Source organism: Thalassoroseus sp., from assembly GCF_984380535.1.
The window spans coordinates 1-115,343 of record NZ_CFHRBF010000009.1; the positions used below are offsets into that span (position 1 = coordinate 1).

General features: G+C 55.2%; 90 protein-coding genes, 2 tRNA genes and 3 pseudogenes (1 of these 95 running past the window's edge). 46 read left to right on the plus strand and 49 right to left on the minus strand.

Translation table 11 applies throughout. From position 1 onward, the window contains the following. Positions 1-476: 476 nt before the first annotated feature. Positions 477-1,418 (plus strand): DUF1559 domain-containing protein, encoded by a 942-nt coding sequence (locus tag AC5DDB_RS13545; protein WP_491740263.1) that lies wholly within the window; start codon positions 477-479, stop codon positions 1,416-1,418. 398 nt (positions 1,419-1,816) lie between these two features. Here AC5DDB_RS13545 and AC5DDB_RS13550 read toward each other — a convergent pair whose 3' ends face one another. Further along, complete coding sequence (locus tag AC5DDB_RS13550) at positions 1,817-2,527, minus strand: tetratricopeptide repeat protein (RefSeq protein ID WP_491740264.1); 711 nt, start codon at positions 2,525-2,527, stop codon at positions 1,817-1,819. A gap of 314 nt (positions 2,528-2,841) precedes the next feature. Here AC5DDB_RS13550 and AC5DDB_RS13555 point away from each other — a divergent pair, with 314 nt between their 5' ends. Beyond that, positions 2,842-3,876: a helix-turn-helix domain-containing protein gene (locus AC5DDB_RS13555; protein ID WP_491740265.1), complete on the plus strand. Its 1,035-nt coding sequence runs from the start codon at positions 2,842-2,844 to the stop codon at positions 3,874-3,876. 147 nt (positions 3,877-4,023) lie between these two features. Then, entirely contained in the window at positions 4,024-5,910 is a 1,887-nt protein-coding gene (locus AC5DDB_RS13560; RefSeq protein ID WP_491740266.1) for a DUF1559 family PulG-like putative transporter, read from the plus strand. 47 nt (positions 5,911-5,957) lie between these two features. Here the strand turns inward: AC5DDB_RS13560 and AC5DDB_RS13565 are convergent, their stop codons facing one another. The 6 genes from AC5DDB_RS13565 to AC5DDB_RS13590 form a co-directional block, all read right to left on the minus strand. After that, on the minus strand, positions 5,958-6,725 hold the full coding sequence (locus tag AC5DDB_RS13565) for a (Fe-S)-binding protein (RefSeq protein ID WP_491740267.1): 768 nt from the start codon (positions 6,723-6,725) through the stop codon (positions 5,958-5,960). Positions 6,726-6,775: 50 nt separating this feature from the next. Further along, on the minus strand, positions 6,776-7,747 hold the full coding sequence (locus AC5DDB_RS13570) for a serine/threonine protein kinase (RefSeq protein WP_491740268.1): 972 nt from the start codon (positions 7,745-7,747) through the stop codon (positions 6,776-6,778). A gap of 66 nt (positions 7,748-7,813) precedes the next feature. Beyond that, positions 7,814-8,236 carry an ankyrin repeat domain-containing protein gene (locus AC5DDB_RS13575; RefSeq protein WP_491740269.1) on the minus strand — a complete coding sequence of 141 codons (423 nt, stop codon included), beginning with the start codon at positions 8,234-8,236 and terminating at the stop codon, positions 7,814-7,816. Positions 8,237-8,238: 2 nt separating this feature from the next. Further along, positions 8,239-9,660 carry a GntP family permease gene (locus AC5DDB_RS13580; RefSeq protein WP_491740270.1) on the minus strand — a complete coding sequence of 474 codons (1,422 nt, stop codon included), beginning with the start codon at positions 9,658-9,660 and terminating at the stop codon, positions 8,239-8,241. 92 nt (positions 9,661-9,752) lie between these two features. Continuing rightward, positions 9,753-11,564 carry a UbiD family decarboxylase gene (locus AC5DDB_RS13585; protein WP_491740271.1) on the minus strand — a complete coding sequence of 604 codons (1,812 nt, stop codon included), beginning with the start codon at positions 11,562-11,564 and terminating at the stop codon, positions 9,753-9,755. A 113-nt stretch (positions 11,565-11,677) separates the two neighbouring features. After that, positions 11,678-12,646: a hypothetical protein gene (locus tag AC5DDB_RS13590; RefSeq protein ID WP_491740272.1), complete on the minus strand. Its 969-nt coding sequence runs from the start codon at positions 12,644-12,646 to the stop codon at positions 11,678-11,680. 148 nt (positions 12,647-12,794) lie between these two features. Here AC5DDB_RS13590 and AC5DDB_RS13595 point away from each other — a divergent pair, with 148 nt between their 5' ends. From AC5DDB_RS13595 to AC5DDB_RS13605, 3 genes are all read left to right on the plus strand, one after another. Beyond that, on the plus strand, positions 12,795-13,250 hold the full coding sequence (locus AC5DDB_RS13595) for a DUF6228 family protein (RefSeq protein WP_491740273.1): 456 nt from the start codon (positions 12,795-12,797) through the stop codon (positions 13,248-13,250). Positions 13,251-13,304: 54 nt separating this feature from the next. Beyond that, complete coding sequence (pheT, locus tag AC5DDB_RS13600; RefSeq protein ID WP_491740274.1) at positions 13,305-15,365, plus strand: phenylalanine--tRNA ligase subunit beta; 2,061 nt, start codon at positions 13,305-13,307, stop codon at positions 15,363-15,365. 99 nt (positions 15,366-15,464) lie between these two features. After that, positions 15,465-16,820, plus strand: coding sequence for a hypothetical protein (locus AC5DDB_RS13605; protein ID WP_491740275.1), 1,356 nt, complete (start codon positions 15,465-15,467; stop codon positions 16,818-16,820). An 11-nt stretch (positions 16,821-16,831) separates the two neighbouring features. On the opposite strand, the gene AC5DDB_RS13610 is transcribed toward AC5DDB_RS13605, so the two are convergent. After that, positions 16,832-17,776, minus strand: a complete 945-nt coding sequence (locus AC5DDB_RS13610; RefSeq protein WP_491740276.1) for an RluA family pseudouridine synthase — start codon at positions 17,774-17,776, stop codon at positions 16,832-16,834. A 171-nt stretch (positions 17,777-17,947) separates the two neighbouring features. On the opposite strand from AC5DDB_RS13610, the gene hemP reads away from it, so the two are divergent. Beyond that, positions 17,948-18,130 (plus strand): hemin uptake protein HemP, encoded by a 183-nt coding sequence (hemP, locus tag AC5DDB_RS13615; RefSeq protein WP_491740277.1) that lies wholly within the window; start codon positions 17,948-17,950, stop codon positions 18,128-18,130. A 226-nt stretch (positions 18,131-18,356) separates the two neighbouring features. Further along, positions 18,357-19,082, plus strand: a complete 726-nt coding sequence (locus tag AC5DDB_RS13620) for a GNAT family N-acetyltransferase (RefSeq protein ID WP_491740278.1) — start codon at positions 18,357-18,359, stop codon at positions 19,080-19,082. A gap of 215 nt (positions 19,083-19,297) precedes the next feature. Here AC5DDB_RS13620 and acnA read toward each other — a convergent pair whose 3' ends face one another. The 4 genes from acnA to mutL form a co-directional block, all read right to left on the minus strand. Further along, on the minus strand, positions 19,298-22,054 hold the full coding sequence (gene acnA / locus AC5DDB_RS13625) for an aconitate hydratase AcnA (RefSeq protein WP_491740279.1): 2,757 nt from the start codon (positions 22,052-22,054) through the stop codon (positions 19,298-19,300). A 230-nt stretch (positions 22,055-22,284) separates the two neighbouring features. Then, positions 22,285-22,956, minus strand: a complete 672-nt coding sequence (locus AC5DDB_RS13630) for a tyrosine-protein phosphatase (protein WP_491740280.1) — start codon at positions 22,954-22,956, stop codon at positions 22,285-22,287. Between the two features lie 61 nt (positions 22,957-23,017). After that, complete coding sequence (locus AC5DDB_RS13635; protein ID WP_491740281.1) at positions 23,018-24,727, minus strand: ArnT family glycosyltransferase; 1,710 nt, start codon at positions 24,725-24,727, stop codon at positions 23,018-23,020. A gap of 208 nt (positions 24,728-24,935) precedes the next feature. Beyond that, the gene (gene mutL, locus AC5DDB_RS13640) at positions 24,936-26,837 is read right to left on the minus strand and encodes a DNA mismatch repair endonuclease MutL (protein WP_491740282.1); all 1,902 of its coding nucleotides are present in this window, start codon (positions 26,835-26,837) and stop codon (positions 24,936-24,938) included. Between the two features lie 173 nt (positions 26,838-27,010). Here mutL and AC5DDB_RS13645 point away from each other — a divergent pair. Together AC5DDB_RS13645 and AC5DDB_RS13650 are read left to right on the plus strand one after the other, a co-directional pair. Further along, positions 27,011-27,083, plus strand: a tRNA-Thr gene (locus AC5DDB_RS13645). A 436-nt stretch (positions 27,084-27,519) separates the two neighbouring features. Then, positions 27,520-28,905: a hypothetical protein gene (locus AC5DDB_RS13650; RefSeq protein WP_491740283.1), complete on the plus strand. Its 1,386-nt coding sequence runs from the start codon at positions 27,520-27,522 to the stop codon at positions 28,903-28,905. A gap of 133 nt (positions 28,906-29,038) precedes the next feature. Here the strand turns inward: AC5DDB_RS13650 and AC5DDB_RS13655 are convergent, their stop codons facing one another. The 3 genes from AC5DDB_RS13655 to AC5DDB_RS13665 are packed head-to-tail and all read right to left on the minus strand — an operon-like array spanning position 29,039 to position 30,435. After that, a complete protein-coding gene (locus AC5DDB_RS13655; protein ID WP_491740284.1) occupies positions 29,039-29,533 on the minus strand; it encodes a HEAT repeat domain-containing protein in 495 nt (164 codons plus the stop codon). Continuing rightward, complete coding sequence (locus tag AC5DDB_RS13660; protein WP_491740285.1) at positions 29,530-29,913, minus strand: hypothetical protein; 384 nt, start codon at positions 29,911-29,913, stop codon at positions 29,530-29,532. The genes AC5DDB_RS13655 and AC5DDB_RS13660 overlap by 4 nt, the downstream gene beginning before the upstream one ends. Positions 29,914-29,943: 30 nt before the next feature. Beyond that, entirely contained in the window at positions 29,944-30,435 is a 492-nt protein-coding gene (locus tag AC5DDB_RS13665; RefSeq protein WP_491740286.1) for an FKBP-type peptidyl-prolyl cis-trans isomerase, read from the minus strand. A 225-nt stretch (positions 30,436-30,660) separates the two neighbouring features. Here AC5DDB_RS13665 and AC5DDB_RS13670 point away from each other — a divergent pair, with 225 nt between their 5' ends. Continuing rightward, positions 30,661-33,834 (plus strand): YCF48-related protein, encoded by a 3,174-nt coding sequence (locus AC5DDB_RS13670; RefSeq protein ID WP_491740287.1) that lies wholly within the window; start codon positions 30,661-30,663, stop codon positions 33,832-33,834. 95 nt (positions 33,835-33,929) lie between these two features. Here the strand turns inward: AC5DDB_RS13670 and AC5DDB_RS13675 are convergent. Further along, a pseudogene (locus AC5DDB_RS13675) lies at positions 33,930-34,247 on the minus strand (DMT family protein); the annotation flags it as partial. A gap of 247 nt (positions 34,248-34,494) precedes the next feature. Here AC5DDB_RS13675 and AC5DDB_RS13680 point away from each other — a divergent pair. The 3 genes from AC5DDB_RS13680 to AC5DDB_RS13690 are packed head-to-tail and all read left to right on the plus strand — an operon-like array spanning position 34,495 to position 40,767. Beyond that, positions 34,495-36,954 (plus strand): DUF1549 domain-containing protein, encoded by a 2,460-nt coding sequence (locus AC5DDB_RS13680; RefSeq protein ID WP_491740288.1) that lies wholly within the window; start codon positions 34,495-34,497, stop codon positions 36,952-36,954. A gap of 49 nt (positions 36,955-37,003) precedes the next feature. Continuing rightward, entirely contained in the window at positions 37,004-38,350 is a 1,347-nt protein-coding gene (locus AC5DDB_RS13685; protein WP_491740289.1) for a DUF1501 domain-containing protein, read from the plus strand. Next, on the plus strand, positions 38,350-40,767 hold the full coding sequence (locus tag AC5DDB_RS13690) for a hypothetical protein (protein WP_491740290.1): 2,418 nt from the start codon (positions 38,350-38,352) through the stop codon (positions 40,765-40,767). The genes AC5DDB_RS13685 and AC5DDB_RS13690 overlap by 1 nt, the downstream gene beginning before the upstream one ends. Before the next feature lie 8 nt (positions 40,768-40,775). Here the strand turns inward: AC5DDB_RS13690 and tilS are convergent, their stop codons facing one another. Beyond that, complete coding sequence (gene tilS / locus AC5DDB_RS13695; RefSeq protein ID WP_491740291.1) at positions 40,776-41,792, minus strand: tRNA lysidine(34) synthetase TilS; 1,017 nt, start codon at positions 41,790-41,792, stop codon at positions 40,776-40,778. A gap of 3 nt (positions 41,793-41,795) precedes the next feature. Next, positions 41,796-43,385 (minus strand): bifunctional phosphoribosylaminoimidazolecarboxamide formyltransferase/IMP cyclohydrolase, encoded by a 1,590-nt coding sequence (gene purH / locus AC5DDB_RS13700; RefSeq protein ID WP_491740292.1) that lies wholly within the window; start codon positions 43,383-43,385, stop codon positions 41,796-41,798. A 223-nt stretch (positions 43,386-43,608) separates the two neighbouring features. Here purH and AC5DDB_RS13705 point away from each other — a divergent pair, with 223 nt between their 5' ends. Beyond that, positions 43,609-44,433, plus strand: coding sequence for an FHA domain-containing protein (locus AC5DDB_RS13705; protein WP_491740293.1), 825 nt, complete (start codon positions 43,609-43,611; stop codon positions 44,431-44,433). A gap of 80 nt (positions 44,434-44,513) precedes the next feature. Then, a complete protein-coding gene (locus AC5DDB_RS13710; protein ID WP_491740294.1) occupies positions 44,514-46,028 on the plus strand; it encodes a WD40 repeat domain-containing protein in 1,515 nt (504 codons plus the stop codon). A 240-nt stretch (positions 46,029-46,268) separates the two neighbouring features. Here the strand turns inward: AC5DDB_RS13710 and AC5DDB_RS13715 are convergent, their stop codons facing one another. From AC5DDB_RS13715 to hrpA, 7 genes are all read right to left on the minus strand, one after another. After that, positions 46,269-46,682, minus strand: a complete 414-nt coding sequence (locus AC5DDB_RS13715; RefSeq protein WP_491740295.1) for a molybdenum cofactor biosynthesis protein MoaE — start codon at positions 46,680-46,682, stop codon at positions 46,269-46,271. Positions 46,683-46,715: 33 nt separating this feature from the next. Beyond that, a complete protein-coding gene (locus AC5DDB_RS13720) occupies positions 46,716-46,961 on the minus strand; it encodes a MoaD/ThiS family protein (RefSeq protein ID WP_491740296.1) in 246 nt (81 codons plus the stop codon). Further along, positions 46,958-49,888 (minus strand): FAD-binding and (Fe-S)-binding domain-containing protein, encoded by a 2,931-nt coding sequence (locus tag AC5DDB_RS13725; RefSeq protein ID WP_491740297.1) that lies wholly within the window; start codon positions 49,886-49,888, stop codon positions 46,958-46,960. Before AC5DDB_RS13725 ends, AC5DDB_RS13720 begins: the two co-directional genes overlap by 4 nt. A gap of 129 nt (positions 49,889-50,017) precedes the next feature. After that, positions 50,018-50,350, minus strand: a complete 333-nt coding sequence (locus AC5DDB_RS13730) for a hypothetical protein (protein WP_491740298.1) — start codon at positions 50,348-50,350, stop codon at positions 50,018-50,020. Between the two features lie 24 nt (positions 50,351-50,374). Then, positions 50,375-50,875 carry a hypothetical protein gene (locus tag AC5DDB_RS13735; RefSeq protein WP_491740299.1) on the minus strand — a complete coding sequence of 167 codons (501 nt, stop codon included), beginning with the start codon at positions 50,873-50,875 and terminating at the stop codon, positions 50,375-50,377. A 39-nt stretch (positions 50,876-50,914) separates the two neighbouring features. Beyond that, the gene (locus tag AC5DDB_RS13740) at positions 50,915-51,487 is read right to left on the minus strand and encodes an REP-associated tyrosine transposase (RefSeq protein WP_491740300.1); all 573 of its coding nucleotides are present in this window, start codon (positions 51,485-51,487) and stop codon (positions 50,915-50,917) included. A gap of 96 nt (positions 51,488-51,583) precedes the next feature. Beyond that, positions 51,584-55,591: an ATP-dependent RNA helicase HrpA gene (gene hrpA, locus AC5DDB_RS13745; RefSeq protein ID WP_491740301.1), complete on the minus strand. Its 4,008-nt coding sequence runs from the start codon at positions 55,589-55,591 to the stop codon at positions 51,584-51,586. 207 nt (positions 55,592-55,798) lie between these two features. On the opposite strand from hrpA, the gene AC5DDB_RS13750 reads away from it, so the two are divergent. Beyond that, entirely contained in the window at positions 55,799-56,116 is a 318-nt protein-coding gene (locus AC5DDB_RS13750; RefSeq protein WP_491740302.1) for a hypothetical protein, read from the plus strand. Between the two features lie 4 nt (positions 56,117-56,120). Here the strand turns inward: AC5DDB_RS13750 and AC5DDB_RS13755 are convergent, their stop codons facing one another. From AC5DDB_RS13755 to AC5DDB_RS13765, 3 genes are all read right to left on the minus strand, one after another. Further along, on the minus strand, positions 56,121-57,467 hold the full coding sequence (locus AC5DDB_RS13755; RefSeq protein ID WP_491740303.1) for an amidase: 1,347 nt from the start codon (positions 57,465-57,467) through the stop codon (positions 56,121-56,123). 126 nt (positions 57,468-57,593) lie between these two features. Further along, positions 57,594-58,844, minus strand: coding sequence for a hypothetical protein (locus tag AC5DDB_RS13760; protein WP_491740304.1), 1,251 nt, complete (start codon positions 58,842-58,844; stop codon positions 57,594-57,596). 423 nt (positions 58,845-59,267) lie between these two features. Further along, entirely contained in the window at positions 59,268-59,849 is a 582-nt protein-coding gene (locus AC5DDB_RS13765; RefSeq protein ID WP_491740305.1) for a DUF1802 family protein, read from the minus strand. 138 nt (positions 59,850-59,987) lie between these two features. On the opposite strand from AC5DDB_RS13765, the gene AC5DDB_RS13770 reads away from it, so the two are divergent. Next, positions 59,988-60,719, plus strand: a complete 732-nt coding sequence (locus tag AC5DDB_RS13770; RefSeq protein WP_491740306.1) for an alpha/beta hydrolase-fold protein — start codon at positions 59,988-59,990, stop codon at positions 60,717-60,719. A gap of 67 nt (positions 60,720-60,786) precedes the next feature. On the opposite strand, the gene rlmB is transcribed toward AC5DDB_RS13770, so the two are convergent. Both rlmB and AC5DDB_RS13780 read right to left on the minus strand, forming a co-directional pair. Continuing rightward, positions 60,787-61,554, minus strand: coding sequence for a 23S rRNA (guanosine(2251)-2'-O)-methyltransferase RlmB (rlmB, locus tag AC5DDB_RS13775; RefSeq protein WP_491740307.1), 768 nt, complete (start codon positions 61,552-61,554; stop codon positions 60,787-60,789). A gap of 125 nt (positions 61,555-61,679) precedes the next feature. Beyond that, positions 61,680-62,858, minus strand: coding sequence for an LptF/LptG family permease (locus AC5DDB_RS13780; protein ID WP_491740308.1), 1,179 nt, complete (start codon positions 62,856-62,858; stop codon positions 61,680-61,682). 240 nt (positions 62,859-63,098) lie between these two features. Between AC5DDB_RS13780 and AC5DDB_RS13785 the strand changes: the two genes are divergently transcribed. The 10 genes and pseudogenes from AC5DDB_RS13785 to AC5DDB_RS13830 all read left to right on the plus strand — a co-directional run bounded on the left by AC5DDB_RS13785 (position 63,099) and on the right by AC5DDB_RS13830 (position 71,912). Continuing rightward, positions 63,099-64,484, plus strand: coding sequence for an alkaline phosphatase family protein (locus AC5DDB_RS13785; protein ID WP_491740309.1), 1,386 nt, complete (start codon positions 63,099-63,101; stop codon positions 64,482-64,484). Between the two features lie 257 nt (positions 64,485-64,741). Beyond that, positions 64,742-65,443, plus strand: a complete 702-nt coding sequence (locus AC5DDB_RS13790) for a lysophospholipid acyltransferase family protein (protein ID WP_491740310.1) — start codon at positions 64,742-64,744, stop codon at positions 65,441-65,443. Positions 65,444-65,504: 61 nt separating this feature from the next. After that, entirely contained in the window at positions 65,505-65,933 is a 429-nt protein-coding gene (locus AC5DDB_RS13795; protein ID WP_491740311.1) for a cytidine deaminase, read from the plus strand. 68 nt (positions 65,934-66,001) lie between these two features. Beyond that, the gene (locus tag AC5DDB_RS13800) at positions 66,002-66,424 is read left to right on the plus strand and encodes a secondary thiamine-phosphate synthase enzyme YjbQ (protein ID WP_491740312.1); all 423 of its coding nucleotides are present in this window, start codon (positions 66,002-66,004) and stop codon (positions 66,422-66,424) included. A gap of 3 nt (positions 66,425-66,427) precedes the next feature. Next, on the plus strand, positions 66,428-66,913 hold the full coding sequence (locus tag AC5DDB_RS13805) for a hypothetical protein (RefSeq protein WP_491740313.1): 486 nt from the start codon (positions 66,428-66,430) through the stop codon (positions 66,911-66,913). A gap of 273 nt (positions 66,914-67,186) precedes the next feature. After that, positions 67,187-67,486, plus strand: a pseudogene (locus AC5DDB_RS13810) (secondary thiamine-phosphate synthase enzyme YjbQ); the annotation flags it as partial. A gap of 89 nt (positions 67,487-67,575) precedes the next feature. Then, positions 67,576-68,178 (plus strand): hypothetical protein, encoded by a 603-nt coding sequence (locus AC5DDB_RS13815; RefSeq protein WP_491740314.1) that lies wholly within the window; start codon positions 67,576-67,578, stop codon positions 68,176-68,178. 254 nt (positions 68,179-68,432) lie between these two features. Then, positions 68,433-68,732 (plus strand): annotated as a pseudogene (locus AC5DDB_RS13820) (secondary thiamine-phosphate synthase enzyme YjbQ); the annotation flags it as partial. A gap of 227 nt (positions 68,733-68,959) precedes the next feature. Continuing rightward, positions 68,960-69,032, plus strand: a tRNA-Lys gene (locus AC5DDB_RS13825). Positions 69,033-69,242: 210 nt separating this feature from the next. Then, positions 69,243-71,912, plus strand: coding sequence for a type I restriction endonuclease (locus AC5DDB_RS13830; RefSeq protein ID WP_491740315.1), 2,670 nt, complete (start codon positions 69,243-69,245; stop codon positions 71,910-71,912). 217 nt (positions 71,913-72,129) lie between these two features. Here AC5DDB_RS13830 and AC5DDB_RS13835 read toward each other — a convergent pair whose 3' ends face one another. From AC5DDB_RS13835 to AC5DDB_RS13845, 3 genes are all read right to left on the minus strand, one after another. Beyond that, positions 72,130-72,861: a hypothetical protein gene (locus AC5DDB_RS13835; RefSeq protein WP_491740316.1), complete on the minus strand. Its 732-nt coding sequence runs from the start codon at positions 72,859-72,861 to the stop codon at positions 72,130-72,132. Positions 72,862-73,631: 770 nt separating this feature from the next. Then, the gene (locus tag AC5DDB_RS13840) at positions 73,632-73,811 is read right to left on the minus strand and encodes a hypothetical protein (protein WP_491740317.1); all 180 of its coding nucleotides are present in this window, start codon (positions 73,809-73,811) and stop codon (positions 73,632-73,634) included. Positions 73,812-73,910: 99 nt separating this feature from the next. Next, positions 73,911-74,894: a site-specific integrase gene (locus AC5DDB_RS13845; RefSeq protein ID WP_491740318.1), complete on the minus strand. Its 984-nt coding sequence runs from the start codon at positions 74,892-74,894 to the stop codon at positions 73,911-73,913. Between the two features lie 234 nt (positions 74,895-75,128). Here AC5DDB_RS13845 and AC5DDB_RS13850 point away from each other — a divergent pair, with 234 nt between their 5' ends. Further along, entirely contained in the window at positions 75,129-75,413 is a 285-nt protein-coding gene (locus AC5DDB_RS13850) for a hypothetical protein (protein ID WP_491740319.1), read from the plus strand. Between the two features lie 189 nt (positions 75,414-75,602). Here the strand turns inward: AC5DDB_RS13850 and AC5DDB_RS13855 are convergent, their stop codons facing one another. Then, positions 75,603-77,114 carry an aldehyde dehydrogenase family protein gene (locus AC5DDB_RS13855; RefSeq protein ID WP_491740320.1) on the minus strand — a complete coding sequence of 504 codons (1,512 nt, stop codon included), beginning with the start codon at positions 77,112-77,114 and terminating at the stop codon, positions 75,603-75,605. A 286-nt stretch (positions 77,115-77,400) separates the two neighbouring features. Here AC5DDB_RS13855 and AC5DDB_RS13860 point away from each other — a divergent pair, with 286 nt between their 5' ends. The 7 genes from AC5DDB_RS13860 (at position 77,401) to AC5DDB_RS13890 (ending at position 85,131) form a co-directional block, all read left to right on the plus strand. Next, positions 77,401-78,639 (plus strand): DUF58 domain-containing protein, encoded by a 1,239-nt coding sequence (locus tag AC5DDB_RS13860; RefSeq protein ID WP_491740321.1) that lies wholly within the window; start codon positions 77,401-77,403, stop codon positions 78,637-78,639. After that, positions 78,632-81,046, plus strand: a complete 2,415-nt coding sequence (locus AC5DDB_RS13865; RefSeq protein ID WP_491740322.1) for a transglutaminase TgpA family protein — start codon at positions 78,632-78,634, stop codon at positions 81,044-81,046. Before AC5DDB_RS13860 ends, AC5DDB_RS13865 begins: the two co-directional genes overlap by 8 nt. Positions 81,047-81,066: 20 nt before the next feature. Then, complete coding sequence (locus tag AC5DDB_RS13870) at positions 81,067-82,020, plus strand: AAA family ATPase (protein ID WP_491740323.1); 954 nt, start codon at positions 81,067-81,069, stop codon at positions 82,018-82,020. Between the two features lie 150 nt (positions 82,021-82,170). Next, entirely contained in the window at positions 82,171-82,626 is a 456-nt protein-coding gene (locus AC5DDB_RS13875) for a hypothetical protein (protein ID WP_491740324.1), read from the plus strand. Further along, a complete protein-coding gene (locus AC5DDB_RS13880) occupies positions 82,626-84,167 on the plus strand; it encodes a permease (RefSeq protein ID WP_491740325.1) in 1,542 nt (513 codons plus the stop codon). The genes AC5DDB_RS13875 and AC5DDB_RS13880 overlap by 1 nt, the downstream gene beginning before the upstream one ends. Continuing rightward, on the plus strand, positions 84,160-84,567 hold the full coding sequence (locus tag AC5DDB_RS13885; protein WP_491740326.1) for a Fur family transcriptional regulator: 408 nt from the start codon (positions 84,160-84,162) through the stop codon (positions 84,565-84,567). The genes AC5DDB_RS13880 and AC5DDB_RS13885 overlap by 8 nt, the downstream gene beginning before the upstream one ends. Before the next feature lie 111 nt (positions 84,568-84,678). Next, positions 84,679-85,131 carry a Fur family transcriptional regulator gene (locus AC5DDB_RS13890; protein ID WP_491740327.1) on the plus strand — a complete coding sequence of 151 codons (453 nt, stop codon included), beginning with the start codon at positions 84,679-84,681 and terminating at the stop codon, positions 85,129-85,131. Positions 85,132-85,168: 37 nt separating this feature from the next. On the opposite strand, the gene AC5DDB_RS13895 is transcribed toward AC5DDB_RS13890, so the two are convergent. The 8 genes from AC5DDB_RS13895 to AC5DDB_RS13930 form a co-directional block, all read right to left on the minus strand. After that, positions 85,169-86,212, minus strand: a complete 1,044-nt coding sequence (locus AC5DDB_RS13895) for a ZIP family metal transporter (RefSeq protein WP_491740328.1) — start codon at positions 86,210-86,212, stop codon at positions 85,169-85,171. Between the two features lie 237 nt (positions 86,213-86,449). Then, positions 86,450-87,865 carry a hypothetical protein gene (locus AC5DDB_RS13900; RefSeq protein ID WP_491740329.1) on the minus strand — a complete coding sequence of 472 codons (1,416 nt, stop codon included), beginning with the start codon at positions 87,863-87,865 and terminating at the stop codon, positions 86,450-86,452. Between the two features lie 213 nt (positions 87,866-88,078). Further along, positions 88,079-89,152 (minus strand): AAA family ATPase, encoded by a 1,074-nt coding sequence (locus AC5DDB_RS13905; protein WP_491740330.1) that lies wholly within the window; start codon positions 89,150-89,152, stop codon positions 88,079-88,081. Between the two features lie 124 nt (positions 89,153-89,276). After that, complete coding sequence (locus AC5DDB_RS13910) at positions 89,277-93,539, minus strand: outer membrane protein assembly factor BamB family protein (protein WP_491740331.1); 4,263 nt, start codon at positions 93,537-93,539, stop codon at positions 89,277-89,279. Between the two features lie 65 nt (positions 93,540-93,604). Continuing rightward, positions 93,605-93,769 (minus strand): hypothetical protein, encoded by a 165-nt coding sequence (locus AC5DDB_RS13915; protein WP_491740332.1) that lies wholly within the window; start codon positions 93,767-93,769, stop codon positions 93,605-93,607. Between the two features lie 24 nt (positions 93,770-93,793). Continuing rightward, positions 93,794-94,591 (minus strand): hypothetical protein, encoded by a 798-nt coding sequence (locus tag AC5DDB_RS13920; RefSeq protein ID WP_491740333.1) that lies wholly within the window; start codon positions 94,589-94,591, stop codon positions 93,794-93,796. 170 nt (positions 94,592-94,761) lie between these two features. Beyond that, complete coding sequence (locus AC5DDB_RS13925; RefSeq protein ID WP_491740334.1) at positions 94,762-95,082, minus strand: type II toxin-antitoxin system RelE/ParE family toxin; 321 nt, start codon at positions 95,080-95,082, stop codon at positions 94,762-94,764. Continuing rightward, a complete protein-coding gene (locus AC5DDB_RS13930; protein ID WP_491740335.1) occupies positions 95,079-95,363 on the minus strand; it encodes a ribbon-helix-helix domain-containing protein in 285 nt (94 codons plus the stop codon). The genes AC5DDB_RS13925 and AC5DDB_RS13930 overlap by 4 nt, the downstream gene beginning before the upstream one ends. A gap of 179 nt (positions 95,364-95,542) precedes the next feature. Here AC5DDB_RS13930 and AC5DDB_RS13935 point away from each other — a divergent pair, with 179 nt between their 5' ends. The 3 genes from AC5DDB_RS13935 (at position 95,543) to plsY (ending at position 99,399) form a co-directional block, all read left to right on the plus strand. After that, positions 95,543-97,306 (plus strand): proline--tRNA ligase, encoded by a 1,764-nt coding sequence (locus tag AC5DDB_RS13935; protein WP_491740336.1) that lies wholly within the window; start codon positions 95,543-95,545, stop codon positions 97,304-97,306. 371 nt (positions 97,307-97,677) lie between these two features. Further along, positions 97,678-98,469 carry an inositol monophosphatase family protein gene (locus AC5DDB_RS13940; RefSeq protein WP_491740337.1) on the plus strand — a complete coding sequence of 264 codons (792 nt, stop codon included), beginning with the start codon at positions 97,678-97,680 and terminating at the stop codon, positions 98,467-98,469. 174 nt (positions 98,470-98,643) lie between these two features. Then, the gene (gene plsY, locus AC5DDB_RS13945) at positions 98,644-99,399 is read left to right on the plus strand and encodes a glycerol-3-phosphate 1-O-acyltransferase PlsY (RefSeq protein WP_491740338.1); all 756 of its coding nucleotides are present in this window, start codon (positions 98,644-98,646) and stop codon (positions 99,397-99,399) included. Positions 99,400-99,483: 84 nt separating this feature from the next. On the opposite strand, the gene AC5DDB_RS13950 is transcribed toward plsY, so the two are convergent. After that, positions 99,484-99,798 (minus strand): hypothetical protein, encoded by a 315-nt coding sequence (locus AC5DDB_RS13950; RefSeq protein WP_491740339.1) that lies wholly within the window; start codon positions 99,796-99,798, stop codon positions 99,484-99,486. Between the two features lie 573 nt (positions 99,799-100,371). On the opposite strand from AC5DDB_RS13950, the gene AC5DDB_RS13955 reads away from it, so the two are divergent. The 4 genes from AC5DDB_RS13955 to AC5DDB_RS13970 all read left to right on the plus strand — a co-directional run bounded on the left by AC5DDB_RS13955 (position 100,372) and on the right by AC5DDB_RS13970 (position 104,469). Further along, positions 100,372-101,697, plus strand: a complete 1,326-nt coding sequence (locus AC5DDB_RS13955) for an MFS transporter (RefSeq protein WP_491740340.1) — start codon at positions 100,372-100,374, stop codon at positions 101,695-101,697. 176 nt (positions 101,698-101,873) lie between these two features. Next, positions 101,874-102,143: a 30S ribosomal protein S14 gene (gene rpsN, locus AC5DDB_RS13960; RefSeq protein ID WP_491740341.1), complete on the plus strand. Its 270-nt coding sequence runs from the start codon at positions 101,874-101,876 to the stop codon at positions 102,141-102,143. A gap of 159 nt (positions 102,144-102,302) precedes the next feature. Continuing rightward, positions 102,303-102,974 carry a hypothetical protein gene (locus AC5DDB_RS13965; RefSeq protein WP_491740342.1) on the plus strand — a complete coding sequence of 224 codons (672 nt, stop codon included), beginning with the start codon at positions 102,303-102,305 and terminating at the stop codon, positions 102,972-102,974. 475 nt (positions 102,975-103,449) lie between these two features. Beyond that, the gene (locus tag AC5DDB_RS13970; RefSeq protein WP_491740343.1) at positions 103,450-104,469 is read left to right on the plus strand and encodes an acyltransferase family protein; all 1,020 of its coding nucleotides are present in this window, start codon (positions 103,450-103,452) and stop codon (positions 104,467-104,469) included. 56 nt (positions 104,470-104,525) lie between these two features. On the opposite strand, the gene polA is transcribed toward AC5DDB_RS13970, so the two are convergent. Then, positions 104,526-107,222, minus strand: a complete 2,697-nt coding sequence (gene polA / locus AC5DDB_RS13975; RefSeq protein ID WP_491740344.1) for a DNA polymerase I — start codon at positions 107,220-107,222, stop codon at positions 104,526-104,528. 386 nt (positions 107,223-107,608) lie between these two features. Here polA and AC5DDB_RS13980 point away from each other — a divergent pair, with 386 nt between their 5' ends. Beyond that, positions 107,609-109,117 (plus strand): hypothetical protein, encoded by a 1,509-nt coding sequence (locus AC5DDB_RS13980; protein ID WP_491740345.1) that lies wholly within the window; start codon positions 107,609-107,611, stop codon positions 109,115-109,117. A 119-nt stretch (positions 109,118-109,236) separates the two neighbouring features. On the opposite strand, the gene AC5DDB_RS13985 is transcribed toward AC5DDB_RS13980, so the two are convergent. Continuing rightward, positions 109,237-109,458, minus strand: coding sequence for a hypothetical protein (locus AC5DDB_RS13985; protein ID WP_491740346.1), 222 nt, complete (start codon positions 109,456-109,458; stop codon positions 109,237-109,239). Positions 109,459-109,711: 253 nt separating this feature from the next. On the opposite strand from AC5DDB_RS13985, the gene AC5DDB_RS13990 reads away from it, so the two are divergent. After that, positions 109,712-110,431: a pyridoxine 5'-phosphate synthase gene (locus AC5DDB_RS13990; protein WP_491740347.1), complete on the plus strand. Its 720-nt coding sequence runs from the start codon at positions 109,712-109,714 to the stop codon at positions 110,429-110,431. 4 nt (positions 110,432-110,435) lie between these two features. Further along, on the plus strand, positions 110,436-111,701 hold the full coding sequence (locus AC5DDB_RS13995) for an FG-GAP repeat domain-containing protein (RefSeq protein ID WP_491740348.1): 1,266 nt from the start codon (positions 110,436-110,438) through the stop codon (positions 111,699-111,701). Positions 111,702-111,707: 6 nt separating this feature from the next. Here AC5DDB_RS13995 and AC5DDB_RS14000 read toward each other — a convergent pair whose 3' ends face one another. The 4 genes from AC5DDB_RS14000 to AC5DDB_RS14015 all read right to left on the minus strand — a co-directional run. After that, positions 111,708-113,066: an NAD-dependent succinate-semialdehyde dehydrogenase gene (locus AC5DDB_RS14000; protein ID WP_491740349.1), complete on the minus strand. Its 1,359-nt coding sequence runs from the start codon at positions 113,064-113,066 to the stop codon at positions 111,708-111,710. Between the two features lie 130 nt (positions 113,067-113,196). Next, positions 113,197-114,375 (minus strand): cyclic dehypoxanthinyl futalosine synthase, encoded by a 1,179-nt coding sequence (gene mqnC / locus AC5DDB_RS14005; RefSeq protein ID WP_491740350.1) that lies wholly within the window; start codon positions 114,373-114,375, stop codon positions 113,197-113,199. Continuing rightward, the gene (locus AC5DDB_RS14010; protein ID WP_491740351.1) at positions 114,305-115,168 is read right to left on the minus strand and encodes a menaquinone biosynthetic enzyme MqnA/MqnD family protein; all 864 of its coding nucleotides are present in this window, start codon (positions 115,166-115,168) and stop codon (positions 114,305-114,307) included. The genes mqnC and AC5DDB_RS14010 overlap by 71 nt, the downstream gene beginning before the upstream one ends. Before the next feature lie 48 nt (positions 115,169-115,216). Further along, positions 115,217-115,343: the 3' portion of a hypothetical protein gene (locus tag AC5DDB_RS14015; RefSeq protein WP_491740352.1), read on the minus strand. Its footprint extends 53 nt past the window's final position; only the last 127 of its 180 coding nucleotides appear in the window; its start codon lies beyond the right edge, outside the window — the gene reads right to left on this strand; it ends in the stop codon at positions 115,217-115,219.

Consider the following 115,343-nt stretch of genomic DNA (forward strand, 5'->3'; position numbering starts at 1 on the left):
AGGCTTTTCTGTGTCTATACCAATTCAAACGCGGTGGCGATTAGCGAGAAGTGTCCTATTGATCGGAATTTTTTTTCGCTTTCATATGAACTTCATATTTCTAGAGAAGATTCTGCCATCGCATGCAGCAGTCGTGCGAAATCACTTCGAAGCTAGGGAGTTAACGTCTATCTAAACGAACACAAGTCGACATGAAGACTGTATAGACAAACCAACATTCGCCGAAGTGCACCTGCCAGAAACACCTTGCCTGAACCCACTGTATTGAACAAACAAGCACACCCTACCTGTTGCTTTAAAGAGTATGACGACTGTTGAAGTCGTGTTCAAAACGCTCTCATAACCGCTGAACGTGGACGCATCCTAATTAACAAAGCTAGTTGGTTAGCCTTTCACAAAGTGTGAATTGCTAGTTTCTTTTGTGAAGTACATCATCTTCTTAAGAAAGGTTTCTCAGAATGGTCTCGAATTCTAGGTTGGCTAATCGACGAGGGTTCACTCTGATTGAACTGCTCGTTGTGATTGCTATTATCGCAATCCTGATTGCTTTGCTATTGCCTGCCGTTCAGCAAGCCCGTGAAGCCGCACGGCGAACACAGTGTAAAAACAACCTGAAGCAAATTGGGCTCGCGTTTCACAACTTTCAAGATGTCTATCAACATCTGCCCAACGGGGCTCGCGATGGCAACGATGGCGATCCGCTAACGTCTTGTTGCAACTCGGCGACTCGTCGTGGTTGGAGCTGGGCCTATCACATCTTGCCTTACATGGAACAACAGAATCTGTTCGACTTAGGTGACGAGAACGATCCGGCTGGGACGATGAACCTAGTTGCGCAGCAAGCTGTGAAAGGCTACTACTGCCCGACTCGTCGCGATCCTCTTCCTGATGGTAACGGCTTCTATCGGCTTGACTATGCTGGAAACGCTGGTGAGCGTGCCCCTGGCGATCTTCGTGGGACGGACAACAACGGAACAAAAGGTGTCGTGATGCAGACCGACGCCGGAAAAACCACGGTCGAACGGATTCGCGATGGTTCCTCCAACACAATGATGGTCGCCGAAAAAGCTTTGCACCCAGATCGTCATCACTCAGACGGTGGAGACAACGAACGCTGGAACAATGCTGGTTGGGACGAATGCGTGATCCGCTATGGTGCCGGTCGAAACTCAAGCGGCACGCTGTACGGCATTCCGCCACTTCCTGATAACAAAGCCCCAACAAACACTGTAGGCGTGACAGATGCTGGTGGTGTCAACTGGACCAACTGGCACCCGTACTTCGGCTCAGCACATACCGGCGGTATGAATGCCTGTATGGCCGACGGGGCTGTTGTGGTGATCAGCTACACTATCGATAACGAAGTTATGCGACGCATCAGTCACTCGAAAGATGGACTGACTGTCGAAGAATTCTAACAATCGGACTTTCCGGGTGAACTGTAGATTGACTAGTGATTTCCTAGTGAGGTACCCGGACTTTGCAACAACTTGAAATAGCGAGATTGAATTGTGAAAAACCTAGTGCTTCTGTGTGTCGTGTTTCTCGGTTTTGGATGTGGGTCTAGCGAACCACCGGAACCACCTCCAATGGATGCAGAGCGACAACAAAAGATTGACGCTCACGATCAAGCAATTGAAGCTGCCGAATCACAACAGGCACAACAGTAGATCGACGAACGCCACTTGGGACTAGTCTCAAGTGGCGTTTTTTTTGATACTAGAAGTGCAGTGAGACTGTCTAAGTCTTCTGATATCCGCGTGACCGAAGCTGCTAGGACTAACCTTCAGCGATACTAGTTTGTCGTCGAACGGGACTATTGTTTTGCGGCTTGAAGTCGATCGGCGTGGAGTCGGCCAACATGCCACATCCAGTTCGGGCCATACCCAGCCTCTAGCGGCCATGTGTTCTCGGTCGACAGTTGCAAATGCTTTAAAGCTAGCTCGTCTTCATCTAAAACAGCATGGTTGAGACCAATATAGAGGTGGGCGTAGAAAAGTCGTTTCTCTCGCTCGAGCTTACTGATTTCCGCTTCTTGAATTTGCGTCAGAATCTTCTGGGGTGTGAGCTGTCCTTCGAACAACTGGTAGACAGCCGGAAACGGTTCGCGATCGGTTTTCCGGTATTTGAGGAGCGTCTTCTTTGCCGCCGGGAGACCTTTGGCTTTGACAAGTGACAGATAACGCCAGATACCGTTTTCGCGGTCCACGTCGTCAAAGCTGTGGTACGCTTCGAATTGAGCCGCCGCCTTCGGGTAGAGTCCAGCGTAGAAGTAGGCAATCCCGCGTCGCCAATGGGAATCGGCCAAATCTGGATCGAGTTCAACCATTTTCTCGTAGTCGGCGACCGCCTTGTCGAATTCACCGGAGAAAAAATAGGCATCCCCACGACGTGAGAGAGCGTTCACGTTTGTTGCATCTGACTTCAGGGTTTGACTGGCTTGGGTGATTTGACGACTCCATTGCTGCTTCATTTCCGTCAGCTGAGCGGTCGAAGGCGGGGCCGCCGACATCGTGCTCGTCAGCATGACGAAACTCGTACAGAAACCAAAAAGCCCTCCCACACTTGAATTGACCGGAGTTGCCATTGGGATTTCCTTAGAAGGTGTTGTCAAATGAACAGTGCAGGGTTAGCCCTCACTAAACCTTAACGCAAACTGGGTTTGCAGCAAGTCGCCCGGGTCGGATAAACTACCGTGAGAGCCAGTCTTGATTGACGGGATTTTGGAGTTTGATCCATAGGCTTGTCCGTAGTTTGTTCGCCCGCCAAATCAGGATGGTTGCTGTCATTTCGTAAGTTTCGAGCTACCTAGCTTTCGGCATGGTGAGGACGGGGACGTTTATGGCCCACACCATCCTCAGACAGACGCCTGTCACTGGCGAATCGTTTCTGATTCTACCAGAAAATCGCTTTGCGTGGACCGCTCTGACTCGGCTCGCCAACGAGACGCCCGAAGCAGCTCGAACCGTGTATCTTGAGGGGCCAGCCGGTGTGGGGAAATCACTGGCGATCCGTTCGATTTTACGGCAAATGCAGGCCGGGAATTCCGGTCTGAATGTGCAACGAGTCACGGCTTCGCAATGGGCTGCCGAGTTTGCAGAGGCGTCGCAGCGGAAGTCGATCCCGCAGTTCCAAAAGAAGTACCGCGAACTCGACGTCTTCGTTTGCGAGGACCTAACTGGGTTATCCGGGCGATCCGAAACACAGCAGCAACTGGTCAGTGTGATCGACGAATTGGTGCGACTCGATGCGCGGATGATCTTTTGTGCCAAAACTCCGCCGGGTGGTTTGATCGATTTTCTTCCACGGCTGATTGATCGTTGGCACGGCGGCATCGTGGCGGGGATGCGGTTGCCTTCGTTGGAAAGTCGAGAGCGTTTGCTGCGGCATTTCGCGAAGCTCAAAGATTTGGCCGTTTCTGATGCCGTGATCGAGGAGATTTCTACGCGATGCGTCGGTTCTCCGCGAGAACTTTGGGGGCTGCTGATGCAATTGGAGGCGACTTCGCGATTGCATCGGCGGCCGATTTCGGTGGATTCCGTCCGAGCCGAACTCTCAGCCGAGAAACGACCACCCGCGACGACCTTATCGAAAATCGCGAAAGCGGTCGCCAAGCATTTCGGTGTCACGTTGGCTGGTATGCGTGACACAGGCCGTTCGGCCAAGATTGTTCGTCCTCGGCAATGTGGGATGTATCTGTCCCGCGAACTCACCCATGAACCGTTGCAGTCGATTGCCGAGTTTTATGGTCGTCGTCACCATAGTACCGTGCTTCATGCGGTGAAACGTGTGCAGGACGAACTTGTCGAGGAACCGGCCTTGCGTCAACATTTAGATCGGATTCGCAACAATTTGGGTGTGACGGAAGCCGCCTGATTTTCGGGGGGTTGTTACATACCGTCGGTCTTCGTCATTGGCGAAAATTCGATCAGGCGGTTACATTAGTCTCCAACGGTTTTGTTCTCGCTTTCGGAATCGGTCGGTGCCGGTTCGTCCGAGAAAATCTCGAATGGAGTAACCCAGATGCGCAAACTTTGGTTGTTATTGCTTGCAGTCTCAGTGCTGATCCCGATGGCCTGTGCCGACAAGCAAGACGCAGAAAACGCTGAGAACAAGCCTGGTGAAACTGTCGGCGGTGCTGAAACCGGCCAACCAACCGATGGAGGTGCCACGGAACCGCAGACCGTGATGATTTCGGTTCCCCAAGCCGTCTCTGAGTTGGGTTACGTCCCGACTGACGCTGCACTGCTGCTTTCCTTCCAACCGCAGGACATTCTCAACAGTCCGTTGATGGCGGAAATGGGTGATCAAGAACGGATGCAGTTCAACATGGGACTCACCATGTTCGAAGCGCAGAGCGGCATTAAGCCGGAAAACATCGAGCGGGTTTCGATCGCATTGTGGCCCGGACGCTCTGGGTTGATGCCACCAAACGCCGCCCAAATGGGAATTCCTGAGATGGACGGTGGCGTTATCATTCGTCTCAGCAAACCATTCGCACTGGACACACTGAAGGCCAAAGCCGAACAAATGGGCCAACGTGTCAAAGAGGGAGCGGTTGGCGACTTCAAATTCATCACTCTCGAAAGCGGACAGCCACCCGTCGCGATGGCCACTCCCGATGAGAACACCCTGGTTATTGCCACGGCAACTGGGATGTCGGCATTGTTGGGAGCGAAATCCAAGGGTGAGCTCTTAACGTCGATCGAGGGTAACTCGGTGGACCAAACCTTTGCACTCGTGGCCCGGTTGAATCCTTTCCGCAAGGAACTGAAACAACTTGCCCAACAAGCACCACGGATGCCCGATGCTCCCGATGCCACCGTATTGGCAGAGAAACTCAACGGGCTGATGATCTCAGCGGACTACGACAAGGGGTTCAAACTCAAGACCAAAGTCGATGCCAAAGATGCAGCGACGGTCCAGGGGCTGAAAGATCAATTCGACAAACTCCGCGAGCAACTTGGCCAAGCCAAAGACGGCCAAATGGCGACGCTGAAAGAACAGTACAACGAAGAGATTGCCAGCGAGATGAAAACCCTCGCCGACCAAGTCTACGAAAGCCTGCAAGCCAAAATCGACGGCGACACAATGACGATCTCGCTTTCGGTTCCTGAGTCGGCTCAGGAAACCATGCAGAAAGCCAAGGACTTCATGGTCAAGAAGATGGTCGCCAAGAACAATGCCAAGCAAATCGCTATCAGCTTCCATAACTATCACGATACTTTCAACAAATCACCGTTTACCAGTCCGGATTCCGACGAAGAAAGCCCGAAATTGAGTTGGCGAGTTCGGCTCTTGCCGTTCATCGAAAGTCAAAACTTGTACGAGCAATTCAAGCTCGACGAACCGTGGGATAGCGAACACAACAAGGCATTGCTCGAACAAATGCCCGAGGTTTACAAAGCCTCTGACGACGCCAAGCCTGGGTACACCCAGTATGTGGCCTCCAAGGGCAAGGGGATGACGATCGAAGAAGGCAAGAATAATCGTTTTCGGGATGTGAGAGATGGCACATCGAACACCTTGCTCTTCGTGACCGTTAAACCGGAATTTGCAGTGCCGTGGACCGCTCCCGATGACTTGGACGTCGCCATTGACAAGATCGAAGATACGATCAAAAAGCTCGGCGGAACGAGCGATGGCTTCATCGCCGCGTTCTGGGATGGAAGCGTCGATACGTTCAACGCCGAAGACCTGGAACCAGACACGATCAAAGCCTTGTTCACGATCAGTGGTGGCGAAGTCGTGAACTTGCCACGTTTCGGCAATGAGGTCGATTTTGATTTTGACGTTCCCGTGGACGCGCCGATTGACTTCGATGAGCCGAAAAAGGAAGCCGTTGAACCTGACGCAGACAGCCCTGTGGAGTTGGAATCGGAAACCAAAGCCGAGTCTGATACGGAATAACTCTTCGCGAAGCAATGAAGCCGCCGGCTCAAAACCGGCGGCTTTTTCTACGCGCGGTTCACACTTTCAGCGAAGATTTCCGCGACGTGCATTACCCGGATGGGTTTTTTGCGACGGTGAATGAGCCCGCTCAGGTGCATCAAGCATGACATATCCGCCGCCGTCAGAACTTCCGTGCCAGCTTGTTCGTGGTCGTGGATGCGGTCCTCGCCCATCATGCAGGAGACGGCTTCTTCACTGACGGCAAACGTGCCCCCAAACCCACAACATTCATCCGGCCGCGTCAAATCAGAAAACGAAATCCCCTCGAGTCCTTCGAGCAGTTTTTTGACCTTGCTAAAGGGAGCCGTCACACGTTCACTATCACTGCCGAGCCGCAGTTCCCTCAAACCGTGACAACTATTATGCAGACCGACTTGGTGCGGAAACTGGCCTTCAATGTGGTCGACCTGTAGGACATCGTGCAGAAACTCGCAAAGTTCGAACGTCTTTGACTTCAACTCCTCGAACCCCGGCTGTCCCGCGAGATAGTCTTCGTAATGATGCCGAACCATCGCCGTGCAACTTCCCGACGGACACACGACGTAGTCATAATCTTTGAAGATTTCTAGAAACCGTTTGGCCAGCGGCTCCGCTTCTTTCACGCAACCCACATTCGCCATCGGTTGCCCGCAGCACGTCTGTGCCTCGGGGAAGTCGATCGTCAAATCCGGCGACTTCGAACGTCCGTAGCGTTCGAGCACGTCTACCGTCGCCATGCCGACATTGGGGTAGAACTGATCGACATAACACGGGATGAAAAGACCAATTCGCATAACAAACTCGTCAAAAAAATTGCGATTACTAAGCCCGGAATTCTTTACGTTTATCGACAGTAGCTCTCAAGAATCTTGGCGGCTTCGTCGGCTGAAGGTCGATGGGATGGATTCGGATGCGTGCATCGAGTCACCAACTCCGTCACTGCCGCCGGTAGATTCTTTGGTGGCGATTCGAGTCGCAGACCGTCTGTCTGCCTAACTTTTGCAGCCATCGCACCGTACACGTCTCCATTGAACGGACGTCGTCCACAAATCGCCTCCCAAAGAATCAAGCCAACGGCGTATATATCACACGCTGTTGTTAGCATCCATCCTTGAACTTGTTCTGGAGCCATGTACATCGGCGTCCCGGCAACTCGTCCCTCGGCCGTCAAAACTCCTTCGTCGTCATGCTGATCAAGCACTGCCAATCCAAAATCGATGATAACAGGTACCCACGCCTGACCTGGTTCGTCGAGCATCGTTGTCGGGTGGATAAGGATATTTTCGGGCTTAAGATCACAATGAATCACATCAAGTGCATGAAACGCTTTGAGTCCCCACATTAGGTTGAGGCCAAGCCAAAGACACTCTGGAACGCTGAGCTGCGATTGCATTTTCTGCGCGAGCGTGGGGCCGTCGATATACTCCATCACGAGGTGAAATTGGCCCCCGCGATCAAAGTGATCGAAATACCGCACAACGTTTGGGCATTGGATCCGCGACAGTGATTGCCACTCTTGAATGATCGTCGCGCGGCGAAAATGCGGTCGTAGTCGCTTGATACAAACGCTTTGATTCGTCAGCGAATCCTTTCCGAGAAACGTCTCGCCCATTCCTCCTGAACCTAATTGCTTATCGAGTATGTATCGCTGGTCGGTGAACACGGTGTCCGATGGTGCCACAGAACGATCGGCAGCACCCGGGGAGGCATCGTCCAATACAATCACCAGAACACGACGTCTGCAGCCAGTGTGAACTGTCTGGACCAAGGTAATTTGGCCAAATTCGTCGATGACGCCTTCCAGCAATTCTGGCATCGCTATTTCCAGGTATTGGTTTCAGTAGTCGCCGAATGTTTCCGAATAAAAAACGCCATCAGGCGATTAGCCGCAGTTCTCGTCGGCTAACATCGCTCGGATGGCTGTATCGTTTGCATACTCGGCTGGAATTTTCCCGGCTCGATTGGTGATCGTTGGGTCGGCTCCTGCGTCGAGTAGGAGTTGCACGATTTGCCGTGCTTCCGTCAACCGTCCCGCTGTTCCGGGCGCACCGGTTTGAGTGACCGCACGGTGCAGGGGTGTCGAGCCATTCCGTCGACATGCTGCGTTTACATCCGCACCATTTTCGATGAGGGTTTGCACCGCAGTCGGGCTGCGAAATCGCACCGCATGATGCAACGCTGTCACCCCGTTTTTATCGGTCGCCAGGATCTCCGCACCTCCCTCGATCGCTGCAATCAGCCGCTGTCGTTGATCGTCTGGATCGGGATTTCGCTCTACGCAGATTTCGAATAGTTCGTTTTCCATGATCAACCAAACGGATGTGGTAATACTTGTGCGCCGATCACGGTGACGACAAGTCCGACCAAGCCCATGATGGCGGTCATGGGGGAGATATATTTTAACCCTTCGGCTTCCGTCATGCCGCTCATTTTCGTGATGACCCAAAAACCGCTGTCGTTCATCCAGGAAATCGGTTTCGATCCGCAACCGATCGCGAGCGCGAGATACACCGGATCGACACTCAATTGCGACGCCATTCCGCCGAGGATTCCGACAGTCGTGATCATCGCGACTGTGGACGAACCTTGTGCAGAGCGGATCGCAGTGGTGATGAAGAACGCCAAGCAAATGACGATTGTCGGATCGCGGGGGGAGATGGATTCGATCAATCCCGCCACGCCGGTTTGTTGCAACATCGCGCCGAATGCACCACCGGCGGATGTAATCAAGATGATCACGCCGCCGCTCGACAAAGCTTTCCCGACGGCATCGGCGAGGTCCTCGCGACTCGTCCGCTTATGCCACATCAGAAGAGCCAGTGCGAACGCTGCGGAAATCGTGAGGGCAATGTTTTTGTCACCGAGAGTCGCCGCGATGCTTTGCCATTGTCCATCGAGAAACGGTTTACTGATGGTGTAACCGCCAATCAGAATCACCGGCAACACGATCGGCAACAGCGAGAAGAAGAGCGGCGGCAATTCCGCTTCGTCCACTTGAGCCGCTCGTTCGGCGTCGGCGAGTGAAAAGTCAGCGGATTCTCGCAGCGGCAGTTCGCAAAATCGGTTCATCAGTAACGCGTGAAAGTACCCGTAGGCCGCTGTAAACAGACCGACGCAGCAACCGGCGATCATCATCCGACCGATGTCCACACCCAATTCTTCCGCAACAAATAACGGTCCCGGTGTCGGTGGGACTAATGAATGGGCCATCGTCCCACCCGCGACGATCGTGAGCACATACAACAAATAGTTCTTGCCCGATCGCAGCCGCATCGCTTTGCCGAGCGGGATCATCAGGTAGAACACGGTGTCGAAAAACACGGGAATTCCCAGGAGAAACCCGCTGAAGACGAACGCGAGCGGTGCAAACCGTTCGCCGAAAAGTTTCATTGCCGACCGCACAATTCGGTCCGCCGCACCGCTATCGAGCAGACACTTGCCGATGATCGAAGCCATCGCAATGAGGATGCCGATCTTCGCTGCCGTCGAACCAAAAGCGTCGGCGACGCGTGCACCCACCGTTTGATTCTGCAGCGATTCCAACGCGTTCGCGTTCAAACCTTTTTGAGCGGCATAATTTCCGAGCATGTCGGGCGTGGTCATCGCCGCCACGAGCAGGGCGGCGAACACCAACGCAAGAAACGCATGCAACCGCAATAGCAGAATGCCGCCTAAGACGACGGCCACTCCGACGGCAAGAATAAACAAGTTATGAGTCGTTGGATCCATGAGCGCAGAACCATTCGAGACATGTGGCAGACCGCCGGTTCGATCCAGCGGACTCGACATGCTACCAGAAGTCGCCGCGAAAATCGTTTCACTCAAATGATGCCGTGCAATGGGCCGCCGGGAGCACCGAGTTGGTCAACTCGCTTCGTCACTGCAGGATCCTCGACCAACGGTGCGGCGTGGTGTGGTTTAATGCGGGCGTCAATGACGAGTGGTCCGCGACATCCCCAGTGTTTGTGCTCGACGAATTGATCGAAACCGTGAATGTCCGTCGCGGGATTGGATCGAGTGAATGTCACCCACAGAAAGTTATTCAGCGTGCGGGCGGTGAAGTCGGCATCATCGACGACCACGATCAGCGGAAACGATTGGAGTTGCTCGCTAACTCCGAGGTTTTCCGGTGGACACAAACAGTCGTCGGCAGTTTCGATCGCCAGCACTCCCGGCAAACACACGCGTACGTCTCGCACGCCACTCGGCCAATTGATTCCACTTGGCACTTCCGTTCCCAATCCCCGACGCGGTTTCCCGGCGGCGGCGATAACAACTTTCGAGCCTTGGTTGAGTCCTTGTCCCGAATAGTCGAGCGTGTCGATCGTGGTTTTCGTCTGAAAGTGCAGGTCGCGGGTCCAATCGACGCGTTCCAGGAGATGCCGGAGAAACTGCGGGATGTCGTGGATGTCGAGTTCGGGATTGTCTTCCTTCGCGACGATCAGCAGATACTTGGCAAGGCTGAGTTGTCCTTGGCCCAAGATGGCGTTCGCATTTGTAAGTAGTTCTTGAGGCGTACGATCCTGGGCATAGGGCACGTAGCGTTCGCTGCCGATGGCAAGCAACAACGGGTGCACGCCCGCCGCATCGACCGCGTGGACCGCATGCACGCCAGGGATGACGGAGGGAATCGCCGGTCCGGTGATCTCGTGAATAATCTCGCCGAACGATGTGTCTTCCTGTGGCGGTCGCCCGACCGTGGTAAATGGCCAAATCGCTCCTTCGCGATGGTAGACCGCGTCGACTTCCATCACCGGGAACTCGTGTTGATTCGAGTAATACCCGAGGTGATCGCCAAACGGACCTTCCGGCAACGTGGCGTGCGGATCGATGCTGCCAACGATGGTGAAGTCGGCTTCCGAGTAGATTGGAAGTGGCGAGTGACCAACGATCATTCGCACCGCACGTCCGCCGATCGCACCAGCGAATGTCAATTCCGATAACCCCTCCGGCAACGGCATCACGGCGGAAAGTGGCATCGTGGGCGGTCCACCGATGAAGATATTCACCGGCAAGCGTTCGCCGCGTTCAATCGCCGCCGCATGATGCACGCCGATGCTGCGGTGAATCTGGTAATGCAGCCCGATTTGACGATTCGGTGCGTACTCGTTTCCTGCAATTTGCACGCGGTACATGCCGAGATTCGATTGCATCAAACCGCGTTTGTCGGGGTGTTCGGTGTAGACCGCCGGAAGTGTCACGAACGGACCGCCGTCATCCGGCCAACTCACGAGTTGCGGCAGTTGGTCGAGTGTGGTTTGATGTTGAATTGCCGGTCCGCGACGTGTCTTCCGCGGCAACATGTGCGTGAGCGTGCGGACGAATTTCAAGTTCCGCAGCGGATGTTTCATCGCGGCTGCCGGGTCGGTCTTCAACTGCACCAGCGCTTTGACCGATTCCAGCGTGTCGCGGAACATGAGCCGCGTGCGTTCCGGTGTGCCAAACAGGTTGGACACCATCGGGAATCGACAGCCTTTCACATTCGCAAAGAACACCGCCGGTCCGCTTGCCTGATAGACACGACGTTGCACTTCGGCGGCTTCGAGATACGGATCAATTTCCGTCTCGATCCGCACGAGTTCGCCGTGTTTTTCCAAGTCGGCTACGCATGCCGCGAGATTTCGATATCCCATAATCGCTTGGTTCGTTTTGCGTTCTCTCGGATGTTGCTACGTCCCAGAGTTGTAGTCCGCTTGCCGTTCGTTGGGGAGTGGTGCAGCCCGGATTTTCGAAGGAAACCCGGCGTTTATGCTTCGCGTTTCCAACCGCGTTCCACGAAGAGTGGCACAAAATGTTCGGGGATGAACAACCGGTCTTCGGGGTGGGGGATCGTGTAATAATTCTCCGGACGCAGTAACACATCGTCGTTGCGGGTGAGATCAATCACCCAGCGATGGGGAGCGGAGCGGCTTGCGAGCCAACGCAGTTCGAACGGTTCCAGCGTGACGGGGTTCATCGCGTCGAAAATGCCAAGGTGGTTCGCGCGGGCGTTTCCGACCGATTGCCGAGCTTGGCGGATTGTCGAATCGTCGTCGGCCAGTGTCTTCGCCATTCCCGGTGGAATGACGGCGTCGGAGATGATGTTCGCTCGCCGATATGGATTGACATTCGGCCAAATGAAATACGGAAATGCCCGGCCCAACTCCAAGAGGCGTTCATTGTACGAGAGCGGCCGCGGTTCGGGCTGGTTACGGTCGGGTTGCTCGCGGTTGATGTAACACAGGAACCGCCCGTAACCATCCATCACTTCGAACGCAAATGCCAGGAAGAAGCGAAATGTGTCCGGTGTTTGTTCCAAGACTTCCATGTCGTGTTCGATCAGCGATTCGAACGCGTCTTCCGATTGTCGAGCTGCGTCGTAATGCGTTTCCGCAGCGGTCGGACCGGCAGCGGCTTGGATGTGGCGAATCAAACCGGCTGGAAGTTCACGGCTGAACGGGCCGTAGTCGTCGGCGAACGGATCGGTCAGGAACTTTTTCCACGCCGGGCTGGAGATCATCGGGAACGCCCGTCCCGGTGGCAGACGAAAGCTGACCTCCGGCGTGTCGATCCCCAGCAAACGCACACCGAAATCGCCGTTGGCTTCCACATTCAGCGTGTCGCCATCATGGACAGCTTGCCGAATCGAAGCGCGACGTTCCCGAATCCGTCCTAACAAGGCCGACCCAATCGTCAAACTGGAGTCACGGCGTTCCAAAGTACGAATGGCTTTCATCCGGTGTTTCCGTCTGAAGTAGGCGTGTGATTTCTGCCAGAACAGCATAACCGAATCACCGGCACTTTTCAGGATACGCATCGCCAGCTAGATTACAGGAACGATTTGAACTTTAGAGATGGCACTGAAAGGGCGACGACCAAGTCCGATGAGTGATATCGTTCTGGAATTTCTCTTGCCAAGTGTCGATCGTGTGGGAAGTTTGCGGTTTTTTGATCGGGCTCCGATCGATCAATCCCAAGAACTTGAAAGCTACGCGGTTCAAATCGTCAATCAAGATTTGTCTGCAACAATTCGGGTTTGGGCTGGTTACGAGTTGTCATCGCCGATGGCTTTTTTCCAAGAAATGGCCGAACACTCTCATGGTTGGGAAGGCGATTTGACTTGGGAGTCGCTGGAAGGAGAGCTGGCGTTGGCGGCAACTCATGATGGGTTGGGGCACATCCGTGTGTCCGTGGGGTTAAAGTCAGGGCACATGCCGGACGACTGGCACGTTCGAGGTTGTGTTCGCACGGAGGCGGGTTTGCTATCGTCACATGCTCACCACGCTGCCAAATTTTTCGGGCGGACTAATTCGTCTTTCGAAACATCACCTGCAAATTGACCTGAATCGAATCAATGGAATGATTCAGGAATCACTTAGTTTTGAGTAATCATCATGCTTGTCAGTTGGAATTGGTTGAAAGAATACGTTTCGCTCGAGATGTCGGTCGAGGAATTGACCGATCGGCTGACGATGTCGGGATTGAATCTCGAAGATGTGCATCGTCCGCTCGAGAACGAAGTCGCGATCGATCTGGAAGTCACCAGCAATCGGTCCGACTGTTTGGGGCACATTGGGGTGGCTCGCGAGATCAGTGTGTTATTTGATCAGCCCTTGAGCATCCCAACGCCGCACCTTGTCGATTCCACCACCAAAGCCAGCGATGTCACGAGCGTGACGATCGAAGACGAATCGCTGTGTCCGCAGTACATTGCGCGGGTCATTCGTGGCGTGAAGATCGGTCCCAGCCCCGACTGGCTGGTGCGACGACTGCAGACCGCCAGCTTCCGTTTCAATAGTGAGAAGCAGGAATACGAAACTTATCGCCCGATCAACAATGTCGTCGATATCACCAATTATGTGATGCTCGAATGCGGGCAACCGCTGCATGCGTTCGACCTTGCGAAATTGCACGGCGGAAAAATCATCGTGCGACCGGCGAAAGCGAAAGAAAAACTGACGGCGATCGACCACAAAGATTACGAACTCGATACCGACAACCTTGTGATTGCCGATGCCGACCGACCGGTGGCCATCGCGGGCGTGATGGGCGGGGCGGATACGGAAGTCGAAGAGGGCACAACAGACTTGTTGATCGAAGCGGCGGACTTCGCGGCTCTCTCGATCCGTTCGACAGCGCGAAAATTGAAGTTGCACAGTGATTCGTCGTACCGCTTCGAACGCGGTGTCGATCCTGCGGGAATCGATTGGGCGAGCCGACGTTGTTGCGAGTTGATTCATCAGATTGCCGGTGGCGAAGTGCTTGGTGGTTCTGTCGTGGCCGGTCGCACCGAACCGCCGTCACGTCCGCCGATTGTGCTACGGTTCTCGCAACTGAAGCGAATTCTCGGCATCGACATTCCCCGCGAGACGGCCACGAAGATCCTAGTGGAACTCGGTCTGGAAGCCGGCGCGAACCCCGATGCTCATACCGAATTCGTCCCACCATCGTGGCGAAGTGACCTGACGCGTGAGGCGGACCTCATCGAGGAAGTCGCCCGGATTCACGGTTACGACAAGATTCCCGATGATGCCGACGTTCCGTTGACCGCCAGCGCTCCGACGCTCCGCGAACGTACGGTCAACACGGTCCGCGATATCCTGACCGCCGCCGGTTTCTTCGAGGCAATTACGCCGTCGTTGGTAACAGACGATTCCCGCTCGCTGTTCCAACCGCGTCCGGAATCGAAGCCGCTGACGATCGAACACAGCGATTTTCGGCGGCTCAACACGCTCCGGCAAAGTTTGATTCCCAGCCTGTTGGAAAGTCGTCGCGAGAACGAACGTCAAAGCAACGCGAACGCTCAACTGTTCGAAATCGCCAAGGTCTATCTCGCTGCCAAACCCGGCACAGCGGAGGAGCAAGTCGAACCGACAATGATCGGTCTCGTTTCCGGGCGTTCGTTTCGGGAACTCAAAGGCGTGCTCGAAACGCTGGCTCGCCGGGTGAATCGGACTGCAACACTCGAAGTGCAACCGTCGGACATTCCACAGTTCGTTGCCGGTCGCGGTGCGGAACTTCTGTTGAACGGGGAACCGTGGGGTTGGCTCGGCGAGTTGGACCCGAATGTCGGTGACCGTCTCAGTTTGCAAGATCCGGTGGCTGTCGCGGAAGTCAGTCTGGCGGCACTCGAACGGTTGACCGATCTCACGCCGCAGATGGAAGAGCTGCCGAAGTATCCGGCCATGCAACGTGACTTCAACTTCGCACTCGACGAAGCAGTTTCCTGGCGGCAACTGGCCGACGTCGTGCGTTCGGCGGGCGGGCCGCTGTTGGAATCGGTCGAGTTCGACAGTCAGTTCCGGGGCAAGCAACTCGGGGCGAATCAGAAGTCCTATATCGCCCGCGTGACTTGGCGGGCTCCAGATCGCACGCTGACCTCCGAGGAAGTGGAAACCTTCCAAAAGTCGGTCATCGAATCCGTGGAGAAAGAACTCGACGCTTCACAACGCTAGCGGCAAAAGGTCGATCGGCAGATCTCAAATCTCTTGCGCAATACACGCGGTTGGTTGCATATCAACGGTGATTCGTGTGTTTGTACCAGGAGATTTAAAATGCCGATCCGAAGTCGCAGGATTGTGTTTGCTGCTTGTGTGGCGTTGACGGTACTCGTTCCCACGTCGGGCTGGTCCCAAGGAGACGTGACCGAACTCCAGCAACAGATTCGTCAGCTCGAAAGTCAGCTGCGTTCCGCTCAGCAAAAAGAACTTGGCAAACGCCGATTTACCACAATCGGCTCCGGTCTCACGGATGGCAAAGGGCGGGGCATTTCCATTCGGGTGTATGACCTGAGTGATTTGTTCACGATTGCCCCCGCGTATCCGGCTCTGTTCGAAGATGCCATCTCGACCAACGGCGGTTTCGGTCAGATGTTTGCTGGCGGTGGCGGAACTGCGGCGGCTCCCGGTGGTGCTGGCGGTGGGTTTGGCGGAGCCGGGTTCTTCAATGTCGATTCCACGCACGGACTCAAGACGCAATCCGGGGTCAAAACCATGCAGCAATTCGGAGCCGTCACAGGTGATCCAAGTTCGATGCAAACGACAATGAACAGTCTCACTGCCGCGATTCAGCAAACGATCTCGCCGGAGTTGTGGGACGAAGACGGTGTGATCACGCAACTGGGTTCGAACCTCCTGATCTCAGCCGACGACCACACACATCAACAAATCAGCGATTTGCTCAACTTGTTCCGCAAACGCTGGGGCACGTTGCGAACGGTGTCGGTGCAGGCGTGGTGGGTGTGGCTGGGAGAAGGCGAACTGACTACGGTGCTCGCCGACCCGAATCAACAAGTTGGCCCGGAAGATCGGCAGGCGTTCGGTCTGGTGGAACCTAAAAACTGGCGGAAGTTTCTGACTGATCAGGCAGCCGTGAAGCAGGGGGAGAACGCGAATTCCACGACCGGTTGGCATGCCGTCGTGACGTGTTACAACGGCCAAACCGTGCACACTCTCGCCGGTGGACAGCAACACTTTCTGACCAACATCACGCCCGTGATGGGGCAGGAAGTCATGGGATATCAACCGCAGATGAACCTGTTACAAACCGGGGCAGCGTTGCAACTTACGCCGGTCACGAACACCACAGGGCAAACGATTTTACTCGATGTCCGTAGCCGCGTGTGCTTGCTCAACGAGTCGAAAGTGCTGGAGAAAGTCGAGCAAGTCGTCGGCGAGAGCAACCAACCGGCTCAACTCAAAGCCGTCGTCGATCGCCCGCGTGTCGACATTCAAAAAATCTCCACCACCGTTCGTGTGCCGGTCGATACACCTATGCTCATCGGCGGGATGACGTTCGCCGATCGTCCGCAGGCTGGCGGGAAGAACCTGTACCTGTTCGTGCAAGCCCACGTACAGGAACTTCGCAACGACGAAGAAGAGATGCCACCGGCCGAAGCCACGGAGGAGTGAAAAAGTCACGGTCACAATTCGTCGATCATCATTTGCATGTCGCTCGGCAGCGGAGCGGTGCAGGTGATGATTGCGTGCGTCAACGGATGACGAAACCGTACCGTCTCGGCGTGTAAGGCGTGACGATGTTCACGGTCGGTCGGTGATGCATCGGCTTTGATCACTCCCCATTGGCCGTAAAATTCGTCGCCGACCACGGGATGTCCCAGTGAGGCGAGGTGAATTCGAATTTGGTGCACCCGTCCAGTGAGCGGAAACGCTCGGACGAGGGTGTGGCCCTTGAACCGTTGCACGACTTCATACTGCGTGACGGCGGCTTTCTGGCGGCGGGCGTCGGGTTCGGTCGAGACCAACACGGTCGGCATCCGCACGGATTGGCCGATCGGCAGGTTGATCTCGCCCGCATCACTGGGCATTTCGCCCTCGACAAGTGCTAAGTAAGTTTTGCGGACTTCGCCACGTTCGAATTGCAGCGACATGCCACGGTGCCCGATGTGTTCCTTGACCGTTACAATCGCCCCGCTTGTCATGCGGTCAAGCCGATGCACAATCCCCGGTCGCAACAATCCCGGCAATGGTGTCTGTTGATCGAGATGGGCTTGCAAACGGTTGATGAGTGTGCCGGTCTGGAATTCTCCCACCGGATGCGTCACCAAATCGGGGGGCTTATTGATGACCACGAGCCATGCGTCTTCGTACAAAATCTCCAACGGCCCGGGTTCGGGTTCGAGGAGTTTGTCGGGTGGTTCGATGAGGCGAATCGTGACCCATTGGCCGGTTCGCATGCGGGTATCGAGATCGACGACAACAGCATCGATTTGCACGCAACCGGCAGCGATCATGCGTTGCAAGCGAAACGGCGTGTAATTTCGCAGATGACGCGTGAGGAACGTGTCGATCCGCACCCCATTGAGGAGTTGTTCCACGCGAAATGAGAGCGACAGCGGCGGCGACATGGATTGAGGAGGTTCGCAGAATCGGGAATGGGTTGTGGGTATTCTGCAGAGAGAATTATCCGACGGTAAGTGAGGAACTGGCATTGAAATTGAGATTCAGTCTCATTAGCATGTGTGCGGAGCCGAGGGGAGCGGCTGCCACTATCCGACAATCGCGACGCCTGAAAGAACATGATGGCCGAACCTGAACAATCCGATCGCCCCGCCGAATCCACCCCCAAGAACGCCGAGTCGCCAAGCGTCGTGCGTTCCGAAGAGCTCCTCAAAGGTTCCCAAGAACTCCGCATCGTCCACGCAGGCGAAACCTACCGCCTCCGCCTCACCCGCAACGGCAAACTGATTCTGCATAAGTAATAGCCGCAGACTTAGCAGGCGACCCAAAGTCCGAATACCATCTGAATTGTCAGTCTGCGGGATGGATACGTATTGATGGGGACAGAAGAATCGGTTGTTGATGGGGACGTGATTGACGGCCTTGTTGTGGATACAATAGCGATGGCACGCCAGGACGGCACTGCGTTGCCCGACGCGTTTCGTTGAACACCGCGGAGGTCATTTGCCGGCTTGTATAGGTCGTTTGATGACGTCTTTTCCGCGTAAGCTTCGTCCGATCAAGGCCCATGTTCGTCGTCTGCAACTCTCTGACTTTGTCGCCGTCCGTGAGTTGGGGCTTCGCATTTATCCTAATGAGGACCCTTGGACCGAAGAGTATTTCCACTCGCATGTGGATGTGTTCCCGGAGGGGCAGCTTGTCGCTGTCGAATCCGCAACCGACCGTGTGCTGGGGTATGCCGCTTCACTGATTGTGAATTGGGACGACTACGAGTTCACCGATTCCTGGAACACCTTCACCGACAAGGGCTACTTTACGAACCATGACGCCTCGGGCAAAACGTTGTACGGTGCTGACTTAATGGTCGACCCCGACACACAAGGCATGGGCATCGGCAAGCTGATTTACAAGGCCCGTGAGCAACTTTGCCGCGACCTGGAACTCCGACGAATCCGCGCCGGTGCACGGGTGGCAGGGTACCACCGATACGCTGACACGTTCACACCCGTAGAATACACACTTCGGGTGATCGCCCGCGAGTTGGGCGACCCGACGCTCAGCTTTCAGCTCAAACGTGGCTTCCGCGTGTTGGCGGTCGTCAACAGCTACATGCCCAGGGACCCGCAGTCCCTAGGCTATGCGGCCGTGATCGAGTGGATCAACCACCAAGTCGCCCAACCCAAAGACTACCGCAAACGCAGCCCCCACTTCGCCAAACACCGCAAGCCAAAGCCACCGGAGACGTCGAAATAGACCATGTTACAGTTCATGACAACATTCGGGTGGCACGCTCTGAGCTTGCGAAGAGCGTGGCGAACGTTCCTTCAGTCGATCTTGTTACCATCTTAAAAGGTGGCGATGTTTCCGGAAATTGCTCTGCGGGAATAGTGATCGATCACCACGCCCTTCCTTGCGTCAGGGCGTGCCATCCGAGCACAAGCCCGTGTTACCGGGCTTGTGCGTGTGAACTACGACTTCGCCAAGTCTCGCAGCACTTTGTGCAGGATGCCGCCGTTGCGGTAGTATTCGACTTCGACGGGGGTGTCGATGCGGCACAGTGTGGTGAAGTGGATGGTTTCGCCGTCGGACTTGGTCGCGGTGACGGTGATCGCTTCGCCGGGTTTGACGTCGTCGGAGAGTTCGATGGCGAAGGTTTCGCTGCCGTCGAGGCCGAGAACTTCACGGTTTTCGGTTTCCCGGAATTGCAACGGCAACACGCCCATGCCAATGAGGTTCGAACGGTGGATACGTTCGTAACTCTCGGCGATGACGGCTTTGATGCCGAGCAACAATGTGCCTTTGGCGGCCCAGTCGCGAGAAGACCCCGTGCCGTACTCTTTGCCTGCCAGGACAACCAGCGGCGTGCCGGTTTCCTTGTACTTCAGCGAGGCATCGTAAATCGACATTTGCTCGCCGGTCGGCAGGTAGGTCGTCACGCCGCCTTCGGTGCCGGGGGCAAGTTGGTTTCGCAGCCGGATGTTCGCGAATGTGCCGCGAGTCATCACGCGGTCGTTTCCACGTCGCGAACCGTAGCTGTTGAAGTCGAAGACAGAGACGCCATTCTTCTGCAGGAACTTCCCGGCGGGGCTATCGGGTTTGATGGCACCGGCGGGGCTGATGTGGTCTGTCGTCACCGAGTCACCGACCATCACGAGCACACGAGCATTCTCGATGCTGGAAATTGGTGGCGGATCGGCGGGCATGTCCACAAAGAACGGTGGTTCTTGGATGTACGTGCTGCTTTCGTTCCAGTCGTATTGGTCGCCGCCACTGGTCGGGAGGGCTTTCCATTGTTCGGGGCCTTCGGTGGCGTGATCGTACTCGCTGCGGAACTGTTCCGGCGAGAGGGACGAATTGATCGTGTCTAGAATTTCCTGCTGCGATGGCCAAATGTCTTTGAGGAACACGTCGTTCCCATTCTGATCTTGGCCGATCGGTTCGGTCGTCAGGTCGATATCAGTCGTGCCGGCGATCGCGTAGGCGACAACGAGCGGCGGGCTGGCGAGGTAATTCGCTTTGATGTGCTGATTGATCCGGCCTTCGAAATTCCGGTTGCCGGAGAGGACGGAGCAGACGACCAAATCGCCTTCCTCGACAGCGTTCGAAATCTCCTCGGGCAGCGGTCCGCTGTTGCCGATGCAGGTCGTGCAACCGTAGCCGACGGTTTGGAAGCCCATCGCATCCAGCGATTGATCCAAGCCGGAGCGTTTCAGGTAATCCGTTACAACCCGACTGCCGGGAGCCAAACTGGTTTTCACCCAAGGTTGACGGTTCAAACCCAGTTTGATGGCGTTGCGAGCGAGCAAACCGGCCCCGATCATCACGGATGGGTTGCTGGTGTTCGTGCAGCTTGTGATGGCAGCGATCACCACCGCACCGTGTTTGAGCGGGAAGGTTTCACCTTCGTAGTTGACTTCGACCCCGTCAAACCCCGGATCAGCGACGGCTGTGGCCGCACTTTCCGCAGCCATCGGACCTTCGGCGTTCATGCTGTTAATGGTGCTGGTGCTGTCTTCCGAGCCTTTGTTGAACGTCAGGCTGAGATCCTGCCGCCATTGGCTTTTCATGCCGGTCAGTTCGATGCGGTCTTGCGGTCGTTTCGGACCGGCCATAGACGCGACCACGGTTCCGAGGTCGAGTTCGAGCGTATCGGTGAAGGTCGGATCGGCGGACTCGGACGTACGGAACAAGCCCTGTTCTTTGCTGTACGCTTCGACGAGTGCGACCTGGTCTTCTGTCCGACCCGTGCGACGCATGTAGTTCAGCGTTTCGTCGTCGACCGGGAAGAAGCCCATTGTGGCCCCGTATTCAGGAGCCATGTTCGCAATGGTGGCTCGGTCGGGGAGGGACATGGTGTCGAGAGCCGGGCCGAAGAACTCCACAAACTTCCCGACCACGCCGTGCGACCGCAGCATCTGCGTGACGGTCAGGACCATATCCGTCGCGGTGGCTCCCTCGGGGAGTTTCCCGGTAAGTTTGAACCCGACGACTTCCGGCATCAACATGTAAATGGGTTGGCCGAGCATGACCGCTTCGGCTTCGATCCCACCCACGCCCCAACCGACCACACCGATGCCGTTGATCATTGTGGTATGGCTGTCGGTGCCAACGAGGCTGTCCGGGAAGAGCACGCCGTCTTTTTCCATCACCACATTGGCGAGGTATTCCAAGTTGACTTGGTGCACAATACCCGTCGCTGGTGGAACAACGCGGAAGTTATTGAAAGCTCGTTGGCCCCATTTCAGGAATTGGTAACGTTCTTGGTTGCGTTCGAACTCGCGATCGACGTTGAACTGCAAAGCGGACAGCGAACCAAATTTATCGACTTGCACCGAGTGATCGACGACGAGATCGCAAGGCACGAGCGGGTTGATCTTTTTGGGATCGCCACCCATGCGGACCATCGCACTGCGGAGGGCGGCCAAGTCGACGACGGCGGGCACGCCGGTGAAGTCTTGCAGCACAACACGGGCGGGTTTGAAGGGGATTTCCACCTTTTTGACGTTCTTCGCGTCCCAGGTGGCGAGGTTTTTGACGTCCTCGTCGTTGACGATAAATCCATCCACAGTTCGCAGGCAGGCTTCGAGCAGCACGCGGATGGAGAACGGGAGCTGATCGATCTGGCCGATGCCGTCTTCAGCGAGTTTCTGCAAGCGGAAGATTTTGTATTCACGGTCGCCGACGCTGAGTTTTCCCTCGGCTCCAAACGGATTGGCCGATGCCATGTTGCTGCTCCCCTGGTCTCTATTTCGGTTGCTTGCATTGTAACGCTTAGCGGACGTCACAATCGTAGCAACTTGATCGATTCAAGAGAAGCAGCGGCGTTCCGGCAAGAGGCAAGAGACTACGGGCCAGGGCCGAAGTGCTGTCGTCTTTGGTGAAAAGGTGGCAAATGGCCAGTTGTGCGGATTCGAGCTTGACTGCTCTGGCCTCTTGTCCCTGGTCACTTGCCTCATTACGGTGTCGGCAGCAACGGTAGCGGATTAGGGACCTCTTCGATGACGCCGCGTTCGACGAGCATTTCAGCGAGTTTGGGCATGTGGCCGTTGACGAAGGCGAGCAGATCGACATCCTCAACCGGGTCCCAGTCGTAGCGGGCCATCTCGGCGACGGCGTCTTTCGGGTCTTGTTTCAGCACCAAGACGCGAAAACTCGCAACCACGCCGCCGGTGCGTTGCGAACCGGCCGCACAGTGGACAAGCACCGGTTTCCCTTCCGCACGACATTTCGCGATGGTCTCGATCGCATCTGCATAACGGGCAATATCACCGGTTCCATCACCGCCGAGTTGGTAACGATAATGCTCCAGATCCATTTTCCGGGCGGTTGCGATTTCCGCGGATTGACCGGGCAAATCGGGTTCAATGCCGTTGAGGTCGATAATGGCGGCGATTTTGTGATCGCGGACCGTCGGTTCGAGCATGGCGTCGGAAATTTGTCCGCTGCGGTAGACTTCGCCGGGAATGACCACGCCGAAACGTTTGGCAACGAAATGGTCTTTCAGCACATGTTCCCACACAAGAAAGCTCGAGAGGCCAGCCACCGCGAAACCGAGCACAACCAGCCCTGGCCATCGGCTCGCTGGTTTGGAGGTCGGTGTCGTAGTTTCGGCAGGCGTGAGACTCATCGGAAAATCCTCAAATGAACGAATCAAAAACGAGTATCGGGGTGCAAGTGCACTGAGAGGACTACCTGGCGGTGTCCGTCGGGGTGGATGCGACAAGATCGAGACGGCGACCAATCACGGTTCGGCTTTCCAACCGAGTCGAATGGCCTTCACAAGAAATGACGGCTACCGGTTCCCAAGGAAATGGCAACGTATGCGTTTTGCTCTCGCGTTCGTGCAAGCAGAAGTATTCTGTCTCCGCTGCTTCACTAGGTTCCGTGGGCCAAGGGCGACGCGGGACAAACTCGCCGAAGTGAAACAAGAACGCATGATGCAACGGCCCATAACTGACAAGCGATGCATTCGCCGGCAATTTCGATTTCACTTCGGCCATACGGGCTTGAATGTCTGGCTGATTGCGACGCTGGGAATCGACGATCGTAATCGCCGGTCCGAAGCTGCAACACACGGCGACCAGCAAGATGGCGACTTGTAACGCTCTCGGTGAAAGGGCATCACGATACAGCCACAGCATGACCGCACCAAGCAGCAGAAATCCGAGTGACATGCTGGTCAGCACGATCGTGTTGCGAAGCGCGTCGGCCCAATCGGCTTGGATTCCACCAGTGATCACACCGGTCAATACTCCTGCGCCGAACAACATGGAAAACGCAGCACCGACGGCATACCACCGCCAACCGTTACGCATCCACATCCCTTCGGGACGCGTCATTAGACGATCGAGCACAATCCCAAATAGCACCGCCAACACCGGGAACAGCGGCATGTAGTACCGCCCTAATGCGTACGGAGCAAACCATACCGAGGGGAACGTCACGAGCAAGCACGTCCACAGAAACGCGGCCTCGCTCTTGCGGTCACCCAGGCTTTTGTAGAACTTCGGATTCGCAAATTGCAGCAAGAACGGAGACCAAGGCAACGCACACGCAGCGATTTCCAGCGGGTAACTCACCAAGTGTTTGATGAACACCGAGTTGTAATGCGTGAAGCGTTGGCTGGCGAGTTTCGTCCAAATGCCGACCACGCAATCCCAATTCGAATTCAGATAATACGGCACCTGCCAAGCCGCCAAGATTCCAACGAAAGTCAACCCACCCACGACGTGCCCGCGACTGAATAGGAACTTCCAGTCGCGTCGCACGAACAGCAGATAGACTCCGACGATGGAAACGAAATACACCAACCCCTGCGGTCCCTTCGTGAGTCCGGCAAACGCGGCGAACGTGTACCCGACTGCCCAGGTTTTCCAGCCAGACCATCCAGCCCGGTAACCAAGATGCCATAACAGCATCGATGCACCGAGGTAAAACGTGAACTGGGCTTCGGTTTCTGCCGTTCGACCGAGTTGCAGTACAAGCATCATCGACGGATACGAAATCGCCGCCAAGAACGCCGCCGTCGAGTTCAAGAACTGCCGGGAGTAACCATAGACGAGTAGGGTCGTCAGCCAAATCGCGATCACCGACGGCAACCGAGCGGCGATATGATCGACTTCGCCCCGCAACCAACCGACCACGGCAATCGACCAACTGCCCATCGGCGGACGACTGAGGTAAAACTCGCCCTGCAGTCGCGGCACAATCCAATCGCCGGACCGCAAAATCTCCACCGCAACCTGTGCCCGCCGCGTTTCTTCACCGCGGAACGTGAGCATCGTCATCGGGATGCCATGCAACACCACGACGAATAACGTCAAAACCCAAACGTGCGGCCCACGCCACCAAGGACGCTCCGCAACCAACGTTTCCGAAGGTTTTTCCACCGTTTCCATCGTGCAGGCTCCATCCCACAAGGATCAGACCGCCGTGTTGTACCCAAACTGCCCAAACGAGGAAACCCGAAGTTTGCAACGCGAAGAATTGAGAACTCTAGCCGCCGTTCGACAACAATCCGTCGGTTACCTAACGGCGTCTGACGAGAGCCGACAAGTCGACGTTCCCCACGCAACCGACGTTAGAGAACCGGCGAAATACTTAGCGTCATCCAAGCCGACCGAACTGCTTGTCTAACTCGTCGCGGGTCAGCACTAGTGCGGTTGGGCGGCCGTGGGGGCAGTGGTGGGCGTCGTCGATGAGGTGACGTTGAGCAAGCAGACTTTCCATCTCTTCCGGCTTCAAGCGTTGCCCCGCTTTGATCGCAGCTTTGCACGACATCATATGGAGCAGACTGTCGAGAATGTCGCGTCGGGTGGGGGCTTTTCCGGCGCTATCGAGTTGGTCGGCGATATCCCGTAGCAATCGGCCCGGTTCCGTACGGGCGAGCATTGCCGGATATGCGGTGAGCAGCACAGTGCTTTTGCCGAACTCCTGCACGCCGAAGCCAAGTTGCGTGAGCAATTCCTCATTATCAATGACGAGAGCCGTCTCACGCGGGCTAAGTTCGATCGGCTGCGGCACGAGCAATCGCTGCGATTCGACGGCTCCATCGAGCACGCGTTTCCGCAGTGTTTCATACATCACCCGCTCATGGAGAGCGTGTTGATCAATCACCATCAACCCCGCTTCGGACTCCACGACCAGGTAACAATCCAGCACCTGCATCACGCGTTGGCGACGCGGCACGGGAGACGGATCATCGTCCTCCTGGTCCGTGTGAGAGGTAAGGGGTGAAGAGTGAGGCGGGGAAAGATGATGTGACAAGGTCTGAGGTGATGAGACGAGTGACGGCGAGAAATCCGCTTCCGTTTCCCGAGTCCTGTCGCCCGTCGCCTGACTCGTGTCTCCCGAATCGTGTCCTCTGTTAGCCACTTGGGTTTCGAGCGCACTTTTCGCCCAGTCGGCCAGTTCGGTTTCCATCGCAAATTGACGCTGCGGATCGGGGCGGGGCGGTGTGTCCAACTTGGCGGCCGAATTCTGTCCGCGTCCGCCCGGCAGGTGCATTTTCGAATCGAGATCCATCCCGAGAAACTTCGTTCGCAATGTCGAGAGGAGTTGTCGATATTGCTGCTGGGAATCACTGAAACGAACTTCCGACTTTGTCGGGTGTACGTTGACATCGACGACTTCCGGCGGCACTTCCAAAAACAAAAAGGCCAGCGGATAACGCCCGACCATCAGCAACCCGCGATACGCTTCCCCAAGGGCGTGTTGCAGCGAACGGTCTTGAATCCACCGTCCGTTGAGAAACAGATATTGCCCCTTCCGCGAGCCTTTACTTTGACTGGGGTGACCGACATACCCCCAAAGCCGCCCGGCTTCCGTGTTCGATTCGACCCAAATCAACTGCTCCGCGGTACTCTTGCCGAAGAATAGCTCAAGCCGATCGATCAACCGATCCGTAGGTGGCAACTCATAAACCGTTTTGCCGTTGTGTCTTAGAATCGCGTGCAGTCGTGGATTCGCAATCGCCACCCGTGTGAACTGCTCACTGATATGCCCGAATTCGGTGGCCGTCGTTTTCATAAACTTGCGACGAGCCGGCGTATTGAAGAACAACTGGCGAACTTCGACGACTGTTCCCGGCGGACATCCACATGGCGATACCGCTCCGGCTTGCCCACCCGCAACTTCGATTTCCCGGCCGATATCTTCGTCAGCGATGCGGCTCCGCAAACGGAACTTCGAAACCGCCGCAATCGAGGCAACCGCTTCGCCCCGAAACCCCATCGTGCGGACGCGTTCCAAATCCTCCGCCGAGCCGATCTTGCTCGTCGCATGGGACGCAAACGCCAGTCCGAAATCATCGGGGTGAATGCCTTCCCCATCGTCAGCGACGCGAATCAACTCCGCACCGCCGGCCTGGATTTCGACCTCAATCCGCGTGGCTAACGCGTCCAAACTGTTTTCGAGCAGTTCTTTCACGACCGATGCCGGCCGCTCAATGACCTCCCCGGCGGCAATTTTGTTGACAACGTGCGGGTCAAGTTGCTGAATACGAGCCATGAGCCAATGCAAACTTTTTCGAACCGAAGACCAAACCGCCAATTCTAACTCATGGGAATCTCGAAAAGAATGCCCCGCCCGAGAACTTCAGATTCCCAAGACAAAATCCGCTTGCAGGCAAACCCCGAAGACCCTATGATTCGCAAATTGCCGGTTGACCCCCAAAACCACCCGCCGCTGTAGCTCAGCTGGCAGAGCGACGCATTCGTAATGCGTAGGTCGGGAGTTCGAATCTCCCCAGCGGCTTTTGGTCATCCGGGTTCATCGGGTGGCAATCGGTTTCAAACCCTGGTTTTTCCAGGGTTTTTTCATGCGCGTTGGTTTCCCACTCATGGGTAGTGTTTGATCTAATGGCGGCCATTTAGGGGCAATCTGTGTCTCTGGTGACTGTTACCATAGCAGACGCTGTATTGTCGGTTCCGGCGATGTCGGCCATTCTTGCCAGAGTTCCCTTGTGGATCTCGGGCAGCCGTATTCCGCCCCCCTGAGTAGATCGACCGTCGCGGTTTGAGGCAGTCGGTGATGGCAACGCGGCCATCGACACATCGAGGCCTTGAAGCACGCCGATGGTCATTGAACGGGTACGTTCGGAAAGACGAATTTCCTTGCATTTCAATTTGATGTCGATGACACTCTCGTTGTAAGCAGGGTTCGTTTTTCGACACACTTGGAGACTTGCACTATGGCAGCTCAATTACTCAGCGTGATCGTCTTAACACTCTCCCTGTTGCCCCCTGCGTTCGCAGATGAAGACACGGCCACCACTTCGGAAGCCGTCTTTAATCAACGCATTCTTCCAATTTTCCGATCGGAAAAACCATCGAGTTGCGTCCAATGCCATCTCTCGAGTGTCGACCTGAAGAACTACATCCTGCCCAGTTCGCAGAAGACGTTTCTATCGCTTCGCGACCAAGGGTTGATTGATTTCGAACAGCCCGAAAAATCGAAAATCCTCAAGCTGATTCAAATGGGGGACCGTGATCTCGATACGGGCGCGAAACTGATTCATGCCGAACTTAGAAAGCAGGAATACGACGCTTTTGCGGCTTGGATTCGCGTTTGCTGTGAAAATGAGTCGCTACGCAATCTTCCAAAACTTTCTGAGGACGAACTGGCCGGTCCCGGTTTTCCCGATCAGGTGATCCGCCATAGTCGTAAGAGCCGAGTGGTTGAGTCATTTGCCAGGAATGTCTTTTCGCAGCGAATGCGGTGTTTTCCTTGTCACACGCCACATGAGATCGACGAGAACAATCCTCGGCATGCTGCTGCGATAAAAACGCGGCGTCGGTTACAGGAGAAGTACGGGGACCAAATCGAACGGCTGAACCTCTTTAAGAAGACCCCCGAAGCCACGCTCGATTTCCTGGTTCAGGCTAGCCGTCAACCTCGCTCGGATAGCTTACCAATGTTGAATCTTGAAGACGCAAAACGCAGTCTTTTGGTCATGAAGCCGACATCCAAACTTCCGGCAAGGAACTCGGACGGCACCTTTGCGGCTCCTTCATATTTGCCTCCGGTTACGCATATGGGCGGACTTAAAATGCATCCGCATGACCAGTCTTACAAGTCCTTCATTGCGTGGATTGAAGACTATGCGAAAACCACGAAAGGCGAATATCAATCTGTCGATGACCTTCCCGCGGACAATTGGATTCCCACCCAGCAGGTCTTAAGACTTTCAAACACTCCTAAGGAGTGGTCGCTGGGCACACCGGTTCAACTATTCTTGCATCCGCAAAATGAAAACCGGCAAGGCTGGCAGGACGAGCCAATCGCGTTCACGCAGGGGACAGTCACCCCGCGAGGGATGGTCAACGGAGCGCTTTTCGTCTTCAAACGCGGCCCCCAACGAGAATCGGGACCGAACGCAGACAACCAGCAATCATCGCTGCCGAAGGTTGCCTATCAAGTGCGGGTGTATGTCGATCGGACAGGGCAGTTGACAGATGATCCGGCGGCAATGCTAACCGGAGACGCCTACGTAGGTTCCATCGAGTTGGATGGATCAGGCTGGCAAGAAGGTTTCCGATCCGCAAAAACCGTCTCCGCCGAGGCACTGAAACATTAGCGGTGGTGCATACCCAAAGTCGGCAACCAGAGAATCAAAACCCGCCGCAGTCATGGTCCCAGACGGCACCACGCGAACACTCACCACCGACCCGCCAGCCAATCCACCGCAGACGGAAAGTCGGGGTGCGTGGCTATTTTTGGAGTCGCTCAAGAGTTCGGTTAGCGAGTCGGGCGAGTCTGGGGGATGTTGATTGTTGGGCGTCTTTTAGGGCGGTGAGAACGTCTTCGTTGGCGATCCCTATTTGATCGATGGCCCAGACGGTGCGTTCTTGGACGTTGGTTGCCTGTGACGTTTTGAGAACTCTTATTAGTGTTGGCACGGCGGGAGCAGCAGTGGCTTGGAGTCGGCCGAGGAGCGTGACGGCCCACCAGGCAACGTCGGTACTGGCGTCAGTCGCGAGTTGTTCCAGCGTGGGAATTTCCTCAGCGGCCGGTGGGCCGAGTTCTTCGAGAGCCCCGACTGCCCATTCGGCGACTTGTTCGTCGTCATCCCCCGCACATCGCACCAATGGTACCGCCGCCGCTTTCGCGTCTGGCCCCATCTGCGCGAGCTTCTCCGCAGCGGCACGACGGGCGGCAACATCCGATGCCGATAGCTGCATTGCCAATTCGGAAACATCACTCATTGTTTCGTCCTCTTCGATCGCGTTCGAAACTCGTGGATCCAGGCAATGCAGTACAGGCCGAAGGCCGTCAAAGTGAATGCGATGATCGCGAAAAGTGCAATCTTGATGAACGCGAGAAAATTGTCGAAATTCACTGCTGCAAGTTCGGGCATTACTGCGGATGACTGCATCTTCGGCTGGAAGTAATACTTGTTGACTCCCCAAAGCACACCGAAGGAGATCCAAGAAACCACCACGAATGTCCCGAATGCAACTAGAGTCCCAGGTGGTTTTTTGCGTTCCCGACCGAAATAGACAATCGCACCAAACAGAAGCGCTGGATTCACGAGGAAGTGCAGGAACAACACCGCATCAAAGAGAACATCTCGAATGGTTTCCATCGGTGTGTTCCTGGAAAGCATTGGACGTTTTTACTTCACTTCACGCAATTCGACGATGAAGTGCAACGTGGCGTTCGGCGGGATGCCGGGGCGTCCTTCAGGGCCGTAGCCGAGTTCAGACGGAATCTCCAACTCGATTTTGCCGCCTTCGCGGACGTATTGCAGGCCTTCGGTCCAACCGGCGACGACTCCACTCAGCGGGAACTCGGTGGGTTCGGCGCGACGGTAGGAACTGTCGAAGGTCGAGCCGTCATCGAGCCAGCCTTTGTAATCGGCAACGACGGTATCTTGAGCGGTCGGTGTGCGGCCGTCGCCTTTCCGGAGGACCCGGTACTTCAACCCGGAAGGAGTTTCGGTGAAGTCCTTTTGGGCATCGGGACCGTCCGGGCCAAGTCGCGAGGGTGTGGTGCGAGTCGTCGGGTCACTATTGTCGGCCGTCTGCCGAGAGTCCGGCTTGGCACAGCCGAGCTGAGCAAAACAACCAACCACAACAGCAACTAGCAACAACGTTCGCAAATACATTGAGTCATCCCACGTTTCAGTAGGCTGGGACTCGTCCCAGCAATTCCGTTGAATTCATGCTGGGTCCCGACCCAGCCTACGGCCCGTGCCCGGATTGTAGCCGGATAATGGGGATGGTGGTAGACAGCAAACCAGCCGTCGCTCGGATTCCTCTTTCCCAAATTCCCCAAAACCGCGTAATATCCCGACGATTCAGAAACTTTGGATGCGAACGGAGTCGCACCGATGTCGCGATTGATTTTCATTCTCACGTTCATCGTGTTGGGCGGTCTTTGCAGGTTCGATGCGGTGGCGGCTCCGCCGGTGTTTGGAGCGAGTCGTGGGCCGAACGCGTTGCAAGACGATGCCGCCCTCCGTGACGTGCAGTTCGTCGGCTCCAAAATCGGTTGGTGTGTGGGGGATCAAAGCACGATTTGGCAAACCTCCGACGGCGGACGGTTTTGGTCGTTGGTACCCGCTCCCGCACGGGCGAATTTTCGCAGCGTGTGTTTTCTGACCGACCGTGTTGGTTGGGTGGCTGGTGGTGGTTTTCGTCCACACACTCGGCAAAGTTTCGGTGTGATTTTGGCAACGAACGATGGTGGTGCGTCTTGGCAGGTCCACGAACGCGACGGTTGGCCGAACTTTCAGTACGTGCGGTTTTTCAGTTTGCAAGACGGCATTGCGGTCGGTGAAGCGACGAATGAATGCCCGTCGGGAGTTCTCACCACGCAGGACGGTGGTGAATCTTGGCAGCCGATGCAGGGCACACTGCGTCCCGGTTGGCGGACGGCGGAATTCTTGCAGCCCGAGATTGGCATCGTCGCTGGGATGCGAGGGCAAGTCTCGCTCGTCGGTGGTGAGAGGCTGCTGGCAACGCAGGTCGGCAACTTGGGTCTACGAACGGTGCGGAAAGTTCGACTCACCCAGCAGAACACGGGCTGGTTGGTTGGGGACGGAGGATTGATTCGGACGACGAACAATGGCGGAGTCTCCTGGGAACCGCCGCCAAACTCGCTGCCCCGAGAAGTGGGGGACTGTCTGGACTTTCACGCCGTCGCCGTTCGCGGAGCGAAAGTGTGGATCGCCGGGCGACCGGGTGGAATCGTGTGGCATTCGCCGGACGGTGGAACAACTTGGCAGAAACTCGCGACCGGTCAAACGGTGCCGATTCACGATTTGGAATTCATCGACGACAACTTCGGTTGGGCGATTGGAGATCTCGGCATGATGCTCGCCACCGGGGACGGTGGCCAAACGTGGGTGCCGGTTCGTGGGGCGAATCGTCGGGCGGCTGTGTTGACATTGGTGCCACGCCCCGAACGAATTTCGTTCGCCTTGCTGACGAAACTTGCAGCGGAGCAGGGCTATCGCAGCGTGGTCCATTTGCCGGCGCGTGATGATGTCGGCACGGATGGCGAATCGCGGATCGATTTCGATCTCCGCACGACCGATGCGGTCACCGCTGTAGGCGCGAACGCGGTCGAAACCGGTTGGCGATTCCCGCTTGCGGTGCCCGAATTAGAATCGCAGATGACACGGCTGATCGCCGATTGGAACAACCGGGCGGAAGGGCGGTTTCCCGATGTGTTTCTCGGTTCGCTTGTATTGAGTTTACGAACTTGGCAGCCGGATATGGTCATCGTAGACATGTCCGGTGAAGACGACGCCGTCGGTCGGTTGCTCTTCGATGCCATTCAGAAAGCGATTCAAGAGGCGGCTGATTCCACTTGCTACCCGTTCCATCAAAGTTTGGCGGGAGTGCCACCGCATCAGGTGCGACGTCTCTTCTTCCGTCAACCCGATGGCAGTGTCGGGGATGTGGAATTCGACCCGCATGAGTTTTTGCCGCAGTTGGGGACGTCGGCTCATACCGTCGCGGTGGCGGCTCAGGCTCGGCTCATGCCGATTCATCGAACAACCGAAGCCCGCGAACCATACCGATTATTGCTCAGTGATGGTCTGAGCGATCAAGAACCACACGCTGGAGATTTCTTCGCGGGCTTAGATATCGCTCCCGGATCGGCTTCGAGGCGTTCGTTAACCTTGGTGGACCCGAACGAACACATGCGTCGCGAAGCGATCTTCAAGAAACAACGGAATTTCCAAGCTTACGCTGCTCGCATGTTGGACGATCCGCGACATGCGGCTCAGATCATCGGTCAACTCACCCAGATCACCCAAGGCATGACCGATCAGGAAGCCGCCTTGCAACTTGCGCGGTTGGCGGAGGCATATCGGCGGCAATCACGCTGGGATCTCGTGGAGGCAACCTCATTGGAACTGGTCGAACGTTTCCCGCACCAACCGGCGGCGATCGATTCCATGCGGTGGTTGTTTCGACTTTGGAGTGGCAGCGAACCCGCTTGGCAACGCGCCCGAAAGACGCAAGTTCAAACCGCGTCCATCAACACGAATGTGTACGATGTTCGGAGCCGTATCGAACAGGCGATTGTCGCCGCGAAACAAACGCCGATTGATCAGATCGGATATACGATCAATCGCGGTCCCGATCCCGTGCAACTCATGACGCAAGCCGGCGTGCTCCGTGCGGGCAAGTCGGACGATTGGCGATCGGGGGCGGTGAAGAATTGGCATGACCAAGCGATCCGCATGGCGGCTCTCATTCGACAACAGAGTCCTGCGTTCTACGCTCAGCCGGAATTGCAATTCCAATTGGCAGCGATGATGAAGTCACGCGGTTCGCTGGCGGTGTCCGATCCGATTTACGGTCGCTTTGCCGCACTTCCCGAAGGTTCCGCTTGGCAAGCCGCTGCCGCCAGTGAGATTTGGCTCAACGCACCCGGCGGCCAACCGCCGAAAGAACTCGTGCCCGTTCAGAAAGTTCGCGAGCGACCACTGTTGGATGCGACACTGTCCGACGATTGTTGGCAAGCCGCTTCGATTCTCACGCTGCGTGAGACCGCAAATCCAGACGCCCAAGTTCCTCATGGCGGAGCCGCAATTGCGATGTTGGCATACGATTCCGAATTTCTGTATGTCGCCGCCAGTGTGCCGAAGGTTTCCGAGTTGGAGTATGAACCAGTGCAACTCGCCGGTCGCGAACACGACGCCGACCTATCCGGACACGACCGCGTGCGGTTGATGATCGACACCGATCGCGACTACGCCACCTGGTACACCTTGGAAGTCGACCAACGGGGTTGGACTCGCGATGCGTGCTGGGATGATCAAGGATTCAATCCGAAATGGCACGTCGCCGTCGACGCCGACGAAAAACGCTGGCGGATAGAATGTGCGATTCCGCTCACCGAATTGCTGCCCGAAGCACCAAAACCAGGGCAAACGTGGTCGGTCGGCATCGACCGCATTATTCCCGGCGTTGGTCTGCAAAGCTGGACGCTACCCGCCGGCGAAACCCCCAAACCACATGCCTTCGGTTTGCTGCAATTTCAATGATCGTCCTTCGGTGGATCGATGGAAACACTCGACAAAGGCGTGACGGCGGTCGCAGGGTTATTCGTCGAATGTTCGTCGACGGGCTTCTCAAAACCAAACGTGAACGCGACCGCAGCCAGAATCAAAAGGAAGCCGACATAGTGATTCCACCGCAACGGCTGATGCAAATAAAACGCGGTGAATAATCCAAAAATGACCAGCGTGATGACTTCCTGAATGATCTTCAGTTGAGCCGCGGAGAATCTCCCATATCCAATCCGGTTGGCGGGCACTTGGAAACAGTACTCGAAGAAGGCCAACCCCCAACTGACCAAGATCACGATCACAAGCGGGCTGTGCTTAAACTTCAAATGCCCGTACCACGCGAACGTCATAAAGACATTCGAAATCGTCAGCAACACGATGGTTTTCATAGTTCCTCAACGACAAGAAAATAGACAATTGCCGTAACGTCTTGTGGTTGTAGTGCAACTCTTAGCGTGGCGGATAGTGTCAGCCGATCGATTGGGGGCGCCCGGTTTCAGCGTGATGAATCGGCCATATTCTCGCGTCAACGCATGTAAAATCATTGATTAGTCGTCGGCGACCGATTAAGCTGTTTGTTTGTCCCTGAGGATTAGGGGACCCGAGGGTGGCAACTTCGACAAAGGATCGCACGGTATGTCGAGTGGACATCGTCATCGACGAATCTCACGGCTAACAATCTGTGGGTCGATCCTCGCGGTGTTCTCGACGACAACCATCGCGGCGACGCTGGAACTTTCGCCCCCGAAGATTGAGTGCGTCGGTCCGGAATCGACGATTCAAGTGCTTGTGACGGAACACGTTGGGCAACGCCGTCTCGACCGGACTACCGCTGCGGAGTACCGTGTCGATGACCCCGCGATTGCGACCATCGACGAACACGGGCGACTCGAACCTCATGCCGAAGGCACGACAACGCTCCACGTTTTACTTGGGTCTCAGCAGATCACGACGTCGGTAAGTGTGACGGGAATTCACAACCCGGAACCGGTTTCTTTTCGGAATGAAATCATCCCCGCGTTGACGAAATCCGGCTGCAATTCCGGTGGGTGTCATGGCAAAGCGGAAGGACAAAACGGGTTCCGTTTGAGCATCTTTGGTTTCGATGCCGACGCCGATTATGCCGCGTTGGTGAAGGAATCCCGGGGACGACGAGTGTTACTGGCTGCTCCTGCGGAAAGTCTGCTGCTGCGGAAAGGTTCCGGACGCACCCCACACGGCGGCGGACCCGCGATGCCAGTCGATTCGTTCGGTTACCGTCGCACATTGCGGTGGATCGAAGAAGGCGGCCGGCTCGACGACGGTACCGCATCGGAAATCGTGCGGATTGCAGTGGAGCCGGCAGAGCAGTTCCTTGCACTTCGACAGGAAACCGAAACAACCGTAGGCACCGAACAACAACTTCGCGTTGTCGCCTATGATGCGAACGGCAACACACGCGATGTGACCGCCGAAGCCGCCTTTGAAACCAATGCTCCAACCATTGCCGAAGTGGATAGCCGCGGATTGATCGAAGGCTTCGATGTGCCCGGCGAGGCGGCGATTCTCGTGCGATACATGGGGCATGTCGGTGTGTGTCGCATTCGGATTCCTCGCCCCGGTGTTTCATTCCCGCGTCCGCCCGAGAACAATTTCATCGACGGTTTGGTCTGGGACAAACTCGCTGCAATGGGCATCGAACCCAGCGAACTATGCACCGATGCCGAGTTCCTTCGCCGGGCTTCGCTAGATGTCATTGGCACACTCCCCACAGCCGCCGAAACCCGCGAATTCTTGAACGATCCGTCACCCGACAAACGCAGCCGTTTGGTGGACGAATTATTAGGCCGCCCGGAATACGCTACTTATTGGGCGCTTCGCTGGTGTGATTTGTTGAAAGTCGATGCGAATGCCCTGGGGGCGACCGGTTCGGTGGGAATCCATCGCTGGTTGCGAAACCAGTTTGCGGACAATCGTCCGTATGACGAACTCGTCCGCGACATCCTGACTGCCCGCGGAAATCTCGAAGCCATCGGACCGACACCATTTTACACCACACTCGGCAAACCGAGCGAACTGGCCAGTGCAACAAGTCAACTGTTCCTCGGCGTGCGGATCGAGTGTGCGGAGTGTCACCATCATCCGTTTGAACGCTGGTCCCAAGCCGACTTCACCGCCTACGCCGGTTTCTTCACGGGGTTGAAAACCAAGTCGCTGCCGAACGGAAGCAAGTCGCTGGTTGCGAGTCTCGGGCAAGACCTCAAACATCCCCGCACAGGCGAAACGGTGTCAGCCGCTGGTTTGGGGCAGACCGTTTCGCTGTCTGAAGATCTTCCTCGTGACCGTCGCCTCATGTTAGCCGATTGGATGACGCACCCTGAAAACCCATTCTTCGCGAAGGCGATTGCAAATCGGTTGTGGGCCCATTATTTCGGTCGCGGTTTGGTGGAACCGCTCGATGACATCCGTGCCACCAACCCTGCAACAAACGAACCGCTGTTGGCGGCTCTCGCGGAATCACTCGTCCGAGACGATTACGATCTGAAGAAATTTACGAAAACGCTGCTCACGTCGCGGGTGTATCAACTCAGCCACGAAATCACTGAAACGAACGCGACCGACGAACAGAACTTTTCACACGCCACGTATCGACCGCTCCCGGCGGAAGTCTTGCTCGACGCCGTTTGCCAAGCGACCGATGTGCCCGAGAAATTCAACGGTTGGCCGGTTGGTTCGCGAGCGATCGAAGTCTGGGACAACCGGATGCCGAAGTATTTCTTCCGCATCTTCGGACGCCCGCAACGCACCACCGTGTGTGCTTGCGAACGCGGTGACGACCCAACCATCTCCCAAGCCTTGCACGTCATGAATTCCCCCGAAGTCGGAAGCAAGGTGGGGCATCGTCTTGGTCGTGCTCGGCAACTGGCCGACTCGGAGCGGACACCAGACGAAATCATCCAAGAACTCTACCTCGCCACACTCAATCGGGGACCGACCCCCGAGGAACGAAAACTCATGCGGTCGGCATTTTCGGATCCCGAAACCGATCGCCAAACCGCTACCGAAGACGTGTTGTGGACACTTTTGAATACTAAAGAATTCCTGTTCAATCATTAGTCATCGGGGCGTGGTGATGCACCAATGACTGGGTGAAAGGCATGACCGAATGCTAAAAATCTCCATGGGACGTCGATTGAAATCGCATCGGAATTGCGAACGGATCTCGCGTCGTCAAGCGATTCAATTGGGAAGTTTGGGTGCGATCGGCGGGTTGAGTTTGCCGACGCTGTTGCAACAAGAGGCCACCGCTGCAACGATCGCCCCAAAAGCGAAGTCGGTCATTCTATTGTTCTTGGAGGGCGGTCCGAGCACGATCGACATGTGGGATACAAAGCCGGAAGCCCCGGCGGAAATTCGCGGCCCGTTCGCCACCATTCCCACCAACGTCCCGGGAACATTCTTTGGCGAACACTGTCGGCATTGTGCGAGTGTCGCGGATAAGTTCACCGTGGTTCGCAGCCATTCCCACGACGACAACGGCCACGTCACCGGTTATTACTATGTGATGACCGGCCAAAAGCCACGGTTCCGCGATGGCCAGAACAGTCGGATTCCGGCAAACACGTTGTTCCCGTCGATCGGCTCGAAAGTCGCTCGTGAACTCGGTTTGGGCGGCACAGTGCCATCGTATATCAATTTGCCCGCACCGATGGACGCCGGTGGTCCCGGTTTTTATGGGCCGGAGTATGCACCGTTCGTCATCGAAAGCGATCCCGTGCAACCCGATTTCGAAGTCAAAGATTTGCGACTCGCCCCTGGCGTGAACGAGTCGCGGATGGCTCGACGTCAGCGTTTGCTCAACGGCGTGGAAACCATCACCGGGCAGACCGGCGGCAAAGCCAAAGAGATGTCGACGTACTATCAGAAGGCCCACGAACTCATCACCTCGCCGGCTGCACAACAAGCTTTTGATATTCAAAAGGAACCCGAGTCCGTTCGGAGCCAGTACGGTTATTCGACGATCGGGCAGTGCGCGTTGCTTTCGCGGCGGTTGGTCGAAGCGGGTTGTCGATTTATTGGCGTCGACAATCCCGGTTGGGACACGCACGCCGACTGCTTCCCCACGCTGAAAGACAATCTCATCCCGCAAGCCGATCAGGCGTTCGCTGCGTTAGTGACGGACTTGGAAAACCGGGGCCTGCTCGACAGCACACTTGTGATCATGATGGGCGAAATGGGACGCACGCCCCGCGTCAACAATGGGGCAGGCCGCGACCACTGGAGTAAAACGCAGAGTATTCTCATGGCGGGTGGCGGGATTCGTGCTGGGCAAATCATCGGTGCGACCGACGAGCACGCCTCGCAACCGATTTCTGATCCCGTCTCCATCGACGATTTGCACCGCACGATTTACACGTTGATGAGCATCGATACGCACAAGTCGTACCTCACACCGCTGGGCCGACCGATGCCGATTCTCGACGGCGGAAAAATGATTCCAGGGTTGGTCTGATGCACGGTGTTCACGCGGTTCGAACCGTCCTCCTGCTTGCGTTGTTCACAGTCGGCGTTGGCTCGAATGCCATCGCCCAGCAGCGGCCGGAACTCGGTTACGTTTTTCCACCGGGCGCGGCTCCGGGTACTTCGGTCGAAGTCAAACTTGGTGGTTATGACTTCACACCGGACACGCAGTTTTTCATGTTGGATGAGCGAATCGAACTCGAAATTCTTGGACCACCCAGCGAGCAACTTCACCCCGGACCACCGCACTGGTTCGGTCCCAAGGCGATTAACTCCAACAAATCGTTCTCGGTGCCTCGCGAAGTTCCCGCTCGCATCACGATTCCGGCGGACGTATCGCCGGGCATGATCAAGTGGCAAGCCGCCAATGCGAATGGAGCCAGTGAGGTCGGTAAATTCATCATTGGCACAGGTACGCCGGAACGGTTGGAATCGGACTGCCCGCTGGCATCGAACTGCCGAATCGTTCCCAAGTTGCCAGCGGTGATTTCCGGCTGCTTGGAGAAGAAGGAAGAAATCGACTGCTACGAATGGACCGCGAGTGAAGCGGGGCTATTCAGTTGCGTATTGCCTGCGTGTCCGGTGGGTTCGCCGTTGTATCCTGTTCTGGAAATTCGCGACCGCGGGGGCAATCGCATCGCCGAAGCCACCGCAACGACGCAGCGAGAGGTCGCGCTCACGATTCCCGTGCAAGCGAAGCAAACCTACCGCATTCGGTTGCACGATGCCGACTTCCGTGGCGACCGTTCGATGGTCTACCGCCTGCATCTGCATGCAGGACCACACGTGTCGACGACAGTGCCCGTCGCCGGTCAACGAGGTCAAACGCAGACCGTACGGTTCTATGGTGTCGGCATTCAGACCGGTTCGTCGAAGCTGGAATCGATCGAGCAAACCGTCAGCTTTCCAAAGAACTCGGATTCCGATTTTTGGCACCCACCGATTGACACCCCGGCCGGTAAAACACAACCGATTCGGTTGGAACTGACGGAGTTGCCCGAAGACATCGAGACACAGCCTTCGAAACGTCAACCCCGACCCATTCCGAGTGCGATCACCGGGCAATTGATGAATTCCCATGAGGTCGACGAGTACCAGTTCCATGCGGAACCCGAACAGCGGTTGTGGATCGTCGCGGAGGCCGAGCGGTTTGGGTCGCCGTGCGATTTGGCATTGGAAGTCGTAGATTCCACTGAAAAGGTCGTCGCTTCGAATGACGACTTACCCAACCGAACCGACGCGGGCCTGATGTTCCAGCCCAAAGCCGCAGATGATTTTCGCGTTCGTGTGACGGACTTATCCGGCACCACGAGCGACCGGGAGCGGTGTGTCTATCGCTTGGCAATCTCGCCGATGAACGTGGATTTTGCCCTGAGTTCACCGGCGTTTGCCGAAACGATCCTCGGGGCGGAACCCGTGGCCGCTCCAAATCGCACCAATCCGAATGCCCGTGCGAAAGCCGGTTTGCTGGTTGTTTCGATCGATCGCAGTCGCGGATTCGATGGCGACGTGAACCTAAACCTAACGGACCTTCCCGATGGCGTTCGCACAGTGGAATCGACCACCATCACCGCGAAAGAGTCGGCAGTCAGTCTCCCGATTTGGTGCGAAGCGGACGCGACTTCGTTCGCTAAGTTTGCGACGGTTCAGGCAACCGGACAACTCGCCGATGGCACCGACATTGTGCAAACTGCCCGCGTGTTAGTGGTCCCCGTAATGAAACCGCGGGCTGTCGTCAGACCGAAATATCCGGACGGCGGACGGACGGTGTATCGCGGGGCAACGTACCCGGCTCCGGTCGAGGTAGAGCGGTTGGAAGACTACACCGGCGAAGTGGAACTGCAAATGGCGGCTCGCCCGGATCGGGTTCGTCAGGGAATTATTGCCGGCGATCTCACGGTGGCCGCGGGCGTGGATGCAATCGACTTCCCGCTGTTCATTCCGGAGTGGGTCCAAACCGACCGCACCTCGCGGATTGTGCTCAACACCGTCGTGCAAGTCCCTGACCCTCAAGGCAACATGCGTTACTTGGTGAACCGGATGGACCGCCGTATTACGATGAACGTGGAAGGGGCGTTGCTGAAAGTCTCAGTCGATCAACCGGAAATTCGCTGGGATCCCTCTGACGCGGACGATGGACTCATCGACGTTCCAGTCCGAATTTTGCGATCGCCGAAACTCACCGGTCCCGTGCGAATGACACTGGTCGACTCCCCAGCGACCGGTTTCCAAGCTGAGCCAGTCCTCATCGACGAGGATCAAACCGAGGCCGTTCTCCGGGTTCAGACCTCAAGCGATTCACTGACGCCTGGTGCTTATGAATTGACAGTGCAAACGGTTGGCGAGCGGAGCGGTTTGCCGGTTCAATCGCGCGTGGATTTTATTTTGAGCATTCGCAGTGACGATTAACTTGACTGTTATCCGTCACCAGGAACTTGCAGGATCAAACGCCGTTGGCGGGATTCGCGAACGATCTTCGCTTGCACTGGTCGTGGCAAACTGATGAGTCCGCGCATCGTGGGGGTACAAATCGCCTCTTGCAAGCGTGTGTAGTGTTGGTAACTCATCTTCTGTTGCGGCCAATTCATTTCGACCCAAACACGTCTGAGGCAAACTCGAATAATCGCTGTCGGGCATTCGGCAAGTCGTTGGCAATCCAGAACGCACGCAGTTTCCGTTTGTGAGATCGTGACCGATTGCAGAACATTGGTCGCGATGAAGTCGTCGATTGCTTGGGTTTGCACGGCTTGTTCGGCTAATCGACACAATGCGTTTTTGACTTGCGGGTTGAACTGCGATTCCAACAGCGGCAACAGATCGTGGCGGATGCGGTTGCGGGTGAAATCGCGATCTGTGTTCGACGAATCCGTGCGGAATTCTTGTCCGATTTCCCGCAGCCAATCGTGTAAGTCTTGTCGTTGAATTCCTAACAACGGACGTACGACATTCACCCCACAGCCCAAAGTGCGAATTGGTGGAATGCCACTGAGTCCCGTCAGACCGGTGCCTCGCAAAATGCGATGCAGGACCGTCTCGGCTTGGTCATCGGCGGTATGTGCCACTGCGATCACTCGGCAGGAGTTTGCCACCGCCGTTTGTTCCAGAAATTGGTAGCGGAGTTGTCGAGCGTCGCCTTCACGGCTGCCGGTTGTCCGTGTGGTTTCTGCCTGACTCGCCGATCCAAGATGGCCAACGACGCCGAGTTGCGTACACAGTTCGGCGACCCATCGTGCATCGGCATCCGATTCGTCCCCGCGAAGCCTATGGTTGAAGTGTGCGACTTGGAGTCGAAGTTGGCAGGCCGATTGCAGCTTCAACATGGCCCGCAACATCGCGACACTGTCCGCACCACCCGAGACCGCCAGCAGCACGGATTGCTCCACAATCCCAAGTCGGTGGAGCGTGTCGCGAAGTTCGACCAGCAGAGCATGCATGGATCAATGACGGAAATGGCGGCGACCGGTGAAGATCATCGCCATGCCGTGTTCGTTGCAAGCGGCGATTGTGTCTGCATCGTTGCGGGAACCGCCGGGTTGGATGACGGCGGTCACACCGGCTTCGGCGGCTTGGTCCACACCATCACGGAAGGGGAAGAACGCATCCGAAGCAAGCACGCAGCCCTTGGCCTTTTCGCCGGACTTGTAGGCCGCGATGTAAGACGAATCCAACCGGCTCATTTGCCCCGCACCCACGCCGGTAATCGCACCGCCTTTGGCAAAGACGATGGCATTCGATTTGACGTGCTTGCAGACTTTCCAGGCAAAGTGCAGGTCGCGTTTTTCTTCGTCGGTCGGTTCCCGATCGGTGACGGTTTGCCAATCGGCCTTGGCGTCCGGAACTTCGTCGCGATCTTGCACCAGAAGACCGCCGGTCACTCGGCGATACTCGCGGGTCGGTGCTTGTGACGCTGACGGGTCGAGATCGACCTGCATCAACCGCACGTTGTTTTTCCATTTCGGGCGGGTCGTCAGAATCTCCAAGGCGTCGGCGTCGTAAGCCGGTGCAATGATCGCTTCGACGAACCGGCCGCCTTCACAGAGGAACTCCGCGGCGGCTGCATCGACCGAGCGGTTGAAACCGAGAATCGAACCAAACGCACTGATCGGGTCGCCATCCCAAGCGGCGACAATGGCTTGACCAACGTTCTCGGCAATTGCACATCCACAGGGGTTGTTGTGCTTCAGGACAGCCGCAGCGGGTTCCTCGAATTCTCGGGCGATGGCCCACGCAGCGTCCAAGTCGAGCAGATTGTTGTACGACAGTTCCTTGCCGTTCAACTGGCGTGCGGCTGCCAGCGTTCCGGTTGGCGGATGGGGTTCGATATACCAAGCGGCCGACTGATGTGGATTCTCGCCATAGCGGAGTCCGAGTCGTTTCCGAAAGGTCAGGTTCAGGGTCTCCGGAAGACCGTTTGTCGACTCTTCCTCAGTCTCAGTGGTGATCGTCGCCATGTAGTCGGCAATGGCACGGTCGTACTGGGCTGTCATCTCGAAAGCGGCAGCGGCCAATTGACGCCGGAGCGATTCCGACAGTGGACCATTCGCCAATGCATCGGCGACCATCTCGTACTGCTCGGAACGTGTGACCACACCGATGTAAGCATGGTTCTTGGCGGCCGACCGAATCATGCTTGGGCCGCCGATGTCGATCTGCTCGATTGCTTCGGGAATCGTGACGCCCGCTTTGGCGATGGTCTGCTGAAACGGGTACAAGTTGCAGACGACGAGCGTGAACGGCACGATTCCGTGCTCACGAATCGCGGCTGCATCATCGGTTTGATCGGGGCGGCCGAGAATCGCTCCGTGCACTTTCGGGTGCAGTGTCTTCACACGTCCGCCCATGATCTCCGGAAAACCGGTCACGCTGGCGACATCGGTCACAGCGATGCCGGCGTCTTCCAAGTGTCGTCGGGTGCCGCCGGTGGAAACAATTTCGAATCCCATGCTGACCAAACGCTGAACAAACGGAGTCAGCCCGGTTTTATCGCTGACACTCACCAAAGCACGTTTTGGGCTCGAATCGGACATCAATCTACTCAAGTTCAGATGGGAAGGAATTGCGGGAAATCGGACATCAATGCGGGAACGGCCCGATCGTAGCCACCAAAGCGGAAACCGTCAAACGGCTAAATCGACTCGGCTTGTCACGCAATTGACTGTGCAAAGGTCCCTTGCTGCCGTTAGAATGCTTTGGCATCCCCATGATTGAGTAGATGAACTGGTTTTTCGTTTTCGTAAAAGTCACGGTCTCATGGCAAGTTGTCCCTATTGCGATACCGAACTGAGTGAAAACGCGGCTCAATGTCCGCAATGTCGGGCGGAGTTGTCGGGCGATCGGTCCTACCAACCGACTCGGCGGGCTCCGGAACGAACAGGTGCGAAACCGAAGGATGGTGAACAAGACTCGGCCCTCGCGTTTCGCCCGATCAATCGTCCTCCGACATTGCTATTGTGTGCAATCGACGATGGCTCGCGGGATGATGGCGAATGGTTCCGTGTGCGGAAACCGAAATTTCAGATTGGGCGGATCGAAGGCGACATCATCATCGGCCACGACAACGGCATTTCCGGTCGGCATTTGGAGATTGTGCAGAAGAACGAAGACGGCCGGTTCCGCTTTCACATGCGTGACCTCGACAGCCGCAACGGGACGTTCGTTCGTGTCTCGAAGGCCGTCCTGCGAAACAAACAGGAAATGCTCATCGGTGCCAGACGTTACTATTTCAGCGGGTCGAGCCGGGAGAAAGGCAGTTGGGAGAGCGGTCGTGATGCGGCTTTGGCCGACGTTCCCGCGACGCTCGTCGAGATGACGCCGCGTGGCGATGGTGAACGTTATGTGCTCGATGACGGCGACAATTTCATCGGAGCCGAGGAGAAGCGGTGTTCCGTTGCGATCACGGATGACCCGTTCGTGAGTTCCGTGCATGCGCGAATCTATTGTGACGATCGTGGTCGGTGGCTGATCGAGAATCGGAATTCGCTCAACGGCGTGTGGATTCGAATTACCGAAATGCCCCTTGATACCGGTGGCGAGTTCCAGATCGGCGAGCAACGGTTCCTCGTACGAATCCCGTAACCGCAAAGTTCTCGGAACTTTCCTAATGACGATCGCATCCCATCGGCAGGGAGGTCGTGCGCTGTGTTGGGGGAGAACCGATGAGACAGACAACTCGGTGGGCTGTTGGCGTTGTGTTCGCGGTTGTCACGCCGGCAATGGCTGTCGATGTGCCCAGCGAAATAGTTCGCAAACTCGGCGGTGCGGAAAGCCCGATCGAGACGCGTCCGCAAAGTGTACGCGGGTTGGCTGTTTCCGATGACGGCGAAATCGTGGCCACTTATGGAGAACCCGCTGATCCGAAGCGGCCCCGTGTGATTCAGATTTGGAATCTCAAAACCGGTCGGTTGCAAGCCACGTTGCCCGGACCGGACGAACCGCTGCGTGCGATTGCGATTTCCAAAGACGGCAAAACGCTGGTCACGACGAGTTTCGACGTCACTACGCAAAGCGGAATTACCCAGATTTGGGACACAAAAACTGGCCAGCTTCGCCACCTGTTACCAGATGGAGCCGAACGGCTGCGAATTCACGACGACGGCACCTTCACACTGGCGGTTCCGGATCAATTGCGGATTTATCGGCTGCAAACCGGTGAGGAAATTCGGCGGTTCTTGGCTCCGAATTTGGTGCACGATATTTCGACCGATGGGACAAGGGTTCTCACGGTGACATCGACCCGTGACTCGGTGTTACGGATTTTCGATGTGACCGATCAAATCGAAACCGACAAACTCACGGGCTGCATGAATAGTCCCCGGGTGGCTCGGTTTTCGTCCGATGGTCGAACGGTCGCGGCACTCGATGGTGGCAAATTGCTCGTATGGGAAGTGGAAACCGGGCGACTTGCCTACGAATTGTCCGCCGACAAGACCCGACTGATTTCGATGGAGTTTTCCCACGATGGCCGCTTTCTCATGGCGGGCGGATTGGACCGGCGTCTGCGGGTGTGGGAAGTTGCGACGGGTGAGGAAATTTATTCGGCGTCGGCTCACACGGGAGTGCTGACGGCGATGACTGTCGATCGGCAAAATCAACGCGTAGTGACGGGCGGCACCGATCAAGCGTTGATTGCTTGGGATGCCGAAGGGTTTCTGCAATCCCGACTCACCAATGTGGTCCTCACAGACGCGGAACTCACGGAGTTATGGCGGTCCTTGGCGAGTGGGCCGGGGCAGGCGTTGCGAGCGATGGGGCAGATTCGCGAAACGCCCACGCGATGTCTGGCGTTTCTGCAAGATCGCGTGGGGGAAGTCACGTTACCCGCTCAGAAGGCTCGCATTCGGGAACTGTTGGCCCAGCTGAACCATCCGCAATCATCGGTTCGGCATCACGCCATGTACGAGTTGATCCAATTGCGAGCCGTCGCGCGACCGTTGATGTTGGAAACTTATGAATCGACCCCTTCGGAGGAAGTTCGCTACCGGCTCAGTCGGGTGTTGTCCTACAGCGAAGACGCCCCGCGGTTCACCAACGACGACATCCTGCGGATGAAGCGGCTCGTCACGGCATTGGAACCCTTGGACTCGCCGCAGCGGGAAGCCATCTTACGGGCACTCGCGGAAGATTTCCCCGACGAAGCCGTGAAAACCGCCGCCGAATTATTATTGAAGTAGCGGTTTCTGTCTTGTGGAGTTCGGTCCACAAGGTCTTTACCACCGCTTGATCTTCCGATGCCAATGTAGCGGAAGACATGGGTGGGTCATGACCCGGTGTGCCACGGCTCTGTGAGCCGTGCTGAGCGATGAACCCAGAAAAACACGGCTCACAGAGCCGTGGCACCCAATCCGAATTCAATTATTGGCTTTGATGATGCAACGGGCTGCTCTCGTCCATCACGGACACCGACATTGGGCCTACGCACCGGGGTGAACCCATTCGGTGGTGCCGTCGGCCCAGTTCTCTTTTTTCCAAACGGGAACGGTCACTTTGAGCGTGTCGATTAACCACTTCCCAGCGTCGAATGCATCGCCTCGGTGTGGACAACTGACGGCCACAATCACGCTCACATCACCCAGTTCCAAGTGGCCTAGCCGATGCACAATCGCGAGTCGATCGACCGGCCATTTCTCGCGGGCTTGTTGTTCCAATTCCTTCATCTTGGCGACGGCCATCTCGGGGTAGGCGTCGTAGTCCAACGCGACGGTCTGGCGATCACCGGTCATTTCGCGAACGGTCCCCAGGAAGACCAAAACCGCACCCGACTGTGTGGATCGTACACTTTCGGTGACGGCGGTGATGTCGATGGGATCGTGAGTCAGTTCAATCATGGAAGTTCCATGTACTCGGTCATAGCAAGGTTTTCAGCCGCCACTCACAGGGGGGAAGACGGCGACATCATCGGACGGGGTCAGCGTGCGTTCGTCGGTGGCGTAGTCATTGCCGACGGCGATGTGCAAACTCGACGCGAGCGGTTGCAAGCCGGGATGCTGTTCAGCAAGAGCGGTCCGCAAGTCGGCCACGGTGCTCGCGTCCGGCAACTCCACGGAAACGGTGTCTGCACCGACAATGTCACGAGCGCGAGCGAACACGCGGACGGAAAGATTCATGACAGCACCAGTCGGTTTTTCGAAGGAGACAACTTGCGTTCGAGTTCGGGCATCAATCCGTAGGCGTACGCCAAGAGCTTGAGCGGATGCAGCGTCGGACGGTCGGTGCCTTGTTCCATTTGCATCTTACATGCGCTGCATTCGGTCGCGCCAATGGTGTACTGACCGGACCGCATCTCGGAAATCAAACCCCAACCCAGACGGAGTGACGTTCGAAAGTTCTTAGCCGAGAGACCCCAAGCACCGGCCATACCGGAACATCCTTGCTCGATTTTAGCGACCGTTTGGCCGGGGATCAAAGCGAGCAATTCTGCCATCGGCGGCCGTTTTGTGAGGGCTCGAACATGACAGGGCGTATGGTATCCCACTGTGTGGTTCAACTCGCTAAAGTCAGTGCGGAGTTGGCCTTGTGCGTGCAGACCGAGTAAGTACGAACCGGCATCGATCGCCTGTGTCGCGACGACACCCACATCGGGATGATCGAGCAATTTAGGGTATTCATCCCGTAGGCATAACGCGGAAGTTGGTTCGGTGCACACGATTTGATATCCCTCGCGAGCCAACCCGCCGAGCGTGCGGACATTTTCCTCGGCCACTTCCTTTGCTGCTTCGATATCACCGGCGGAAATCAACGACATTCCCGACGACGTTTGAGTCTTAGGGATCACAACCGGCACTTGGTGATGTCGCAAGATTGCCAGGAACGACATGGCGAGTTCCGGATCGTAGTAGTTCGCGAAGTCGTCGACGAAGTACACGATCGGTTTGACTTGGCCCGGGACCGTTTGCGGTTTCTCACTGTAACGGCTACCCAAACTCCGCAGGAACGATCGGCGTGCGAACAAGGGAAGTTTGCGGTGTTGCGAGATTCCCGTCACTTTTTCAAGTGCCCAACGCGTCGTCGAATTCGAGACGAGCCAGTTCGCCGCCAGGGACAACGTACTGCCTAACGCACCGACGGAATGGGCACGCGACAGCAGCCAATCGGCCCGATGCAATCCGTTGGCCGCCACATAGGCTGCTTTCGCCTCGATCATCAACTGCGGAATGTTCACGTTCGACGGACATTCCAACTGACATTGTTTGCAGTTGAAACACAGATCCGCCACCCGTTGCATTCCATCGGAAGTCAAAACATCTGCGGGAATCGTTTCCGCTAACACACCACGAACCAGATTGGCTTTCGCTCGCGGACTGGCTTCTTCGATTGGGTCTTGCCGAAAAAACGGACACATCCGCAGTTCCGGCGACTGGGTGCGACACTCCCCACATCCGTTGCAACGGTCGGCGGTAGCGGCAAAGGTGGGCAGCGACCATTGAAGTTGCAGCGGGATCAGTTCCGGTTCCGCAGTCGATTTCGACTCGACTTCCGCGACAGGGCGAAAGTTCTTGGCAGTCGTGTGTTGATCGTTGCTAATGATCTTGCCAGGGTTCAGAACGTTGTGCGGATCGAAGATATCCTTGACCTGCTGGAACACACGATACAACGCTCCATACTGCGAACGGATGAACGCCGTCCGTGACAAACCGTCGCCGTGCTCGCCGCTGATTGAACCACCGAGTGAGAACACCAGTTGATACAAGTCGCGGGCCAAGCCTTCAAGACGCGGCCCATCACCAGGACGCGGCGGTTGTAGAAACGGCCGCATATGCAATTGACCCGCGGCGGCGTGCGCGTACAGTGAAGCTGTCACTTGGTGACGTTGCAAAATTCGTTGGGCGGACACGAGGAATTCCGATACCGCTTCGGGCGGAACGGCAATGTCTTCCACGAACGGCAGCGGTCGCGTGGGACCTTTGAGTTTCGTGAGCAACGGCACGACTCGGGTCGGCAATGTCCAGAGAAAATCCACATCGTCGACGGTTTCCGCTTCGAAAGCCACGACCGATCGCAAGTTGACATCGCGAACGGTTTGCAAAATCGCCCGCATTCGGTCGCGAACATCTTTCTCGTGCATGCCGGTCTGCTCGACGATCAACGCCACCTCGGCGGCGGGAGAAATCAACTGATGAAAACGCGGGTCCGCTTCTCGCGCCAGCGACAACAAACGACGATCGAGCAAATCACACGCACTGAGTTGATGCTTCTCGAGAGCCCGTACACTCCGAAGAGCGCCTTCGAGTTGGCCAAACAGAATCAAGGCAGCAGAGCGATGTGCGGGCAGGGGAGTGGTATAGAGCCGAGCTGATGTGAACAGTCCCAACGTCCCTTCCGAACCGATCAATAAGCGAGGCAGACTGATCGTATTGTCCTTCAGCACGCCTCGCAAGAAATATCCAGCTGTGTTGCGGATGCCCGCGGGTTGGCGGTCGCGGATCATCTCCGCATGATCGTCCAACAACTGGCTCAGACGGCTAATAAGATTCCGCCGGGCGAGGAACGACTGCGTGCGTTCAGATTCGACGATCGAGCCGGTATCTGGCATCGTCTGCAGAATATCCAGCGACTCCCGACCCGCTTCGATGACACATCCGTTCGCCAACACGACATCGATACTGTGCACGTGATTGCGTGTCGAACCGACGCGGACGGAATGTGAACCGGCGGCATCGACTCCCAGCATCCCGCCAATTGTGGTCACTGCGGAATTTGCTGGATCCGGCGCAAAGTACCGGCCGTGTGGTCGAAGGAATCGGTTGAGTTCCGCCCAGGTAACGCCCGCTTGTACGGAAACCGTGGAATCGTCGAACGACTCGATCCGATTCATCGTCCGCGAGAAGTCGATGACAATGCCGCGTCCCAACGGCCCGCCGGTCACGCTGCTACCGGCTCCACGGGGAATGACCGGGAGCCCCGCGTCGGCAGCGTACTTCACGAGTGTCACAACGTCTTCGGTGTTTTCCGGATACGCGACGGCCAACGGTGCCACCTGGTACAAACTGGCATCGCTGGAATACATCGCAATTGTCAGCGCATCCGAACGCACCTCTCCCTTCAGGAGACCGGCGAGGTCTTCGGCGATTCGTCTTCGGTGCTCATCCACGGAACAAGTATAGGGAGAGAACGGCGGGCGGTGTAGGTCAGGCTGTGTCTGACGTCAGTTTCTGCACACCATTTAACTCGTCAAATCTTCCCAATCTCCGGCCGGTTCGCCGCAGAATGGGCAGGAGTCTGTTGATCCGCCCAATAATTCGCCACATTCTTCACAGGATGGCGGCGGTGGGTTCGGAGACCATCGGGTGCGATTGGGACGGAGTCGGCCCCGCAGAAACAAGGCGACAATCGCTGCCCCGCCACAACTTCCGTAGATCGAATAACGAAATGCCAACGCGGACGCATCGGTCACGACCGTGACGAGCACAATGACCGGCACAAAAGCGGTGAACGAGAGTGAGTAAATCAGGACGCTATGAAGTACGGACTCCATCAGCTTCCAGACCCAAACCATCAATGCAAATTACCAATCAATTGGTCAACTCGACTTGTTGGACACATCTTCCATTCGGATTGCCTGCTGCCGATATCGCTCGGCGATTTCGAGATCAAATTTCGGATGCTCTTCGCCGAAATCTCCATGTCGATGTCGCGCTTCACAGCGGTAACACACCAGCACATCTGGCATGACAGTGTACAAAACCAGATCGATCAAAGCGAAGGCCATCAGAATTCCGATAGCCCACACTGGTTGATATTGGCTCCAGGCAATCGTGCTGAGAATCGCCCCCAACGCGACGAACAACAGCCCGACCTGTTGCGGAAAATCCTTCTGTCGCCATAAATCATCGCAGCCGCAAACGAGGCAGCGTCTCGGGACAAGTTCATCGGTCTGCGATTCACCAGATGCAGTTTCAACATCCTCGGCGGCAAACGTGCGAGACCAATCGCAATGGCTGCAGGAGATTTCCCGGTTTGCCAGCGTAATATTCGTCCGATTCGGCGTCTCGCACCGCCCGCATTGAAATGCCAGTTGCATTGTGAAGTCCAGTTTGTGTAGGTCAGGCTGTGCCTGACATCATTCGCCAACCGATTTTGCCAAATCATCCTGAAACAAGGCCTGACGAGTCCGATCACTCCAGCATGCCCAGTGCCATGGGTAAGCCCCTTGCTTTACCCACCGGTGAAAACTGGAATGGGGCCACTCATGCGGGCATCGAACATGTCCATGTTTGACAGGATTAAAATGGATATAGTCGAAATGTCGTTCAAAGTCTTCTTCGTCTTCAATTGTATGCTCCCAATATCTCGGTTGCCAAACGCCACGTCGTCGTTCGCGTTGCCGAGCATCGGAAATCTCTCCTTCGATCCCGAAACAATTCAGCCAGCGTTTGGTAAACTCCTTCTTGATCCACGACCATCGCATCGAGTATCTGTCATCCATCGGCGGTAACGACCAGATCGCATGCAGGTGATCCGGCAGTAACACGATGGCGTTCATGTCAAAAGGCCATCGATCGATGGCCTCTCGAAAACAATCTCCCAGCAATTCGACAGCCAAACAATCGGCAAACAGGGGACGACGCTGATGGGTCACCAGCGTAAAGAAATAAGTCCCACCGGGAACATACGCACGACGATAATTCGGCATCCTGAAAGTATATCAATGTAGTTCAGGCTGTGCCTGACATCTTTCTCCGATAACGATCCCGCCGCTTCGTCAGGCACAGCCTGACCTACAAGAAAACTACGGAGTGACTTGCCCCCATTGTTGTTCGAGGCGTTTGGGCGAGATGGGGATTGCGGTTCCCAGTTTTTGGGCGAACACCGAAACTCGGTATTCTTCGATCATCCATCGGAAGGCGTTCAATTGAGGATCGTAGATCTCGCGTTGGGCGTGGGATTGGCGACGATCGAGGTACATCTCCCAGTACCGCCGGACATCGGATTGTTTCTTCTGGTCGGCTTTCCAACCGCCCTCGGCGATCCGTTCACGACGAAACAACATCGCACGCAAGTACCGCGGATATTGGCACAACCACGGCCACGGGGTAGACGTCCAGAATCCCTCGCGGAGCAGTTCCTCATGTTGCTCGTGCATGTCGAGCAACGAGACTTCCCAAGTCTCCGGCACCGAATCCTCTAGCATCGTTTTCACGTTCTGGGCTTGCTCCAAGATCGGTTTGACGAGCGACACCAAATCCTGCACGGCGGCACTGATGCGGTTGCGACCGGTTTTCTCCCGATTCTGGAATTCCGCTTCGGCTCGGGGTAACACCGCCTCGTCTCCGAAGAACGCCCGATCCGCGAGCAAATCGACGAGAGACTTCGTGAGGTTCGACTCACCTGGCAACGTCGAAGCCAGCATGCGAAGTCGACCCAAATCCGGGAGGTAATCGACTTGTTGTTTGAGTTTCTTGGCGTTTTGCAGAGTGAACAAGCGACGCAGTCCACCGCGAAGTTGTCGGGCGGCTTTTTGGGGGGTGTCGACGAGTCGCAATGAAACGCTTTGCCCGCTGTCGATCAACGTCGGATATGCCCGCATCGCCACACCACCGCGTCGCACATCGAGATGAGCAGGAATGTCGCCGAAGTTCCATTCGGTCAAATCGTCGCGGCTCCACACGGAATCGTCGGTCGCGCTCATCGCAGCGGAGGCATCGGCGGACACTTCTCGGCGGATCGTTTGCAAGTCTCGTCCGCTGGCCACGGATTCGCCGTCATCGTTCACAACTCGCACATTCATTTTGAGGTGCGATGGCAAACGGCTTTCGTCGAACAAGTCCCGCCGAATCGGTTCGCCGGCGATGCGACTCAATTTCGTCGCCACCGCGTCCACGAAATCACCTTGGCCGAATTGCAGTTCCTTCAGAATCGCGCGTGCGGTGTCGGGCGCGGGCACGAATTCGCGGCGGATGTTCTTCGGTAGTGACTTGATCAACGCCACGATCTTCTCTTGCAGCAACCCAGGCACTAACCAACCAAGACGATGCGGATCGAGTTGGTTCACCCCCGCTTGCGGAACTGTCAGCGTGATGCCGTCGTCGTCTGTGCCGGGTTCGAGATGGTACTCCAAAGGCAACCGCATCCGTCCGACTTCGATCGCGTTGGGAAACTCGTCTTCATCCACGCCTTCGGCACCGGCCCGCAACAAGTCGGACTTCGCCATGAACAACAACCGCGGTTGCGTTTTGACTTCCTTGCGATACCACTTGTCGAATGACGGTCCATCAACCACACGGTGCGGCACACGTTGATCGAAAAACTCGAATCGTTCCTCCGGCAACAACAGCAAATCGCCTTGCCGACTTTTCGCCTGCATCTTTTCGACTTCGACGAGCAATTCCTGATTGTGTTTGAAGAACGCGTGTTTCGTTTCCCAATCGAACTCCGCGAGTGCATGTTGCAGGAACAGTTCGCGTGAGAGCTTCGCATCGATCCGGCCATAACGAACGCGACGGCGTGGAACCAACGTCAAGCCGTGCAGCAAGACTTTTTCGAAGGCCATCGCGGAACCGGACTTCGCCGACCAATGCGGTTCGCTGTACGTCTTCTTGACGAGATGCCCCGCCAGCGGTTCGATCCAATCGGGATTGATGCGGGCGACTGTGCGGAGATAGCGTTGGCTGGTCTCGACGAGTTCCGCTGCCATCGCCCATTTCGGTTTCTTCCCGAACACGCCGGAACCGGGCCACAGAAAAAACTTAGTTCCACCCGCGCCGGTGTACTCATGACCTTCGTCGCGGTAAGCCACATTCGAAAGCAAACCCGTCAACAATGCCCGATGGATCGCATCCGCGTCTTTGGCTTCCAACCGCAATTCCGTGCCGGTGGCCTCGTCTTGCTTCGGCTCAGGGTTCTTCTTGCGAAAATCTTTTCGTCCGCCGACTTTCATTCCCGCGTTTTCGACGAGTCGACGAAGTTGCTGATACGTTTCGCTCCACTCCCGTAGCCGATTGAAGTTCAAAAAGTTCTGCACACACGCCTTCCGCAAGCGACTTTTCGAGAGATCATCTCGCAGCTTGTGATAGAACTGCCACAGTTTGAGCAAACTGAGAAAATCGGATTCCTCATGCTGAAACTTCTCGTGAGCTTGGTCGGCGGCTTGTTGTTTCTCGACGGGACGGTCACGCGGGTCTTGAATTTCGAGGGCGGCCGCGATCACAAGCACATTCTGTAAACAGCGTTCTTCATGACCGGCAAGAATCATCCGCCCGATTCGTGGATCGACCGGCAACTTTGCGAGTTGTTGGCCGATCGGTGTGAGCCGATTCTCCTCGTCGATCGCACCTAGTTCAAACAGTGTTTTGTAGCCATCGCGGATGGCGCCCGGTTTGGGCGGATCGAGAAACGGGAACTCCTCGATCGCTCCCAACTTCAGCGCCTGCGTTTGCAGAATCACGGACGCCAAGTTCGTGCGTTGGATTTCGGGGGCCGTGAACCGATCGCGGGTGAGGTAATCTTCCTCGGAAAACAAACGGACACACACACCCGGCCCAACGCGACCGCATCGACCGGCACGTTGGTCAGCCGAGGCTTGCGAGATCGGTTCAATCGGTAACCGTTGAACTTGCGAGCGGGAAGAATACCGGCTGATCCGAGCGCTTCCGGTGTCGACGACGTACCGGACGTTTGGCACCGTCAGTGATGACTCCGCGACGTTGGTCGCAATCACGATTCGTCGCCAATCCGACTTCTGGAACACGCGGTTTTGTTCCGCTGTGGAAAGCCGACCGTAGAGCGGCAGGATTTCGGTTTTGCGGTTGGCGGAATCGCCGGCGATATGGTGTCCGCGAAGTTGCTTGGCCGCGTCGCGGATATCACGTTCGGTTGGCATAAAGACGAGGATGTCGCCGACAGGCTGTTCCATCGCGACTTCATCAATGGCTTTCGCCAAATGTTGTAATGGATCGGGTTCGTCGCGACGGTCGCTGTCGGCATCTTCGTCGGTAATCAACGGACGATATCGCATTTCGACGGGATATGTTCGCCCTTCGACATTGATAATCGGAGCCGGACCGCGACTGTCGCTGAAGTGTTCGGCGTAGCGGTCGGCATCGATTGTGGCGGAGGTGATGATCAACTTGAGATCCCGCCGTCGTGGCAACAATCCTTTCACGTAACCCAGTAGGAAGTCGATGTTCAAACTGCGTTCGTGGGCTTCGTCGATGATCAGCGTGTCGTACCCGTCGAGAAACCGATCGCCCTGCGTTTCGGCGAGCAGGATACCGTCGGTCATCAATTTGATGTAAGTGTCTGAACTCGTTGAATCCGCGAAACGAATCTTGAAACCGACTTCTTTGCCGAGCGGTTTGCCGAGTTCCTCCGCGACACGGGCGGCCACCGAACGGGCAGCGATTCGACGGGGTTGAGTGTGCCCGATCATCCCACCGATCCCCCGACCGAGATCCAAACACAACTTCGGCAACTGTGTCGATTTCCCCGAACCGGTCTCGCCACATACGACGATCACTTGATGTTCGTCCAAGGCCTCCGCGATGGTGTCCCGCATCCCGCTGATCGGCAAATCATCGGGGTAGGTGACTTTTGGAACCCGTTCGGCACGTCGTTTGTAAAGTTCCGAAGATTTCTCGATCTCACTCGCCAACCGCCGCAAATTGCGATCAAACGGTTTCCCCGCCGCTTGGGCTTTCTTGATCGAATCCAACCGTCGCCGCAGCCGAAACCGCTCGGATTGCATCACAGAACGCAATCCGGTTTCCAATTCGTCAATTGAGGGCAGCGTTTCGGGCATGAATCTGTCGGGGACAAAGTTGATGGCGGGCGGTTTTCGGCGACTTCGCTCATTCTATACGCTTGAACGAAAGAGGAAATTCACGGTGTGCGAATTTCGCAAAGACGGTGTAACATCCGACTCGCTCGGTTCCAAGGCCGATAGTCGCATTGACAGAACTGTATCAATGACTATGTTTTCGCCCACTTCACATTGCGAGTGGGAACTATGCGCCCCAATTTATGGCTCTGCCTGATCTTCCTATGTTTTGCAATTTCCGGCTGCGCTGCAATTGCTGAAGCACTGTTCAAAGGGGTTGTGGAATCCGCTTGTCACACCGCCTATGGGGAAAGCGAAGAAGAACGGCAAGATCGTCAAGAGATGGAACGCTACCGCGAACACTGGGACACACCAGGACGGAGTTCCAGCGAGATCGAACGCGAAGCCCGCGGAAAATTCCGTAAGAAACATGGTCGCGACCCCAACTTGAACTGGCATGAACGCGAAAATTACCCCGTCGTCGATTTCGATGACGACGATTCCTGAATACTCACCCGGCGAGCGAATCGCGACGGAAGCGGGTTTCCAGGTGATGCGTGAGCGCGAGCAGTGTGCGTTCGCTGCGGCGACGTCCCACGAATTGCAACGACAGCGGCAGCCCATCGTCGGTCAATGCGACCGGTAGCGATACGGTGGGCAAGCCGAGGAAACTCCACGGAGCGTTCATGCAGGAGTTGCCGGTGGTCGAACGATCGGGAGCCGGTCCGGTTGTGGCTGGACAGACCAGGATATCGAAGCGGGCAAACTCCGCCCGCATACGTTGTCGCCAACGCCGTTGCTGATGACGGGCAGCCTGGTATTCCGTCGCTGTGGTTGCCAGGCCGTCTTGAATCAGCGTGGTCATGTTCGGTTGATAATCCTGCGGATGCGTTTCGAATCGCCAGCGATGCCAAGCCGCCGCCTCGTAATTCATGAGAGTCCGGTGCGATGCCAGGATTTCATCAAAGTCGATCGGCAGCGAAACTTTGAGCGTGCTACACAAGTTGCGTCCGACACGACGACCGAGTCGGCGTAACAGCGTTTTCGAGTCCGGATCGACGAACTGCTCGGTCGGGTGATCAGAGAACAGTTCATCCGCGACGCCGATTCGCAGTCGTTGGAGACGCTCTAGGGAACTTGATTCGATCGCCATCGCGTAACGTCGTCGGCCTTCGAGCGCGTCCTGCATCAACGCCAAATCTGCGATGCAGCGAGCCAACGGACCAGCGTGGTCGAGACTTTCCGCAACCGGCACGCAACCGGTGAGGGGCAACTGGCGGTAAGTCGGTTTGAGTCCGCAGACCCCGCAGTACGAGGCGGGGCGAGTGATCGAACCGCCGGTTTGGCTGCCGAGGGCTGCGTAACACATTTCGGTTGCCACCGCGACGGCGGACCCGCTCGAAGAACCGCCGGGCGTGCGATCGGTATTCCAGGGGTTGCGTGTCGGCGGCGGATCGAAACACGCAAATTGCGTGGTTACGGTCTTCCCCAGGATAATTGCACCAGCGTCTCGCAGTCGCGACACGATGACGGCGTCGTGCTCGGCGATGGAATTCGTACGCAACGCAGAACCGGCCGTCGTCGGTAAACCCGCGACATCGAAAATGTCTTTGATGCCAATGGGAATCCCATGCAGCGGACCACGCCAGTGACCGTCATTAAGTTCCGCATCGAGTTTCAGGGCTTGTTGCTTCGCGTTGTCGGAGTCCACCACCACCCACGCGTTGAGTTCCGCGTCTCGGTTTTGGATCTGCTCCAAACAGCTAACGAGAACACGTTCGCAAGAAATTCGTCGCTGACGGATTTCGGTGGAAGCGTCGATGAGGCGATTAGATGTGGGGGTCGGGAATGGTTCCATGACCCTATGAGTATACAAAAACCGCCCACCGGTCACACCCGGCAGGCGGTTTGGAAAATGTTGAGGCGATGAGGTCTGATGCGATGACGTGAGGTTTTGAAGTTCACAATCACAGGAATCGAGAACTTAACGAATCTCGGTTTCCGTTTCGCCGGTGGCCATCACTTCGGGTTTCTTGTTCCAACCCATGCGGTCACGGTAGATGGTCAACGCGTTGAGGGCGTGATACATGCCGCCGACGCCTTTGCCGCCGATCGGTTCGGCTTGGTTGTCGACCAGGTCACGACCGATGCGGTTGACGGCGTTGCGAATCCAAGGTTGATTGATTTCGCTCTGGGGCAGCACGACCATCAGGAACTCCAGGCAGTGTCCGGTGGTCGAGAGTCGACGGGCGATGTCGTCCGAATGTTCCGACGACTTGTACCACTGCGATGAGAACGAACCATCCGAGTTCTGCCACTGACGGGCAATTTGAATGTACTTCTGCAAGTACATGTGACCTTCGAGCCATACGCCGCGGAGCGGGTTGCCGGCTTGCAGGTAGGCGTTACGAGCACAGGCAATTGCGAACAGCCCATGGTTTCCGCCACATGCCGCCTTCGTGACCGGCGTTTGCATTTGCTTGCGGATCAGGCGTTCCATGCTCCACTGTTCGCCGTCTTTGTTGTACCACTCGGCATCGGGTTCGATGTAAAACGCGAGCGACCACAATGTCCAGGTCATTTCCTCGTGATCATTGCATTCCATCTTCGCATTGTGAATCCAGTCAGCAATAGTGAACTTGCGACCGTTCTCAGCGGCGGTAAATTCGAATTCACGTGGCAATCGAGCCAGTGTGAACAACGCGAGGAACTGGTTCGGATGCCCTTCGAAGTGGTAGGGCTCGGTGAACGGTTGGCCTTTACCACCGAAGGTCGTTGTCACGAACCACGGTTTGCCGGCAAAGGTTGGGCCGGACGAGATCCAATCCAGCGCTTTGACGGTCTTGCCGTCGGTTGTTTTCAGATAGTATTGATCCCGCAAGGCGAGCACGCCGTGTGCAATTTGCCAAGGGGTATTGACGTCGGCGGTCAACATGCGTCGGCTGGTGACGTTGATGGCGTCTTCGACCAGCGTTTGCAGCGGATCGACGGCTACCGCGGACACCGGCACAATCTCGGTCTCCGTTACATCGGATTCGAGAACGTGCTCGACGTACAGTGACTGCAAAAGAGCGGCACCGGTGGAGGGCTCGTCGGTTTCGCTGATTTCCGGTCGAGTTGGCTGCCATTCCCCTGCAACTGCAACGGAATTGATGATCAGCGAACTGACAAGAATCGCCGGGAGTAATCTCGCGGCGGTGTGAATTTGAGGGAGGGGCCGGCGGAACGAAATCATGGGGGCATCCTTTTCCATTGCCATCCGTCGACGAATGTTCCTATCGCCACGGACAACAGCCGAACTGCGCGTCATGCCTGGGTCGTGGCCCATCCCGACGTTCAAACGGTCGTTCGGTCGACAAACCGTCCGTTTCGCCGATGGAGAGGCTAGGCAACTTCATCGACGCAAGTCTTCCACATGCGTGACAGACGCTCGCATTCCCGGCTCTACAGACCACAACTCGGTCCGGTCGGTCCGGATGTAACGATCAGTCTGGCGGTGTCTCCGGCACCACACGAAGAACCGATCTACCACGCAGAACAGGCACAATCGGCAGACTTTGCCAAGCGGATGTCCGTTAGCACGTGTTGAAAGTTTCACCTCTCCCAGGGAAGGAGGTGGTGAGCTTAGCTACACGTTCCCGATGGCAGATGCAGTCTTTTACACCGTTTGCGGCGGCGTCAATGCGATCCGCAAATCTTGCCATTGTCGGGCGGACTCGGCTTCGGTGAGTACCGGCTTCAGCAGGGTGGTGGCCAGTTCGTCTGGAAAGTCGACCCAGCTTCGGCAACCGGCAAAGTGCGGCGAATCGGGGAGAGTTATTGGTTCGGGTAAAGTGAATACACGCACCAACAACGCGAACAATCCTGGTTGGCGGTAATGAAATCGCTGCGACAGGGTTTGCTCCGACCAGACATGTAGGCCCGTCAGAAATGATAAACGGGACTCGTCCTTTAAATGAATGATCTCGTTTACGACCGCGTAATGCTGAATCTGAACAAAGTTCTCCGGCGGAGTCAGCGTTTGCGAACGGGCGATCAGATCGCAGTCGTCGTCGGAGAGATCAGCAGGATCTTGATGAAACTTCGTCGGGAACAACCAAAACTCCGGGTGTTCGACCGTAAACTCCCCGTCATTCTCATGGATACTCCCTTTGCGGAAAATCACACTTTGACGACCCTCCGCAAGTGCGACGCATACGGCGGCCCATTCCTTGAAAGCAAATCGATTGGCAGGCTGCATAACGGGTCTCTCGAAAAGTTCGGTCCGACGCGGTTCGGTTTGTCGGGGTGGTCGCGTTGCAATGACCATTTTGTTATGACGGATTCGTAATCTTTTCGCGAGTCTCGTTGTCGGCTTGATTCAGGGAGCAAACGTCGAATGTCATGGGAAACGACCACTGTCGGCGGACGACCGGCGGACATTTTTGAGCCCACGCAGCCCAATCCACGAGGCTCGGTCGTTTTGTTCCTGCATGGACATGGCGGAGAAACGCTCGTCGACAAGCCCGCGTACACTGCCGAATTGGAACGCCACGGTTTGCGGTGTGTTTGTCCGCATGGCGGGAAAAGTTGGTGGCTCGATGTGCCTTCGCCGGAATTCGAAGGCATCACGCCCTTGAAGTTCGTTTCCGAACGGGTGATGACTTGGATCGATCAACATTGGCAGGTTCAGCCGACACAAATCGGATTGCTCGGCATGAGCATGGGCGGGCAGGGTGTGCTACAAATTGCTTACCGACAACCGACGGTCTTCCCGGTCATTGTGGCGGTGTCTCCGACGATTGATTTTCATCTTGTCTATGGCGAAGGATTGGTGCTCGACCAGTTGTTCCCCGATGCCGAAACCGCGCGACAAGCGACCGCGATTTTGCAAATTCAGATGTTGAACTGGCCGAGACATCAACTCATCACTTGCGACCCAACCGATGCCCATTGGTATGACGGGGCTGCCCGGATGGTAATGAAACTTCGCTCTTCCGGGATGCCAGTCGATACGGATTTTGAAACCACTGCCGGCGGACACACCTGGGAGTATTTCAACACCGTTGCTCCGAGCGTCGTGCAATTTCTCGCCGAGAAGTTGGAGAAAGAAAGCCGTCGTTTAGTATAAAATTCGGTCGCAATGTAGGGTCCGCTGTGCGGACCATGCCAACCGACTGTGGTCCGTATAGCGGAGACTACTCAAGTCGTTGTCGTCTTGCTTCGTAGAGCAGAATACCCGCAGCGACTGCGGCGTTCAGAGAACCGACTTGGCCGCATTGTGGGATCGCCACCGAACCATCGCAGAGTTCGAACAATTGTGGGCTGACTCCTTCGCCTTCGTTACCAATGATGAGTGTCGTTGCCGCACGAAAGTTCCAGTTGGCAGGTGATTGGTCGGCCTTTTCGTTGGCCGCGACGATGTGGTGCCCGTGTTCTCGAAGGGTTCGTGTCCATGCGGTGAGATCCGGCACCTGCGCGATTTGGACATAGTTGACCGCTCCGCCGGAAGTGCGGGCCACTAGGCTATTGACTTCCGCTTGATGAGCTTCGCCAATAAACACTCCGTCGACCCCCAAGACTTCCGCCGACCGGAGAATCGCACCGAAGTTGTACGAATCTTGGATGCGGTCAAGCATCACGAATAACGGATTTTCGGGAGCGGACCGCAACACGTCTTCGGCACGGTCGTACGGAAACGGCGGCATCTTGGCGATGACACCTTGGTGGTTCTTCACGCCGCACAATTGGCTAAGACGTTTGGAAGACTCCACAGAAAAAGAGTCGGCGAGCGATTGAAACTCGTTCCGGAGATCATCAGGAAACGAGTCGGCCAGCATTAACTCCAGGATCGGCCAACGACCGGCTTGCAGAATTTCACGCACCGCATGCCGACCCCACACCCAACAGCGTTGGTGTCCGCCCATCAATGGATTCCGGGACTTGCGTGTGGAACGTCGTGACATGGATTCTTGAAAAGTGTGCCACGGCTCTGTGAGCCGTGTTTTCAGCAGTGCAGATCGCTCGGCACGACTCACAGAGTCGTGGTACCCGATGAATCCGAGATCCTAGAGACCCGATCAGGCAGAAATCAATGCCGGAGGACTTTCGTGAGCACGCGTAATCCCACAACGCCCAATAGCACATTCCCCAGCCACATTGCGTAGGACGGGTCGACGCTGCCTTGCTTGGAGAGATTCATCATCAACAAAGCGATGGGGTAGTAACCCAACAAGATCGGCAGGAAACACAGGAAGAAACTTGTCAGGAATTGACGACGACCTTGCAGAATCGCGAACGGTCCACCGACAAGCACGAAGAAGAAACAACTCGTCGCCATGGAAAGCCGACTGAACGTTTCTGTGCGGAGTTTGTTGAATTCCTCGATCGTGAAGTGTTGATGCTTCTCGAACATCACGAACTCGTTTTCGATCATCCGGTCGAAATCGCCAATGGCCATCAGCATGGCCGCGTCGAGGTCTTGCCGAATGCGTTGCTCCGAGATCTGTTGATCCAAGCCATTGAGTTGTTCGTTGATGCGGTTCAAACTCATGTGCCGAGCGTTCGGCTTACGGATTTCCTGCGGCAAGGGGAACGCGTATTCGTCCTCGGTGAGGTACAACGTCTCATCACCAGCGGTGTCGATATGGGCGTTCCTCAGGTGCAGCACGACTTCTTGCCGATCGAGATCGAACTTCAATGTGGCTTCCGCCGCCTGGACCGTCGCAGTGCTTCCGCCACGTGGGGCGTACTGGAAGACCGGTTTGATCAGCGTTTTGCCTTGCACATCCATCACATTGATCGAGAACCCACGTTGCTCGTCTTTGACTTGATGATTCGTGCGGAGCATATCGAGGAAGATGTCTTCCATGGCTTCTGTGACGGTGCGTTGAATGTTCGCGACCGCCCAGGGAATGACTTGATCCGTCAGCACCAGCGACACCAAACTCATCACCGTGCCCAGCAAGAATGCCGGTAAGAGTAGGGACATCACATTGATGCCCGCCGCCTTCGCTGCCGTGATTTCCTGGTCGCCGGCGACACGTCCGTACACCACGCAGACCGCTAGCAGCAAGGTGGCGGGGATGGTGAAGGGGAGCAGACTGGGCACAATGAACGGGAGAATCTGTAGCACCTGCCACGGACCAAGACCGCTCTCGCTGATTTCTTTGAACACCCCCACAAACACCAACAGGATTGTGAGCAAGCTCAGGAGAAACAGGAAGACTTTCGTCAGTTCCCAGAGAATGTACCGTTGCAGCAGTCGCATCGGTCGGCAAAACTCCACAGTGTCGTATTCGAACGTAAGCGTGCGGGGGAATACCTCAATTGTTGCTCCGAGGTCAATCCCGATTCGATGGAACAAGCAGGATGACGTGATGACATCTTGTGCGATCACGCAATTTCGAACCTCACACAGGTACGACTTCCCGTCAAGATAGGCGGAGGGTGTGAGATGCGAGATGACATTGAGAACAACTGACTACCAACAACGGACAATAGACAAAACATGACGCAACCCTTGATTGTCATCAATGTTGTGGGATTGACCCACGACATGCTCGGCCCGGAGACGCCCCATCTTTCCCGGTTGGCAGCCGACGGCTTCGCCAAGCCGATGGGCACGGTGTTGCCTGCGGTGACGTGTTCGGCTCAATCGACGATGCTCACCGGCACCATGCCCCGGGATCATGGCATTGTCGCGAACGGTTGGTACTTCCGGGACTTGTCCGAGGTGTACCTGTGGCGTCAATCCAACCGCTTGGTGCAGGGCGAGAAGGTTTGGGACGCCGCCAAAAAACGCGATCCTGGGCATACCACCGCTCAGATGTTCTGGTGGTACAACATGTACGCCGATGTGGAGTACTCCGTCACTCCGCGTCCAAGTTACCCCGCCGACGGTCGCAAGGTGTTCGACTCCTACAGTCACCCGGCGAATCTCAAAGACGAATTGCAAGCTGAGCTTGGCGTCTTTCCACTCCTGCGGTTTTGGGGACCGGGGGCGGACATCACGAGTTCCGCCTGGATTGCGGACGCCTCCATTTCGGTGATGAAACAACACGATCCGTCTCTAACGCTCGTGTACTTGCCACACTTGGATTACAACCTGCAACGACTCGGGCCAGACGATCCCGCGGTCGCGGAAGACATTCGCCAGATCGACGCGGTCGCGGGGAAATTGATTGACGCTGCTCGCGAATTGGGACGGGAAGTCGTTGTACTCTCCGAGTACGCGATCACGTCGGCGAATCAGCCGGTGCATATCAATCGTGTGCTGCGGGAAGCCGGTTTTCTCACCGTTCGGCAAGAACCGCTCGGCTGGGAAACGCTCGACTACGGTGCGTCGCGGGCGTTCGCGGTTTCGGACCATCAAATTGCACACGTCTACATTCCCGATCCAGCGGATATCCCCAAAGTCGCGGAAGTGTTGAAACAGACGGATGGCATCGAAATGGTGCTGGATCGCTCCTCGCAATCCGAATTCGGTCTCGATCACGAACGGTCCGGCGAACTCATCGCGGTTGCTGCTCCTGGGGCGTGGATGACGTATTACTTCTGGTTGGACGACCGGAAAGCCCCGGACTACGCCCGCACGGTCGATATCCACCGCAAACCCGGTTACGATCCGGCGGAATTGTTCATCGACCCCGAGATTCGGTTTCCCAAGTTGCGGGTTGCGTCCCGGTTGGCTCGCAAAATTCTGGGCTTCCGATATTACATGGACCTGACACCGCTCGATGCCAACCTCGTCCGTGGAACGCACGGTCGTTTACCTTCACCCGGGAAAGAAGCCACAGAAGCGCCGGTATTCATTTCTTCGGTGAAGGACATCGAACGCGAAACCATCCCGATGACCGCCATCAAAGAGATGATGTTGGAACTTCAGTTTTCCTAGTTGTAGGTTGCGTCATGTACGATTTCGCTTTTGTGTTCGATGATCTCACCGAACAGTTGATGTCGAAAGAAGTTGTGTGGCATGCCCACCGTTTGGGGTGGGCATGGGCCAGCGAGGTTTGAATGTCCAATCATGCCCACGCAAAGCCGTGGGCATGCCACCAACGACGCTATGTCGATGCAATTTGCTGCAGTGGCATGCGCTAACGCTGACAAATGCGAAATCGTATGCAACGCACCCTATGAAATTTAGAAAACATGTCGAAGACGAAAACCGATTCGCAGTCCGAGGCGATGCCTCACCCCACGCGTCGCAACTTATATTGGTTGACGATTCAGTTCATCTTGCGGATGTTCTTCACGCTGCGGTTTCGGTATCGCGCACGAGGTTTGGAAAACATTCCCGAGACCGGCGGGGGATTGGTGCTGAGCAATCATCAAAGTTCGCTCGATCCGCTCTTGATCGGTTTGCCTTTGTCTCGTCCCGTGAGTTTCCTCGCGAGAGACACCCTGTTTCCAGTCCCGGTGATGGGGCACATTCTGCGGAAAACGTACGTGATGCCCATCAATCGTGATGCCGCCAGCACTGCGACGATTCGCACGGCTGTCGGACGGATGAAACACGGGTTCCTCGTCGGCATTTTTCCAGAAGGCACACGCAGTCGAGACGGGAACATCGGGGAGATCAAACCCGGTTTCATCGCGTTGGCCAGGCGAAGTGGCCTGCCGGTGTATCCGGTGGGGATTGCCGGTGCCAGCGGGTGTATGCCGACGGGTTCGATCTGGCCCAAACAAGGGCACATTCACGTCGTCTTCGGCAAACCACTCTCGCAAGACGAACTCAGCGACTACCTAAAAAAAGGCCGTGAAGAAGACCTGACCGCCTTGATCCGCGAGCGTTTGGTACATTGTCAGACCGCAGCAGAAGACTGGCGAAGCCGCGAAATATCAGGGGCATGATCAACCACCAATCACGTAGGCAACGCATCTCGTAGAATCGGATGCAGAAAGCGATAAGGCCATGACACTCTCGAAAGACGAACGTCATGCGATCGTCTCGGCAGCGATCCGTGTTCGCGATGCCGCCTATGCTCCTTATTCCAAGTTTCTCGTGGGAGCAAGTTTGCTCGGCGATTCTGGCACGATTTACCACGGCTGCAATGTCGAGAATGTTTCCTATGGTTTGACGATTTGCGCCGAACGAGTGGCCATCACAAACGCGATTAGCCAAGGCGAACGCAAGTTCCGGGCGATGGCGTTGTGCACCTCGTCAGCAGGAACTCCCTGTGGTGGATGTCGGCAAGTGCTCGCGGAATTCGTGGGCAGTGATTTCCCGATCCTCATCACAGACCCCACCGGCACCGTACACCGAGAAGTCACCCTTAACGACTTACTACCCGACCGCTTCGTACTACCACAAACAGCGACCAAACCAGACCAATCAACGTGACCCGCACTTCAAGTCGCCAGAAAACCTTGCGCGGACGGAATACGGCCCAAGTAACCCGAGAGATGACCATGAAATCACATACCGAGTACCTAACCTTCAACATCCCCGCCCGCATGGGTTTCGAGAATATCACACCCACCATCGAAGCCATTGTCAAAAAGAGCGGCATCCAAGAAGGCCTAGTGCTGTGCAATGCGATGCACATCACAGCCTCGGTCTTCATCAACGACGACGAGCCGGGTCTCCACGAGGATTACAAGAAGTGGCTGGAAGGTCTCGCCCCCTTCGATGCCTCTCCCCAGAGATACGCTCACAACCGAACCGGCGAAGACAACGCCGACGCCCACATGAAGAGACAGATCATGGGCCGGGAAGTTGTCGTAGCCATCACAGATGGGAAACTGGACTTCGGCCCGTGGGAGCAAATCTTCTACGGCGAGTTCGACGGTCGCAGGGCCAAGCGTGTGCTGGTCAAGGTGATTGGAGAGTAATGAATGCCATACATCTCCTCGTACGACGTGGTTAGGGTCGTGCGTCTCAATGAACCGAAGCGTCACTTCGATGGCACGGAAGGCGTGTGCAGGCCACCACAGATTGGAGACACAGGTGCGATTGTGTACGACGACGGCAGCGACTCCTTTCAGGTGGAGTGTGTGAATGCCGAGGGCCTAACCGTGTGGCTGGCCGAGTTTCATCTCTCCGAGTTGGAACGTGTCCACGGGCAGCACGTCGAGTGGGATCAACTTCCCCCAGAGGCTTTCGGCCACACAGAGAAGCTCCGAATTGGCATGACTCGACCAGAAGTATTAGCCATTCTCGGTGAGCCAGATTCAACTGGAGGAGTGTCACGGAAGTACAAGACGCCATCGATCTTCAAGTACGGCTGTGTTGAACTGCACTTTGAACAGCCTACGGATGGAGCATTGATGCGGGTATTCATGGAAGACGATGACGGAGTTGGTGTCACGCTCCTCGGTTGATGTCAGACTATGTGAACGAATGCAGCAGCTTCACGATCTGCTGTGGATGTCGCCAGAGCTTGCCGGTGCGAGTTCTGAACCCAAGGCCGTTCAGGGCTTCGCAGACTTCCATGTGCGTCTTCCCCTGTTCTCGAAGTTGAACGGCCTTGGCAGCGACTTCTGCGTAAACATCTCGAAGTTCAGCAGGTATGATGTTCTTCGGTCGCCGTGGTTTTGGCGTGGGTGGGGTCGGTTTCCTGGTGGAGATCAAGAGTATCCCAGTCGGGGATAGGCAACGCGATGCACATCACAGCCTCGGTCTTCATCAACGATGACGAGCCGGGTCTCCACGAGGATTACAAGAAGTGGTTGGAAGGTCTCGCCCCCTTCGATGCCTCTCCTCAGAGATACGCCCACAATCGAACCGGCGAGGACAACGCCGACGCCCACATGAAGAGACAGATCATGGGCAGGGAAGTTGTCGTAGCCATCACAGATGGGAAACTGGACTTCGGCCCTTGGGAGCAAATCTTCTACGGCGAGTTCGACGGTCGAAGGCCCAAGCGGGTCTTGGTGAAAGTGATCGGGGAGTAGCAATGCAAGAAGTCGTTGAACTTCGTGGAGTAAGACTAACCCCTGTCATCGAATTAGAACCGGGGACTTTCTCAAAGCAAGATCACTCGATGCCATCAGGGTCGGCAAAAGAGATGCCTGATGAGTGGGGAGAGTATTGGCGTGATTCTTTGGCCGACTCTGGCGTTTCAGGAATCAGTCCAATTGTTCCCGGCTCATGGCACGTCTCTACTTCTGATCTCACATCATCGCAACTCGAAAAAGTTCTGCGTGTAATTCTTGACGAATGGGGTGGGATTTCGAGCTTGAACGATCCTGACTCAAGACCTGTGTTGAATGGTGGCCTCGCTTTGAGATCAGATGAGCAGGGGGTCTTCATTGAGCCAACCTGCTGTAGCGATCTTGGCAACACCGCCAACTGGAAAGAGGCTGCTTCATTTGAGGGAGAACAGTGGGAAATGTTGTGGATCGGACATCCGTGGTTGTCCATGAAGTTGCAAAAGCCATGGTTGTTGCTGAGTGATCTTCACGAGACCGACGACCCAGTTGAACGATGGGCAGTGAAGCCGGATGAACTCAGTCGTGCGGTCGCTGCTGCCGAAGATGAACTATCTCGCTTCTCAAAGATGATTGCCTCGGTTCTGGTGAATTGCGGTTACAAAGGAGATGCGGTCAGCATGTCATTGAAGCTCGTCGGGCTTGACGACAAATGACCGCAGCAACTTTACGATCTGCTGAGGATGTCGCCAGAGCTTGCCGGTGCGAGTTCTGAACCCAAGGCCGTTCGGGGCTTCGCAGACTTCCATGTGCGTCTTCCCTTGGTCTCGAAGCTCAGCGGCCTTGGCAGCGACTTCGGCGTAAACATCTCGAAGTTCAGCGGGTATGATGTTCTTCGGTCGTCGTGGTTTTGGTGTCGGCGGGGTCGGTTTCCGGGTGGAGATCAAGAGTATCCCAATCGGGGATGGGAAACGCAATGCACATCACAGCCTCGGTCTTCATCAACGATGACGAGCCGGGGCTGCATGAAGATTACAAGAAGTGGCTGGAAGGTCTCGCCCCCTTCGATGCCTCTCCCCAGAGATACGCCCACAACCGAACCGGCGAAGACAACGCCGACGGTCACATGAAGAGACAGATCATGGGCCGGGAAGTGGTGGTCGCCATCACGGAGGGAAAACTCGATTTCGGCCCTTGGGAGCAAATCTTCTACGGCGAGTTCGACGGTCGCAGACCCAAGCGAGTCTTGGTGAAAGTAATCGGGGAGTAGTCTATGCCAACCTTCCACGGTGAGGCCGACCAATTTCGTTGTACGGTTTCGACGGACCGTTGATGGACCCTCACATCGCAGGATGTCCGATCCAGCACACGACACCAACCGGAAATAACCTGACCGCAAAATCTGGGCAATACGTTGCAAAAAGTCACTCTCGCTGACATAATTGCCAGTCTGCAAGTCAGTTTCCGACACGTGACTTCCATCACCCGTCAAACACCGCCCCTGTAGCTCAATTGGCAGAGCAACTGACTCTTAATCAGTAGGTTGAAGGTTCAAGTCCTTCCGGGGGCACTTCCTAAGCACTGTAACCACATCAGGTTACGGTGCTTTTTTGTTTTCAATTCCTGTATCACCTTTTTTGAGATCTATTCCCTGTATCACTTTCGAAGCGTGTGATGTCTCGATATAAGCGGCCACTATCAATGTACATCTGTGTGCAGTTTGATATGCTTGCAGGCAGCGAATCGATAGCTTACCGACCTTTGACTTCGAGGTAATTGAATGTTCTGCGATCTTGAAGACCTCTCAAATGAAGCCGACGTAGAACAAAAATTCCTTTGGCCTTTGCTTACATCCGATCTTCAGTCCGGGCTTGGTTATCTTCCAGAGGACATACGATGCAAGCCAAGTCTGAAAAAGCTGATGCTCGTAAAAGGAAGCCAGAAAGTTTACCACCCGGATTATGTTGTCGTTCTCGCCGGTATCCCGATTCTGATTGTCGAAGCGAAAAGCCCAACCGCAGGCGCAATCGAAGCAATCAAAGAAGCACGCTTATACGCAACGGAACTGAATTCTTCATTCCCGACCGGTATCAACCCCTGCCGAAGAATTATCACCTCAAACGGGAAGACTACTGCAACCGCACCTGTCGACAATGTTGACCCTGATATGGTGCTAGAATTTGAGGATGTCAACCCCACCTCTCAACAATACGATCAATTCATCAATCTGCTATGCAGGGGCGCAATGCAGACCATTGCCGATGATATTCGAGACGCACTAACAACAAGGCCACTAGTGACTGCGTTGCAATACGTTGGTGGGCAAACCATCCGTAATGAAGACGTCGGATACAACACCTTTGGTTCAAAACTTGCGATTGAATACAGGCATGTTTTCAATCCCGAGAGTAGAAGTGAACGTTCTCACATTGTGCGTAACGCTTATGTTACATCTCGGCGTAGAGATCGCTACGTCGATGAAATCGACCATATTATTCGGTCGACGGTTGCAGCGACAGTGCCTGGTGCGATACCGATAGACGACACGGAAAAGCCAGAAGAGATTTTCAGGGCACTGGGGGCAGGGAGATCGCTAGAGAACCAAGTTATGCTTCTTGTTGGGGGAGCAGGAGCAGGAAAATCGACCTTTGTAGATTATTGTCGATCCGTGAAACTGCCTGAGAAATTAACAGCTTCCACTCTGTGGGTTCATGTGAACATCAACACCGCACCATCAGGTGGAGAGTTACTTGAGCGATATTTGTTGGAAGAGGTCGCATTGGGTCTCAAAGAACAACATCCTGAGATCGACTTCGACCGGGAAATTCAGAAGGTCTTTGCCGTAGAAGTAAACAAATTCAAGAAGGAAATGACTGGGCTTTTAGAGCCTGAGTCGCAGGAATATAAATCAAAGCTTGCTGATCGCATCTTGAAACTCCGTGACGATCCGCTGAAATATGCACAGTCGCTATCACGATTTCTCGCCGGAGAACGAAGTCACGGCGGAAAGTTGCTGGTGATTGTTTTTGACAATTGTGACAAGAGAGAACGCCATGACCAGCTTGTGGCTTTCGAGGCAGCAAGATGGCTTCAAAAGCAGATCCGGTGTTTAATCGTTCTGCCGATTCGTGACATAACGTATGACACTTTTCGAGACCAACCACCACTTGACACCATGATAAAAGATCTTGTTTTCCGAATCGACCCACCGCCTTTTACTAAAATTCTTGAGAAACGCCTGTCCCTTGTCTTAGACGAGCTTGCCGCATCAAACAGTGGCAAAAAGGTTCTCCAATTCAAACTTGCCAACGGTACGCCCGTGACATATCCGGCTTCAGAGGTTGGCTTTTATCTGGCATCTCTTTTCAAGTCTCTTTACAGGTATGACCGCATCATTCGCTCTCTTCTTGTTGGACTTGCTGGTCGGAATGTTAGGCAGGCCATGGAAATCTTCTTAGAATTCTGCCGTAGCGGGCACATTGGGGCTGCCGAATACTTGAAAATAAAGAATCAGAAAGGAGACTACGCACTGCCATATAATACGGTTGCAAGAGTGCTGCTGAGGCGAAAGCGTCGGTTTTACAATGGAGACGATTCTTTTGTCAAAAATCTCTTTCAATGCCATCCACAAGACTCAAAACCTGATCCTTTCGTTCGTGCGAATATACTTTCGTGGCTTCGGTCGATGTACAGAATAAGTGGGCCAACCGGTGTGAAAGGATTCCATGCGTGTCGCACATTGTATACGAACCTTGTTCCTTTAGGCCATGACGCATTGAGGATCAAAAGCGAGCTTGGATACCTAATTCAACATGGTTGTGTACTCACTGAACACCTTGGACTTGAAATAAAGTCAGACGACGACTTGATTCGATTGTCACCGTCAGGGTTTGTGCATCTTGATCTACTTGCGGATCATAGTTATTTGGCTGCGTGCGTTGAAGAAACTTGGGTAGAGGATGATTCACTTGCTAAAGACATTGCAAGGCGAATTGCCGAGTTCGGGCCGAAGGTTCACTTTTCTACTGTTACAACAGCGGAAAACGCTGCACGATTTGCAACCTATCTTGAAAGCAAGTCCAATTCAAAAAGTGTTTCACCAGAATCGTACCTTCTGAAAGGATTCTCAGGGGTCACAATTGATATTGAAAAAATTAAGAGAACCGCAAGCAAAGCTGTAAGCCGAGAAAAGCAGCTTTCTGGCTGGAAAGATTTCGAAGAGCGTTTCTCTGAAGGTGAAGATTACGAAGGAAAAGTGGTTGCAATCAAGCATTATGGGTGTTTCGTGAACCTAAATGACGGGCCTACAGGTTTAATGCACGTTTCAAACATTCCAGTCCACCTTCGGGGCGAATTCAAGGAGGGTCAAAGAGTATGTGTGGAAATCGAAAGCTATGATATTATTGCGGAAAAGATGTCGCTCCGTTTCATCAAAGCACTTACAGAGTAGAAGCTGCAATTTGATGGGGTAGCAGCAGTTTTCAATGAAAGTTAACTCCGATTTTTTTCCGGTGCGCAATAAAACGCTGCAATATGCTCCACGGCTATGAAGCACATTTCAGCGGAAGAACCTAGTACACCCATGACCCTGCCGCTGTTCACATGTAATCAGTCAGGTTGTCAATTGACAATCTAATAAGAAAGAAAAGGGATTGCATTACGATGCGTTAGAATTGCGATATTACACTCTCGATTTGATTCGGTCGGCTGGCTTCACCAGCCGACAATCCCAACGCTGGGGCGTCGGGATTTTGGTTTCGGTGCTTCGCATAGGGGCAAAACACTTCCAACCATGTGCCGAGACAGTCGAATGGCTGCCCAGAACGGCTCACAACCGGCGTGTTTTCCCGCTGCCGTTCCTTGGTCGGGAACGTGATGGGATCGGCTGACGGCTCAATCCCGGCCAATTTTAGCCGATGTTGCAATTCAGTGAATGAAAACTGCCGGATTGCATTGGTTGCTGCTTCTCTTTCCCATTTGGGGTTCAACGAATCATGCTGAATGAAAGCAAGAATGCGTTTATCGGTCGGCTTACCGTCAACGTAAACGGGTGCAGTTGTGTAAGTTGCTCGCACTCGTCGTTTGTGAATTGAATGCTTGAAATCGTCAGAGTTTACGTTGATGCGTGAATCTGGTCTCTGGCTTTCTTCGTGACATATTTTCCCCAATACCTTAATGGGATGTGCGTCTGTCATTTCCCGCAGTTGGTCTTCAAATGACGGCAAAGCATCGATTGCACGGAATTGCAACGCTCTACGGTATTGCGGAGTTTCAATTCTCACCGGATTTCCATTAGTGAACGAAGCAATCCAATCCTGTCGCACCTGCTCAAACGGTGAAAGCCGCTTCTGAGTTTTGACGTGTTGGCCATCAACTTGAAACTCAAGTTCAACATCCATTGATTCTCGTCTATAGAAATTGCCGACCGTCCAAGTTACGGGAAAGCGTGTCTTCGGTAGAAATTGAAATCGGTCAAAGGTTTCCTGATCTCGCTGCGTGTCGGGAAACTTGAAAAGGTAGTTGCAAACTCGTTCAATGTTTGCTTCGTTGCGGTCTTCAATGATGTGGAACGACGCTCTTTTACCGCCCGCATCTCGCCACAAATTGCAAAGCACGTTCGACAGTCGGCGCTGCGTTATCCCGTTGTCAATGTAGCCAAGCAGATCGAAGTGCATATCATCAAACGATTGCGGATTGTCGGCCCGATTTTTCGTGATGTGTTGGGCCGCTGTAAAAGTCAATTGGCAACCATGCGTTTTTGCCCACATTCTGACCAGCTTCCCAAAACGCAATTTCACTGTCCGCCACTTTTCTTGATCTTGGTTCGGCATCATCAGATTGCCAGTAAAGACAATGACGTTTGTTTGCGATAATAATTCCGTCCCGATGAAATGTTGAACGGTGCGAGCATGTTGAAACGCCTTCCGTTTGCGGGCTTCTCGGCTTTCTCGCCAGTCTGCACGGGGTTTGCACTTTCCGTTGATACTGACCCGTTCTGAAACTGGAATGCGTGATTTCCTTGATGGAAGCGGATGCCCCCAGCGGTATTGCGCTGATTGTGGATAGATATTATTGTCCGTTTGCCGTTGCATTGTTCCGTCAAATGCCGTTTGCGGAATGATCGAATTCTTTTAAGCCCATCGTCCCCCATTGGCGGTGGGCTTTTTGATTAGGTCTTCTGGCGTTGTTTTAGAAAACTCCGCAGTTCCCGCAATTGCTGCTCAGTCAGAACACGACCGGCCTTGCCAATCGGAATGAACGAAACTTGATGTTTCGACACAGCCCGATGCACTCGCCAATAACTCACGCCGATCCGCTCGGCTGCTTCCTTCAACCCGTATACAGTCACGATACCCCCTCTCGAAAAACTCGTGATGATGTATATTAGTTGCAACGCAATAATTTTTGCGATGTTATTTTTCGGTGGGGCTAGATTTTGCGATGACTTTCAGTTGATGCCAAATTGCTCACCCAACCAAACAATGGCTTCATCAAGCGGCTTATAAATTCGCCCGTCTTTTGCATCGTAGTGCCGATCCTTGATATCGCCAGAATGCCCGAGATAAAGCCCTGTGGTCCAACCAAGATACGAATGCTGTTTAAGTGTCGTGCTGCCGGTCTTGCGGATGCCTCTCAACTCCTTGCCATCCAAACCAATTCTTTTTCGTTTGCATTGCCAATTTCGGGAAACGTTATCATGGCTTGCCGAGGTGAGTCTTGCCCCACGTTCGGTCAATAAAACAAATTCGCCGTGTTCACTTTTGACATTCTCGATTGCGTCAACCGTCGCATCCCAAAGTTTATAATTCACGACTGGCGGATTTGATTGCCGTTTGGTTTTTGTGCGTCTTCGAATGATGCGACCATCCCGGTATTCCGAGTGTTTTAATTCATTCAGGTCAGTCTGCGTGTACCCGCAATTCAACATCAATAACAGCCACGCTTGCCATTCATTTGGTAGGTTTTGAAGTGCATCGTGGAATTCACGTTTGCTCCAGATGAGCCCGTTTGCATCATTCGGAACATCTTCAATATCTCGGATTATCATTGAGCGACGCCGTAACCTCTTGGGGGCGTGTTCGAGATTGCAAGCGTCGTCATCCACGCAGTATTCAATGAACTCTTTTGCAGAATTCAAATATCCTCGGATGCTCGTGGTTTTGAGGTTTCGATTGAATAGTTCCTGGGAGTAACCTTTCCATGTTTCACTGTTAATTGAATTGACGTGTGTTGTGTCGCCAATCCAATCTCGAAACACTTTCAACTTCTGACGAGCATCTTTTACGGTGCGTTGTGATCGCTGTTTAGCGTCCGCCATCATTTTCTTTTGCCGCAGCAAGTCTTCCGCCCAATATGCGATGGTTTGGGGAACTCTTTTAACTGGCATTGAAGGTTGCAGACGGGAAATGCGGTCTTGCCATTTGTCCGGCAACTTGTAACTCAGCATCCCAAAGTCAGAGAAGTCTTTGCCGATGAACTCGTCTGAAAACGCCGGACGCTTCGTGCTGCTCGTGAATGCACCCACCGGGATGCGTTCGGGCAATTTCGCTTTGCCATTCAGAAAGCCGTCGATCCATGAAAGGAACTCGGTTACGGCGTCGGCGAGCTTAGAATCATCTGTGCCAAAGTGTTCGTGATACTCGGCAACTTTCTCGAATAACAGACGATGATGCTTCCAAACAGCGGCGTTTGGCCGATCCAGTTTCTTGCGAGCATATTCCAGAACCGCCGTTTCGTATCCGGCTTTGGTGTTCGGGTGGTTGAAATACAGTTGTTGGCCGTTGAATTTCTTCCGCCAGCAACCATTGCCGGTTCGCTTGTTTCTGACCCACCAGTGCAATTCCAGCTTGATACCATGCCGTTTCGCATGTTCGCTGTACCCACTCATTACGCTGCCCCTGTATCACCAAAAAGTGTATCACTTTTGGCTCTATCATCGCTCATAGAGTGATACAGGGCAACTGCAAAAACCCGTGTTTTTTTCTGCTCAAAACCTATCAAGCAGCATACTCTTAATCAGTAGGTTAAAGGTTCAAGTCTTTGTGGGGGCATTTTTGAAACGCTGTAAACCGAGCGGTTTACAGCGTTCTTTGTTTAGCTTTGGCGGTTTCGAGGCGTGTTGTTGTTCGGTTCCGGGGGGTTAATGGAGTTGAACAGTTACCGCTTTTGTTTGGGTGTAGAGATTGATCGCTTCATGGCCCATTTCTCTTCCCCAGCCGGATTGCTTGTAGCCGCCGAATGGGAGTGAGGCGTCGAAGACGTTATAGCAGTTGACCCAGACGGTACCCGCTCGCAGTTGGCGGGCAATGCGATGGCCTTTGCTGATATCCTTGGTCCAGACAGCGGCGGCAAGTCCATAGATGCTGTCGTTGGCGGCGGCGATGAGTTCTTCGGGGTCCTCATAGGGGACGGCTGCGACGACGGGGCCGAAAATCTCTTCCTGAATCACCTGCATGTTCGGTTTCGTGTCGACTAAGACCGTCGGCTCGACAAAGTAGCCCGAACATTCTTCTCGTTTTCCACCGACAACAGCCTGGGCTCCCTCGCGGAACCCGGACTCCAGATAACTACAGACCCGATCCTGCTGAATCTGCGAGACCATCGGCCCCATTCCGGTCTCGGGGTGCATGCCCGGCCCGAGTTTGATTTCTTTCGCCTGGGTGGCAACGCCTTCGACGACTTCATCAAACTGCTTGTGGTGCACGAACAGTCGTGACCCCGCACAACAACACTGCCCGTGATTAAAGAAAATCGCGTTGGCTGCTCCCGCGATTGCGGCGGGCAGGTCGGCGTCGGGAAGGATGATATTCGGGCTTTTGCCGCCCAATTCTAGTGTGACTTTCTTGAGGTTGGTTTCCCCCGCGGCTTTCACGATCAGTTTGCCGACTTCCGTGGAACCGGTGAAGGCGATCTTGTCGACATCGGGATGAGCCGCCAATGCGGCCCCTGCGGTCTCTCCGAAACCTGTGACGATGTTAACAACGCCAGGTGGGAAACCCGCTTCCTGAATCAGTCGGCCCAGACGCAGGGCACTCATGGGGGTTTCCTCGGCGACCTTCAGCACGATCGTGCAACCAGTTGCCAACGCGGGACCGAGTTTCCAAGCTGCCATCAACAGCGGAAAGTTCCATGGGATGATCTGCCCGACCACACCGACCGGTTCCCGAAGCGTGTAGGAATGGAACTCGGCTCCCGCAAGGTAGGGGACTGAAATCGGAATTGTGCTCCCTTCGATTTTTGTCGTCCAGCCGGCCATGTAACGAAACAGGTCGATTGCCAGCGGGACATCCGCGACTGCAGCCACGGATTTTGGTTTGCCATTGTCGAGAGCTTCCAGCTCGGCAAATTCCTCGGCATGTTGTTCCATCAAGTCAGCGAGTTTCCAGATCAGCTTGCCACGTTCCGAGGCGGTCATCGCAGGCCAGGGGCCACTTTCGAAAGCCTTCCGCGCAGCGACAACGGCTTGATCGATGTCGGCCCGGTCTCCTTCCGCGACTGACGTCAATGTGCTGCCATCAGCCGGGTTCTTGACTTCAAACGTCTTTCCCGAGGCGGCAGGAATCCATTGTCCATCAATGAGCAGTTGATGTTCTTGATCGAGAAACGAGCGTGTTTCCGAACTGGCGGCGGGAGCGTCTGTTGTGAGCAGCATGACTGACCTACAGCGAAAGAATTTCACAGGAAAGAATAGGCGAACCGACTGGAAATTGATTGTCGACCAGCAACGGTGTGACTGTCAAGAACTCAGGATTCCAAGTCTCGCGACGTCAGGTATTGGGAATCTCCAAGTCTGCGAGAATCCGGCAAATCTTGGGATGCGGAGAATTGACACAAGACAAATGTCATCGCATAATCAGGTCTAGTGCAATTGTATTGCAAAAGAGTCTTGTGTGTTTTGGCAAGCGTGTTCCTTTCAGGCGAAGCGGTGGAAAGACGCGATGGGACTATTGACCCAGTTTGGACGACTGCTCACGCATGATTTCTGCCCAGGGGCAAACCGCTGGGTGTATTGGGTGAAACATCCGGTTGCATGTTTGGCGGCAGTCGGGATTGCGGCTGTGTTGTTTGCGGTTCTCCTGAAACCGTTGGCTTGGGTGGTGGTCGCTGCGGTGTCGCTGGTGCTGGCTGTGGGTTTGGTGTGGCCTTGGTTGACGATTCGAGGACTCGACTGTTCGATTCGCTTCGAAACGCCTCGGGTGACCGAAGGTGACGCAGTTACCGCCACGATTTCAATTCGCAATTGCTGGCCGTGGCCGGCTTGGGGATTGGCGCTTCAAGAGCGATTCGAAACCGCTTTTGGCGAGATCGCCTCGCCCGAAGAGTGTGATGTCAACTTGTTGGCTTTGAGCAAAGTGCCGGGGTGGTCAAGTAGCGATTTTCGTTGGGTCATTCACCCGCAGGACTTTGGAGTCTATCCAGCAGAACCGCCACGGATTGGTTGCGGGTTTCCGTTTGGTTTGTACCGTTCGGTCGCAGCGGTCGCGACGCAGAATTCCCTTTTGGTTTGGCCGCGTGTGATTCCGCTTGAGGCATTGTTAGATGCCGGTACGGTCAGCATGGCCGAAGATCAGTTCTCGGATTGTTTGGTCGGCGAGTTTGGTGACCTGACGGGAACTCGTGCGTTTCGCGAAGGGGACTCACTTCGTCGAGTTCATTGGGCTCAGACTGCGCGTCACGATCGATTGATCGTCTGCGAGCGTCAGGCGGCGGTGATTTCGGCTGTTGAGATTGTGGTCGATCTTGCGAACCTTCCATTCGGCCCCGCGAAAGACCAGGCATCAGCTTGGGCCGTGAGAATCGCGGCAAGTTTGGCCCGAGCGTGGCACATCGAGAACTCGGCCGTCGCCGTCACTTTGAATTCCGAACGAGTTTCCATTCGCCCCGGTCGACAGGGGCACGAGCAGCTTTTCGATGCGTTTGCTCAGTTGCCGCATGCCGTATTGCGGGATGGCGGTCGGTCGCCAACACCGAAGAACTCCGGGTTGCAAATCGTGGTGACGACGGACCGTGGATGTATTGATCGGATCAGTCGTTTCGACCACACCGATCGGTGGTGTGTGTTGGTTGAGTCCGGTGAGACGAGCGAACGGACTTTGCCGAACACCATTCGTGTGGACGTCAACCAACCGGTGCCGGAGCAGTTTCGACGGGGATGGAGGGCGGTCTGTCATGTTTGAATCCCGATCAGAAAAACAGCGAAACAATCACGAGCCTCGGCCGGGTTGGGCGGTGGTGGTCATGGTGCTGCTGGCGACGCTGGCTGCGGAGGTTGTGATCGGTGACGGAGCAACTTCGCGGATAGTGATCGCCGCGATGATGCTCGTGTATTGCGGGTTGATTGTTCTTGGACGTCATTTTGCCGCACGTTGGCGGAGTCGAAGTTCTGAATTGCCGTTGGCGATTGGACCAATCGTTCTGGGCAGTGTGTTGTGGGTGGTTGTGATCGAACTTGTGCGACGTCAGGTTTGGTCGCTTGGTCACCCGTTGGAAGTGTTGTTGATTTGCGGGTTTCGGAACGTGGCGTTGGTTCTGGCGGCATTTTCTGTCTGGTCGCGAGTGGAACGGTTGGGCGGGGCGGCTAGTTTATTTCTGATGTTGTTCGCAGTGATGGCGGGCGATGATCCCTTCCTCTATTTCGTGCTGTTCGCGTTTACGTTGATCGGAAGTTGGTGGCTGATGAGCCGCTATTGGAACTCGCTCGCTGGTCGCATGGCCGATGAAACTCGATCGAATCGGCCGCTGCGTTGGTTCGTGGTGTTACCGGTTCTCATGGTGGCGACGGTGTTGTTGGTGCCATTGTCCGGGCGAACAGCGACCGAGGCGTTGCCAGGCGTCCTGTCGAGTTCCGGCGGGACAGGGGAGTTCTCGCCATACGCACGCAGTGGTGTCGGCAACGGAGACATGCTCGTTGCGGGAACGAAAGACGTGCAAAGTTTCGCCCCGATCGATGATGCACCGTTCATGGATTCCGAGAAACCGAGTTTGTTCGACGTTTACAACGAAGTGTATGACGAGCCGACGAAACCACGCGATCAAGATCGTGCCATCGCGTTGCCACCGCAGGTGCTGCAAGACATCCATCGACACCTCGCAGACTCGAAACAAGCCGGGCGGGAATTCTCGACGTTGCGGAAGTCGACCGCCAAACGGCGTTCGCGTGTTGAGAATCGTGACACGGATGCGTTGTTCTTCGTCGCGGGACGTACACCGCTTCATCTTCGACTCGAAGTGTATGCGACATTCGACGGCATAACTTGGTATCCCGATTCCACGCCAGGTCCGACAACGCCACTCACAATGCGAACCATCGACGATCAACCGTGGCTCGATTTAATCCCCACAAAGACGACCCGAAACCGAGAGTCGGAACTGTTACTTGCGACACCGGAGACACATGCGCTCAAAATTGCCCAGTTGGAGACGAATCGCATTCCCTCGCCGCCGGAGTTGCTCGGTGTGCACATCAACTCGGTGGACCGGGTCGATATGTTCGACTGGGCGGCAGACGGCGTACTGAAAATGCACCGCCGGAAATTACCGTCGATGACGGTGATTCACGTACTCTCACGGGCTTTTGATCTTGCTGGCTTAGAAGATGCGTCCGCACCCGCGACCGGCATGATTCGGCATCGTCAACTTCCGGAAAGTTTTCATGTTCAACAGATCGGGCGGTTGGCGAAGCGTTGGACGGAAGGATCGGGTTACGGTTGGCCACGAATTCTACGCATCATCGAGCGATTGCGAACGGACTTCGAACACGATCACGATGCAAAACCTCCCGCGGATGTGATCAGTCCCGTGTCGCATTTCCTCAAGACTCGTCGAGGGCCAGACTATCAGTTTGCGACGGCTGCCGCCTTGATGATTCGTTCGCTCGGATATCCGGCACGGGTCGTGAGTGGGTTTTATGTTCGGCCCGACAAATACGATTCCCGCTCGCGACACACGCCCGTGCATGCCGAGGATGCCCATTTTTGGGTGGAAGTTTATCACTCCGACGGCGTGTGGGTTCCTCTAGAACCGACACCGGGTTACGAACTGCTTGGTCCACCGCCGGGATTATGGGAAGTCGTCGAAACGACCGTCGTTGGTGTCGGGGTGTGGCTTGCGGATCATCGTTGGTTCGTATTGGCAATGATTGTGACCGGTTGCGTTTTATGGCGTTTCCGTCGTCGCTTAACCGATGGTTGTGAACTGGCTTGGTGGCGTTTGCGTCCTTTCCGCACGCCGCAGGCAGAGTTAATCGCAACGTGGAACTTGATGGAACGTCGTTGGCGACGCTACGGCCATACTCGCCCTGTCGGACTGACCGCCACGCGATGGTTGGAATGTATCGACTGTCATCGTGTCGGCCTGGATTTACAGTCTGAGTCAACTACGAAATTCCTCCACTATTTAGATGTCGCCAAGTTTAGTGCAGAGACCGAGTTGTCCGGGGCAGGCGTCCATCGAATATGTCAGACCATGCTCGCGGAATGGTCGCCGCAATCCTGTCGCCCGGTGCAATTCGACCGGAAATCCCACTCACGATTTGCTCGGCTGCAAAGCCTCTTTGGTCGTCATTCTGTTCCGACATCGTTCTAGAGATGATTGAGTGTTACCCCATGGAAACCGTTGTGACTGAATGCTCTTCCGAGACTGTCGACGACGCTCGGCAGGTGGGTCGGCTACGACAATCGCTGAATGCCGTGTTGCGGGGCAAGGCGGAGGTGGTCGAGCAGGTCTTGGTATGTTTGTTGGCCCGCGGACACCTGCTGATCGAAGATCGGCCAGGACTCGGAAAGACGACGTTGGCAAAGGCACTTGCCGACGCCATCGGGGGACGTTTCGCACGGGTCCAATGCACGCCCGATCTCTTGCCCAGCGACATTACTGGTTTCAACATCTTCAATCAGAAAACTCGGGAATTCGAGTTTCGCCAAGGTCCGGTTTTTGCGGATGTTCTGCTGGCCGATGAAATCAACCGAGCCACACCGCGAACGCAAAGTGCTCTGCTCGAAGCGATGGCGGAACGACAGGTGACGGTTGATGGCGAACGGTATCAATTGGCCGATGATTTTTTTGTCATCGCGACCCAGAACCCCCACGAACACCACGGGACTTATCCGCTGCCGGAAGCCCAGCTCGACCGCTTCGCCATGAAGCTATCGATCGGTTATCCCGCAGAAGCTGACGAACTTCAGATGCTCAACGATGCACTGGAACCTGATCTGGAATCCAACGTGATTCAACATGTATTCGATACCGATGAACTTTCGCGACTCCAGCGTACGGTTGCCAGTGTGCGGGTTGCGGAGTCGGTGCGGGAATATATGGTCCGATTGGGGAACGCCACACGAAATCACGCCGAGGTGCAGTTGGGACTGAGTCCCCGCGGATTGCTCATCTGGTTGCGAACTGCCCAAGCATTCGCTTGGCTGCGAAGACGCGATTTTGTCACTCCCGACGACATTCAAGATACCGCTCTCAATGTGCTTGGCGTGCGGTTGGCTGTTAACGGGCGGGACGCGGAAACCGTCATTGAGCAAATCCTCCGAGAGGTTCCGGTGCCGAATTAGAGCAGTTGATTCTGTTCAAAGTGGCTCGCGTCTCACAAAGATCAGTAAACGAGCGCATTTCTGCTGCCGCTACGAACATAGAAGATCGCAACACGGTTGAACGAAACTGACGACGATACAAACCCAATCAACCATTTTGAGGAATCTGCGATGAAGGTCGGCATCTTTCAGGTTGCGATTTGCGGATTGTTGTCGATCGCTGCGAGTGGATGTGGCACGGAAACAACCACCAGTCAGGCGGCTGACCACTCCGACGAGGAGCATCTCGAACACTTCGTCCCGGAGCACAAACCCGCGAATTTCTCCGCAGCGGTGAACTCTATTCAGTCACGAATCCAACAACTCACGTCTACCAAAGGATCGCGGGCACAAGAGCTATCTGAGTTAGGGGAAATCATCGATTGGCTGCCGGAGATCGCCGCGAATAGCGATATGCGACGGAAGAACTGGGAACAAGTTGATGTCATCACTGTCGAATTGGCGGCTTTGTTTCATCAGTTGCCGCAACAGTCGGGAGTTGTCGACGACGACCTGACTCACAAACTCCGAACAACTGCAGAGAAGTTGACTCCCCTTAAAGGCACCGAGAAAGGCGACGACGAATAATGGAAAACTTGCTGTGGGGTGGTTTGCTGCGGTTTGGTCAAGCGTTGTTGCAAGCGGCTCCGACGATTGTCGTGGGTCTGTTTGTTGCCGGGGTTTTGCGTCGACTGTTGGGCTACGAGAATACCCGTCGCTTGTTCGGTGGCGATTCCTGGCGAGCACTGCCCCAAGCATGGGCGGTTGGGATGTTGCTACCCGTGTGCTCGTTGGGCGTCATACCGATCATTCGGGAAATGCGACGCGTCGGTTTGTCGGGCGGGACGATTTTGGCGTTCGCGTTGTCGGCTCCGTTATTCAATCCGCTTTCGTTGCTCTATGGTCTGACACTTTCAGAACCGCTCGTGATATTTGCATTCGCTAGCTGTTCATTACTGGTTGTCACATTGATCGGAATGGCATGGGACCGAATGTTTCCCCAGACGACTGCTCCCGAACCGGCACCCGCACCGACGTCGTACGGCTTGAAACGATTAGCCTCGATTCTGTTGGTCGCCGTTCGCGAAGCTGCGGGGCCGTCAGCGGTCTATATTCTGATCGGTTTGATCGGGACAGTTCTGCTGAGCTTCGCATTGCCTCCCGGTTCCATGCAACATGCCGTCAACGGGGATAACCCATACGCTCCGCTGATCATGACCGGCGTTGCCATTCCCGTATATGCCACGCCGATGCTGGCAATGTCGCAACTTGGCATGATGTTCCAGCATGGCAACTCGGTCGGGGCGGCGTTCGTGCTACTGGCATTAGGTACGGGGCTGAATCTAGGGTTGCTGGTTTGGATGGTGCGAAACTATGGCTTCACACGTAGCACCGTATGGCTGACAGCACTCGTGACCATCGTGCTCGGACTGGCTTACACAGTCGAGAAACCGTTGTATCCCACCGAAATCGAAGCCGCCGATCACACCCATGCGTTCGACATTTATTGTCAGCCGTTTTCTGAAAACGTGGTCGATCCGGCCCAGCAAGTCTGGTTGAAGTTAAGTCGCGATGCTCTGGCACATGAACTGATCGGACTAGGCTTCTTGCTCGGACTGACGGTTGTTGGAATCGGCTTCAATACCATCGATTCGACCGGCAAGACAGAAGCATGGTTGGAATCGGGAGCGGAAACGCAGGTCGGTAAGTTCGACCTTGTCGTACCGGCTCCGGTTCTTGGAGGTGTTGCGTTGCTAGGTTTGGTCGCGATGAGCATTGTCGGCTGCTTCGCGTATTATCCGCCGGCTGATGAAATCTTGGAGCAAATGCAGATTGCCCAGGGAGAAGCCCTTTCTGCCGCACGGAGTGGGAATCATAGCCATGCCGAATACTGGATTGCCGTCTGGGATGATTGGACACGTCGTTTGCAGGTCGGGGTGACAATCCGCAACGGCGGGTTGCCAAAGTTTCATCGACTGAAGTCCGAGATTCTTCGCTTCAAACTTGAGCTGCTCGAGCATGAACTCGAAGACGGCACCAAAGACGAAGTTTGGGACGCGACAACCGCTGTCGGCGATGCCTATCGTCGGATGAAGTTTGCCTATCGAGAAGAGTTAGCCAGTGATTAACGACATTGGCGAGCTAACGGAGTTGTTGCGAAGCCACAAACTGCGACGGACGGTGGCCCGTGTAGCCATTCTCCGGCATCTAGTCAGCATGGCGGGACCGCAAACGGCTGCCGAAGTCGAAGACGCCGTCGCGGAACATGGGTTCGATCAGTCAACGGTGTACCGCACCTTGGAAAGTTTCACCGAGTCGGGTCTTGTGGTCCAACGAGAGCTGGGAGATCGCTTGCTGAGATTCGAGTTGCGTAAAGACTCAGACGTCGCCATGCAGCCGTATTTTTTATGCATCGGTTGCGGGCAAGTCATGCGGATGTCAACGTCACTATCCGAAACGATCGTGCCCTCCGATTGTCAAATCGAGCAAATTACGATTCGTGGTCGCTGCCGCGACTGTGTCGTCTAGTTGATTTTCTATCTGCAAGTGATTTGCAATTGATTTGTGTGAATTTTTGGCGTATGATTCGGGCCAATTCAAATCACCCGATCCCACACGTTCAATTCTTGTGTACGACCTATGAAAGAATCGGAACTGGATGCCGTGAAGGAAGAAGTGGCTTTACTTCGCGAAATTATCCGCGAGGCCGGTTTGCGGTGCACATCTGCCCGACTTGCTGTATTACAACGGCTTCGTCAGGCCGATTCGCCGATCACGCACGCCGAACTGGCTGAAGAACTGGTTCCTTTAGGATTCGATAAAGCGACTGTGTTTCGCAATCTGTCAGATTTGACCGATGCCGGTCTCGTCATCCGCACAGAGTTAGGCGACCATGTCTGGCGGTTTGAAGTTCGCGATCCCAATGATCCCGATGACGGCAAACATCCGCACTTTGTGTGCGTGGATTGCGGGCGTGTGACGTGCTTCTCGGATGTCGTTTTTGATAAGAGCACTCAAAAACGCGCCAATCGCATTGGTCGGGTCACCGAGATTCTCCTCAAAGGCCATTGCTTGGAATGTAGCAGCGCTTAGACAGCGACATGCAACCACGAATGGCTTTCGTGACTCGTCAATGATGATGACCCGAATGAGCGGAAGGGGATTCACCGGTGTGGTCGTGGGAATGCGTTTGTTCGATGCCCCATGCCAGAGCAACTCCGAATAGCAGAGCGAGCGATAGTCGCACACGGTGATGCGAATGCAGTTCGAGTTCAGGTAGCAAATCCCCCAGCGAAATGCACAGGAACACGCCCGCTGAGAACGCTAACGCACAGCCGATCACGAAATTCTGGTCGGCTTCGAACTGTTGCACACCTGCTAAAAATAGCAATGCCCCCAAGGGGCACATCAACGCAAATGCGATGTTGACGATGGTTCGTGCTCGAGCCGACCAACCGCCGGACTCCATCAAAACGCTGATCGAGACCGCATCGAGGGGCTTGTGCAATACAATTGCAAGAAACGTCCCAACGCCGAATAGCGACGCGAAACCGAAGTTCAAACCCTCTCCATGAGCCGCCTCGGCTTGCACACTTGCGCCGAGAGCTAGTCCGTCGATGAGTGTATGGAGCGACAAACCAAACGCCACACCTAGCCAACTAAATTGATGCGAATGCCCACCATGCGAATGAGCATGCTGGTGTCCCGTCTGCTGAGTGTCTTCCGGATGTTCGCTATGATCGTGGTTACATGCTGGTTCTTCGACGGCTCCGTGATGATGAAAATGAAACATACGGATCAGAAAGAACATCGACAACAACCCCGTCGCAAGCCAAACGGATGTCCGATCTGCTGAACCGGTCAATTCGATCGAATGGGGCCACAAGTGAAAAATTGCGATGCCGAGCATCAATCCGCCGACGGCACTCATCAGCGTTTGCATCCGCACATGAGTCAAACGCATCCACTTGGGTAACATTCCCCCCAACACGGAAGACAACACAATCAAGCTGCAATACCCGCCCAAAAGAATCAACGCGTGCGGAGTCGCGGCGTCCTCGTGCGTAGCGGCTTGGAAATGATCGTGGTGAGGCGAATCGTGTGCAAAGGCGGATTGCAAAGGACCGAATTGGATCAAAGCAACAAATAGCACAACAAACCAGAGCTGTCGCATCTGCAATCTCAGTACAATTGGAGTGTGGACGCAAATATTATTGTACTAGTTTAGCAGTTGTGATGTAGAAAGGTAGGCTCGTCTCGGGCGCGAAGATTGCCTTAACATATCTTCGACGTGTTCCACCGAGTCCAATTGGCTTTTGACCGTCGTGGGTGGAAATCGGGAAACGAAGGTTTCGCCGCGTCCTGCACAGACGCCGAAGACCGCAGTCTGGATTAAGAGCTTCGATGGAGTTTAAAACTCGACGCCGTAGGTTTCCGTGAGATAGCGTCGGATGGTTGCGATGCCATCATCAATAGATTGCCAACTTCGAAATCGTTCGGCACTGTAAGCTTGACGGGTGAGATACGCTGGCGCGGTCGCCTGATTGCTATAACTACCATAGTAGGCTTTGTTGTAGGCGTCTGCTGCAATCACGCGTTCGGATGCCGCACTCGCCGATCGTCGTGCGTTCGCTTGATTTCGCAGCGAACTGCTGACTGTGCCTGCAAAATCCAACAGGTTTTTATCGACGTTCAGAATTGGCAAGTCGTCGATCTTTCTGGCGTAACGCTCGAGCCAAACTTGGTGATAGTGTTGAGACTTGTTGAGCTCTTTTCGCAAATCGTCTAGCAGGGTTTGTAAGTTATTGAAGTAGGCAAGCGATGCTTTGACAGTGGCGTCTTTTGAGTCATCTGGCTTTGTTTGTTCGTTGGATTCCGACAACGGAATTTTCGGAACTTCGAGCAGACTGAAGACTCGTCGGAGTCCGGAATCACTGAGTGCACCGCTAAGAGTCAGGTGATCTGTACTCGATTCGAGTTGCCATCTGTTAAGCGTGTCGACTGAAACGCCGAACTCTTGGAGTCGTTCGATGACGAGTGACTTAGCAATCGAACGGATTGGGTCGACGGGGTGATCGAATGCAATGACTAGTTCGGCTTGTACGGTGTCGGTGAAAGTCAGTGAAAGTTGAACACTTTGGATGGACGACAAGAGATTGGCTACTTGCGGTTTGTTGACCGATGCCGACGCGATGACTTGAGATTCATTGACGATCTGCTGTGCTGCTCCTAGTGAGATGGCGTCAGCGAGATCGAGTGTTAGCACAAACGGAGAGATGCGATTGTTATCGGTGAGAGTGTTCGCAAGCGGAGATGATAACTCGCTAGAAGTGGGGTGGTCATACTTTCGTAAGAGTCGCCCGACGGTTTGCCGATCACCGGGAGCAAGTACTAGTAGGCTGTCGGAATCGAGTTCTGTGATGTAACGCCCTTGGGCAGTGTGTAGGGCGTTGTGGTTTGAGATCGTGTCGATCTCGCCGCCCACTTGACGAGCCAGATTGAGCAAGTCGGGTTGTCGCTGAAGTTGGATTGCAGTTGCTTCCCAGACCGGGCTGAGATTCGACTGCAAGTCAAGATGGGCAACCATTAGCATCTTGCTAGCATCGGGTGGTAGCCAGACGGATTTTTCGATATAGCCTTGTGTCAGCTTTTGACGCCAACCTTGACTCACTGCAATCGGACTTGCGTGAATCGTAGCCACATCGATTAAGACACTCGCGTTGGCCGTTTCAAAAAACAGCTTTTCCCACCCCGCTGGTAAGGAGGCAGCATTGCTAGTCGTGCTGGAAACTAGTAGGACGCTCAACGCGAGAAATCTTACCGTCATATTCGACTACCCTAGACCATGTGACGGTCTTCTGTGTCCGCGGTGGACGTAGTAAAAGCTAGGCTCTCTGACTTCTGCGAGACGGAAGCGTCTATAGCGAGAAGTCGACGACCTTGAAGTTACAGTTGCGAAATCAAGATTGCTATAAAACGGTGTGACTGTGAACTTAATGCGAGGGTTGGGTTAACTTTTGTGTCGTGGTTGTCGAGTCTTCTACGAACCAAAAACTTTGGGGAGTTCGCCGACGGATTTCGCACCCGGAGAGTCGGCCGGTGTAGGAATGACCGCCGTGAGTTTTTCGATGATGGTATCAGCCGTGATACCCTCGGCTTCAGCATTGAAATTCGTGATAATGCGATGACGCAAAACGGGTTTCGCGACCGCCTGAATATCTTCGGTGTTCACGTAGGTGCGTCCTCGCAGCATGGCTCGTGCTTTCGCACCCAGAACGAGATACTGACTCGCCCGCGGACCGGCACCCCAACTGACAAACTGCTCCACAAAGTCCGGTACGCCGCCTTTCTCACGACGGGTCAACCGGGCGAATTGCATGGCATAACGGATAATGTGATCCGCGACAGGCACCCGACGGACGACGTTTTGCAGGGTTGTCACTTCTTCGTAGGACAGAACTTTCTCGACATTGGGTTTCGTGTCGGCGGTCGTCTGACGAACGATTTCGAATTCCTCGTCTTCGGTCGGGTAGTCCACGAGGACTTCGAACATGAAGCGGTCGAGTTGAGCCTCGGGCAGTGGATACGTGCCTTCTTGTTCAATGGGGTTTTGGGTCGCCAAGACAAAGAATGGGTCGGGCAAACGATGTCGTTTTCCCCCGGCTGTGACTTGGTGTTCCTGCATGGCTTCCAAGAGTGCAGCCTGGGTTTTGGGCGGTGTGCGGTTGATTTCGTCGGCCAACAGCACGTTCGCGAATACCGGACCTTCCAGAAATCGAAACTCCCGAACACCGGCGGCCTTGTCTTCTTGGATGACTTCCGTCCCGGTGATGTCGGCCGGCATCAGGTCGGGTGTAAACTGGATGCGGTTGAAGCTCAGGCTGAGTGTGTCGGCAACGGTGCGGACCATCAACGTTTTCGCCAGACCGGGGACGCCCACGAGCAAGCAGTGTCCACCTGCCAGCAGCGAGATCAGTAACTCTTCGACAACTTGCTGTTGGCCGATGATCACTTTGCCCAACTCTCGCGTGATGCGTTCGTAGGCGGCGCCAAGTTTCTGAACGGCTTCCAGGTCGGATGGCGTCTCCGGTTCCGGGTTCTGCTCGTCGTTCATTCTCGATCCTATTTCATGGACAACTTATGTTGGTTTCCATCCATCCTACCGCGTTCGGTCTTGCGGGAATAGGAGAACGCCATCGTGGAGTGCGTCACGATCGATCCGGGAATGCATCGTTCCGTCAGGGGGCGATCGATTCGGTGGCGACCAATTCGGACGCATCGAATCCGCCACTCCAGCCGATAAGTTCGCCGTCATTGTCGGAGACAACATGCCCTAGCGGAGTCATCGACCATCGAACTTGCGAGTCTGGTAGCGACTGTTGAAACTGACCGGTCTCCCCATGCACGAGATGGGTTGCCGACGCGGTCGACCACACGAGCGTGTCACCGAGCTTTCGAAGTTCGGACGTGGCGGTCGTTCCGGTATTCGTTTGCCACCGCGTCTTGCCGTCGCTGAGGGAGAGGCATCGCAGCGAATTAGAAGAGGCGATCCAAAGACGTCCGTCACCAGCGACGGTTTGGCGATTGATATCCGTCAATGGTGGGAATCCGAGGGGGGCGGTCCAGCGGAGGACACCGGAGTGGGGGTCGAGTCGACAGACGGTGTCACCATCGATAAACAAGAGCAACGCGTCGTCAATGAACTGAATTTGGGGTGGCATTCGGGCGTGTGACAACGGACCCGTGTACCGCCATATGGGGCGTTCGTCGTTGATGGTGAATGCGGAGACGTCGTGGTCGATATCGACCACTGCGAACACACGAGGAGAAATCCGCACGGGAGCCGATCGCCAATGAGCCGGTTCCGTCGACATAGAGAGACTCGAAATCGTCTCGCCGGTCGAGGTTTCGAGGATCAAACGGTTAGGCGGATCGATCTGTTGAGCAGCGATGTATGTTTCGTCCGCATAGAAAACGGGGAGCAGCTTTCCTGCAACGGGGTGTTGCCAGGCCAACTCCCCGGTCTCCCAACTGACGGCGGTGATTGCTTCGTCGGAAACCATCAAAACTTGCGGCGGGACAAGTCGGAATTGACGTTCGTGATTGCGGGCCGTCTGGGGGCCGAACCGAAACGTCCAAGCCGTGTCTCCGGTACTCAATTCGAAGGCGGTGAGTTCCGAGTCGGTCGCCACCAGCAGATGACGTCGCCCGTAACCGGCCCAGCGAACCGGTCGCGACCATGCTCGGGACCATCGAGGTTTGCCAACGGTCGAGAGGCAAACGAGTTCGGAACCTTGAAGCAGAATGGAATCCCAACTACTACCGGGGGCAAGACCCACGGGCACGATGACCGTGGAATTTTCTGGCACCGGCAAATGCCAGGATTTTCGCCAAGGCAACGCGAGGGAGCGGTCGGTTTGGAGTTCCGTTGCATAGGGTGGGGCGGAGAGCAGGCTGCGTACAGCTTCCAACGCGGGTCGAGAATTCGGTCCGATTCGGGCAGAGGGAAATTCCTTCGCGAACTTTCGCCAGGTATCCGCGGCGGCGAACCAGAATTTCTGATCCGCGTAGGCTTCCGCTGACTTCTCCAAAGCCGATCGGCGAATTGCAGCGGGAAAGGACGAACGCTGAAGTTCCGCCCAAAGTGAAAACGCAGTTTCGAAGTCACCTTTCTCAGCGGCTTGTTGTGCCGTTTCCATCATGGTTTTCGCTACGACTCCCGCCGCCGGTAGCTCGACAGCTAATCGGTTCAGCCGAGAGTCTTGTCGCCCATCGATCACCGATTTCAGCACGCGACGAGCGAGATCCTCGTAGAACGTCTGGACCTCGGGGCCGTTTTCTTGAAGGAGTCGTTCGATGCGATCGCGGGCATATTTCCATCGTTCGCGGTCGATAATCGTGGGGCCATCTAGGTTATCGAGCACAACCTGTTGGTAAAGCGTGATTGCTCGTTTGGGATCGGTCGATTCGATCAATTCCGCCAACTGTTTTCGATACTCGCTCCGTTCCGTTCGAGAGAATGTCAGTTGCAAGATGTCTTCGAGAAGTGCGATGGCATCGTCGGTGCGGTTTTCCTGAATGGCGGTTGCAATGAGGGGTTTCAACGCGAGTCGACGACGGTCGCGTGCGACGGATAATAACGCCTGTCGACCGAAGCGATCGCTTGACTTGGCGAACTGCATGACCTTCTGGAAGCCGGTTGCAGCGGCTTGAAAGTTCTGATCGAGTGACTCGGCCGTTGCCAGTTGAAACCAGGCGTGGGCCGATTCCGGGTTTTCGGCCAATGCTTTTTCGGCTTCGTCTTTGATACGCCCCACGTTCGCATACGCAACTAACCGCAGCGACTCCGCCACCAACAACGTATCACCCGCAATCGTCAAGTTCCCGCCGTTTCCGCCGCGTTGTCTCAGGGAAATTGGTTGACCAACCGGTCGTCCTGTGCGGGTGTCGAGTTGCTCGATGGTGTCGTGTGTCGGGCGATAGACGATATGACCGCCGATCACGCCACGACCGGTCGTTTGAGGGGCATTGATGCGAGGGACTCGTGGGTAGATGATTCGTCCCGTCTGTCGATCGAGACCCCAAATATGTCGGCCACTGAGAATCACGCGATCGTCGGTCACCCCAAGCAGGAATAGAATCTGGTCTTGCTCGGGACGGATGCGTTGCGACCACTGCACCACACCCGTGTCGGCGTTGATTGCCATGACGTGATGCGAATCGCTGGGGGCGGCGAAAATCGAACCGTCATGAAACACACACGGCGTCACACCGATCTTTTCTGGGTCGTTGAATCGGCTCGCATTTTCGTTGGCTTGCGACTCATATGTCACCACCCACTGCATCCGACCGTCTTCCGCGTTCAGTGCGGCGATGGCTCCCATTTCCGTCGAGCAGAACACGGTGTTCTCGGCGACAGTCAGCAAGTTGTGACTGGCGTAATTTTGACGCTCGTTGAGGTTGAAGATTGCTGCACCAATCGTTCGGGACCAAAGTAGTGTCGCGGTTTCGGCGTCGAAGCAAACGACTCGAATCTCGGTTTGCGGTCGGCTGCGACGCATCGTCACGAACACGCGACCATTTTCGACAATCGGCGAGCCCTCGAACAGCCAACGTCCGCCGACATCCTTGTCATCGGGCGTGCGGACTTCGCTAGCATTCACGAGCCATACCAGCGGCTCCCGAGCATTGGGCTGAGCCAATCGGGCGAGATCCAGACAGATGATGCGGTTGTCGACATCTTGAACCGAGTTGGATTTCTGACTGGTGATCGGCGAACCCATTTTGGCGTACACACGGTTCTCGGCTACGGTGAGAGTGAACCGCGGGATGCCGACAATTTCCGCCGGCGGACCGACGTTCGGGATGGTTTCGCCGGTGGGATAGATGCGGGCCTGCGCGAGCGTGTCGGGGTCGTTCGGGTCGAGCGGCCATTTCGCTTGGCCGGTTTCTAAGTCGAAGGCATAAATGTGCTCGGAATCACACGCGAGCACGGCGTCACCCGCGACCACCGGGTAATACATCCGTGGCCAACGAAACTCACCCGGCCGGGGCGTAATCAGAGAGAAATCGTTCATGGGCCATTCCGGGGTCGACCACAATTCCGCCCCGACATCGACCGGTTTCTCGAACACTGTGTTTCGTTGCGAATTCTTGGCGAACGAATGGGACTCAAACCCTGTGTGAATCGTTGGCCAACTCTCCGCCGCTTTGATGACTTCCGTGAGAATCTCCGTGAGGTTGCCCTCGCGTCCAGCGAGATATCCTGTCGCTTGTGGATGAGTGGTTTCAAAGACCGCAAGCTCGGCACGCGCCTGCTCCAATCGACCTTCCATGATGCTGCACAGGATCAAGCGTGCCAGGATCTCTGCCTGCGGCAAATCGGTGTCGGGGTAGCGACGCACGGGTAACGGTTGCCCAACGGGAACTTGCGGGACATGAGCCGGCAACGGAAGAATCTGCTCCCAATAATCCCGAGCGGCGGCCGGTTCCCCGCGATTCCAGGCGATTTCGCCGAGGTGAAGCAACGCATCGTCGCCATAACTACTGACGAAGGCACGGTCGATCACTTTCGAGAGTAACTCGGCGTCATCTTGATCGCGACCGGCTTCGAACCATCGCTGGGCTTGGGCATCCATCCGGTTTCGGTAGACGGCCAACCCGGCAGGGGGAAAGTTCGCCAACATCAAGTCGGCGTATGTTTCCACGGTGACATAGCGGCCAAATCGCACCGGCACGAGACTTTCCGGTTTCTCGGCCTGAATTTGACGGAGTTTTTCGATTGCGTCGGACCATTGTCCGTCACGCAGGAAATCTTCGACCGCTCCCATTTGCTTGACGATCGTCAACTCGGTGTCGAGGACGATCCGCTCTTGGAAGGGTGGCTGAGTCGCGGGTTGTGCGAAGAGGGCAGCTGTCGTGCTGAATGAGACGATTGAGGATAGAAGATAGAGGATGGCATTCCGGGAAAACCGACTGTTACGCCATCCTCGATTCGCCATCTTCCATCCTCACATCGGAAAGCGGTGAGATTTGAATTCATCGAGCGAGTCTCGGAATGAAATCATTACGACTCTCGCAACTTCGTTCCGATCGCGAACACCACCATACCGACCAATAATAAGGACGGCATCCAAACCAGGCGGAACCCGAAATTCAACTGCCATAAGATTAGCAGAGGCAGAAAAACGAGAACCAGAAATTGCAAAGCCAGGCCAATGTGGTGTCGCATCGGAATTTCGTACTCGATGGTCAATTACTTTTGAAAGATCGACGCGGGGACTTCGATCTTGCCCAGGTCTTCGCTTTCGTCGGAGAAGACTTCGACGTTCAACGCGTCTTGGACATCCGGAACTTTGCGGTCAATGTAACCAACGCGTTCGTGCCAAACGATGAAGTCGTATTCGCCTTCCGGAAGATCCTTGATCTCGAATTTTCCGTCTTTATCGGTCACAGCGAAGTAGGGGTGATCGAGCACGACCCAGTAGGCCGTCATGTGCGGATGCAGGTCGCAGTTGACCTTCACGGGCAGGAATTCCGATTGATCGTAATCGATTTTCACACCTTCCCGGTTGCCAGGACGGATGGTGAAGTTCTCTTCTTTGTTCTTGAAGGGGTGCGTGTGCGTGTTGTGCGGGACGGGATCGTCCGATTTCACAACCACAGTCTGCCCGGTACGAACCGAAAGAATATGCGGCATGAAGACACAGTTCTTTTGGTCGAACACAACTTCCTTGTTGCCGTCTGCGACTTCTTCCAACTTCGGATGGATATCGTCCACGCTACGCAAGTAGATCACGACGTTCGCGATCCCCTTGCTCTTTTCGTCGATCAACAGCGAGTTATCGACATGTTCTTCCGAAGCACAGACCTGTGGGTCTTTGATTTTCGGATCATCTTTCTTGACGAGAATTTCCGGGGCCGGGATGGCACCGGTAGCCACAATTTGGCCGGAAATCGTGCCGTAACCTTCTTCGGCGACCGCAGTTAGCGGAGCAGCGGCGAACAGAGCGACACAGCACACGGGGACAAGTCGACGGAATGCGACAATCATCTTGCACCTTTTCGTTCGAGGATAGGGAAAAGCCTGCGAAAGGAATCCGCAGACGGCAGGATTTCAAATCCAGGTTATTCTAGACCATTCGGGCAGGTCGGCCGCCGATATCGGAGACCGTTATCTAGATTAACCACTCGTCGGGGGAAATGCGAACGGATCGTAAAAAATCACGAATTCGGCTCGGTTTCCGAAAACACACCGGGAAGATCTCGTGATCCATGAAGTACACGGACGACCTCGATCGAAAACTCGGCTTCGTCCACGGTTCGGTAAAAAATGATGTACCGATCAACCGCGAGACAACGCAAGCCGGCGTGGAGATCATCTCGCTTCGAACCGATCCCGGGTTGAGCGCCCAGCAAGGGGAAGCGGTCAAGAATTGCATCAACCTGTCGAACTGCAGCTTCCGGGTTGTATTGGGCAATATACGCGCCGATCTCGACAAGATCGTCTTCCGCAACGGAAGAAACCCGGTACGCTTCGCTCATTCTTTGCAGGACACTTGGTTATCACCGCGTTGGATACGCTGTCGGATTTCACTCCGAAATTGCGAGTGCTCTTCGGGAGTGGCGATGTTTCGTGCATGACCCTCGTCGAGTTGATCCAAGCCAACCTGGAGATCGCGTCGAAGCTGGTCCTTGAGCGCAGACTGCTCACGATGCCAGTGAAGTGCCTCGGCAATCAGATCGTCAAGCGAATGGTATTGTCCGGTTGCCAACGCAGCCTGTACATAGGCTTCCAGCTCTGGAGTCATTTCGATTTGATGCATGCAGACATATTATCCGAAAGTTCAGGGATTGTCACGAAGAAGATCGCGTCCGCGGGCATGCTCCACATTCCGGGGAGATTCCGCTAAAATCCGCCCCGCCGGAATAGACTGACCGCTGATTCCTGGCACCAGACCGCTGTGTCCCGACTCTTGATTCCCGAACTCGGAAGGATTCCGCCGTGCGTTGGTCGCAAACTTTGATTCCGACAATGAAGGAAATTCCCGCCGACGCGGAGGTTCCGTCACATCAACTGATGCTACGTGCCGGTCTGATTCGGCAATTGATGGCGGGGGCATACACATATTTGCCGTTGGGTTATCGGGCGTTGCGGAAGGCGGAGGCGATCGTCCGCGAGGAAATGGACCGGACCGGGGCGGTCGAATTGCATATGCCGGCATTGCAACCGATCGATTTGTTCGAACGCACTGGCCGACTGTCAGCGTTCGGCAATGTGCTGATCAACTTCGAGATTCCCCGGCGGGACCACAAGGTGCATTTAGCACTCGGACCGACACACGAGGAAGTGGTGACGGACTTAATGTCCCGCCAGATCAGCAGTTATCGCCAATTGCCGATCACGGTTTATCAGATTCAAACGAAGTTTCGCAACGAGGAACGCCCACGGTTCGGCGTCTTGCGGACGAGCGAATTCTTGATGAAAGATGCGTACAGTTTCTCGGCGAATGTCGAGCAACTGAACGATATCTACGATCGAACTTACAACGCATATTGCCGAATTTTTGCACGGTGTGGCTTGGAATATTTGCCGGTCGAAGCGGAAAGCGGACCGATCGGTGGCGATGCGTCGCATGAGTTCATGATTCCCGCAGAGAATGGCGAAGACGAAATCGTTCGCTGTCCCACCTGCAACTACGCCGCCAACTTGGAGCGAGCGGACACCGGGCGAACGGCTCCGAGCATTGTGGAACCTGTCGACGCCCCGCCGATCGAGAAAGTCGATACCCCTGGTGCAAGCAGTATCGAACAGGTGTCGAACATGATGGGCGTCTCGCCGGAACAACTGGTGAAAACGCTGATCTACATGGCTGACGACGAACCGGTCGGCGTGTTGTTGCGGGGTGATCATGACGCGAACGAAGGCAAGATTCGCCGGGCACTTGCGGCCGATAGCGTCGAATTGGCTGACCCACAGACGATTGAAAAGGTCACCGGGGCACCGGTCGGGTTTGCTGGGCCGGTCGGTCTAAAATGCCGGATCATCGCCGATCACGATGTGCCGCAAGTCGTCAGTGCGATTACCGGTGCGAATGCCGCGGATGCTCATTACAAGCACGTCACAATCGGTCGGGATTACAAACTGGAGTCGACATTCGATCTCCGCAATGCGGCTCCCGGTGATCCGTGCCCGCGTTGCCAGGAATCCGGTCAGGACGGCGTGTTGGCCACAGTTCGCGGCATCGAAGTCGGTCACGTCTTCAAACTTGGTACCAAGTACAGTGAAGCGTTGGATGCCACTTTTGTCGACGAAAAAGAGAAAAGCCATCCGATAATCATGGGCTGCTACGGCATCGGCGTGAACCGCATCATCGCCGGGTTGGCGGAGACCTGTCACGACGAAAACGGTTTGATTTGGCCGCTCGCGGTGGCTCCGTATTCGGTTCTCGTCATTCCGCTGAACGTGAGCGATACCGAAGTGATGGATGTCGCCAACCGCTATTACGACGAACTCACCGCCGCTGGTGTAGACGTGCTCTTCGACGATCGCGATCAACGCCCCGGCTTCAAGTTCAAAGACGCCGACCTGATTGGCATTCCTTTGCGAGTCGTCATCGGTGGCAAAGGACTGAAGAACGGCGAAGTCGAAATCAAATGGCGTACCGACGACGGACCCACAAAAGTCCCCGTCGCCGACGGAATCGCCAAAGTCCAAGAGTTTTTAAACGAACGCCGCGAGCAAGAACTCGCAAAAGTTCCGAGCTAAATATGAGATTCGTCACTAGGGTGCCACGGCTCTGTGAGCCGTGTAATCCGCGTTGGTGACACGGTCCCGTTGCGAAAGGTTGAGCGATGCCACGCCGAACCAAATTCCGCAAACGGCGAGTGGCTATCAACGAACCGGGGCACGCCCACTTTCTGACATTTTCGTGTTGGCAACGAAAGCCATCCATGCCAATCCCGTCCGACGTGGACTTGTCGAGCGACCAACGGATTGGATTTGGTCCAGCGCTCGTGCTTTTGCGGGAATAGCGGAAACACCATTGGTCACTGATCCCGTCGATTTACACTGATATTTGAGTATCGCTTGGCACGGCTCACAGAGCCGTGGCACCCTTGAAATTGGAATTTGGTTTTATGCACGAGATGGATATCGCGAAGCGGGCGGCGGTGGCGGGTGGGGAGATTGCTCGTCACTATTACTCCGCCGGTGTGGAGATGGAAAGCAAAGCGGGGGAGGGTTCCTATAACTTGGTATCCCGCGCCGACCGTGAAGCGGAACGGGCAATTGTGGACGTGATTCGCGAGGCGTTTCCGTCGCATTCGATCTTGGGTGAAGAAGAAAACGACGTTTCAGATTTGTCGACCGAGCATCTCTGGATTGTCGACCCGATCGATGGCACCAACAATTTTGCCCATCATGTCCCGCATTTCGCGGTATCGATTGCGTATTGGCACCATGGGAAACCAACTTGCGGCGTGGTTTACAACCCGATTCGCGATGACTGGTTCGAAGCGATTCAGGGACTAGGAGCGACAGCCAACGGCCAACCGGCTCGTGTCAGCCAGGAAGAACGGTTGGACGAAACCTTCATCGGGCTGGGTTTCTATTACGATCGTGGTGCGATGATGGAGGCCACCCTGAACGCCATGCGGGATTTCTTCGGCGAGCAAGTCCATGGCATTCGACGGTTTGGAACGGCTTCGCTCGACTTGTGCTTCGTGGGCACGGGGGCGTATGCGGCGTACTTTGAGTACGAACTCTCGCCATGGGATTTCGCAGCTGGGCGGTTGTTCGTGGAGGAAGCCGGCGGCATGGTGACGACCGGACGTGGCGAACCGTTGCCGTTAGGAAAGTCGAGTTTGCTGGCTTCGAACGCGAAACTTCATGAAGCTGCTTTGCGAATTGTCGCCAAGCATCATCCTTGACCAAACCGGAATAGCCAACCGTTTCGGGACGTGATGAATCGGATTTCCCTGATCCGCAGTTGCGGTTTGTTCGTAATCTACGATACAGTGCGGCCATTCACCACTGTTCGAATTAGTCATCGCGACCACTTCGAGCGGTGACCAATCCCTCAATCAACGTCCGAGTTCATTTGCATGAGCAACTCTCTTTGTGCGATCTTGGCAGCGCTTGCCGCGTACATGGTTGGCTCACTCCCGTTCGGCTATTTGATTGCGAAGTTCCGTGCCGGAATTGATATTCGCGATCATGGGAGTGGCAATATCGGGGCGACGAACGTTGCCCGGGTTCTTGGAGTGCGTTGGGGCATCGGCGTGATGGTCCTCGATGGACTCAAAGGTCTGCTGCCCACCTTGTTAGTGCCGCAATTGTTCTTCGCAACCACGAACCCTTGGTTCCCTCATGTCCGGGTTCTTTGCGGAGTTGCGACGGTGATCGGGCACATGTTCCCGGTTTACTTACGGTTCCGTGGCGGTAAAGGTGTTGCGACTTCTTTGGGAGTCATTACCGTTTTGTCTCCCTGGGCCACGTTGGTGGCGTTTGTGTCTTACCTGGTTGCATTTGCGGCGTTCCGCATTGGATCGGTCGCTTCGCTGAGTGGAGCGTTGGCGTTTGTCATCGCTCACTTTGTCCGTACCCCCAGCCCGTTTTCGCTGTCGGAATGGAGCCTGACCACATTTGCCATGTTGGTGCCGTTGCTGATTTTTGTCCGTCACCGGTCCAACATCGGGCGAATTCTGCGAGGCGAAGAACCACGTTTTCAGTTTGGACGCTCGCGATCCGAACAACCGGCAACCGATCGATTTCGTTCCGCGGTAGAAGGTCAACGTCGGCAAGAAACCGGCAAAGACAACCCCAATCGCGACCAAGACCAAGATCGCGAAACCGTCTGACGATCAATATTCACCACCACAACGCAAGAAAGCCGCCGAATGTTCGTTCGGCGGCTTTCTTTTTGTCTGCAGTTTATGGAGTTGCTAGCAGACCTCAATCGCGTTAGTCAAAGCGACCCGGTTTGGGCCGGAATCGCTTTGGGGATCAACCACATCCAACGCAGCATGAGTCGCCAACTGTTTGGTGTAGTAAGTATTCGTGCGACCAGTCAGGACCAGTCCACCGGATGTCATGTCCACACGCAGATCGCGAACGCCGCCATTTGTTCGCTGGTGGACCACACACGTGATCGAATCGATCATGGTGGTGTCTCCATTCTTAGGAGACGGTTGAGGGGACGGAGCTGCCAGACTGGCGGAAACAGCGGACGGCAACTCGGAACAGGCACGCAGGGTCATTCGTAATCCTCCCTGGTCAACGAATCCGACGGTGAATGGACTGAAACACTATGTTTCAATCGACGGCCGGAAAAAATTTGGGGATGGAGAACAACTACCTCGCTCGATCGGCGGCGGCATAGCCGTAAGAGGTACGGCTGATTTGCATTCTGGGATTGCAGGGCATCCGTTGCCATCGGTCGATTGAGTTCGTCGATCTAATTTGGTGGGGTGAAATCTCTCATTCGAGCCTGTGAGAATGATGTGATACAAACATTCGGATAAATAGCTCTCAAAATCGACTATCCTTCGTTTACTCTATTGATCCGGCGTTTAGTGGTCAAACGGATTAGACAGTTTTGATTCGAAATTTCCAGAAATTTCGCAGAGTCTCCATCAACTCCGGCGTGGGTTTAGGGAGATCCCCGGTCACAAATCGGTCCGGCAGGGGGAGTCTCGGAGCTTTGTCTCGAACTCGCATTCGATTGTGTCCGACCGGGGGACGGCTTAGGATGGTCTCGCCCGTTGATTCGGGTCATTTCGGACGGAGTCTTCCTCGTTTTCCTGCAACTCCAGCACGAGTCAACCTTCACCATGAGCGAACCCGGCGATCTCCCTGTACCCCAACGGCCTTGGTATCACGGCGTGACTCGTTACCAATGGCTCGTCCTCTTGATCGCCTCGCTCGGGTGGGTGTTCGATATCTTCGAAGGGCAGATCTTCGTCGCCAGCATGAACGACGCCATGCCCGAACTCGTGCCCGCTGGGGCGGAGAAAGGAGACATCGAGTACTACAAAATGGTCACGCTGGCCTGCTTCTTGTTGGGTGGGGCGTTGGGCGGTGTGTTCTTTGGTGTGGTCAGCGACCGAATCGGCCGTTCCCGAACGATGATTCTGACCATCCTCGTCTATTCGCTATTTACGTGTTTGTCGGCGTTTTCGCAGACTTGGCAGCACATGGCGATCTTTCGGTTCCTGGTTGCAATGGGGGTCGGCGGCGAATGGGCTGTAGCCAGTGCGATGGTGGCCGAAGTTTTCCCCAAAGAAGCACGTGCACGGTCGCTGGGAATCTTTCATGCATCCAGCGTGTTGGGGACTTATCTTGCGGTCGCCGTCGGAGCGTTCGTGTTGCCGTACATGAGTTGGCGGTGGGGATTCGCACTCGGGGCATTGCCGGCATTACTAACAATTTGGATTCGTATCAGTCTCAAAGAGCCGGACGATTGGCAAGCCGCTCGGGAGAAATCACAGACTGACTCCCAGAAGAAGATGGGCAATATCTGGGAGTTGTTCCGTCCGCCATTGCTGAAGCCCACATTGGTGGGCATCGGTTTGGGGACCGTCGGATTAGCCACGTTCTGGGGAGCACACATCTTCGGCAAGAACCTCATGGAGGAAGCCGCCGTTCGCGAAATCGCGACTCTTTCCGATGCTTCGAAACAACAGTGGAACATGGTCGGGATGTTCTTAGTCACAACCGGTGGCGGGTTGGGTTTGCTCACATTTGGTCCGCTTTCGGAGCGGATCGGTCGTCGCGGTGCCTTCTTGCTTTTTCATATTGCAGCATTTGTAGCGGCTGTCGCCACATTCCAGATGGAATGGACTCAGACCCAACTGTACGTGGTGCTGCCGATCTTCGGCTACATGACGCTCGGCATGCACGCCGGTTATGCGGTGTACTTTCCCGAGCTGTTCCCGACCCGTGTGCGAGGCAGTGGAGCGGGCATCTGCTTCAACTTGGCCCGCCTCGCGGTATTCTTGGTCCTATTGGTGAACGGCTGGATGGTTCGCAGCGAAGCCGAAGGCGGCCTCAACATGACCCGAGCCAACGCATCCACCTGGTTCGCCGGTCTGTTCCTCATCGGCGTCGTCCTACTCCTCTTCGCCCCCGAAACCAAAGGCCAAGATTTGCCAGAATGATCAAACTCAAGTGACACTCCCAGATTTACACTCGGGTGGCACGCCCAGACCAAAGGATGGGCGTGGGGAACGGCTGCGAAATTTGGTGATTCCCTTTTCAAGGGGTTCGTAATTCACTATCATGCCCCGCTTGGAATTCACTTGATTCGAAAATTTCTCCAACCTGTTTGAATCTGATGGCGTCAAAAGCAAAGATCGAAAAGCAAAAACGCAACGCACGTTTGGTTCAGAAGTACGCTGAAAAGCGGAAGCAACTCAAAGAAGAGGGCGATTGGGCCGCTCTCGATGCGTTGCCTCGGAACTCCAGCGCGACGCGGTTGCGTCGGTTGTGTGCACTGACCGGTCGTCCACGTGGCGTGTACCGGAAGTTCCAAATCTCACGGATTATGCTCCGTGACATGGCTCTTGACGGCTTGATCCCTGGCATGAAAAAAGCCAGCTGGTAATCGGCTCGTTTTAAGAACCCAAGTTGATTGAAAGCCCGCGAATCGTGCGGGCTTTCTTCGCGCGCCTCGCGCAACGAACTCGGGGTGAAGTGCCCGGCTACCGTCAAAATGGCCGAGCGTCTTCGTTTCCCATGCCGAGTTCGGATCGAGGTGTCTTGGATGAACATTCCTTCCGTCTTTTACCCCCAGCAATCGAGTATTCCCGTTACAGACCTGGAACCGGGTGACATTCTCGCCTGTTGGGGGACTGACTGGGTCGCACGATTTGTCTCGCTAATGACCAGTCATCCGTTGGCCCCCCGCAATCTGAAATGGGCACCGTCGCACGTTGCGATTGTTTGCGATGTTCCTGAACACGGGAAATTGTGGGTGGAATCGACGACACTCTGTCGCACCCCCTGTGTGATTTCCGGCCAACTCAAACATGGTTTGCAAGCCCACCGTCCGTTTGATCGATTACGCGATTACACTGAGACGGGCGGGCGGGTTCATGTGTATCGGCTGTCACCGATTGATCGACTGACGGAAGTCGAGTCGGTGCAGCTGACGAGCATTCTCATCGACGGATTCGTCAACCGTGGACTCGGCTACGACTACGGCGGGGCACTGATCAGCGGCACACGCTTCATCCGGTTGCTCGACGGTGTGTTGCTTCGCCGCTTCCGCGATTTGCACGAAGTCTTCTGTTCCGAATTGATTGCTGCCACGCTCCAACGATTATGTCGCCTCAACCGCGAAGACCCCACCCGGTTCAACCCCGGCCGCCTTGTCCGACGTTTGATCCACGAAGGCACGTATTGTCACGCCGGTGCTCTGATCGGCGAGGAATAATCTTGCCATGTATACCGATCTTCAATGGGATACGTGTCAGTTTTCGCCCGGAGTGCTCAAGCTCGGACATGCTAGGGTATTGACTGATCAAAGGTGATCTAGTGTCGATTGTGGTATTTGGTAAAACACGTCGCATCGAAGAAGTCCGCTTGCCAGCTGACTTTTTTGCAATGACATGGCAGAGTTCAAGAAAGCCCTGCGTTGACGCCAAGAAAATTCCTTTCATGGCGTCGCATTGACACCGCATCCCCGTCTTTCGGTCTGTAATGGGCTTGAAGAAACGTTTGTTCTCCATTCTCAATCCAACAGAAACCACTTTGTCCAAAAGCCAATTACCTACGGCTTGAAGAAGTTACACGAGTTTTGCCTAGCAGTGTTCGTCATCAATCACGGACATAGGATTCGTGACCATGCGAAGAAACTCAAAGGTTTCAGCCGTCCGTAAGAGACTAACGGATTCCCATGAGCAGACGTAATGAGAAACACGACTTTCGATGCTCTTAAGGGCCTGCTGATTGTTCTTGTCGTGCTCGGCCATGTGTTGCTCGGCACGCTTGAAGAGAACACCGCACGCCAAGTGATCTACTTCTTTCATATGCCATTGTTCTTGGCTGTGACCGGCTGTTTTGTTCGACCAAAAGTGTTGCGACAGAATAGCCAAGTGATCATGCAAAAGTATTTTTGGCGGCTTATATTGCCATACCTCGTGGCATTCTCAATTTTTACGACACTATTTTGGTTGTTCGGCTCTCAAAGTGAACCGATTGACAGCCATCAGGTTCTACAGTCGATTCTGTACCCCTATTTCCACCTCTGGTATGTGCCGGCTGTCATACTTTTTGTGTTCTATACCAAAACGCTGTTGAGTCTAAATTCAAGGCTCATCAACGGGTTAGTGGCCATTTCAGCTTTAGGACTGGCAGTTCTTTTTGAAATGTATAAAACGCAAATACTTGATCCAGAAAATCTTAGCTTATGGGGAGACAAGAGGTACTACTGTTATTACTACTACTTCCTTCTCGGATACTTCATGCAGTCTCAAACTGTCAACAATAAGTCTGCAGCCTCTCTGGTACTAGCGATTCCTTTCTTGATGCTTCTTTATTATTCGTCCGAAGTCACTGTGGTTGCATGTTTATGTCAAGTGGTTGTGAACTCAGTGACGATCGCACTTACAATCACGCTTTGTGATCGGCTTAACTCGGAAGAATCCAATATTCTGTCGCGACTTGGTCAACTTTCTTTGCCAATTTACTTATGGCACATGTTGCCCTTGCTAGTTGTCAGAAAGCTGTTTGCAAACAATCTGCCTGCCTACTATTTCTTATCGATTAGTACTTGCTGTGTGTTTGTGACACTCGTCGCATACTTTGAGAATCGTAATCGGCTTCTAAACTCTCTGGTTTATGGCACACAAGCGTCTATAGTACTCCCCGCCGATCAAGATAGCTCTGACATTCGAGCGGAAGAATCCCAGACTCGGAGTGCCGCTTAACTCCTTTCATATCCTGATGGCTTAACTTCCTGGCCAACAATGTCAATAAACGTTTGTTAATCCGCATCAAGCCAATTCTTGCCGGCTTTGACATCGACGACTAACGGCACACGGAGTTCGATCGCTTGCATCATTTCCGTGCGGACGATTTCAACGAGCGAATCCACGGCATCGGCGGGGGATTCGAAGATGAGTTCGTCGTGGATTTGCAGCAGCATTCGGGCGGGGTGTTGTTCTGTAGCAAGTCGATTGTGAATGGCGATCATAGCCTTCTTGATCATGTCCGCCGCCGAACCTTGAATGACCGTGTTGATGGCGGTTCGCTCGGAGACATTTCGCAGTCGCCCCGATATGCGACGAATTCCCTCAATGCGTCGACGTCGGCCGAGAATCGTTTTCGCATAGCCGGTTCGTTGGACTTCTTCGAGAATGTGCTCCATGTGCTTTTCGACGCCGGGGTACTTGTCGAAGTAGCTGTCGATGAAGATTTGAGCTTCGTCTTTGGGAATGCGTAACGCTGCCGACAGCCCGAACGAACTCTGTCCATAGAGCACGCCGAAGTTCACACCCTTGGCAACGCGACGCATGTTGGAATCGACTTCGTCGAGACCGACGCCGAAGATTTCCGCAGCGACGGCGGTGTGAATGTCGAGACCCTCGGCGAAGGTCTTTGTCATGGCTGGGTCATCGCTGAAGTGGGCGAGGACACGCAGTTCGATCTGCGAGTAATCGGCACACACAAGTTGCCAATCCGGTTCGGACGGCACGAACGCCCGGCGGACTCGGCGACCTTCTTCAGTGCGGATCGGGATGTTTTGCAGGTTCGGATCGCTGGAACTCAGTCGGCCGGTTGCTGCCACGACTTGGTTAAACGAGGTGTGAATGTTGCCGGTCGTGGGGTTGACCAACTCGGGCAGGGCATCGAGGTAGGTGCCTTTGAGTTTCGCAAGTTGCCGGTGCTCAATGATCAACGCCGGCAAGTCGTGCTGGATGGCGAGCTCTTCAAGCACATCCGCACTGGTACTCGGGCCGGTTTTGGTTTTCTTGAGTACCGGCAGCCCGATTTCGTCGAAAAGCACGACCGATAGTTGCTTTGGCGAGGCGATATTGAACTCGCGGCCGGCATGCGAATAGATCTCTTGTTCGAGTTCGTCGAGTCGTGTGGTGAGTTCATCACTTTGTCGCTGAAGTTCCGCAACATCGACACGCACGCCATGAAATTCCATCTGGGCAAGCACCGGAATCAACGGGCATTCCAGGGTGTCGTACAGCTCGTGTAGTTCTTCTTCGTGAAGTGCATCGGAAATGTGTCCCGCCAACTGCCACGCGATGTCGGCGTCTTCGCTGGCGTACTCGGCGACTTTCTTGATGTCGACGTCGGCCATCGATTTTTGGTTCTTGCCGGTGCCGATGAGTTCGGATATCGAGATCATTTGGCGATTCAGATACCGCGACGCGAGTGCATCCAAACCGTGGCTGCGAGCACCGGCATCTAGAAGGTAATCCCCCACCATGGGGTCGACACCAATCCCGCGAATCTCGATGCCGATTCGCTTCAACACGAGCATGTCGTATTTAATATTCTGATTGACGATTTCAATGGCGGGGTCTTCCAGCAACGGTTGCAGACTTTCTGCGACGGTTTGCGGATCGAGTTTGGCCTGGCCGTCGGGACCGTTGACCGGAATGTACCAACCCGTGCCGGTCTCCCAACTAAGTGCCCAACCAACGATGTCCGCCTGCATCGCGTCTAGGCCGGTCGTTTCCAGGTCGACACAGAACTTTTTCTGCTTACGCAGTTGCTTCAGGAATTTCTCCCACTTGGCGGGTGTGTCGACGGTCTCCCAGTTTCGATCGGATTCTTCGGGGAAAAGCGATGGTTGCGATCTGGACTTGGGCAGCTTGCGGATTTCTTCGGCAAACCGTTTGAACGATAGACGTTCGAACAACGGAAGTAGACGTTCTCGATCGGGCTGCCCGACACGGGCGGCGCTCCAGTCAAAATCGAGCGGAAGTTGCGTATTGAGCGTGACGAGTTCGCGACTCATCAGTGCTTGGTCGCGGAACTCTTGAAGGTTGTTCGAGACCGCTTTGCCTTTGACATTCGCAGCGTTCTCGAGGACGGCGTCGAGTGTTCCATATTCTTTGAGGAGATTGGTCGCGGTTTTCGGGCCGACCTTGGGGACACCGGGCACATTGTCAACGCTGTCTCCCACGAGCGATTGGAAGTCGATCACCTGATCCGGGCGGATTCCCCAGGTGTCCATCAGGGCGGCTTCGTCGAAAAACTCGCGTTTCCGGATGTTGTACATCTGCACGTGGGGGCCAAGGAGCTGACGATGGTCTTTGTCGCTGGAAACGATCCGCACTTCCATACCGTCCTCGACGGCTTGCCGGGCAAGTGTGGCAATCACGTCGTCCGCTTCCCAACCGGCGTGGTAGAACAGCGGGACATTCATGGCCTCGATCAATTCCCGAATGATGGGCACCTGGGGTTGCAAGTCCGCCGGCATTTCGGCTCGGTTCGCTTTGTAGTCCGCGAAGATTTCTTTCCGCGTGCCAGGTTCGTCCGATTCGAACGCACAAATCAGGTGAGACGGGGCAATTTCCTCGATGAGATGCTTCAAATCCCGTGTAAACCCGAAAACCGCGTTTGTCGGCAAACCGTCCGACCCGGTCATCGGCTGCCGAATGGCGTGGAAGACTTGAAACATCAGTGAAAACGTGTCGACGAGGTAAACGGTATCAGGCATGGAGACGTTCGATTTCAATTCGTGACCGATCGGCGAAAAAATGGTGTAGCGGTTGCATTATGGAAACACCGAACCCGTCTGACCAGCCGACAAAAAACGCGTGCGCAGAGCGTTGTGACGGTTGAACTTATCGAACGGGATCGAATCTCAATCGGCGATTGGTTCGACGTAGATTCTACTTGACTGGCGTTTTCTGGCATCTAAACTGAGATAGAGGCCTCGTCAGAGTTCTGCATTATCTTGCGCAATTCCCTGCGGTCTCGAGCATTCTTGCCGAAGACCCGTGGTGCTTACGCCACGTTTTTCGAAGTCAACCGCCCCATGAGTCCACCCGTCGACGACGATGTGGAAACTCCATGGGGGCTATTACCTCAAGGGACGAGTCGATGGCGGCTAACAAACCCACCGCAGTTCACTTCTCGCTGATATTCTTCGTGATGGCGACGATTATTCTCGGCGTGTTCACCTACATCTTTTTAGATGAGGGCCGCGAATTACGTTCCCAACTCGCTGCGATGCAAAGCGAACGTGACAATCAAAAGCAAGTGGCGTTGAACAATGCGAAAGACGTGGAAAGTTTGAAGCAGATTTTGGGGTATCCCGACCTGCAAGCGGTCGGTGATCCGGCCACGCCACAACCTGGCACCGTCCTCTCTGCGTTGGCAGAGGACCTGCAAAACACGGCTGGTCCCGGGGCTGTTGGTCCGAAGACTGTCAAAGAGGGTTTGGCTGATCTGCGAATTACGCTGAACACCACTCAATCGAACTTCACGAACACACAGACTGAAAAGTCCGACCTCGAAAAGCAATTGCAAGTCGTCGATACCCAAGCTCGTAACGACGCCACAACTTACAAGAACGCCGCGACGCAGTCCGAACAAGAGAAGCAAGCGACGTTGGCGGAACACAAACAAGAACAAACGCGATTGCGGAGCGAACTGACCTCGGCTCAGCAGGCGATCAGTCAACGTGAACTGCGGATTCAGCAGATTCAACAGGCCCACGCTCAAGAAATCGCTGCACTCAATCGGCGAATCAACGATTTGAACAACACCAACGAAGACTTGCGTCGCGATTTGGAAGATGTTCGCCGGGTCAGCTTCGAACGGCCGGACGGGAAAATTCAATGGGTCGACAACACCAGCCACCTCGTGTGGATCAACATTGGTGAAGCAGAAGGGCTTGAACCTCGCACCACGTTCAGCATTTATGAAAAAGGTAACCGTGGCGTCGGTCGGGCGAGCGAAGACATCGAACGTGGCCCGGAAGACATCAAAGGTGCGATCGAAGTCACACGGATTTTGGGTGCCCACTCGGCCGAAGCTCGGATTGTGACGGAAGACATCTACAATCCGATCGCGATTGACGATCCGATTTACTCACCGGCTTGGGGGCCGAATCAAACGATGAAGTTCGCATTCGTCGGGTTGATCGATCCTGATGGTGACGGCCAAAGCGATCGTCAGATTCTCAAAGACGCAATCCAAGCTTCAGGAGCAGCCGATTCGATTTGGGTGGATGACCAAGGCAACCGCACCGGTGGCGAAATTGATTCCCGGACGAAGTTCCTCGTCGTCGGTGACATTCCTGACCCAGCGAACATCGCTGAACCGAGCAAAATTGAAGCGGCCAAGGCCATTCAATCTGCTTACACCACCATGGAACAGGAAGCTCGGGAACGCGGCGTGCGAATCATCAGCCTGAACGACTTCATGGCTTTCATCGGATTCACGCCGAAGCAACGTGTGTTCCGTCCGGGTGAACAGCGACCGTTCACGCTGCGGTCTGGTGCTCGTCCAACTAGTACCAATACCGACACCAGCCGTCGCAAATCGAACTCACCGGGTTCGATCTACGGCAACGGCAAATCGCTGAAACCGGCTACGAATTACTAAGTTCGATTGCTAGCTTAGAAACATGGAACGCCTCGGAAATCCGCCGAGGCGTTTTTCTATTGGTGAGATGCCAAAAACTCGGAAGGTAGACATTCCTCACCGCAGAAGGATGGTGAGATTCAGGAGTTCAACGGCCGAATCACGTTGGTCGCTAGCAGAATTCCAAAGACGATTCCCGTGCCGAACAGCAACCACAACACGATCGCCGCCTTCCGCCCACCGAAGCGTTGTGCCAGCCATTGGCCTTTGCGAGTGTGTTCGATGAGCCAGTCCGTTCGCCAGACACCGGTCAGGCAAAGCAGGGCGGTGGCAGTTCCCATAAAAATCTGATGTTTTGGCATCCGTGAATATCCGTTGCAAACAAGTGCGGTCGATCTATGGTAGCAAAACCAGCCGTTTCGAGAAGTTGAACCCGGGATGACTGCGAATTTCTTGGCGTGTTCGCTATATTCCTTCTGGCGCCTAAACTGAAGCCCAAGTGCAACTCGAGCAGTTCAACGAATATCTGAACGGGGTCTGCCACGCGAAAGTCGAAGATTCAGCAACGACTTCGCAGCGACAACGGACCAAGAACGTTCAGAGCGGAGTCCATTCATGCCAGAACTTGGTGTTAATATCGATCATGTCGCGACCTTGCGACAAGCCCGGCTCACGTACGAACCGGACCCGGTTTGGGCGGCGGTTCAGGCGGAATTGGCAGGGGCCGATGGAATTACGGTTCATCTGCGGGAAGATCGTCGGCATATCCAAGACCGCGACGTGATCATGCTGCAGGAGACCGTGCAGGTCAAATTGAATCTCGAAATGGCCGCCGAGGACGAAATCACGCAATTCGCGCTTCGGGTGTCTCCTGATCAAGCGACACTCGTCCCGGAAAAACGGGAAGAGCTGACCACCGAAGGCGGACTCGATCTCCTTTCGGACCCCGATCGAATCCGCCGTTGCGTGGATCAACTCTTGGATGCCGGGATCGACGTGAGCTTGTTTATCGACCCCGATCCTAAACAGATCGAAGCGGCGATTGCTCTCGAAGTTGCTGCTGTCGAGTTGCACACAGGCAACTATGCCGATGCAGAAACCGAGGACGAACAGCACGAGGAAATCGATCGGCTCTCACAAGCTGGCAGTATGGCCATTGAGGGTGGATTACTGCTGCATATGGGGCATGGACTGACTTACCGCAATGTCCGTCCGATCGCGGAAATACCGGACGTTTCGGAACTTAACATCGGGCACAGCATTATTGCCAAAGCGGTTCTCGTCGGCATGCAACAAGCCGTCCGCGATATGAAAGCACTGATCACCCTGGAGTAGAACGATGTCGCTCATCAATCGATCGCAGAGTCGGAAGACGTTCCATAAAAACGTTTGGCGGTCGATGTGCTGGGGCTTCTTCGGTCTTCTGGTGGTATTATCAGTAGACTCGCTGTCTGCGGAACTTTGGCGACGACATACCATTGATGACAGTTCACGAGGAGCCGATGGCGTTCGGTTGGCGGATGTGAACAGTGATGGGCTACCGGACGTTTGCACCGGTTGGGAAGAAGGCGGGATGATCCGCGTTTATCTCAATCCCGGGTCAAAAACGAGTCGAGAACGTTGGCCGGCGGTAACGGTCGGGAAAGTTCGCTCGCCGGAAGATGCGGTGTTCTGTGACTTGGACGACGATGGTAATACCGATGTCGTCAGTTGCTGCGAGGGTGGCAATCGCACGGTGTACTTCCACTGGGCCCCCGACCGTAAACGCTATCTCGATGAAACCGCGTGGAACACCGCAGCGGTTCCTTGCACAGTCAAGCAGCAGATGTGGATGTTCTGCGTCCCGCTGCAAGTGGATGGTCAACACGGCATCGATTTGATCGTCGGTTCCAAAGGTTCAGGAGCGACGATCGGTTGGTTAGAGTCACCCGAAAATCCACGCAACGTCGATGATTGGAAGTTCCATCCGCTTTCGTCGGCGGGGTGGATCATGTCCTTGAAAACGATCGATATGGATGCCGACGGTGATCTCGACATCCTCACATCAGACCGCAAAGGCCAACTTCGTGGGGTGCGGTGGTTGGAAAACCCCGGCGTCGAAGCGGTGCGAAACGGGGCGGGTTGGACCAATCACGTTGTTGGTGGTTCCGGGGCGGAAGTCATGTTTTTGAGTGTGGCGGACTTCAACTCCGATGGCACGGAGGACATTCTATGCAGCACCCGCAACGATCACTTGTTGTATTTCGAACGGGCCGAGAAATCGTCGAATGCATGGACCGAACGGAGGACTGCCAATCCGTTTGATGTGGCCTGGGGAAAGTCGATTTCCGTCGCGGACATGGATAACGATGGCCAACTCGAACTCGTACACCTTTGTAATTCGCAGCGGTTTCCTGAGTCTCCGGCGGCGGCAATCGGTCAGGTTCAGAAGATTACCGAAACCGAGGTCATTGTCGATTGGCAACCGATCTGCGAACCGAAGGTGTATAAGTTCGATCGCAGTGAGTTGATCGATCTCGATGGAGATGGCGATCTCGATGTGCTGACCTGTGAAGAACGCGACAATCTCGGCGTGATTTGGTACGAGAACCCGCATCGCAACTGACGAACGCTATTCGACAGTGACCGTTTTTACGTTCACGAACTCGCGGATTCCCCACTGACCGAGTTCCCGACCAAAACCGGATTGTTTGATGCCGCCGAATGGCAACCGTGGGTCGGACGCGACCATACCATTGATCGCGACGGTTCCGCATTCGAGTTGACCGGCGATCGATTTCGCCTGTTCCAAGTTCCGTGTAAACACGGAGCCGCCCAAACCATAGCGGGAACGATTCGCAAGTTCGACCGCTTCGTCGGCGTTCGCCACTTTGGTAATCGCAGCCACCGGCCCGAATGTTTCTTCATCGAACACCGGCATTCCCGGACGGACATTCGTGAGGATTGTCGGAGCATAGAAAAAACCGGCCCGGTCGATCGGTTCTCCACCGAGTCGTAACTCAGCGCCGGCTTCGATCGAAGCTCGGACTTGCTCGTGCAACTCGTCACGCAGATCTTCGCGACAAAGCGGACCAATGTCGGTCTTGGGATCGAGTGGATCGCCGATCGAAAGTTTTCGGGTTTCGGCCACCATTCGTTCTGCGAATTCGTCGGCGATTCTTTGGTCGACTAAGAACCGCTTGGCGGCAATGCAGCTCTGACCGGTGTTCTGCGTGCGAGCTTTGACGGCCCACTCGACAGCAGCCGATAGGTCCGCATCGGCTAACACAATAAACGGGTCGGACCCGCCCAGTTCCAGCACCACCTTCTTCAACGCTTTCCCGGCCTGTGCCGCCACAATCGCACCGGCTTTCTCGCTGCCGGTCAGAGTGACGGCTTGAATCACATCGTGCTCGATAACCGATTCGACCGTCTTTGCCTCGATCATGAGATTCGTCACCAACCCGTCGGGCGTCTTCGGGTCGGCACACAACTCTTCAATCTTTCGAGCTACGCCGAAAACACTCGAAGCATGTTTGAGCACGACGGTATTCCCAGCCATCACTGCTGGAGCGATATGCCGGAATACTTGCCAGTAGGGAAAGTTCCAGGGCATGATCGCCAGGATCGGTCCTAAGGGATCGAATCGGACGTAAGATTCGGCGTGCTCGGTAGAGATCGATTCGGGGGTCAAGTATCGCTCGGCATGGTCCGCATAATGTCGGCAGACCCGCGTACACTTTTGGACTTCAGATTCCGCTTGCGAGATCGGCTTGCCCATTTCGAGAGTCATCAGCCGAGCAAGTTCACTGACGCGGGACTCCAACCGGTCGGCAATTCGTTGCAACAGGGCCGACCGTGTGGCGAACGTCGTCGTCTTCCAAGTTTCGTAGGCCGTGTGGGACTGCTCAAGTCGCTGTTGCACCTCTTGAGGGCTCAGCATCTCGTATTCGGCAAGTGATTCAGCAGTTGCGGGGTTGATGGTTTTCATCTTGCACCTTCGCGTTGGAGTTGATTCAACGCGAAGGTGGTGCAAACGCAATGCCAGCCGTGAACTTGCCGATTCGGGCGTCGATCGTCGCGAATTTGATCCACACCGAATCAACCTGGCCGACACTCGATCAGGAACCCAAGGCTTCGGACTCGTCGATCAATTCATAAAACACATTGCGTTGTCGAGGGATATAACCGGCCTCTTGAATACATCGTCGCAAGGATTCCACGGACAAATGATGCACCGTGCCCGCTTCACTGACGACGTTTTCCTCGATCATCAGACTACCCATGTCGTTCGCACCGAAGAACAACGCAACCTGCCCGATTTTCTCGCCCTGTGTGACCCAGGAAGATTGAATGTTCGGCACGTTATCGAGGAACAGTCGAGCGACGGCCTGAGTTTTTAGGTACTCGAAGGCACCAGCGGGCGGAAGTTGGGACATGTCCGTGCCGCCTTTGCGACCGTTCTCGGCATCGCGACCGAACCACGGAGCGACGTGCGGCGGTTGGTGCGTCCAACAGATAAACGCGGTGAACCCGCCAGTTTCGTCTTGTAGTTCGCGAATGCGGTCCAAGTGTTCGATGCGTTCGGCGAGTGTTTCGACGTGTCCGAACATCATCGTCGCGGTCGATTTTCCGCCAAGTTGGTGCCAAACGCGATTGACGTTCAACCAGTCTTCCGTCAGCGCCTTTCCTCGGGTGACGGCTTTGCGGACGCGGTCCACGAGAATCTCACCACCCCCACCCGGAATACTCCCGAGACCGGCGTTTTTGAGTCGCTCCAACACCGTCTGCAACGGTAGCTTGGAAATCTTCATAAAATGGTGGATTTCGGGCGGGCTGAACGCGTGCAGATTGACCTGCGGAAAACGCTCTTTGATCGACCGCAACAAATTCTCGTACCACTCCAAGGGCAACGTCGGGTGGAGTCCGCCTTGCATCAGGATCTGATCGCCGCCGAGATCGACGGTTTCCTGAATCTTTTGGAACAGCACCTCCTCAGACAGCACGTACGCTTCCTCGTGACCTTCCGGACGGTAGAACGCACAGAAGTCACAAACAGCGGTGCAAGCGTTGCTGTAGTTGATGTTGCGGTCGATATTGTACGTGCGGATTCGTTCGGGATGCATCCGCTCCGTCACGGCATGAGCTGCTTCGCCGATGGAGATCAAGTCGTGCGAGTGCAACAGCGAGAGGGCATCGTCCGTCGAAAGTCGTTCGCCCGCGACCGTTTTAGCGAGCAGCGATTTCAGTTCGTCGGGGCTGAGAGTCGGAGACGGGACGGTCGCTGTGAGAGTGGTCATGATGGTTTCGAGAGTTGGAAGGTCGGCAGTTGTTGAAAACGAACTCGGTTTCCGTCGAGAAAAACTGATTCTGAATGGCCAGTTGTTGGAACAATCGTAAGCCGCTGCGTTCGGCGGAACCGAGTTTGAAGTAAAGATTCTCTTGCAAGTAACGGGTGGCAATATCTTCGCTGAGTCCTAACCCGGCGGCTTCGCGACTGGCAATTTCCGGTAGTCGACTCACGCCGCGGTCTCGGGCCTCGGTAAGGGCATTTTCAACGCCATCGAGCGGCGTGTCCTTGCGTGCGGCCCAAAGTGCGAACACAAATGGCAAACCCGTCCAGCGAAGCCATTCCGCCCCAAGATCCCAAGCATCGTGGAAGGTTTCCGTCGGCGGATGCATGGCTCGATCACCGATCATCAAAACGGCGTCTGCCGGGCTGGATTCCGCAGATTCGCCAATTGGTAGCGGCATCAATTCCGGGTGCACGCCGAACCGTTCCGCGAGCAGAATTCGGGCAAGAGCCGCACTCGTACGAGAACCCTCATCGAGCGCCAAACGACGAATTTCGCCCCACGGTTTGCGGGTGTACAGTTTGACGCTCATCACTTCGCCGTGTGTCGCCACGCAAGCATCGGACACAATTTCATAATCGGCATGACGCAGGAATTCGAACGAGGGGATCAACGCGACATCCAATTCCCCGCCGGCCAAATCGTCCGCGAGTCGGCTCGGGTAATCCAGCGTCAACTCGGCGGATGAGGCCAAATGTTCGAGTTCTTCGATCAAGGGTTTCGAGTTCAAGTAACTCACTGCCCCAATTCGCACCGGACGAAACATGGTTAGTCTGACTCTCGGAGTTCAGTAGGGTGCGTCGTGACACACCGCAATCGTCGAACCGTTACCAAATTGATGCGTCACGACGCACCCGACTTGCGTTTTCGGAACGCTGGGCAGATTATAGGCGTCTTTTCCCGGACCGCAAACC

Bases quoted from the DNA above. Each gene is read 5' to 3' on its own strand.
- AC5DDB_RS13550 (WP_491740264.1), bottom strand. From the start codon at position 2,527: ATGCTGACGAGCACGATGTCGGCGGCCCCGCCTTCGACCGCTCAGCTG.
- AC5DDB_RS13555 (WP_491740265.1), top strand. From the start codon at position 2,842: ATGGCCCACACCATCCTCAGACAGACGCCTGTCACTGGCGAATCGTTT.
- AC5DDB_RS13560 (WP_491740266.1), top strand. From the start codon at position 4,024: ATGCGCAAACTTTGGTTGTTATTGCTTGCAGTCTCAGTGCTGATCCCG.
- AC5DDB_RS13565 (WP_491740267.1), bottom strand. From the start codon at position 6,725: ATGCGAATTGGTCTTTTCATCCCGTGTTATGTCGATCAGTTCTACCCC.
- AC5DDB_RS13570 (WP_491740268.1), bottom strand. From the start codon at position 7,747: ATGCCAGAATTGCTGGAAGGCGTCATCGACGAATTTGGCCAAATTACC.
- AC5DDB_RS13575 (WP_491740269.1), bottom strand. From the start codon at position 8,236: ATGGAAAACGAACTATTCGAAATCTGCGTAGAGCGAAATCCCGATCCA.
- AC5DDB_RS13580 (WP_491740270.1), bottom strand. From the start codon at position 9,660: ATGGATCCAACGACTCATAACTTGTTTATTCTTGCCGTCGGAGTGGCC.
- AC5DDB_RS13585 (WP_491740271.1), bottom strand. From the start codon at position 11,564: ATGGGATATCGAAATCTCGCGGCATGCGTAGCCGACTTGGAAAAACAC.
- AC5DDB_RS13590 (WP_491740272.1), bottom strand. From the start codon at position 12,646: ATGAAAGCCATTCGTACTTTGGAACGCCGTGACTCCAGTTTGACGATT.
- AC5DDB_RS13595 (WP_491740273.1), top strand. From the start codon at position 12,795: ATGAGTGATATCGTTCTGGAATTTCTCTTGCCAAGTGTCGATCGTGTG.
- pheT (WP_491740274.1), top strand. From the start codon at position 13,305: ATGCTTGTCAGTTGGAATTGGTTGAAAGAATACGTTTCGCTCGAGATG.
- AC5DDB_RS13605 (WP_491740275.1), top strand. From the start codon at position 15,465: ATGCCGATCCGAAGTCGCAGGATTGTGTTTGCTGCTTGTGTGGCGTTG.
- AC5DDB_RS13610 (WP_491740276.1), bottom strand. From the start codon at position 17,776: ATGTCGCCGCCGCTGTCGCTCTCATTTCGCGTGGAACAACTCCTCAAT.
- hemP (WP_491740277.1), top strand. From the start codon at position 17,948: ATGATGGCCGAACCTGAACAATCCGATCGCCCCGCCGAATCCACCCCC.
- AC5DDB_RS13620 (WP_491740278.1), top strand. From the start codon at position 18,357: ATGACGTCTTTTCCGCGTAAGCTTCGTCCGATCAAGGCCCATGTTCGT.
- acnA (WP_491740279.1), bottom strand. From the start codon at position 22,054: ATGGCATCGGCCAATCCGTTTGGAGCCGAGGGAAAACTCAGCGTCGGC.
- AC5DDB_RS13630 (WP_491740280.1), bottom strand. From the start codon at position 22,956: ATGAGTCTCACGCCTGCCGAAACTACGACACCGACCTCCAAACCAGCG.
- AC5DDB_RS13635 (WP_491740281.1), bottom strand. From the start codon at position 24,727: ATGGAAACGGTGGAAAAACCTTCGGAAACGTTGGTTGCGGAGCGTCCT.
- mutL (WP_491740282.1), bottom strand. From the start codon at position 26,837: ATGGCTCGTATTCAGCAACTTGACCCGCACGTTGTCAACAAAATTGCC.
- AC5DDB_RS13650 (WP_491740283.1), top strand. From the start codon at position 27,520: ATGGCAGCTCAATTACTCAGCGTGATCGTCTTAACACTCTCCCTGTTG.
- AC5DDB_RS13655 (WP_491740284.1), bottom strand. From the start codon at position 29,533: ATGAGTGATGTTTCCGAATTGGCAATGCAGCTATCGGCATCGGATGTT.
- AC5DDB_RS13660 (WP_491740285.1), bottom strand. From the start codon at position 29,913: ATGGAAACCATTCGAGATGTTCTCTTTGATGCGGTGTTGTTCCTGCAC.
- AC5DDB_RS13665 (WP_491740286.1), bottom strand. From the start codon at position 30,435: ATGTATTTGCGAACGTTGTTGCTAGTTGCTGTTGTGGTTGGTTGTTTT.
- AC5DDB_RS13670 (WP_491740287.1), top strand. From the start codon at position 30,661: ATGTCGCGATTGATTTTCATTCTCACGTTCATCGTGTTGGGCGGTCTT.
- AC5DDB_RS13680 (WP_491740288.1), top strand. From the start codon at position 34,495: ATGTCGAGTGGACATCGTCATCGACGAATCTCACGGCTAACAATCTGT.
- AC5DDB_RS13685 (WP_491740289.1), top strand. From the start codon at position 37,004: ATGCTAAAAATCTCCATGGGACGTCGATTGAAATCGCATCGGAATTGC.
- AC5DDB_RS13690 (WP_491740290.1), top strand. From the start codon at position 38,350: ATGCACGGTGTTCACGCGGTTCGAACCGTCCTCCTGCTTGCGTTGTTC.
- tilS (WP_491740291.1), bottom strand. From the start codon at position 41,792: ATGCATGCTCTGCTGGTCGAACTTCGCGACACGCTCCACCGACTTGGG.
- purH (WP_491740292.1), bottom strand. From the start codon at position 43,385: ATGTCCGATTCGAGCCCAAAACGTGCTTTGGTGAGTGTCAGCGATAAA.
- AC5DDB_RS13705 (WP_491740293.1), top strand. From the start codon at position 43,609: ATGGCAAGTTGTCCCTATTGCGATACCGAACTGAGTGAAAACGCGGCT.
- AC5DDB_RS13710 (WP_491740294.1), top strand. From the start codon at position 44,514: ATGAGACAGACAACTCGGTGGGCTGTTGGCGTTGTGTTCGCGGTTGTC.
- AC5DDB_RS13715 (WP_491740295.1), bottom strand. From the start codon at position 46,682: ATGATTGAACTGACTCACGATCCCATCGACATCACCGCCGTCACCGAA.
- AC5DDB_RS13720 (WP_491740296.1), bottom strand. From the start codon at position 46,961: ATGAATCTTTCCGTCCGCGTGTTCGCTCGCGCTCGTGACATTGTCGGT.
- AC5DDB_RS13730 (WP_491740298.1), bottom strand. From the start codon at position 50,350: ATGGTTTGGGTCTGGAAGCTGATGGAGTCCGTACTTCATAGCGTCCTG.
- AC5DDB_RS13735 (WP_491740299.1), bottom strand. From the start codon at position 50,875: ATGCAACTGGCATTTCAATGCGGGCGGTGCGAGACGCCGAATCGGACG.
- AC5DDB_RS13740 (WP_491740300.1), bottom strand. From the start codon at position 51,487: ATGCCGAATTATCGTCGTGCGTATGTTCCCGGTGGGACTTATTTCTTT.
- hrpA (WP_491740301.1), bottom strand. From the start codon at position 55,591: ATGCCCGAAACGCTGCCCTCAATTGACGAATTGGAAACCGGATTGCGT.
- AC5DDB_RS13750 (WP_491740302.1), top strand. From the start codon at position 55,799: ATGCGCCCCAATTTATGGCTCTGCCTGATCTTCCTATGTTTTGCAATT.
- AC5DDB_RS13755 (WP_491740303.1), bottom strand. From the start codon at position 57,467: ATGGAACCATTCCCGACCCCCACATCTAATCGCCTCATCGACGCTTCC.
- AC5DDB_RS13760 (WP_491740304.1), bottom strand. From the start codon at position 58,844: ATGATTTCGTTCCGCCGGCCCCTCCCTCAAATTCACACCGCCGCGAGA.
- AC5DDB_RS13765 (WP_491740305.1), bottom strand. From the start codon at position 59,849: ATGCAGCCTGCCAATCGATTTGCTTTCAAGGAATGGGCCGCCGTATGC.
- AC5DDB_RS13770 (WP_491740306.1), top strand. From the start codon at position 59,988: ATGTCATGGGAAACGACCACTGTCGGCGGACGACCGGCGGACATTTTT.
- rlmB (WP_491740307.1), bottom strand. From the start codon at position 61,554: ATGTCACGACGTTCCACACGCAAGTCCCGGAATCCATTGATGGGCGGA.
- AC5DDB_RS13780 (WP_491740308.1), bottom strand. From the start codon at position 62,858: ATGCGACTGCTGCAACGGTACATTCTCTGGGAACTGACGAAAGTCTTC.
- AC5DDB_RS13785 (WP_491740309.1), top strand. From the start codon at position 63,099: ATGACGCAACCCTTGATTGTCATCAATGTTGTGGGATTGACCCACGAC.
- AC5DDB_RS13790 (WP_491740310.1), top strand. From the start codon at position 64,742: ATGTCGAAGACGAAAACCGATTCGCAGTCCGAGGCGATGCCTCACCCC.
- AC5DDB_RS13795 (WP_491740311.1), top strand. From the start codon at position 65,505: ATGACACTCTCGAAAGACGAACGTCATGCGATCGTCTCGGCAGCGATC.
- AC5DDB_RS13800 (WP_491740312.1), top strand. From the start codon at position 66,002: ATGAAATCACATACCGAGTACCTAACCTTCAACATCCCCGCCCGCATG.
- AC5DDB_RS13805 (WP_491740313.1), top strand. From the start codon at position 66,428: ATGCCATACATCTCCTCGTACGACGTGGTTAGGGTCGTGCGTCTCAAT.
- AC5DDB_RS13815 (WP_491740314.1), top strand. From the start codon at position 67,576: ATGCCATCAGGGTCGGCAAAAGAGATGCCTGATGAGTGGGGAGAGTAT.
- AC5DDB_RS13830 (WP_491740315.1), top strand. From the start codon at position 69,243: ATGTTCTGCGATCTTGAAGACCTCTCAAATGAAGCCGACGTAGAACAA.
- AC5DDB_RS13835 (WP_491740316.1), bottom strand. From the start codon at position 72,861: ATGGATGTTGAACTTGAGTTTCAAGTTGATGGCCAACACGTCAAAACT.
- AC5DDB_RS13850 (WP_491740319.1), top strand. From the start codon at position 75,129: ATGATGCTTCCAAACAGCGGCGTTTGGCCGATCCAGTTTCTTGCGAGC.
- AC5DDB_RS13855 (WP_491740320.1), bottom strand. From the start codon at position 77,114: ATGCTGCTCACAACAGACGCTCCCGCCGCCAGTTCGGAAACACGCTCG.
- AC5DDB_RS13860 (WP_491740321.1), top strand. From the start codon at position 77,401: ATGGGACTATTGACCCAGTTTGGACGACTGCTCACGCATGATTTCTGC.
- AC5DDB_RS13865 (WP_491740322.1), top strand. From the start codon at position 78,632: ATGTTTGAATCCCGATCAGAAAAACAGCGAAACAATCACGAGCCTCGG.
- AC5DDB_RS13870 (WP_491740323.1), top strand. From the start codon at position 81,067: ATGGAAACCGTTGTGACTGAATGCTCTTCCGAGACTGTCGACGACGCT.
- AC5DDB_RS13875 (WP_491740324.1), top strand. From the start codon at position 82,171: ATGAAGGTCGGCATCTTTCAGGTTGCGATTTGCGGATTGTTGTCGATC.
- AC5DDB_RS13880 (WP_491740325.1), top strand. From the start codon at position 82,626: ATGGAAAACTTGCTGTGGGGTGGTTTGCTGCGGTTTGGTCAAGCGTTG.
- AC5DDB_RS13890 (WP_491740327.1), top strand. From the start codon at position 84,679: ATGAAAGAATCGGAACTGGATGCCGTGAAGGAAGAAGTGGCTTTACTT.
- AC5DDB_RS13895 (WP_491740328.1), bottom strand. From the start codon at position 86,212: ATGCGACAGCTCTGGTTTGTTGTGCTATTTGTTGCTTTGATCCAATTC.
- AC5DDB_RS13900 (WP_491740329.1), bottom strand. From the start codon at position 87,865: ATGACGGTAAGATTTCTCGCGTTGAGCGTCCTACTAGTTTCCAGCACG.
- AC5DDB_RS13905 (WP_491740330.1), bottom strand. From the start codon at position 89,152: ATGAACGACGAGCAGAACCCGGAACCGGAGACGCCATCCGACCTGGAA.
- AC5DDB_RS13910 (WP_491740331.1), bottom strand. From the start codon at position 93,539: ATGGCGAATCGAGGATGGCGTAACAGTCGGTTTTCCCGGAATGCCATC.
- AC5DDB_RS13915 (WP_491740332.1), bottom strand. From the start codon at position 93,769: ATGCGACACCACATTGGCCTGGCTTTGCAATTTCTGGTTCTCGTTTTT.
- AC5DDB_RS13920 (WP_491740333.1), bottom strand. From the start codon at position 94,591: ATGATTGTCGCATTCCGTCGACTTGTCCCCGTGTGCTGTGTCGCTCTG.
- AC5DDB_RS13925 (WP_491740334.1), bottom strand. From the start codon at position 95,082: ATGAGCGAAGCGTACCGGGTTTCTTCCGTTGCGGAAGACGATCTTGTC.
- AC5DDB_RS13930 (WP_491740335.1), bottom strand. From the start codon at position 95,363: ATGCATCAAATCGAAATGACTCCAGAGCTGGAAGCCTATGTACAGGCT.
- AC5DDB_RS13940 (WP_491740337.1), top strand. From the start codon at position 97,678: ATGCACGAGATGGATATCGCGAAGCGGGCGGCGGTGGCGGGTGGGGAG.
- plsY (WP_491740338.1), top strand. From the start codon at position 98,644: ATGAGCAACTCTCTTTGTGCGATCTTGGCAGCGCTTGCCGCGTACATG.
- AC5DDB_RS13950 (WP_491740339.1), bottom strand. From the start codon at position 99,798: ATGACCCTGCGTGCCTGTTCCGAGTTGCCGTCCGCTGTTTCCGCCAGT.
- AC5DDB_RS13955 (WP_491740340.1), top strand. From the start codon at position 100,372: ATGAGCGAACCCGGCGATCTCCCTGTACCCCAACGGCCTTGGTATCAC.
- rpsN (WP_491740341.1), top strand. From the start codon at position 101,874: ATGGCGTCAAAAGCAAAGATCGAAAAGCAAAAACGCAACGCACGTTTG.
- AC5DDB_RS13965 (WP_491740342.1), top strand. From the start codon at position 102,303: ATGAACATTCCTTCCGTCTTTTACCCCCAGCAATCGAGTATTCCCGTT.
- AC5DDB_RS13970 (WP_491740343.1), top strand. From the start codon at position 103,450: ATGAGAAACACGACTTTCGATGCTCTTAAGGGCCTGCTGATTGTTCTT.
- polA (WP_491740344.1), bottom strand. From the start codon at position 107,222: ATGCCTGATACCGTTTACCTCGTCGACACGTTTTCACTGATGTTTCAA.
- AC5DDB_RS13980 (WP_491740345.1), top strand. From the start codon at position 107,609: ATGGCGGCTAACAAACCCACCGCAGTTCACTTCTCGCTGATATTCTTC.
- AC5DDB_RS13985 (WP_491740346.1), bottom strand. From the start codon at position 109,458: ATGCCAAAACATCAGATTTTTATGGGAACTGCCACCGCCCTGCTTTGC.
- AC5DDB_RS13990 (WP_491740347.1), top strand. From the start codon at position 109,712: ATGCCAGAACTTGGTGTTAATATCGATCATGTCGCGACCTTGCGACAA.
- AC5DDB_RS13995 (WP_491740348.1), top strand. From the start codon at position 110,436: ATGTCGCTCATCAATCGATCGCAGAGTCGGAAGACGTTCCATAAAAAC.
- AC5DDB_RS14000 (WP_491740349.1), bottom strand. From the start codon at position 113,066: ATGAAAACCATCAACCCCGCAACTGCTGAATCACTTGCCGAATACGAG.
- mqnC (WP_491740350.1), bottom strand. From the start codon at position 114,375: ATGACCACTCTCACAGCGACCGTCCCGTCTCCGACTCTCAGCCCCGAC.